General features: G+C 72.0%; 93 protein-coding genes (2 of these 93 cut by a window edge). 46 read left to right on the forward strand and 47 right to left on the reverse strand.

The genetic code is table 11. The features are described from left to right. Nucleotides 1-1,429 carry the 5' portion of a phytoene desaturase family protein gene (locus tag ACFFRH_RS25075; protein WP_386159919.1) on the reverse strand. 86 nt of this gene lie to the left of the window's left edge, so only the first 1,429 of its 1,515 coding nucleotides appear in the window; the start codon lies at nt 1,427-1,429; the stop codon falls past the left edge of the window. 259 nt (nt 1,430-1,688) lie between these two features. Next, nucleotides 1,689-2,591, reverse strand: coding sequence for a LysR family transcriptional regulator (locus ACFFRH_RS25080; RefSeq protein WP_386159921.1), 903 nt, complete (start codon nt 2,589-2,591; stop codon nt 1,689-1,691). A 70-nt stretch (nt 2,592-2,661) separates the two neighbouring features. Between ACFFRH_RS25080 and ACFFRH_RS25085 the strand changes: the two genes are divergently transcribed. From ACFFRH_RS25085 to ACFFRH_RS25105, 5 genes are all read left to right on the forward strand, one after another. Continuing rightward, on the forward strand, nt 2,662-3,897 hold the full coding sequence (locus ACFFRH_RS25085; protein WP_386159923.1) for a YeiH family protein: 1,236 nt from the start codon (nt 2,662-2,664) through the stop codon (nt 3,895-3,897). Between the two features lie 123 nt (nt 3,898-4,020). Further along, nucleotides 4,021-4,959 carry a pseudouridine-5'-phosphate glycosidase gene (locus ACFFRH_RS25090; protein ID WP_386159925.1) on the forward strand — a complete coding sequence of 313 codons (939 nt, stop codon included), beginning with the start codon at nt 4,021-4,023 and terminating at the stop codon, nt 4,957-4,959. Between the two features lie 7 nt (nt 4,960-4,966). After that, complete coding sequence (locus ACFFRH_RS25095; protein WP_386159927.1) at nt 4,967-5,917, forward strand: carbohydrate kinase family protein; 951 nt, start codon at nt 4,967-4,969, stop codon at nt 5,915-5,917. 64 nt (nt 5,918-5,981) lie between these two features. Then, nucleotides 5,982-7,664, forward strand: a complete 1,683-nt coding sequence (locus tag ACFFRH_RS25100; RefSeq protein WP_386159929.1) for a hypothetical protein — start codon at nt 5,982-5,984, stop codon at nt 7,662-7,664. Between the two features lie 302 nt (nt 7,665-7,966). Then, nucleotides 7,967-9,187 (forward strand): MFS transporter, encoded by a 1,221-nt coding sequence (locus tag ACFFRH_RS25105; protein WP_386159931.1) that lies wholly within the window; start codon nt 7,967-7,969, stop codon nt 9,185-9,187. A 59-nt stretch (nt 9,188-9,246) separates the two neighbouring features. On the opposite strand, the gene ACFFRH_RS25110 is transcribed toward ACFFRH_RS25105, so the two are convergent. The 3 genes from ACFFRH_RS25110 to ACFFRH_RS25120 all read right to left on the reverse strand — a co-directional run bounded on the left by ACFFRH_RS25110 (nt 9,247) and on the right by ACFFRH_RS25120 (nt 12,539). Beyond that, entirely contained in the window at nt 9,247-11,292 is a 2,046-nt protein-coding gene (locus tag ACFFRH_RS25110; RefSeq protein ID WP_386159933.1) for a tetratricopeptide repeat protein, read from the reverse strand. After that, nucleotides 11,289-12,179 (reverse strand): SIR2 family NAD-dependent protein deacylase, encoded by an 891-nt coding sequence (locus ACFFRH_RS25115; RefSeq protein ID WP_386160106.1) that lies wholly within the window; start codon nt 12,177-12,179, stop codon nt 11,289-11,291. The genes ACFFRH_RS25110 and ACFFRH_RS25115 overlap by 4 nt, the downstream gene beginning before the upstream one ends. 195 nt (nt 12,180-12,374) lie before the next feature. Next, a complete protein-coding gene (locus tag ACFFRH_RS25120) occupies nt 12,375-12,539 on the reverse strand; it encodes an FxSxx-COOH-like cyclophane-containing RiPP peptide (protein ID WP_386159935.1) in 165 nt (54 codons plus the stop codon). A gap of 193 nt (nt 12,540-12,732) precedes the next feature. Here ACFFRH_RS25120 and fxsT (ACFFRH_RS25125) point away from each other — a divergent pair, with 193 nt between their 5' ends. Beyond that, complete coding sequence (gene fxsT / locus ACFFRH_RS25125; protein ID WP_386159937.1) at nt 12,733-15,264, forward strand: FxSxx-COOH system tetratricopeptide repeat protein; 2,532 nt, start codon at nt 12,733-12,735, stop codon at nt 15,262-15,264. A gap of 111 nt (nt 15,265-15,375) precedes the next feature. Here fxsT (ACFFRH_RS25125) and ACFFRH_RS25130 read toward each other — a convergent pair whose 3' ends face one another. Together ACFFRH_RS25130 and ACFFRH_RS25135 are read right to left on the reverse strand one after the other, a co-directional pair. Continuing rightward, the gene (locus ACFFRH_RS25130; RefSeq protein WP_386159939.1) at nt 15,376-16,680 is read right to left on the reverse strand and encodes an HEXXH motif domain-containing protein; all 1,305 of its coding nucleotides are present in this window, start codon (nt 16,678-16,680) and stop codon (nt 15,376-15,378) included. Continuing rightward, nucleotides 16,677-17,852, reverse strand: a complete 1,176-nt coding sequence (locus tag ACFFRH_RS25135) for an FxsB family cyclophane-forming radical SAM/SPASM peptide maturase (RefSeq protein WP_344742990.1) — start codon at nt 17,850-17,852, stop codon at nt 16,677-16,679. The genes ACFFRH_RS25130 and ACFFRH_RS25135 overlap by 4 nt, the downstream gene beginning before the upstream one ends. Before the next feature lie 557 nt (nt 17,853-18,409). On the opposite strand from ACFFRH_RS25135, the gene ACFFRH_RS25140 reads away from it, so the two are divergent. Then, nucleotides 18,410-19,717 (forward strand): HEXXH motif domain-containing protein, encoded by a 1,308-nt coding sequence (locus tag ACFFRH_RS25140; RefSeq protein ID WP_344742992.1) that lies wholly within the window; start codon nt 18,410-18,412, stop codon nt 19,715-19,717. A gap of 204 nt (nt 19,718-19,921) precedes the next feature. Here ACFFRH_RS25140 and fxsT (ACFFRH_RS25145) read toward each other — a convergent pair whose 3' ends face one another. Continuing rightward, a complete protein-coding gene (gene fxsT / locus ACFFRH_RS25145; RefSeq protein WP_344742993.1) occupies nt 19,922-22,459 on the reverse strand; it encodes an FxSxx-COOH system tetratricopeptide repeat protein in 2,538 nt (845 codons plus the stop codon). 160 nt (nt 22,460-22,619) lie between these two features. After that, nucleotides 22,620-22,805: a hypothetical protein gene (locus ACFFRH_RS25150; protein ID WP_344743018.1), complete on the reverse strand. Its 186-nt coding sequence runs from the start codon at nt 22,803-22,805 to the stop codon at nt 22,620-22,622. Between ACFFRH_RS25150 and fxsA the strand changes: the two genes are divergently transcribed. The 3 genes from fxsA to ACFFRH_RS25165 all read left to right on the forward strand — a co-directional run bounded on the left by fxsA (nt 22,716) and on the right by ACFFRH_RS25165 (nt 25,851). Then, the gene (gene fxsA, locus ACFFRH_RS25155) at nt 22,716-22,895 is read left to right on the forward strand and encodes an FxSxx-COOH cyclophane-containing RiPP peptide (RefSeq protein WP_344742995.1); all 180 of its coding nucleotides are present in this window, start codon (nt 22,716-22,718) and stop codon (nt 22,893-22,895) included. The genes ACFFRH_RS25150 and fxsA overlap by 90 nt on opposite strands. Before the next feature lie 77 nt (nt 22,896-22,972). Further along, complete coding sequence (locus ACFFRH_RS25160; protein ID WP_386159943.1) at nt 22,973-23,869, forward strand: SIR2 family NAD-dependent protein deacylase; 897 nt, start codon at nt 22,973-22,975, stop codon at nt 23,867-23,869. Continuing rightward, nucleotides 23,866-25,851 (forward strand): nSTAND1 domain-containing NTPase, encoded by a 1,986-nt coding sequence (locus tag ACFFRH_RS25165; RefSeq protein ID WP_344742997.1) that lies wholly within the window; start codon nt 23,866-23,868, stop codon nt 25,849-25,851. Before ACFFRH_RS25160 ends, ACFFRH_RS25165 begins: the two co-directional genes overlap by 4 nt. On the opposite strand, the gene ACFFRH_RS25170 is transcribed toward ACFFRH_RS25165, so the two are convergent. Further along, entirely contained in the window at nt 25,787-26,605 is an 819-nt protein-coding gene (locus ACFFRH_RS25170; RefSeq protein ID WP_344742998.1) for a hypothetical protein, read from the reverse strand. The genes ACFFRH_RS25165 and ACFFRH_RS25170 overlap by 65 nt on opposite strands. A gap of 152 nt (nt 26,606-26,757) precedes the next feature. Next, complete coding sequence (locus ACFFRH_RS25175; protein ID WP_344742999.1) at nt 26,758-27,177, reverse strand: DoxX family protein; 420 nt, start codon at nt 27,175-27,177, stop codon at nt 26,758-26,760. A gap of 79 nt (nt 27,178-27,256) precedes the next feature. On the opposite strand from ACFFRH_RS25175, the gene ACFFRH_RS25180 reads away from it, so the two are divergent. Continuing rightward, complete coding sequence (locus tag ACFFRH_RS25180) at nt 27,257-27,760, forward strand: MarR family winged helix-turn-helix transcriptional regulator (protein WP_386159946.1); 504 nt, start codon at nt 27,257-27,259, stop codon at nt 27,758-27,760. Between the two features lie 132 nt (nt 27,761-27,892). Here the strand turns inward: ACFFRH_RS25180 and ACFFRH_RS25185 are convergent, their stop codons facing one another. The 6 genes from ACFFRH_RS25185 to ACFFRH_RS25210 form a co-directional block, all read right to left on the reverse strand. Continuing rightward, on the reverse strand, nt 27,893-29,227 hold the full coding sequence (locus tag ACFFRH_RS25185; protein WP_344743003.1) for a glycoside hydrolase family 6 protein: 1,335 nt from the start codon (nt 29,225-29,227) through the stop codon (nt 27,893-27,895). 210 nt (nt 29,228-29,437) lie between these two features. Then, entirely contained in the window at nt 29,438-30,595 is a 1,158-nt protein-coding gene (locus ACFFRH_RS25190) for an acyl-CoA dehydrogenase family protein (RefSeq protein WP_386159949.1), read from the reverse strand. Nucleotides 30,596-30,597: 2 nt separating this feature from the next. Then, entirely contained in the window at nt 30,598-31,548 is a 951-nt protein-coding gene (locus tag ACFFRH_RS25195; protein WP_344743006.1) for a hydroxymethylglutaryl-CoA lyase, read from the reverse strand. After that, nucleotides 31,548-31,721 (reverse strand): hypothetical protein, encoded by a 174-nt coding sequence (locus ACFFRH_RS25200; protein WP_344743008.1) that lies wholly within the window; start codon nt 31,719-31,721, stop codon nt 31,548-31,550. Before ACFFRH_RS25200 ends, ACFFRH_RS25195 begins: the two co-directional genes overlap by 1 nt. Continuing rightward, a complete protein-coding gene (locus ACFFRH_RS25205) occupies nt 31,718-33,721 on the reverse strand; it encodes an acetyl/propionyl/methylcrotonyl-CoA carboxylase subunit alpha (RefSeq protein ID WP_386159952.1) in 2,004 nt (667 codons plus the stop codon). Before ACFFRH_RS25205 ends, ACFFRH_RS25200 begins: the two co-directional genes overlap by 4 nt. 35 nt (nt 33,722-33,756) lie before the next feature. Continuing rightward, nucleotides 33,757-35,325 carry a carboxyl transferase domain-containing protein gene (locus ACFFRH_RS25210; protein ID WP_344743011.1) on the reverse strand — a complete coding sequence of 523 codons (1,569 nt, stop codon included), beginning with the start codon at nt 35,323-35,325 and terminating at the stop codon, nt 33,757-33,759. A gap of 117 nt (nt 35,326-35,442) precedes the next feature. Here ACFFRH_RS25210 and ACFFRH_RS25215 point away from each other — a divergent pair, with 117 nt between their 5' ends. Then, nucleotides 35,443-36,042, forward strand: coding sequence for an SACE_7040 family transcriptional regulator (locus ACFFRH_RS25215; protein WP_344743012.1), 600 nt, complete (start codon nt 35,443-35,445; stop codon nt 36,040-36,042). A gap of 6 nt (nt 36,043-36,048) precedes the next feature. Here ACFFRH_RS25215 and ACFFRH_RS25220 read toward each other — a convergent pair whose 3' ends face one another. Together ACFFRH_RS25220 and ACFFRH_RS25225 are read right to left on the reverse strand one after the other, a co-directional pair. Next, on the reverse strand, nt 36,049-36,915 hold the full coding sequence (locus tag ACFFRH_RS25220; RefSeq protein WP_344743013.1) for a universal stress protein: 867 nt from the start codon (nt 36,913-36,915) through the stop codon (nt 36,049-36,051). Nucleotides 36,916-37,266: 351 nt separating this feature from the next. After that, nucleotides 37,267-37,554 (reverse strand): hypothetical protein, encoded by a 288-nt coding sequence (locus ACFFRH_RS25225; RefSeq protein ID WP_344743014.1) that lies wholly within the window; start codon nt 37,552-37,554, stop codon nt 37,267-37,269. An 821-nt stretch (nt 37,555-38,375) separates the two neighbouring features. Here ACFFRH_RS25225 and ACFFRH_RS25230 point away from each other — a divergent pair. Beyond that, nucleotides 38,376-40,592 carry a thiamine pyrophosphate-dependent enzyme gene (locus ACFFRH_RS25230; RefSeq protein ID WP_386159955.1) on the forward strand — a complete coding sequence of 739 codons (2,217 nt, stop codon included), beginning with the start codon at nt 38,376-38,378 and terminating at the stop codon, nt 40,590-40,592. 138 nt (nt 40,593-40,730) lie between these two features. Next, nucleotides 40,731-41,156 (forward strand): hypothetical protein, encoded by a 426-nt coding sequence (locus ACFFRH_RS25235; protein WP_386159957.1) that lies wholly within the window; start codon nt 40,731-40,733, stop codon nt 41,154-41,156. Nucleotides 41,157-41,207: 51 nt separating this feature from the next. Here ACFFRH_RS25235 and ACFFRH_RS25240 read toward each other — a convergent pair whose 3' ends face one another. From ACFFRH_RS25240 to ACFFRH_RS25250, 3 genes are read right to left on the reverse strand one after another with little or no spacing between them, the layout of a single operon-like run. Then, on the reverse strand, nt 41,208-42,353 hold the full coding sequence (locus ACFFRH_RS25240; protein ID WP_386159959.1) for a magnesium and cobalt transport protein CorA: 1,146 nt from the start codon (nt 42,351-42,353) through the stop codon (nt 41,208-41,210). Between the two features lie 10 nt (nt 42,354-42,363). Then, nucleotides 42,364-42,840, reverse strand: coding sequence for a nuclear transport factor 2 family protein (locus ACFFRH_RS25245; RefSeq protein WP_386159961.1), 477 nt, complete (start codon nt 42,838-42,840; stop codon nt 42,364-42,366). A 16-nt stretch (nt 42,841-42,856) separates the two neighbouring features. After that, complete coding sequence (locus ACFFRH_RS25250; RefSeq protein WP_386160108.1) at nt 42,857-43,774, reverse strand: amidohydrolase family protein; 918 nt, start codon at nt 43,772-43,774, stop codon at nt 42,857-42,859. Between the two features lie 83 nt (nt 43,775-43,857). Between ACFFRH_RS25250 and ACFFRH_RS25255 the strand changes: the two genes are divergently transcribed. The 9 genes from ACFFRH_RS25255 to ACFFRH_RS25295 all read left to right on the forward strand — a co-directional run bounded on the left by ACFFRH_RS25255 (nt 43,858) and on the right by ACFFRH_RS25295 (nt 53,214). Next, nucleotides 43,858-44,571, forward strand: coding sequence for a M50 family metallopeptidase (locus ACFFRH_RS25255; RefSeq protein WP_386159963.1), 714 nt, complete (start codon nt 43,858-43,860; stop codon nt 44,569-44,571). 538 nt (nt 44,572-45,109) lie between these two features. Then, nucleotides 45,110-45,811: a sensor histidine kinase gene (locus ACFFRH_RS25260; RefSeq protein ID WP_386159965.1), complete on the forward strand. Its 702-nt coding sequence runs from the start codon at nt 45,110-45,112 to the stop codon at nt 45,809-45,811. Nucleotides 45,812-45,959: 148 nt separating this feature from the next. Continuing rightward, nucleotides 45,960-48,617, forward strand: coding sequence for a class III lanthionine synthetase LanKC (gene lanKC, locus ACFFRH_RS25265; protein WP_386159967.1), 2,658 nt, complete (start codon nt 45,960-45,962; stop codon nt 48,615-48,617). A 4-nt stretch (nt 48,618-48,621) separates the two neighbouring features. Next, complete coding sequence (locus ACFFRH_RS25270) at nt 48,622-48,753, forward strand: SapB/AmfS family lanthipeptide (RefSeq protein WP_386159969.1); 132 nt, start codon at nt 48,622-48,624, stop codon at nt 48,751-48,753. Nucleotides 48,754-48,802: 49 nt separating this feature from the next. Next, nucleotides 48,803-48,934 carry a SapB/AmfS family lanthipeptide gene (locus tag ACFFRH_RS25275; protein ID WP_386159971.1) on the forward strand — a complete coding sequence of 44 codons (132 nt, stop codon included), beginning with the start codon at nt 48,803-48,805 and terminating at the stop codon, nt 48,932-48,934. Between the two features lie 58 nt (nt 48,935-48,992). After that, nucleotides 48,993-49,124, forward strand: coding sequence for a SapB/AmfS family lanthipeptide (locus ACFFRH_RS25280; RefSeq protein WP_386159971.1), 132 nt, complete (start codon nt 48,993-48,995; stop codon nt 49,122-49,124). Nucleotides 49,125-49,173: 49 nt separating this feature from the next. After that, entirely contained in the window at nt 49,174-49,305 is a 132-nt protein-coding gene (locus ACFFRH_RS25285; protein WP_344748595.1) for a SapB/AmfS family lanthipeptide, read from the forward strand. A 214-nt stretch (nt 49,306-49,519) separates the two neighbouring features. Next, nucleotides 49,520-51,469, forward strand: a complete 1,950-nt coding sequence (locus tag ACFFRH_RS25290; RefSeq protein ID WP_344748594.1) for an ABC transporter ATP-binding protein — start codon at nt 49,520-49,522, stop codon at nt 51,467-51,469. Continuing rightward, nucleotides 51,466-53,214 carry an ATP-binding cassette domain-containing protein gene (locus ACFFRH_RS25295; protein ID WP_386159974.1) on the forward strand — a complete coding sequence of 583 codons (1,749 nt, stop codon included), beginning with the start codon at nt 51,466-51,468 and terminating at the stop codon, nt 53,212-53,214. The genes ACFFRH_RS25290 and ACFFRH_RS25295 overlap by 4 nt, the downstream gene beginning before the upstream one ends. Before the next feature lie 39 nt (nt 53,215-53,253). On the opposite strand, the gene ACFFRH_RS25300 is transcribed toward ACFFRH_RS25295, so the two are convergent. Continuing rightward, entirely contained in the window at nt 53,254-54,573 is a 1,320-nt protein-coding gene (locus ACFFRH_RS25300; protein ID WP_386159976.1) for an RNA-guided endonuclease InsQ/TnpB family protein, read from the reverse strand. Between the two features lie 52 nt (nt 54,574-54,625). On the opposite strand from ACFFRH_RS25300, the gene ACFFRH_RS25305 reads away from it, so the two are divergent. Continuing rightward, nucleotides 54,626-56,626, forward strand: coding sequence for a prolyl oligopeptidase family serine peptidase (locus tag ACFFRH_RS25305; protein ID WP_386159978.1), 2,001 nt, complete (start codon nt 54,626-54,628; stop codon nt 56,624-56,626). 61 nt (nt 56,627-56,687) lie between these two features. Here the strand turns inward: ACFFRH_RS25305 and ACFFRH_RS25310 are convergent, their stop codons facing one another. Continuing rightward, nucleotides 56,688-57,731 carry a glycoside hydrolase family 113 protein gene (locus ACFFRH_RS25310; protein WP_386159980.1) on the reverse strand — a complete coding sequence of 348 codons (1,044 nt, stop codon included), beginning with the start codon at nt 57,729-57,731 and terminating at the stop codon, nt 56,688-56,690. A gap of 151 nt (nt 57,732-57,882) precedes the next feature. Here ACFFRH_RS25310 and ACFFRH_RS25315 point away from each other — a divergent pair, with 151 nt between their 5' ends. Next, nucleotides 57,883-58,506, forward strand: a complete 624-nt coding sequence (locus ACFFRH_RS25315) for a TetR/AcrR family transcriptional regulator (RefSeq protein WP_344748590.1) — start codon at nt 57,883-57,885, stop codon at nt 58,504-58,506. A 130-nt stretch (nt 58,507-58,636) separates the two neighbouring features. Here the strand turns inward: ACFFRH_RS25315 and ACFFRH_RS25320 are convergent, their stop codons facing one another. After that, nucleotides 58,637-60,982, reverse strand: coding sequence for a HelD family protein (locus ACFFRH_RS25320; protein WP_386159983.1), 2,346 nt, complete (start codon nt 60,980-60,982; stop codon nt 58,637-58,639). Nucleotides 60,983-61,284: 302 nt separating this feature from the next. Here ACFFRH_RS25320 and ACFFRH_RS25325 point away from each other — a divergent pair, with 302 nt between their 5' ends. Together ACFFRH_RS25325 and ACFFRH_RS25330 are read left to right on the forward strand one after the other, a co-directional pair. After that, entirely contained in the window at nt 61,285-61,815 is a 531-nt protein-coding gene (locus ACFFRH_RS25325; RefSeq protein WP_344748589.1) for an EF-hand domain-containing protein, read from the forward strand. Nucleotides 61,816-61,891: 76 nt separating this feature from the next. Beyond that, complete coding sequence (locus tag ACFFRH_RS25330; protein WP_344748588.1) at nt 61,892-62,773, forward strand: class I SAM-dependent methyltransferase; 882 nt, start codon at nt 61,892-61,894, stop codon at nt 62,771-62,773. Nucleotides 62,774-62,824: 51 nt separating this feature from the next. On the opposite strand, the gene ACFFRH_RS25335 is transcribed toward ACFFRH_RS25330, so the two are convergent. Beyond that, nucleotides 62,825-62,968: a hypothetical protein gene (locus ACFFRH_RS25335; protein ID WP_344748587.1), complete on the reverse strand. Its 144-nt coding sequence runs from the start codon at nt 62,966-62,968 to the stop codon at nt 62,825-62,827. Between the two features lie 51 nt (nt 62,969-63,019). Here ACFFRH_RS25335 and ACFFRH_RS25340 point away from each other — a divergent pair, with 51 nt between their 5' ends. Next, a complete protein-coding gene (locus tag ACFFRH_RS25340) occupies nt 63,020-63,835 on the forward strand; it encodes a hypothetical protein (protein ID WP_386159986.1) in 816 nt (271 codons plus the stop codon). A 119-nt stretch (nt 63,836-63,954) separates the two neighbouring features. Here ACFFRH_RS25340 and ACFFRH_RS25345 read toward each other — a convergent pair whose 3' ends face one another. Beyond that, nucleotides 63,955-64,923, reverse strand: coding sequence for a helix-turn-helix domain-containing protein (locus ACFFRH_RS25345; RefSeq protein WP_344748584.1), 969 nt, complete (start codon nt 64,921-64,923; stop codon nt 63,955-63,957). Between the two features lie 169 nt (nt 64,924-65,092). On the opposite strand from ACFFRH_RS25345, the gene ACFFRH_RS25350 reads away from it, so the two are divergent. Then, a complete protein-coding gene (locus ACFFRH_RS25350) occupies nt 65,093-66,049 on the forward strand; it encodes a proline dehydrogenase family protein (protein ID WP_386159989.1) in 957 nt (318 codons plus the stop codon). A 147-nt stretch (nt 66,050-66,196) separates the two neighbouring features. Here ACFFRH_RS25350 and ACFFRH_RS25355 read toward each other — a convergent pair whose 3' ends face one another. The 4 genes from ACFFRH_RS25355 to ACFFRH_RS25370 all read right to left on the reverse strand — a co-directional run bounded on the left by ACFFRH_RS25355 (nt 66,197) and on the right by ACFFRH_RS25370 (nt 71,285). Beyond that, nucleotides 66,197-67,861: a glycoside hydrolase family 27 protein gene (locus tag ACFFRH_RS25355; protein ID WP_386160110.1), complete on the reverse strand. Its 1,665-nt coding sequence runs from the start codon at nt 67,859-67,861 to the stop codon at nt 66,197-66,199. 1,022 nt (nt 67,862-68,883) lie between these two features. Then, nucleotides 68,884-69,540, reverse strand: coding sequence for a response regulator transcription factor (locus ACFFRH_RS25360; protein WP_344748582.1), 657 nt, complete (start codon nt 69,538-69,540; stop codon nt 68,884-68,886). Between the two features lie 408 nt (nt 69,541-69,948). Further along, entirely contained in the window at nt 69,949-70,332 is a 384-nt protein-coding gene (locus tag ACFFRH_RS25365) for a hypothetical protein (protein ID WP_344748580.1), read from the reverse strand. 98 nt (nt 70,333-70,430) lie between these two features. Continuing rightward, nucleotides 70,431-71,285, reverse strand: a complete 855-nt coding sequence (locus ACFFRH_RS25370; RefSeq protein ID WP_344748578.1) for a helix-turn-helix domain-containing protein — start codon at nt 71,283-71,285, stop codon at nt 70,431-70,433. Nucleotides 71,286-71,652: 367 nt separating this feature from the next. Between ACFFRH_RS25370 and ACFFRH_RS25375 the strand changes: the two genes are divergently transcribed. The 6 genes from ACFFRH_RS25375 to ACFFRH_RS25400 all read left to right on the forward strand — a co-directional run bounded on the left by ACFFRH_RS25375 (nt 71,653) and on the right by ACFFRH_RS25400 (nt 80,379). Continuing rightward, the gene (locus ACFFRH_RS25375) at nt 71,653-71,850 is read left to right on the forward strand and encodes a hypothetical protein (RefSeq protein WP_344748577.1); all 198 of its coding nucleotides are present in this window, start codon (nt 71,653-71,655) and stop codon (nt 71,848-71,850) included. Then, complete coding sequence (locus tag ACFFRH_RS25380; protein WP_344748576.1) at nt 71,850-72,191, forward strand: ArsR/SmtB family transcription factor; 342 nt, start codon at nt 71,850-71,852, stop codon at nt 72,189-72,191. Before ACFFRH_RS25375 ends, ACFFRH_RS25380 begins: the two co-directional genes overlap by 1 nt. Then, nucleotides 72,188-73,885 (forward strand): SulP family inorganic anion transporter, encoded by a 1,698-nt coding sequence (locus ACFFRH_RS25385; protein WP_386159993.1) that lies wholly within the window; start codon nt 72,188-72,190, stop codon nt 73,883-73,885. Before ACFFRH_RS25380 ends, ACFFRH_RS25385 begins: the two co-directional genes overlap by 4 nt. A 149-nt stretch (nt 73,886-74,034) precedes the next feature. Then, nucleotides 74,035-75,252 carry a hypothetical protein gene (locus tag ACFFRH_RS25390; RefSeq protein WP_344748575.1) on the forward strand — a complete coding sequence of 406 codons (1,218 nt, stop codon included), beginning with the start codon at nt 74,035-74,037 and terminating at the stop codon, nt 75,250-75,252. Beyond that, nucleotides 75,242-76,705, forward strand: a complete 1,464-nt coding sequence (locus ACFFRH_RS25395) for a hypothetical protein (protein WP_386159996.1) — start codon at nt 75,242-75,244, stop codon at nt 76,703-76,705. The genes ACFFRH_RS25390 and ACFFRH_RS25395 overlap by 11 nt, the downstream gene beginning before the upstream one ends. Nucleotides 76,706-77,274: 569 nt before the next feature. After that, complete coding sequence (locus ACFFRH_RS25400; protein ID WP_386159998.1) at nt 77,275-80,379, forward strand: coiled-coil domain-containing protein; 3,105 nt, start codon at nt 77,275-77,277, stop codon at nt 80,377-80,379. On the opposite strand, the gene ACFFRH_RS25405 is transcribed toward ACFFRH_RS25400, so the two are convergent. Both ACFFRH_RS25405 and ACFFRH_RS25410 read right to left on the reverse strand, forming a co-directional pair. Further along, on the reverse strand, nt 80,318-83,143 hold the full coding sequence (locus ACFFRH_RS25405) for a cation-translocating P-type ATPase (RefSeq protein WP_386160000.1): 2,826 nt from the start codon (nt 83,141-83,143) through the stop codon (nt 80,318-80,320). The genes ACFFRH_RS25400 and ACFFRH_RS25405 overlap by 62 nt on opposite strands. A gap of 535 nt (nt 83,144-83,678) precedes the next feature. Beyond that, on the reverse strand, nt 83,679-84,095 hold the full coding sequence (locus ACFFRH_RS25410) for an ester cyclase (RefSeq protein ID WP_386160002.1): 417 nt from the start codon (nt 84,093-84,095) through the stop codon (nt 83,679-83,681). A 122-nt stretch (nt 84,096-84,217) separates the two neighbouring features. On the opposite strand from ACFFRH_RS25410, the gene ACFFRH_RS25415 reads away from it, so the two are divergent. Both ACFFRH_RS25415 and ACFFRH_RS25420 read left to right on the forward strand, forming a co-directional pair. Beyond that, complete coding sequence (locus ACFFRH_RS25415; protein ID WP_386160004.1) at nt 84,218-84,835, forward strand: TetR/AcrR family transcriptional regulator; 618 nt, start codon at nt 84,218-84,220, stop codon at nt 84,833-84,835. Between the two features lie 88 nt (nt 84,836-84,923). Next, nucleotides 84,924-86,087, forward strand: a complete 1,164-nt coding sequence (locus ACFFRH_RS25420) for a cytochrome P450 (RefSeq protein WP_386160006.1) — start codon at nt 84,924-84,926, stop codon at nt 86,085-86,087. A 164-nt stretch (nt 86,088-86,251) separates the two neighbouring features. Here ACFFRH_RS25420 and ACFFRH_RS25425 read toward each other — a convergent pair whose 3' ends face one another. After that, nucleotides 86,252-87,133: a DNA-3-methyladenine glycosylase family protein gene (locus ACFFRH_RS25425; protein ID WP_386160008.1), complete on the reverse strand. Its 882-nt coding sequence runs from the start codon at nt 87,131-87,133 to the stop codon at nt 86,252-86,254. Between the two features lie 420 nt (nt 87,134-87,553). Here ACFFRH_RS25425 and ACFFRH_RS25430 point away from each other — a divergent pair, with 420 nt between their 5' ends. Next, nucleotides 87,554-87,946, forward strand: coding sequence for a VOC family protein (locus ACFFRH_RS25430; RefSeq protein WP_386160010.1), 393 nt, complete (start codon nt 87,554-87,556; stop codon nt 87,944-87,946). A 77-nt stretch (nt 87,947-88,023) separates the two neighbouring features. Here the strand turns inward: ACFFRH_RS25430 and ACFFRH_RS25435 are convergent, their stop codons facing one another. Further along, complete coding sequence (locus ACFFRH_RS25435; protein ID WP_386160012.1) at nt 88,024-88,515, reverse strand: ATP-binding protein; 492 nt, start codon at nt 88,513-88,515, stop codon at nt 88,024-88,026. Nucleotides 88,516-88,668: 153 nt separating this feature from the next. Here ACFFRH_RS25435 and ACFFRH_RS25440 point away from each other — a divergent pair, with 153 nt between their 5' ends. Together ACFFRH_RS25440 and ACFFRH_RS25445 are read left to right on the forward strand one after the other, a co-directional pair. Beyond that, nucleotides 88,669-89,499, forward strand: a complete 831-nt coding sequence (locus ACFFRH_RS25440; RefSeq protein ID WP_386160014.1) for a helix-turn-helix domain-containing protein — start codon at nt 88,669-88,671, stop codon at nt 89,497-89,499. Beyond that, entirely contained in the window at nt 89,490-89,699 is a 210-nt protein-coding gene (locus ACFFRH_RS25445; protein WP_386160016.1) for a DUF397 domain-containing protein, read from the forward strand. Before ACFFRH_RS25440 ends, ACFFRH_RS25445 begins: the two co-directional genes overlap by 10 nt. Nucleotides 89,700-89,847: 148 nt before the next feature. Here the strand turns inward: ACFFRH_RS25445 and ACFFRH_RS25450 are convergent, their stop codons facing one another. The 3 genes from ACFFRH_RS25450 to ACFFRH_RS25460 form a co-directional block, all read right to left on the reverse strand. Then, nucleotides 89,848-91,374 (reverse strand): serine/threonine-protein kinase, encoded by a 1,527-nt coding sequence (locus tag ACFFRH_RS25450; protein ID WP_386160018.1) that lies wholly within the window; start codon nt 91,372-91,374, stop codon nt 89,848-89,850. A 105-nt stretch (nt 91,375-91,479) separates the two neighbouring features. Further along, nucleotides 91,480-92,151: a response regulator gene (locus tag ACFFRH_RS25455; RefSeq protein WP_344749176.1), complete on the reverse strand. Its 672-nt coding sequence runs from the start codon at nt 92,149-92,151 to the stop codon at nt 91,480-91,482. 106 nt (nt 92,152-92,257) lie between these two features. Continuing rightward, nucleotides 92,258-93,409 (reverse strand): sensor histidine kinase, encoded by a 1,152-nt coding sequence (locus ACFFRH_RS25460; protein ID WP_344749174.1) that lies wholly within the window; start codon nt 93,407-93,409, stop codon nt 92,258-92,260. 111 nt (nt 93,410-93,520) lie between these two features. On the opposite strand from ACFFRH_RS25460, the gene ACFFRH_RS25465 reads away from it, so the two are divergent. Further along, nucleotides 93,521-94,582 (forward strand): DUF418 domain-containing protein, encoded by a 1,062-nt coding sequence (locus tag ACFFRH_RS25465; RefSeq protein ID WP_344749173.1) that lies wholly within the window; start codon nt 93,521-93,523, stop codon nt 94,580-94,582. Between the two features lie 85 nt (nt 94,583-94,667). Here the strand turns inward: ACFFRH_RS25465 and ACFFRH_RS25470 are convergent, their stop codons facing one another. Beyond that, entirely contained in the window at nt 94,668-98,624 is a 3,957-nt protein-coding gene (locus ACFFRH_RS25470) for an AAA family ATPase (RefSeq protein ID WP_386160021.1), read from the reverse strand. Further along, the gene (locus tag ACFFRH_RS25475; protein WP_344749171.1) at nt 98,625-99,752 is read right to left on the reverse strand and encodes an exonuclease SbcCD subunit D; all 1,128 of its coding nucleotides are present in this window, start codon (nt 99,750-99,752) and stop codon (nt 98,625-98,627) included. Between the two features lie 142 nt (nt 99,753-99,894). Here ACFFRH_RS25475 and ACFFRH_RS25480 point away from each other — a divergent pair, with 142 nt between their 5' ends. Continuing rightward, the gene (locus ACFFRH_RS25480; RefSeq protein ID WP_386160023.1) at nt 99,895-101,412 is read left to right on the forward strand and encodes an alpha/beta hydrolase family protein; all 1,518 of its coding nucleotides are present in this window, start codon (nt 99,895-99,897) and stop codon (nt 101,410-101,412) included. Nucleotides 101,413-101,511: 99 nt separating this feature from the next. Here the strand turns inward: ACFFRH_RS25480 and ACFFRH_RS25485 are convergent, their stop codons facing one another. Further along, on the reverse strand, nt 101,512-102,450 hold the full coding sequence (locus tag ACFFRH_RS25485; protein ID WP_386160025.1) for an alpha/beta hydrolase: 939 nt from the start codon (nt 102,448-102,450) through the stop codon (nt 101,512-101,514). A gap of 331 nt (nt 102,451-102,781) precedes the next feature. Here ACFFRH_RS25485 and ACFFRH_RS25490 point away from each other — a divergent pair, with 331 nt between their 5' ends. Then, on the forward strand, nt 102,782-104,251 hold the full coding sequence (locus tag ACFFRH_RS25490) for an LCP family protein (RefSeq protein WP_386160027.1): 1,470 nt from the start codon (nt 102,782-102,784) through the stop codon (nt 104,249-104,251). Between the two features lie 44 nt (nt 104,252-104,295). Here ACFFRH_RS25490 and ACFFRH_RS25495 read toward each other — a convergent pair whose 3' ends face one another. From ACFFRH_RS25495 to ACFFRH_RS25505, 3 genes are all read right to left on the reverse strand, one after another. Then, the gene (locus ACFFRH_RS25495) at nt 104,296-105,309 is read right to left on the reverse strand and encodes an enolase C-terminal domain-like protein (RefSeq protein ID WP_386160029.1); all 1,014 of its coding nucleotides are present in this window, start codon (nt 105,307-105,309) and stop codon (nt 104,296-104,298) included. A 331-nt stretch (nt 105,310-105,640) separates the two neighbouring features. Next, nucleotides 105,641-107,098, reverse strand: a complete 1,458-nt coding sequence (locus tag ACFFRH_RS25500) for an MFS transporter (RefSeq protein WP_386160031.1) — start codon at nt 107,096-107,098, stop codon at nt 105,641-105,643. Nucleotides 107,099-107,146: 48 nt separating this feature from the next. Next, complete coding sequence (locus ACFFRH_RS25505) at nt 107,147-107,884, reverse strand: TetR/AcrR family transcriptional regulator (protein WP_386160033.1); 738 nt, start codon at nt 107,882-107,884, stop codon at nt 107,147-107,149. Nucleotides 107,885-108,055: 171 nt separating this feature from the next. Here ACFFRH_RS25505 and ACFFRH_RS25510 point away from each other — a divergent pair, with 171 nt between their 5' ends. The 3 genes from ACFFRH_RS25510 (at nt 108,056) to ACFFRH_RS25520 (ending at nt 110,788) form a co-directional block, all read left to right on the forward strand. Further along, the gene (locus ACFFRH_RS25510) at nt 108,056-109,513 is read left to right on the forward strand and encodes a DHA2 family efflux MFS transporter permease subunit (RefSeq protein ID WP_386160036.1); all 1,458 of its coding nucleotides are present in this window, start codon (nt 108,056-108,058) and stop codon (nt 109,511-109,513) included. 203 nt (nt 109,514-109,716) lie between these two features. Next, the gene (locus tag ACFFRH_RS25515) at nt 109,717-110,346 is read left to right on the forward strand and encodes a TetR family transcriptional regulator C-terminal domain-containing protein (RefSeq protein ID WP_386160038.1); all 630 of its coding nucleotides are present in this window, start codon (nt 109,717-109,719) and stop codon (nt 110,344-110,346) included. Nucleotide 110,347: 1 nt separating this feature from the next. Beyond that, a complete protein-coding gene (locus tag ACFFRH_RS25520; protein ID WP_386160040.1) occupies nt 110,348-110,788 on the forward strand; it encodes an acyl-CoA thioesterase in 441 nt (146 codons plus the stop codon). A 168-nt stretch (nt 110,789-110,956) separates the two neighbouring features. On the opposite strand, the gene ACFFRH_RS25525 is transcribed toward ACFFRH_RS25520, so the two are convergent. The 3 genes from ACFFRH_RS25525 to ACFFRH_RS25535 form a co-directional block, all read right to left on the reverse strand. After that, the gene (locus ACFFRH_RS25525; RefSeq protein WP_386160042.1) at nt 110,957-112,108 is read right to left on the reverse strand and encodes a VWA domain-containing protein; all 1,152 of its coding nucleotides are present in this window, start codon (nt 112,106-112,108) and stop codon (nt 110,957-110,959) included. Beyond that, the gene (locus ACFFRH_RS25530; RefSeq protein WP_386160044.1) at nt 112,101-114,785 is read right to left on the reverse strand and encodes a DUF5682 family protein; all 2,685 of its coding nucleotides are present in this window, start codon (nt 114,783-114,785) and stop codon (nt 112,101-112,103) included. The genes ACFFRH_RS25525 and ACFFRH_RS25530 overlap by 8 nt, the downstream gene beginning before the upstream one ends. Before the next feature lie 213 nt (nt 114,786-114,998). Beyond that, nucleotides 114,999-115,343 carry the end of an ATP-binding protein gene (locus ACFFRH_RS25535; RefSeq protein ID WP_386160046.1) on the reverse strand. Its footprint extends 723 nt past the window's final position, so the window shows 345 of its 1,068 coding nt (coding positions 724-1,068); its start codon lies beyond the right edge, outside the window; the stop codon is at nt 114,999-115,001.

Raw genomic sequence — 115,343 nt, forward strand, 5'->3', positions numbered from 1 at the left:
CGCGCTCGAAGGCGGTCTCCACCCCCCAGCGCCCCGGTTCCCCGTACGGCCAAGACAGGTCGCGGTGGAAGATGTGGCCGCCGGGCAGGCCCGCCTCGGTCTCCAGGTCGACCGGTGTCTTGGCCTCGAGGCAGGGGCTGCCGTCGGGGGCGCGCAGCAGGCAGTCCTCGACGGGTTCGGCGAGGACCGCGTTCATCGAGGCGAGCGTGGCGCGCAGCGCGGCCTCGCGCGCCCCCGCCGGGTCCTCCCTGAACAGCCTGGCGGGCATGTGCAGGCCGAACAGCGTCATCGTGTGGGCTCCGGCCTCGCGCAGTTCCGGGCCGAGGATGGAGGGGTCGGTCAGCGAGTGGCAGTAGACCTCGGCCGGGGGCAGCGAGGGGATCCGGCCGGCCGACGCCTCCGCGTAGGCGCGGGCGAGCTGGTCGCGGCCCTCGTTGATGTGGAACGTGCCGCTGAACGCCGCCGCGGGGTCCACGCCGGGGTCCCGCAGGCGCGGCAGCCGCGAGAGCACCATGTTGACCTTGAGCTGGGCCCCCTCGGGGACGGGGCCGGCGTCTCCCAGCAGCCGGGCGAGCACGGCGGGCGGCACGTTGGCCAGGATCCGCTCGCCCGTCACCGTGTGCTCGCCGTCCGCGTCGCGGAAGGCGACCTCGCCCGAGGGGTCGACCGCGAGGACCTCGGCGCCGGTCAGGATCTCCGCCCCGGCGGCGCGGGCGGCGTCGGCGAGCGCGCCGGACACCGCGCCCATGCCGCCGACGGGGACATTCCAGTCGCCGGTCCCGTCGCCGATCACGTGGTAGAGGAGGCAGCGGTTGGCCAGCAGGCCCGGGTCCGAGGGGTCGGCGAAGGTGCCGATGAGGGCGTCGGTGAGAACCACCCCGCGCACGGTGTCGTCGGCGAACCGCTCGTCCACCACCTCGCCGACCGGCCGCTCGAACAGGTCGCGCCAGGCCTCCTCGCCGACGAGGCTCCGCATCGCCGTACGGTCGGCGAGGGGTTCCAGCAGCGTCGGCGCGACCCGCTCGGCCACGTCGGCGGTCATCCCGTAGAAGCGCCGCCATGCCTCCAGCTCGCCGGTGCCTCCGGTGACCCGGGCGAAGGAGGCGGCGGTCCGCGCGGCGTCGCCGTTGTCGACCAGCAGCCCGGTGTCGCCCACCGGCGTGTACGAGGCGTACCTGCGGCGGCGCAGCGCGATCCTGAGCCCCAGGTCGGCGACGACCTTCGAGGGGAGCAGGCTGACCAGGTACGAATAGCGCGAGAGCCGGGCGTCGACCCCGGGGAACGCCCGCGCCGACACGGCGAGGCCGCCGACGTGACCGAGGCGTTCCAGGACGAGGACGCGCCGGCCGGCGCGGGCGAGGTAGGCGGCGGCGACCAGGCCGTTGTGGCCGCCTCCGACGATCACGGCTTCGTAGCGAGAGCGGAGCACGAGACTTCCCGGCGGGGTGAGGTGCGGTGAGGGGACGCGGGGCTGGGCCGCGGCCTCAGAGACCCGTCTGCCAGTGCGGCTCGGGACAGAGCACGCTCGGCGTCTCGACCATCACCATGCGCTTCACCATATCCCGAAATATCCTCCAATCGGCAGCCCACGCGCCCTACCGGCCCTCCGTTTCCCCTTCCCCGCCGTCCACCTCGCGCCCGCCCGGATCCCGGATCACCGCCGTCCGCCGCTCACCACCCGTCGCCGCTCACCGCCGTTCGCGGGCGGTGGAGAGGGTGATCGTGAGGAGGGTGGCGGCGGGGCCGGTGGGGGTACGGCCATGGCGCCAGACCGCCCGCAGGCGGCGCGTGAGGTCGATGTCCCGGGTGGGCACCTCGACCAGCCGGCCGGTGACCAGCTCGGCCTCCACCGCGTAGCCGCTGAGCACGGCGGGAGCGGCGCCCTCGCGGGCGGCGCCCTTGACCGCGGCGTTGGAACCGAGCTCCAGCCTCGGGGCGGCGACGGCGTGGCCGGTGAGCGCGAGGTCCAGCGTCTCGCGGGTGCCCGACCCCCGCTCGCGGACGACCAGGGGGGTGGCGGCCAGCTCGGCGGCGAGCAGCGGGGTGCGGCGGCGCGCCCACGGGTGTCCCGGCGCGACCACCACCACGAGCCTGTCGGTGGCGACCACCCGCGACACCAGCCCGGCCGGGACCGAGGGCCCCTCCACGAACCCGAGCTCGATCTTCCCGCCGACCAGCCTCGCCACCTCGGCCGAGTTCTGCACGTCCAGGCCGACCTGGACCTGGGGCTCGCGGTCCTGGAGCTCCCCCAGCCAGCGCGGCAGCAGGTACTCGGCGACCGTCATGCTGGCGGCGATGCGCAGGTGCGCGGCCCGGCCGTGCCGTACCGCCTCCGCCCCCCGCATGAGCTCCTCCGCCGCCGCCAGCACCTGCGTGGCCCAGGCCGAGACCATCACGCCCTGCGGGGTGAGGGTGGACCCGCGCGGGGTGCGTTCCAGCAGCGGCAGCCCGAGGCGGCGCTCCAGGAGCGAGATGCGCTTGCTCACCGACGGCTGCGCGATGCCCGCCGCCCTGGCCGCCTGGCCGAGGCTGCCCAGGCGTTCCACGTCGACGAGCAGGCGCAGGGATTCGAGGTCGGGCAGCTCGCTCATAGCTCCAGGCTATGACCTTCCAGGAAGGTGACGGCTACCGGCCTCCCGGCGTCGCGCCGACACTCGGGGAATGCCCGTCTCCCCGCTCACCCGTTCTTCCGACTCCGCCGCGCGAACCCCTCAGGCACCCGTACGGCCTGCTCCGGCACCGGCGACGAGAGGGGAAGCGCTCCGGGCGCTCGCGCCGGGGCTCGGGGCCGCGGCCCTCGCGGTGGTCCTGGCGACGGCGGTGACCCGGATCGTTCCCGGAGTGAGCGCCGCCGTGGTCGCGGTGGTCCTCGGGGTCGCGCTCACCAACCTCGGCGGCCTGCACCGGTCGCTCACCCCCGGGCTCGGGTTCGCCTCCCGCCGGGTGCTGCGCCTGGCGATCGTGCTGCTCGGCCTGCAGATCGCGCTGCCGGAGCTGCTGGCGCTCGGCTGGCGGGCGCTGGCGGTGGTCGCGGTGGGGACCGGCGTCACGTTCGCCGCGACGCGCTGGATCGGAGGCCGCGTCGGGGTGAGCCCGCGCAGGTCCCTGCTGATCGCGACCGGCGTGTCCGTCTGCGGGGCGGCGGCCGTGGCCGCCATGCACGAGGTCGCGGAGAGCGACGACGACGACGTGGCGGCCGCGGTGGGCGTGGTCGTCCTGTACGGCAGCGTCTCGATCGTCACGCTGCCCCTCCTCGCGGGGGCGCTGGGGCTCAGCCCGCACCAGCTGGGCCTGTGGGCCGGAGCCTCGGTCCACGAGGTCGCGCAGGTGGCGGCCATCGGCGCGGCGGCCGGAGCGGGGGTGCTGGTGAGCGCGGTCGCCGTCAAGCTGGCCCGGGTCGTCCTGCTGGCCCCGATCGTCGGGCTCACCTCCGTCTCCCTGCGCCGTACCGCGGCCTCCTCACGCCGCACCGAGGCGGACCCGACCTCCTCGCGCCGTCCCGAGACGGACCGTCCCGAGACGCCCGGTCCCGAGGCGAACCGTCCCGGAGCGGACCGTTCACAGGCGCCCGGTCCCGAGGCGGACCGTTCCGGGGCGCCCCCCGCCGCGGACCGTCCCGGGGCCGGGCGGGCGGCGCGGCGACCGCCGGTGGTGCCGCTGTTCGTCGCCGGGTTCGTCGCGGCCGTGGCGGCGCGGAGCCTGGGCGTGGTGCCCGCCGGGATCACCGGCGCGATCCCCGACCTGACGGCGGTGCTGCTCGCGGCGGCGCTCTTCGCCCTGGGCACCGGTGTCGACCTGCGAAGGCTCGCGCGGGGCGGGCGGTCGCTGCTCCTGGGCGGGATCGCCACGGTCATCATCGGCGGGATCTCACTGCTCGGAGTGCTGATCGTTGGCTGATCTTTGAGTGGACGTCTCCTCGCAACCACCGTAACGTGCTCTTTTTGGGGAAGACGGTGTCGTTTACACCGTTCCAAAAGCAAGCAATGATTACGACCTCGGACAAGGAGACAGAACCAGCTCATGCGTACCACCCGACAGTCCCTCTCCGGCGCGCTCCGCCCCTCCAGCGAGGTGGCCGAGGCGCTGGAGCAGGGTGCCCCGATCGTGGCGCTGGAGTCCACGATCATCTCCCACGGCCTGCCCCAGCCCCGCAACCTCGAGGTCGCGGTGGAGCTGGAGCGGATCGTCCGGGAGGCCGGGGCGGTGCCCGCGACGATCGCGGTGCTGGACGGCGTGGCGCGCATCGGTCTCGACAAGAGCGAGCTGGAGCGCGTCGCCGGCGAGCAGGGGCTTCGCAAGCTGGGCTTCCGCGACCTGCCCGCCGCCGCCGCGCTCGGGGCGAGCGGGGCGACCACGGTCTCGGCCACCTCGTTCCTCGCCGCCAGGGCGGGCATCCGGGTCTTCGCCACCGGCGGTCTCGGCGGCGTGCACCGCGGGTGGACCGAGAGCCAGGACGAGTCGGCCGACCTCGACATGCTGAGCCGGACCCGCATCACCGTGGTCTGCGCGGGCGTGAAGTCGATCCTGGACGTTCCGGCCACCCTGCAACGGCTGGAGACGCGCGGCGTCACGATCGCGGGGTTCCGCACCGACGAGTTCCCCGGCTTCTACCTGCACACCTCCGGCGAGCCGGTCGACTGGCGGATCGAGACGCCGGACGAGGCCGCGGGCATCATGCGGGCCCAGGACGCGCTCGGCGGCCCGGAGACCGCGCTGATCGTCGCCAACCCGGTGCCGCTGCCCGAGCAGCTCGACCCCGAGCTGCACGACCGGGTCCTCGCCGAAGCCCTCGCCGAGGCGGAGCGGCGGCGGATCACCGGTCAGGCCATCACCCCGTTCCTGCTGGGCTACCTGGTGCGCGGCACCGGCGGCGCCTCACTCGAGGCGAACCTGGCCGCGGTGCGGGGCAACGCCCGCGTCGCCGGGCAGATCGCGGCCTCCTGGAGCCGGGGAGACTGAGGACACCGTGACCGGAACGGGTCTGCTGGTCATCGGCGACGTGGTGACCGACGTCGTCGCACTTCACGGCGGGTCCGCCAGGAGCGGTCTGGCCGTCGGGACGGACACCGCCGCCGACATCGTGCTGCGTCCCGGCGGCTCGGGGGCCAACACGGCCTCCTGGGCCGCCCGGCTCGGCGCCGACGCGCGGATCCTGACCCGGGCCGGATTCGACACCGCCGACTGGCACGCCGCCGAGCTGCGGCGGTTCGGGGTGCGGCCGCACCTGCGGGTCGACCCCGACCGGCCCACCGCCGTGGTGATCGCCATGGTCGACGTGACCGGGGAGCGTTCCATGCTCACCAACAGGGGCGCGGGCGGGCACATCGGCACGGGCGACTGGGACGAGAGCCTGCTCGACGGGGTGGGCCATCTCCATCTGTCCGGTTACACCCTGTTCGCCGAGCCGGGGCTCCAGCTTTCCCGGCTGGCCATGGCCGAGGCGTCCCGGCGCGGCGTCTCGATCAGCGTGGACCCCGCCTCGACCGGTTTCCTGCGCTCGTTCGGCGTCGAGCGGTTCGTCCAGGAGACCCTGACCGCCCAGCTGATCATCCCCAACCTGGACGAGGCGCTGCTGCTCACCGGCGAGGCCACCGCCGAGGGGGCGGCCGAGAGCCTGAGCCTCCGCTACGGGGCGGCGGCGGTGAAGCTCGGATCCCGCGGCGCGCTGATGGCCAGGGACGGAAAGTTGGCCGCTCGGGTTCCCGCGCTCACCACCGAGGTGGTTGACTCCATTGGAGCGGGGGACGCGTTCGCCGCCGGGCTGCTCACGGCCCTGCTGAGCGGGGCCGCCGACGAGGCCGCGCTGGACGCCGGACGCCGCGCCGGGGCGGAGGCCGTGACGGTCCTGGGTGGCCGTCCGCGTGTCCTTCCGTCTGATTTGGGTACTAAGGAGCTTTACCCTCTTAACACCAATTGATAGCTTGCGGCGTAAGCTGCACCATTAGCCACACGCGTCACTTTGGGGAGGTTACGGTCCGCCGATGGATGCCGAGTCATCGATCTGCCTGAGTGATCTGGTCCCGGCCCTGCGCTGGAGTCGCCCCCAGCAGGTCGCCGAAGCCCTGGCCGACCCCCGGCTGCCCGTCGGCTGGTGGTCGTCGGTCACCCTGCCCAAGGCCCTCGGCGCCGCGGGGCTCGACTGGGTCTGCGACAGGCTGGCCCGGCTCTCGCTGTCACGCTGGGACCATCTGCCGCTGAGCGACGTGCTGCCCGCGCTGCACGTCCACACGGTCGACCCCACCCTGCCAGGCTGGCCGGAGCCCACGCGCTCGGCCATCGCCGGCCTGGGCGGCTGGAACCGCCTGCGCCGCCTGACCGCGGGAGACCTGGGCGGGACCACGATCGGACCCGCGACGTCCTCCCCCGAGATGGTGGTCACCGCCGTGTTCCGCGAGGTGCTCGGCCACATCCCGGGGATCGCCGAGCACGCCGCGCCGGCCGCCGTCCACGCGCAGGTCCCGCTCCAGGAGCGGGTCCAGGACCCGGCGCAGGCACCCGCGCCGCAGGTCCCCGCCCAGCCGTCGCCACCGCCGCAGGAACAGCGGCAGGAGCCGGTCCCCGAACCGGCCGCCGTCCCCGAGCCGGCCGCGCCCAGCCCGCAGGCCGTCCTCAACGACTACCCGCTGGTCCGCCTGGTCGACAACATGTTCCGCGACTGGAGCCCGCTGGAGCGCGCGGTCGCCGTCGAGCGGCTCTTCGCGGTCGACCCGATCAGCCTGCGCGCGCTCGCGCACAAGCTGAACGCCGACCGCGACTCGCTCTCGGCGGCCCAGCGCGCCGCCGAGGAACGCATCCTGCTCTGGCTGCGCTCCTCGGAGTCCGCGCCGCTCACCGGGCACATGTTCGGGCTGACCGAGTGGCTGGGCTCCGCCGCCACCAAGGACCAGCTCATCGGCGCCGACCCCGCGCACCCGATCGAGGTCCCCACCCTGCGGACCCCGCTCTGGAGGGTGCTGGTCACGCTCATGCCCGACCGGCGGCTCCAGGACGACTGGCTCGTCGTGGGCGACCTGGGCGGCCTGCGCGACCGGACCCGCCAGCTCCTGGCGGGCAAACCGATCGACAGCGACGCGCTCCGGCTCATGGAGCACCAGCTCGGCATCCGGTCCCACTCGGTCCAGGCCTGGCTGGACGCCCTCGCCGCGAGCGCGTCGCAGGAGACGGCTCCCCAGGAGACCACCGCCGAGGTCAGGCAGCTGCCGCGCCGCACCCCGGGGGCGAACGGCCACCACCACCGCGGCGGGCAGCCGATCCCGCAGGTGAACGCCGGCGCCATCGACCCCCGCGCCGCCCTGGCCACGCTGTCGGCCCTGGCGAGCGGCAACTCCAGGCCGCATCTGATCACCAGCCAGCGGGTCCCGCTGCACCCGCCCGCGAGCCCGTCGTCCGACCCGACGCGCTGGCAGCGCATCGAGGTGACCAGCGACCACCTGCGGGGCGGCCCGGTGGCCGTGCCCGAGGGGTACGCCACCCAGCTGGGCATGCGTCCCGGCACACTGCTGTCGGTCACCGGTCCCGGCGACAACGCGGTGGTCCTGGTCTGGCGGGACCACCCCGTCTTCGACTCCCTGCAGCCCGTCCTGATGCGCCTGAACGCCCGCCCGGGCGACCAGGTCTACGTCACCGTGGACGGCTACCGCCTGGACGCCCAGCTGCCGGCCTGACCTTCCGGCCGGCCCTCTCCCCGGAGTCACCCCCGGGTCCCCCGGGGGAGGGCGGGCACAGGAATCCGGTGAAGGCAGGCGGAGCCGGGCGAGCTTGATTCATTTATGTGAATCGGCGCTATGCTTGGGCCTCCCGAGGCCGGAATTAACAATGGGACCCGAGCTACTGGGGTCCCATTGGTCGTTTTCATGTCAACAAAATCCCATTTCTCCTCTTCCGTCGGCGATTTTGACGACCCACCTCACAAATCAGTTGTCAGCTGTTGTCCGACGGCGGACACGAGAACAGGAATACGCAAGCTGTGGGGGACGGAGCGGCACAAGCGACCCGGACACGCAACAACAAGAAGGACCTCAGGTTGGCGTGGGCCGGATCCGCGCTTTCCATGACCGCGTTCCGGACCCTCGGCGTCTCCTACCCGCTCATCGCCCTGGCGCTCACCGGCTCCCCCATGGCCGCCGGATGGGTGGGGTTCGCCTCGACCGTCCCCGGTCTCCTGCTCTACATCCCGGCCGGCGCCCTGATCGACCGCTTCAACCCGCGCCAGGTCATGCTCTGGACGGAGGCCGCCAGGGGGATCGCCGCGGCCAGCGTGTTCGTGGCCCTGCTCTGCGGGGCGGCCTCGCTGCCCCAGCTGGTGGTGGCCGCCGTCGCCGAAGGGGCGCTGTGGGTCCTGCACTCGCTGGCGGAGAACGCGCTGATCCCTTCGCTGGTCGGCCGCGACGGGCTTCGCCGCGCGCTCGCGAGAAGCGAGATGAGCTTCCACACCGCCGTGCTGGCGGGAAGGCCGCTCGGCGGGTTCCTGCTGGGAATCGGGCAGGCGATACCGTCGGCCGTCAACACCGTGCTCTTCTTCCTGTCGTTCGGCTTTCTGCTGCGAATGGACGCGAGCGATGTCCGGCGTGACGCGCGCCCGCTGGTCAAAGTCGGCGACGGGCTGCGCGAGGTGGCCCAGCGGCCTTTCCTGCGCACCGCGATGGCGCTGACCGCCCTCACCAATCTGATGGTCAACGCGCTGACCATGGTCTTTCTCGCGAGCTCGGCGGAGCTGTCACCGCTGGTCGTCGGGATGGTGCTCGCGGGGGGCGGGCTGGGCGGGGTCCTGGGGTCGCTCCTCGTCCTGCGCGTCACGCCGCCGCCCTTCATGCTGTTCGCGCAGGTGTGGATCTGGGCGTTCGCGCTCTTCGTCGCCGCTTTCGGCGGGCATCCCGCCTTCTTCGCCCTGGCGACGTTGCTGACCGGGTGCAGCGGGGCGCTCAGCAACATCGGCATCAGGACGTTCGAGGCCCACGAGATCGGCCCGGACAAGATCGCGAGGGTGGCGAGCGTGTCCCGGCTCACCAGCCGGATGGCGATATCGGTGGCGGCGCCGCTCGGCGCCCTCCTCGTCACCTGCTTCGGCGGCGACGGAGCGACCGTGGTCCTCTTCGTCACCATGGTCGTGATCGCGATAGTCGTGACGGCCGTTCCCGCCCTGCGCGGCGGCCTGATGCCGGGCGGGGAGAGACGGGCCCACCCCTGAGGCGCCCGCCCAGGTGAGTGCCCGAGGTCCCCGCCCAGGTGAGTGCCCGAGGCGCCCGGTCAGGCGAGCCGGGCGATGCGCTCCGCCTCCGCCGCCAGATGGGCGGGGAGCGCGGGCGTCCTCGCCGCGGCGGCCCGCCCGGCCAGCGCGGCCGCCGCCGCCGCGTCACCGGCGAGTTCCTCGATCCTGGCGGCGTACAGCAGGACCGGGCCGTGGTCCGCCGCCTCGGCCGACACCGCCCCGATCTCGCGCTCCGCCTCGGGAAAACGGCCCAGCGTGGCGAGCGCGAGCGCGTGGGCGGCCCGGGTGGACGGCCACTGCAGCGGCCGGACCCGGTCGAGGTCCCGCAGCGCCGCCTCCGCCCGGCCGAGCCCGGCGAGGATCTCGCCCCGCGCCCGCAGCGCCTCGGTGAGGTTCCCCTCCCTGCCCAGGACGTCGTTGAGGACGTCGCGCGCCGCGTCGGGATGGCCGTCGTACCAGAGCGCCCAGGCGAGCTCGGTCTGGATGTGCATGTCGTTGGGCACGCGGCGGATCGCCGAGTACAGCTCCCGCACCGCGACCGAGGGGCGTGCCTGGGCCAGCCGCAGCCTGCCGATCCCGGCGAGCAGCCCGCCGACCGCCGAGGTCGCCCCCAGCGTCTCGAAGAGGACCGCGGCGGTGCGGTAGTGGGAGACGGCCTTCTCGAAGTCCTCCCGCCGGTGCGCGACGTTGCCGAGGAAGGACTCGATCTCCGCCCGCATCCTGGTGTTGTCACCGCAACGCTCCAGGGCCTCCTCGGCCTGCTTCGCGGCCAGCGCGAACTCCCCGTCGCGGAACGAGAGCTCGGCGGCCCGCAGGTAGTCGTCGGGGAAGGAACGGGTCTCGGCCGGCACGACGAGGTGGTCGTTCTGGAGGATGGGCTGGATGAGGCGCTCGTGCGACAGCTCGCACCATCGCGTGCCCGCCTTGATGTCCTCGCGCAGGATGTGACGGTCGACCAGTGCCCTGACCACCGCGTTCGGCATGCCGGCGGTGACGGTCTCCCCCTGGTAGACGACCTCGCGGGTGCCGAGCTCGGTGATGAAGCAGCGGCGCAGCCAGCTCCTGAGCTCGGCGACGTCCTCGCCGAAGTGGTCGCGGGCCACCTCGGCGATCATCCGTTCGGAGAAGGTGGTGAGCGACCGGTCGGCGTTGGCGAACCTGCGGACGTGGTCGGAGGAGATGACCCGCACGTCCTCGGGCAGGGAACGCCACATGGTCGAGCACACGACCTGCAGCTGGACGGGCTCGACCACCTTGGCGTCGGCGACGACCTCCTCGCCGAGCGCCCTGCCGACCCTGATCATGCGCAGGTCGTCGACCAGGCCCCGCGCCGCGCCGGGGGCGAACGAGCGGCCGGTGCCCTCCAGCGGGCCCTCGGTCGCCCGGACCGCGGCGGCCGTGTCGAGGGCGGTCAGCGAGAAGCGGCTCCTGGCCATGCCCGCCAGCTTCGGCTCGTGGGGAAGGATCGCGGCGAGGTAGTCCTCCCGGATCGAGACGAGGAGGCGCAGGTTCGGGTCCTCGTCCAGCGCCTCGACGAGCTGGCCGATGAACCACTCGCGGTACGGCTGGCGGTGGGCGAAGTCCCCGAAGAGCTCCTCCGCCTGGTCGATCGCCGCCAGGGTGAGCACCGGGTCGCCGTACGGATCCTGGCGCGGCGGGCGCCGGCTCAGGAACTCGCGGATCGTCAGCCCCGCCAGCCGGGTGGGCGTCTCCAGGGGCGCCCACGACGACAGCAGCGCGAACACGTGCGGGTTGTGCCGCGAGAGCGCGGCCGAGGGGAAGGGCGAGCCGTGCGACACCCGGCCTATCGGCAGGACGTCGGTCCTGCCCGTGTCCAGCAGCGGGAGCACCCCGGCCTGGATCAGCGAGGTCTTGCCCACGCCGGAGGGCCCGTACAGCACGGTGAGGCGACCGGCCTGCCACAGGTCGGAGACCTCGCATGCCTCCCTGTCGCGGCCGAAGAACCGGGAGCCGTCCTCGCGGCGGAAGGCCCGCAGGCCGACGTACGGCTGGTCGGCCGCGTCGGGCCGGTCGTGGTCGGGGGTCACCTCGGGGGGCGGGTCAGGGGTCAGGTCGGGGGTCACGGCACCGGTCCCATCCGCCGGCGCAGCTCACGGCAGAACTCCTCCGCCGTTCCCCAGAAGATGGAGATCCGCCAGTCTTCGTAGTATCTGGCCAGCTGGCGCTGGACCTCCAGCACGTCCGCCTTCGTGCTGGCGAGCGAGGGGGCGAGCTGGACGCTCACGTGCCTGCGGCGGTTGATCCCGGGAACGGCCTTCAGCAGCCCGTGGAAGAGCACGCGAAACGTCCAGTCCTGCAGGCTGTAGCCGATGAACAGCAGGGGTCTCCTGGTCAGCGCCGCGAGGATGGAGGTGGGCAGCATGCGCTGGCCTCCCGCGACGCCGTCCACCGCGAGGTTGGTGAGGAACTCCAGATAGTCGTCCTCGGCCAGCACGATCGACGCCGGGTCCTGCAGGCTGCCGTGCAGGTGGTAGATGAGCGGGGCATCCGGCCTGGGGTTCCAGCCCGCCTCGCTGCTGAACAGGTCCTCGGCGTAGGCGAGCCCCTTGTTCCACGGGCAGATGGCCACGTTCGGCCTTTTCCCCACCGCTTCGAGCGAGCGCAGGATGAAGTCGTCGTAGTTCGTCGTCAGGTACACCGGGAGCGGGAAGCTCGCGAGCAGGCCGTGCGGTTCGAGGGGGTCCAGGAAGTCGGGCGCTCCGCCGGCGTCGAGCTCGTCGCAGATCCGCCGCTTCACATATACCGAATCCCCGTATCTCATCACCGCGAACTGCGTCACCCGGGGGAGATCGTGGTCGTCGTCGAAGGGATAGTCCCAGCGGCGCGCCATGTCACGGCTCAGCGCCGTCCCCGTCGGCAGGGTGCTCGCGCACGCCCCGGACCCCAGGAAAGGCGTGCAGTCCCCACTGTTCAACTGGTCGAGCAGGCGCTCCCACTCGGCCTCCCCCATATTGTGCACGCGGGGCACCACCTCACAGGCCGAAGGCCCGTCCGGAAAGCGGACCCGATGCCGAACGACTCTATTGCCGCGGTCAACCCCCGGTGGGCCGGATCCGAACGCCCGACTCACCGATCGCCGGGAAACGGGCGAATGCTTCACAGTCATCTTTCTGTCGCAGCCTGCCCGGAACCGCAAGGCGATCTCTCATATCGAGCTGTCGAAACCCGCGCTCGGCTCCAGGTCGGCGCCATGTTCGAAAAGCTCCTTCAGCACCCTTCTGAGAGAGGCGCTCCCGACCTTCTCCAGGTCCCTGAACGACAGATCGGTGATGTCGATGGAGACCGTAGAAGCCGCACCGTCATAATGCATTTGCGCTCCCTACTCGGCGGCCCTGCCGTCGGCCTGTTTTCGGTCATCCCAAACACGGTGCGACGACGTTCCGCCGTACCCGTGAAATTCAAGATGCGCCCGCTATTTATTTGATTCTGTTATGCCCGGCTTCTCGAATCAAGCTCTAGGATGGCGACAGAATCCTTCGGATTGGACAGGGTGGAGGCCATAGGTGGTGGAGCTTTCACACGCCGCGCACACCGTTCCCGAACGGCAGCCCGAGATCTGGGAGAAAGTGCCGCCCCGCAACAGAAACTTCACGGGGCGCGACGACCTGCTCCTCAAGCTCCGCCAGGGCATCAGCACGGTCACCGCCGTGGTCCCCCAGCCCCAGGCCCTGCAGGGATGGGGCGGCGTCGGCAAGACCCACCTCGCCATCGAGTACGCCCACCGCTACCGCTCGCACTACGACCTCGTCTGGTGGATCCCCGCCGACCAGCGCGTGCTGGTGCCGTCCGCCCTCGCCGCGATGGCCCCCCACCTGGGCCTGCCGCCGGTGTCGGCCACCGGCGTCGAGGAGGCCGCCGACGCCGTGCGCAGGACGCTGCAGAGCGGCGACCCCTACCGCCGCTGGCTGTTGATCTTCGACAACGCCGAGGAGCCGGGGCAGGTCGAGGAGTTCATCCCGCGCGGGCCCGGCCACGTCCTGATCACCTCGCGCAACCCCAAGTGGGAGGACCACTTCGAGACCCTCCAGGTCGACGTCTTCACCCGCGAGGAGAGCGTGGCCTTCCTGAAGAAGCGCCTGCGCAGGGAGGTTCCCGACGAGGACGCCTCGCGGCTGGCCGAGCAGCTCGGCGACCTCCCGCTCGCCCTGGAGCAGGCCGGCGCGCTGCAGTACGAGACCGGCATGTCGGTCGACGAATACCTGGAGCAGCTGGAGGAGCAGGCGAGCCGGCTGCTGGGCGCGAACCGGGCGCCGGGATACCCGCTGTCGATGACCGCGGCCTGGAAGGTGTCGGTGTCGCTCCTGCAGGACCGCCTCCCGGAGGCGATCACGGTCCTGCGGTGCTGCGCCTTCTTCGGGCCAGAGCCGATCCCGCGCGACGTGTTCCGCAAGGGCAACAAGGCCGTCGTCCCCCGCCTGAGCGCGATCCTGTCCGACCCCATCCTGCTCGCCACGGCGCTGAGCGAGCTCAGGCGGTTCGCCCTGGCCAGGATCGAGCCGGCGACCCGCACCATCCAGGTCCACCGCCTGGTCCAGGCGCTCCTGCGCGACGACCTGCCGGAGAAGGACCAGCGGGAGATCCGGCACGAGGTCCACGTGCTGCTCGCCGGCAGCGCCCCGAACGACCCCGACGACACCGACAGGTGGCGCGGTTTCGAGGAGCTGGTCGCCCACGTCGCCCCCTCCGGCCTGGAGGAGTGCACCGACCCGCGGGCCAGGTCGTTCGCCATGCGAATGGTCCGATACCTCTACCGGTCGGGCAACTACCAGTCGGCCCACTCGTTCATCACGAGCTTCATCGGGAGATGGACCGAGATCAGCGGCCCCGACCACCCGGACGTGCTCGTCGCGCACCGGCACCTCGGCAACATCCTGCGAGGTCTCGGGCAGTACGCCACGGCGTACGAGGTCGACCACGAGACCCTCGACAAGATGAAGGAGATCCTCGGCCCCGAGCACGCGGAGACCCTCTCGACGATCAACGGCTACGCGGCCTCGCTGCGCGCCCGGGGCGACTTCCTCGCCGCGCGCACGCTGGACCAGGAGTCGCAGGTCACCTACCTGAACGGCCCGGACCCGGCCTCCGCCGCCGCGCTGCGCGTGGCGTACAACCTGGCCCTCGACTACGCGCTGACCAGTGACTACGCGGAGGCGCGCAGGCTGCACCAGGAGACCTATCTCGCGCAGAGCGACGCGACCGACGGGGTCAGCAAGGGCACCCTGCTGCTGTCGTGGAACAGCCTGGCCAGGGCCGTGCGGCTCTGCGGCGACTACACCGAGGCCTGTGACCTGGGCGAGGAGGCCTACGCCTACGGCGTCCAGGAGCTGACCCTCGACCACCACTACACCCTGCTCGCCGCCAAGGACCTCTCCATCGCGAAGCGCCGGGCCGGAGAGCTCTCCGAGGCCCTGGAGCTCGCGCACGACACCCACACCCGCTTCCAGCGGCTGTTCGGAGACGGGCACCCCGACACCATGGCGGCCGCGATCAACCTCTCCAACGCCCTGCGGGCGGCCGGGAACCTCGACGAGGCGTTCGCGATCGCGGAGAAGGCCGTCGCCCGCTATCCGGCGGTGTACGGCCCCGACCACCCCTACACCAACGCCTGTGTCGGCAACCTGGCGATCCTGCACCGCCTGCGCGGAGACGTCACGACGGCCCGCGCCCTGAACGAGAAGGCCAGGGCGGGCCTGATCGCGAAGGTCAGCCGCGACCACCACTACTCGCTGAGCTGCGCCGTCAGCCTCCAGAGCGACCTCGCGGCCCTGGGAGAGAGCGACGAGGCCAGCAGGCTCGGCGAGGACACCCTCGGGAGGCTGCGGAGCCTTCTCGGCGAGAACCACTTCCTCAGCCTGGCCTGCGCCGGCAACCTCGCCCTCGACCTGCGGGCGGCGGGCGCGGAGAAGGAGGCCGAGATCCTGTACGCCGACACGATGCGGCGCTACGAACGGCCACTGGAGATCGGCCATCCCGACGCCCGGGACGCCAGTGAGGGCCGTCGCATCGACTGCGACTTCGATCCCCCGCCGATCTGACCGCTCCCCGCCCAGGAGTTCCCGCGCCTCCAGGTGGTGAGCTCGCGGCGTGCCCGCGCCTCCAGGTCGTGAGGTGCCGGTCGGCCTCGCGGCGTACCCGCGCCTTCCCGCTCAGGAGTTCCTGCGCCTCCAGGTGGTGAGGTGCTGGTCGGCCTCGCGGCGTGCCTGCGCCGCCACCGCGAGGTCCACCGGCTCGTCCAGCCAGCGCTCCAGCGTGCCCCTCATCGCCTTCACGAACTCCTCACCGCGCTCGTTCAGGCCCCCGCTGGCCATGAGCGTGCCGGTGACGCCGTACGCGGCCTCCCTCCAGCGCGCGAACTCGACCTGCCCGCGAAAGGCGCGGGCCCCCTGTTCGCAGCCGTGCTGGCGTCTCCAGAACCCCGCCACCCCGAGGTAGGCGTACGCTCCCTGCAGCAACCCGTTGACGGGGCGGGGGTCGCTCCTCCACGGCGCGTAGTGCCGCCGCCCGTCCTCGGGCCGGGTCAGGTCGAGCATGTCGGTCAGCGCCGTCAGCTTCGCGTGCTGGATCTCGTGGGCGAACGTCGCGGCCATCCCCAGGCCGTGCTGCGGCTCCGACAGGGCGACGGTCCCGAAGGTCTCGCGGGAGGTGGCGCTGTTCTGGCCGAAGGCCGGCGCGTGGATGGGGGTGAGCACCGAGATGCCGGAGGTGAGCTCCGTGGCGACGGTCCAGTGACGGGCGGTCAGGACGTTCCACGCGTCACGCAGGCACGACGCCCAGTGCTCCAGCCTCGCCTCGCTCAGCCTCGGCTCGGTGACGTGCCCGGCGGGCCACCGGTAGGGGTCCGCGTCGTCGACGACGAGGCTGAGGCCGGGCCCCACCGGCAGCCGGCGCAGGACCTGCCAGCCGGTCCCGTCGCGAAGCGGGTCGACGCGGACCGTCGAGCGGCCGAGGTCGAGCTCGGCCCCGTCCGCGTCCGGCCGCACGGTGACGTCGAGCACCCCGCGGGCACCGGCCGGCACGGTGAGGCTGCCGAGGGCCGGCAGGACGACGGTGTCCTCCTCGACGGCGAGGCGGACCCGGCAGGCGATCCGGGCCCTGACCGCGATCGCGACGACGAGGGCGGCGAGCCGGCCGGGATCGTCCTTCGCCCCCGTGCCGGCCCTGAGCGAGAGGTACGTCCGCAGCGCCCACGCGCCCACGGCCGGGTGGCACAGCTCCCGCTCGACCCGCTCCCTGCCGTGGGCCTCCATCTCGGCCAGGAGTTCGTAGGCGCGCGCCGAGAGGGCGGCGTGGGGGTGGCCGGCCTCCTCCGCCTCCAGGACGAGCGCGCGGATGAGGAGCCTGTTCTTGAGCCCCTGCATCGCACGCAGCTCGGCCATGGCCTCGGCCCCGCCCCCACCCTTCGCGAGCGCGGAGAACGTCTCGTCCGACACCGGACGCGAGGTGAGCCTCATCCGCTTCCCTTCAGCCGGGCGACGTCGCGTACGAGCCGCGCGCGAATGTGATCGATGAGCCGGTAGAGGTCGGGGCAGTAGACCGAGGGGCCGAGGAATCCGCGGGTCTCGCTGTAGCGGTGCGGGTAGAGGCCGCCGCCGCAGACGGAACGGATGTCGCAGGTCCGGCACACGGGCGCCAGCGCGAGCTCGCCGATCTGCCGGGCCACGATGGACGGGTGCCCGAGCACGGTGTCGAAGGAGTCGCGCAGGACGTGCAGCAGGGTCGCGGGGGCGCCGTGGTAGCTGGACTTGAGGATGTCCGACTGCTCGATGCTGCCGTCCGTCTCGACGACGACCATCCGCGCCGGGGAGAGGCCGATCGCCTCGGTACGGGAGGCGCGGCCGGTGAGCAGCCGGACGATCTCGTTGAAGAACCTGATCTCGGTCTCCTCGACCGCGGCCCCGTACCAGCGCTCGAAGATCGGCAGCATCCAGTCGGCGTACGGCGTGGCGTCCGAGCCGGGGTCGCGGAAGGGCGGCGGGGTGAGCCAGTTGCCGTGCGGCAGCAGGAAGTCGACCGCCGGCGGGTCGAACTCCAGGAGCGCCTCGTAGGTGGCCAGCGGGTCGTTGCGGACGTCGATCGTGCACAGGAGGCCGCTGAAGAGATGGTGGAAGGGCCCGGCCGTCAGCCTCCGCAGCGAGGCGGCGACCTTGGCGTGGCTCCCCTTCCCGCCGGCGAAGAGCCGGTGCCGGTCGTGGGCCGCCTCGTAGCCGTCCAGGCTCACCCCGACCCGGATCTCCAGGCTGTCGAAGAGCCGCAGGTAGGTCTCGTCCAGGCGCAGCCCGTTGGTCTGCACGCCGACGTGGACGCGGGTCCCGACGTCGGCGGCCGCCCCCCTGATCGTGCGCACGGCGTGGGAGATGAGTTCCGGACCGGCCAGGAGCGGCTCTCCGCCGTGGAGGATGACCTCCACCTCCGCCAGCTCGTGGGCGAGGGCGTGCTCCGCGATGCGCTGTGCCGTCCGCTGGACGATCGCCTCGGACATGCGCCGCGGCTGGGCCTTCCAGGACTGGTCCGCCATCTCGTAGATGTAGCAGTGGCGGCAGGCGAGGTCACATCTGCTGTGGATCTTCAGGATGAACTGCCGGAAGGCGAAAGGTCTCCATCCTGAAGCCAGCAGTTCGGCCACATCGAGTGTGGCCGGAAACACGTTTTCGGCCGACAGAATTTTTAGTTCCGACTTCTCTGACAAATGCGGCACGCCTCTCTTGCGCCATTCCCATCTCGCACCACTCTGTGCCGTTAGTCAAGATTAAAACTCGTAAAGCTTGCTTCAGTCGCGCGTCACAGTCGTACAGTGCGATGAGTTCTTCCGCCGCCAGGGGGTTCACCCTCCATCTACCCTGTAGCAGGCTTTCGGGTATCCCACATAACACCGCGCCAAGGTGGAGGCTGATCAACGGTGTGCGATTGGCCGCCGAACCCGGACTCCGGGGGGCTCGTCGCCACCGGCCGGAGAACCACCCCTTTTCGCCGGTTCGTTGCGAGGATCTCCGGCGGACACGATCTCGCATGCGAATATCGCTATATCAACGAAATGGCGGACTCCGTCCGGCGGAGCCGCCCGGAGCGCGAGTCGTGGCGGGCCCGCCACGGCCGCGAGAATCGCCGGACGCGTCCGCGGTCTCGACGGCGTCGAGGTCCTGCCGCCCGGCGGAGAACCACCACCCGACCGAAGGGGGCGCGATGAACCTGCGCGAGCACCGGATCCCGGTGAAGGTGTTCTCGGAACTGGCCCGCGGCGGCGGGGGCGCCCCCGCGGTCGGCCGTCTCTCCGCCGCCCAGTACAGCAAGCACGTGCTTCTCGTACGCGGGGTGGTGGAGACGGCCCGCACGGCCGGCCACGCGGAGGCGGCCGCCGCACGCCGCGCCTACGACCTGCTCGCCACCGTCCAGCGCCGTCACCCCGGCGCCGTCGACACCGTGCTGCGGCACTCGGCGGTGGGCGCCTGGGCGCGCCGGACGATCAGGATGCTCCGCGCGGGCGACACCCGCGCGGCGCCGGGACAGCTCGCGGCGCTCGCCGCAGCGGCGGCGATCCATTCCCGCACGGCCTGCGACGTCGACGTGCCCGCGGTGGACGGGGTGGTCACGCTGCCGTCGCTGGGTCAGGCGATCCTGTCGCCGACCGTCTCCTGGGCCACGGTCGAGTGCGCCGCCGAGGGCGCCGAGGTCACCGCGGACCGGACGGTCGTCCGGGTCCCCGGCGACCCGCGCCTGGACGCGCCGGGGTGGCGGGGCCTGCGCTCGCTGTCCGCCGAGGCGGGCGGCATGCCGCTCCGCCTGGTCGTCGACGACCTCGACCCCTACCGGATGCCGGAGACGGCCAACCTCGGCGGCCGGCTCGGCGGGGCCGAGATCGAGCGGTGGCAGTCGACGCTGCGCACGGCCTGGGACATGCTGGTGCGCCACCACCGGACCGTGGCCGAGGAGGTGTCCACCGCGATCACGGTCCTCACCCCGCTGGTCGCGCCCCCCATGGGCCTGGCGAGCTCGTCGTCGCGGGAGACCTTCGGCTGCGTGGCCCTGTCGACGCCGCCGGACGCGTCCTCGCTCGCGGTCACGCTGACGCACGAGACGCAGCACGCGAAGCTCTCGGCGCTGCTCGACCTCGTCCCCCTCACCCTTCCCGACGACGGGGCCCGCCACTACGCCCCCTGGCGCGACGACCCGCGTCCCGTCCCCGGGCTGCTTCAGGGGGCGTACGCCTTCCTGGGCGTGACGGGTTTCTGGAGGCGCCAGCGCGCCCTGGAGTCGGGGGAGGCCGCCCTGCGCGCGAGCGCGGAGTTCTTCCGGTGGCGCGAGGCCTCGCGCCTCGTCACCGGCACCCTCCTCGGCGGCGGGCGGCTCACCCCCGCCGGTGAGAGTTTCACGGCCGGGATGGCGCGGCGCCTCGACGACTGGGCGCGGGAGAGCGTGCCCGCCCGCGCGCGGGCGCTGGGCCGCGAGCGCGCGGACGAGCACCGCGCGCGCTGGCTGGAGCGCAACGGCTGACGCCTCGACCGGAAACGACCACCGGGCCGGCGCGTGAGAGCCGATCGGCCAGGGCCCGACGGCCACCGCCCTTGGTGACCGATCGGGACGCGGAGCGCCGCGGGTGCCGCGGCGTCTCCGCGGGAACGCGCCGGTCGCACCGGTCGCACCGGTCACCCGGGAGCGCGGGTCACACCGGTCGCCCGAGTCACCCGGGGGCGCGGGTCACAGGGCGGGCGGATCGAAGTCGAAGTCGAGCCGCTCGCCCAGCAGGGCGACCTTCGTGTCGGGATGGTCGTTGCCGAGCACCCGCTGGTAGCGCTCGAAGGTGTCGGCCTCCAGCAGCGCCGCCTCCTCCTCGGCGCCCTCCGCGCGCAGGTCGATGACCAGGTTGTTCGCGCCGGCCAGGGTGAGGGGGTGGTCCACCCCCAGGAGTTCCCGCAGCTGGCCGAGGGTCTCCTGGCCCAGCTCCCTGGCCCGCGGGACCTCTCCCCTGGCGGCGAGGTCGCTGGCGAGGTTGATCGCGCAGGTGAGCGAGTAGTGGTGCTCGCGGCCGAGCGTGCGGTCGAAGCCCTCCAGGGATCTCAGGTCGAGCCGGTTCGCCTCCTCGATCTCCCCGTTGACCCGCAGGAGCAGCGCGAGGTTCATGTCGCAGCCGAACGTGAAGGGGTGCTCGTCGCCGTACCTCCGGGGGTAGCGGGCCGCGGTGTCGCGGAGCAGCTCCAGCGCCGCGGCGATCTCTCCCCTGGTGCGCTGGGCGTTGGCCAGGCACAGGGCCGCGGCGAGCGTGTCGTGGTGGTCGCGGCCGAAGATGCGGTCCTGGCGCTCGTACGTCCGCTGGGCGATCTCGAACGCCTCGTCGACGAGCCCCGCCCTGCGTTTGGCGATGGACAGGTCCTTGGCCACCCGCAGCGTCCACGGATGGTCGGGCCCCAGCTCCTGCACCCCGAACTCGTAGGCGTCCTCGCCGAGGTCACAGGCCTCGGAGTAGTCGCCCCTGAGCCTGACGATGCGGGCCAGACCGTTTCGCGACGCCAGCATGACCAGCGAACTCGACCTCGAGACCGAGGAGTGCTGCTTCGTGTAGAGCACCTTCTGCAGCTCGAACGCCTGCCGGTAGTCACCGAGCAGCATGTAGTCGACGGAGAGGTTGTTCATGGCGCGCAGCGTCCGACGGTGGTCGGGACCGAACACCTCCTCGTGCCGGCGCAGCGACTCCCTGTCGTGCTCCAGCGCGGCCGCGAAGTCGCCGCGCATCCTCATGTCGGCGCCGTGGCTGTTGACGAGGAGGAGGGTCTCCTCGTGGTCGGGCCCGAGGACCGCCCGCATGCGTGCGAGGGTGTCGCGGTTGAGCTCGAAGGAGGCCCGGTAGTCGCCGAACTCCCGCAGGACGATGCCGAGGTGCCGCTGCGCGGAGAGCACGTTCTGGTCGTCGGGGCCGCTGTCTTCCCGCCACCTGCGGATGAAGCTCCCCACGAGGTCGACGGCCGACTGGTAGCCACCCGACGAGTAGAGGTAGCGGACGACGTCGAGGGCGAACCGGCGGATGCGGGGGTCTCGGCTCTCCTCCACCTTGGAGGGCCTCACGTGGCTGAGCAGCTCCCCGTAACGCGGCCAGGAGCCGTTGTCGTCGGGCAGGCCGGGCGTCGCCGCCGCCAGCAGGAGATGGACCTCCCTGCGGAAGGACACGTGCTCCTCGTCGCTCAGCTCGTCACGCAGGAGCGCCTGGATCAGCCGGTGCACCTGGATGGTCCGGTTCTCCGAGTCGATCCGCACGAGGGCGTAACGTCCCAGCTCCCTGATCGCCTTGCTCAGCAGGATCGGGTCGGCGAGGAGCGGGCCGAGACGCGACTCCGGCACGAGCTCCTCGGGAAGGATCCCGAAGACGTCGCGGGGGATCGGGTCGGGGCCGAAGAAGGCGCAGCAGCGCAGGAGCTTCACGGCCTCTGGCAGCTTCGACTTGAGCTGGGACACCGACAGCGACCACGCCGCGGTCATGGACAGCGGGTAGTCGGACGCCTTGTTGGCGTCGAGCAGCTGGACGGTCTGCTCTTCGAGCAGGTGGAGGTACTGGCCGACGGACATCCCCGTCTCCGTCTGCAGGGCCCCCGCCTGCTCCAGCGCGAGCGGGAGGTCGCCGAGCTGCTCGGCCAGCCGGTTCCTGTCGTCGGGGGTGGTCGACCTCGGCACCCGCTTGCTGAGGAACGCGATGCTCTCCGCCCGGGTGAAGACGTCGACGGGCAGGGTGTCGACCACGCCCTGCCAGGCGTGGTTGCGCGAGGTGATCAGGACGTGTCCCGGGCCGCGCGGGACGATCTCGTTGATGTCCTCGGGCTGTTCGGCGTTGTCGAAGACGAGCAGCCACCGGGAGTACGGCTCGCCGCGGCGCAGGGCGTCGAGCACGGCCCTGGAGGCCTCCTCCACCCCCATCGTGGCGGATGACGCCACGCCCAGATGCGGGGCGAGCGCGGCCAGCGACGAGCGCACCAGGATCGGCTGGTCGGCGGGGATCCACCAGACGAGGTCGTACTCGTGCCGGAAGCGGTGGGCGTACTCGATCGCGACGTGGGTCTTGCCGACGCCGCCGAAACCGTGGAGGGCGTGCGGCACCACCGCGGTGACCTCGGAGGTGACCCCGGTGTGCAGCTTGTCGAGAAGGTCTTCGCGACCGGTGAAATTCTTGTTCTGCTGCGGGACCTTGCCCCAGATCCGGGGCTGGCGTCCCGGTGGCCGGGGAATTCCCGAAGGCCCTGAAATGGTCACGCGACCGCCTCCACTCGCCCGATTGTCGTCCAGCCTAGACTCCCGGCCGGAGCGGGTGCATGTACGGGGAAGTCAGACTCTCATGGCGACATACCAAACGAAGGATAAGACGTGAATGATTTTCTATCTTTGTGATGCCAAGATAACCGGATACCCTGGGTTAGAAGTGCTCGGTGAAGGTGGAAAGATGATGGTGTAAGTGGTGCGCGCGGCGCGAGTGGCTCGCGTGAACCGGGCCACGGGCAGGGGAGTCCGCATGGGCGAGGAAGTCGTCGCAGACGAGGTCGATTCCATCGGGAGCAATCTCATCGACGTCACCGGACTGAGTTTGAGCGACCTCGATCACATAGATAGTCCCCACCTTAAACGCGCATTAAGGCGGATACTCGAGGACGATAGCGCGGGACCGGCCGCCGGATTCACATCGTCCATATGAAAGATCTTGACTTTCGCGCAGTCATGACGGGAAATAGAGTCTTATAAGGGACTGTTTCCCGACGACCAGGGTGGCCCATGGACGATGTCGACTGGGAACGTCTGATCGACCAGCTCGGCAGGGGTGACTGCGCCCCTTTCCTCGGAGCGGGAGCCTGCGCCGGCACCCTTCCCACCGGCACCGTCCTCAGCAACCGCTACGCCCTCCGCTACGGCTACCCGTTCTCCGACGCGGGCGACCTGGCCCGCGTGATGCAGTACGGCGAGGCCGTGGTGCGCGATCCGGTCGACCTCAAGGAGACGGTCTGCGGCCACCTGCGCTCGCACGGCCGGCCCCCGGTGGGCGATCCCGGGGAGCCGCACCGGCTGCTGGCCGGTTTCCCGGTGACGACCTTCCTCACGACGAACTACGACGACTTCCTGGCCGAGGCGTTGCGGGCGGAGGGCAAGGAGCCCCACGTGGCCGTCTCCCCCTGGTGGGACACCGACCCGGCCGCGGCCCCCCGCCTGCCGGAGCCGACGGTGGAGCGGCCCGTCGTCTACCATCTCCACGGCAGCTGGGCGGAGCCCTCGTCGCTGGTGCTCACCGAGTCCGACTATCTGACGTACCTTGTCAACATGGTGGACGCCGTCGCGACCGACGGGCGGCATCCGCTGCCGACCCCGATCCTGCGTGCGATGACCACCCGGCCGCTGCTGTTCGTGGGCTACAGCCTGCAGGACTGGACGTTCCGGGTGCTGTTTCACGGCCTGGTGCGCAACACGCCCCGCAGCAACAAGCGGCGGCACGTGAGCGTGCAGCTCATGCCCGAGATCAACGGGTCGGCGGCCGGCGCCGGGGACGCCGAGGCCGCCAGGGACAAGGCCAGGCGCTACATCACCCACTATCTCGACCGCTGGAACATCTCGATCTTCCTGGGGACCGCCTCGGAGTTCTGCTCGGAGCTCCGGCGGAGAATGGGACGGACGCCATGACGACCGCGACTCGCGGCGGCGACGGGACCATCCGGCCGTACGTGGGGCTGCGCCCCTACGACCGGAGCGAGCACGCGCTGTTCTTCGGGCGGGAGCGCGAGGCCCGCGACATCGCCACCATCTGGCAGGCCACCGGCCTCACCGTGCTGTTCGGGGCGTCGGGGGTCGGCAAGACCTCCCTTCTCCACGCGGGCGTCCTGCCGCGCGTCGAGCCCGAGCGCGCCGACGTCCTGCCCATCGCCCGCGTGTCGCCCCGCGGGATCACCTCGCTGCGCCCGAAGGTGACCGGCAACCCCTACGTGCTGGCGCTGCTGTCGGCCTGGGCGCCGGACCGGCCGCTGCCCGCGCTGGCCGGGATGACGGTCTCGGACTTCCTCGCCGAACGCCCCGAACGCCTCGACAGGTACGGCGACCCCGTGCCCGTCCTCGTCGCCGTCGACCAGGCGGAGGAGCTGTTCGGCGGCCCGCTCGACCGGGAGGAGGAGCGCCGCGGGCTTCTGCGCCAGCTGGCGAGGGCGGTGGAGGAGCACGACGGCCTTCACCTGCTGCTGTCGCTGCGCGAGGAGTATCTGGCCTCCGTCCTGCCGCACGAGCGCCCGCTGGGCCGGGGCTCGCGGGCCCGGTTCCAGCTGCCGCCGCTCACCCGCGCCGCGGCGCTCGACGCCACCACGAGGCCACTCGAGGGCACCGGCCGGTTCTTCGCCCCCGGTGCCGCGGAACGGCTCGTCGACGACCTGCGCACCGTCCCGATCTCCAACGACGAGGGCCAGACCACCACGCTGACCCTGAACACGGTGGAGCCGGTCCAGCTGCAGGTCGTCTGCTCCGCGCTGTGGGAGTCGCTGCCCTCCGGCCTCCGGGAGATCAGCGTGGAGCACGTGAACCTGCACGTGAACGTCGACCGGTTCCTGACCGGCTTCTGCGACCGGATGCTCGCGCGCGTCTCGGCCGAGTCCGGTGTCACGTCGAGCGAGATCCGCTCCTGGTTGCGCAGGACCTTCGTCACCGAGCACGGGACGCGCAACACCGTCTACGAGGGCCTGCACGAGACGGCCGGCATGCCGAACGCCGTCGCCAAGGGACTGGAGGACTCCCACATCCTGCGGGGCGAGCACCGGCTCGGGATCCGCTGGTACGAGCTGCAGCACGACCGCCTCATCGGCTCGGTGCGCCAGTCGCGGCACCCCGCGGCCTACCTCGGCGACGCGAGGCTCGCCCTGGCCAGGCACAACTGGGAGACGGCCCGCGGGCTCGCGGAGGAGGCCGTCCGCGCCTCGGGGAGCGGCGAGACCTGGGTGAGCGCCGAGGCCCTGCTGATCCTGGGCGAGGTGGCGGCGGCGGAAGGCGAGGCGGAGACCGCGCTGAGCCGGTTCGAGGAGGCGGCCGGCATGTTCGCGACGCTCCAGCGGTTCAACGGGGTGGCCTCCGCGCTGACCGGGGAGGGACGGCTCTGGCTGTCGCAGGGACACCACGACAAGGCGGTCGAGCGGCTGCGCGCCGCCCTCTCCTGGGTTCCCAACGACCTGCCCGCGCACCTGGCGCTCGGGCAGGCCCTGTGGCACCTGGGCCAGCCGCGCGCCGCCCTCGCCCTGCTCAACGGAGCCGTGGCGCTCGCGGACGAGCCTCCCGCCGAGGCGCTCGCGCTGCGCGGCGAGATCCTGGCCGACCTGGGGAAGGCCGCCGAGGCCCTGCGCGACCTGGACCTCGTGCGCAGGCACCAGCGGCCGGGCACGATCGCCGCCAGGGCGCTCGCCCTCGCCCTGGAGCAGCGGTTCGACGCCGCCCGGCAGGAGATCCTCGACGCGCTCGCCGACGAGTCCGACAGCGGTCCCGTCCTGGTGCGGGCCGCGCGCGTCCACGCCCTGCTGGGAGGGGCCGCGGCGTCGGAGGGGCTCGCCTCCCGGGCGCTCGGCGCGGTCACTCCTGGGCTTCCGCCGCATCTGCGGAAGCAGGCGGAGGAGCTCCTGCGGAGGACGGCCTGACGTCGTCGCGCCGCGCCGCCTCCCACATGTGGTCGAACTGGTTCAGCCAGTAGGTGAACCAGCGCTCGTCGCGACCGCGGGTCAGCTCCAGGTGCATGCGCGAGGAGGTCGACGCGTTGTGAAAACCGTGGATCTCCACGATGACACGGCCCCTGGGGGTTTCCGGGTCGACGAGCACGAGGCTGAATCCCGGGCTGTAGGAAAGCAGGCGGTATTCGAAGTCGCCCGCCGTTCTCCAGGCGCTCATCAGCCGGAGGCGTTCCATCGTGCCCTCCAGCGCGGCGGGGAGCCGCTGGACGGGAAACTCGATCGAATCGTCCAGCTGCTTCGCGGTCTGCCGCACCGCCGCCTTCTCCAGGGGGTCGAGAATGACGATCCTGACGTTTCCTCTTTCCCGGGCGAGCACGGTGTTGCGCATGAGCTCACAGGTCTGCGCCGACAGCAGGTTGACCGCGGACGGCGCGAACACGCGCACGTCACGCGCCTGCGCGAGCAACGACGACAGCGGCACCACGTCGTACACGGAACGGTCGTGCAGCAGGCCGGTGTGCGGCTCGGGGGGCTCCTCGGGCAGGGTGAGCCGGTAGAGGAGCAACCCGAGCCCGGAGAACAGGACGGCCCATCTGAGGTTCTCGTCCAGCGTGTCGCTGAAAATCGAGAGAAACGCGAAGGCGAAGACGACGACCGTGAGAGCGTACGCGTCGATATGCTGCCGGGTCCTGAGATCCCTGCCGACTTTTTGTAACCAACGCACACCGGCCCCCAGCTCTTCGGGCGCTGTCGAAAATAGCTATGCCCATTGTCCGGGGTGGAATCTCGTAATGCTCGATATCGTGAATTCCGGTCGGCCGGGTCCTGCCTTTCGGAAATTCGGAAGGGCCCGGCCTCCGCGATCCCGGCGGGCGGCTAGACGACGGCCGGCTGGCGGCGACGCTGCCAGAGGGTGTCGACGGCGAGGGCACCGCCACCGCTGAAGGCCACGGCCAGGGTGCCGGCGGTGAGCGCGAGGACGTACTCGTAGCCGCCCTCTCCCACCGAGAAGCCGTTGCCGAGGTGGACGAAGGCGAGGGCACCGAGCATGACGAGCGTGAGCAGGACGCCGAACACGGGCAGGGCGGCCCCCAGGATGAGCGCGACGCCGCCGACGACCTCCACGGTGGCGACCGCGGGGGCGGCGAGGGACGCGAGCGGAATTCCCGCGGATTCGAAGAACGCGGCGGTTTGGCCCACTCCCGACAGGAACTTCTGAGTGCCGTGGAACAGGAAGATCACACCGAGGGCGATCCGTGCCAGCAAGAGGGTGTATAACCGTACCTGGTCAAGCATGATGACTCCTCTTGTCATTCGAATTTGTACAAAAACCATACCCGTTCGTTCGAATTTAAACAACCCGTACAATGTGCGAGTGAGCGATACGAAATGGCTCAACGAGAGCGAAATGGCCGCATGGATGGCCTATGTGGCCGCGACGCACCTTCTGGAGCGCCGTATCGAGGAACAGCTGAAAGCAGACTCGGGTCTCACCCACGCCCAGTACGAGATCCTGGCGAAACTCTCCCAGCAGCCCGGCGGACGGGTGCGGATGACCGAGCTGGCCAACCGGTTGATCGTTTCGAAGAGCGGCCTCACCTACCAGATCGGGCAGCTGGAGCGGATGGGGCTCGTCACGCGGGAGGCGTGCCCCTCGGACGAGCGGGGCGTGCTGGCCGTGCTCACCGAGAAGGGCGTGCGCTGCCTGGAGCGGACCGCACCCGGCCACGTGGCCGTGGTGCGCGCCTTCCTGATCGACCGGCTCACCCCCGAGGAGGTCGAGACGATGCGGCAGATCATGACGAAGGCCACCGCCGCCATGGAGGCGGCGCCGACGGGCCCGCCGCGTGCGCGCCGGCCGGGCAAAAGCCCAGAGTAACGCGCGGGAGGGGTTCACCGGACCGGTTCCTCCTTTCGGCCACGGGAGCGCGGTGAAGGCGGAAGAATCCGGTACGGCTCGCGCGGGGGGCATACCGCGCGAGCCGTACCGGATCACGGCCACACCGCCGGGTCAGGCGGCGGTGCAGCTGACCGAGGAGGGCGTGCCGTTGCTCCCGGACCAGTTACCGGTGAATCCGAAGGAGGCCGAGGCGCCCGGGGAGAGGTTGCCGTTGTGGGACACGTTCCGCACCGAGACGCTCGCGCCGCTCTGGGTGTGCTGCCCGTTCCAGAGCTGGGTGATGCTCTGGTTGTTGGGGAAGGACCAGTTCACCGTCCAGCCCGCGACGGCCGCGCTGCCGGTGCTCTGCACGATCACCTCGGCCTGGAAGCCGCCCTGCCAGGAGCTGACCAGCTTGTAGGTGGCCGCGCAGGCCTTGCCCACGCCCGGAGTCGGAGTCGGCGTCGGGGTCACGGTGGGCGTCGGGGTGGGCGTGGGGTTCGGGGTGACGGGCGGGGCCGCCATGGCCAGCTCGTAGGCGCGCTGCGGGACGAACTGCCCGGCCGCGGCGATGCAGCCGTCGGCCTCTCCCGGCAACTTGATCCACAGGAAGGCGTCGATCGCCGAGTCGCCGGTGGCGTTGGTGCTCGGCGTGCCGATCGCCCGGCCGCCCGGGTCGCACCACTCGCTGCCCTGCGGGCCGTTGCCGTTGCGGCTGGTGTCGATCACCGCGCGGAGCCGGGAGACGCCGGTGGCGGAGATGATGTTCTTGGCGTACGCGATCTCGGTGGAGCTCCACCGGTAGTTGGAGACGTTCAGGGAGATGCCGTCCGCGCTGTTCGCCACGTCCGCGGCCCTCAGGCGGGCGGCGGCCTCCGACGCCGACAGCCATCCCGAGTGGCCGATGTCGAAGTAGACCTTGGCCGAGGACGAGGCGGCCTTCAGCTTCTTGCCCGCGTACGCCATGGAGGCGTTCGTCTCCTGCTGCTGGGAGGAGTTCATGCAGCTGGTCATGATCGGGAGCACGTCGGGCTCCAGGATGATCGACGCCGGACGTCCCTGGAGACCGGCCGCCAGCTCGTCGATCCACTGCCGGTAGGCCGTGTGGTTGGGCGCGCCGCCCGTGCTGGCACCGCTGCAGTCGCGGTTGGGGATGTTGTAGACGACGAGGATCGGGATCTTGCCCGCCCCCGCCGCCGCGCCGACGAACGACGACACCTGGCCGCGTACGGCGGAGGTGTTGGTGGTGGTGAACCAGCGGGCCTGCGGCACGGAGGCGATCCGGTCACGGATGACCGGCGCCCTGGAGTCTCCGGGGTTGGCCGCGACCCACTTGGCGGCGCCGGTCTCAGGATCGACGTAGAACGGGGAGTCGGCGGCGGACGCGCCGGAGGCGACGGCGACCGCCGCACCTGACGCGATCACCAGAGCCGCGCAGAGCGTGGCCAGGATCGACCTTCTTGGCATGAATCGGCTCCTTAAAGGAGGTGTGGGAGCGCTCCCACCATAGGCGGCACACCCCTCCCGGGCGTAGTCCGCACCGGCGCCGTCTCACACCAGGACTCGCTGACCTGTGCGAACACCCCTGGCGCTCGTTGAAAGTTTCACCACGTCAGGCTCGTCCCGGGCCGGGCGGGACGATCCTGTCGATCGGCGGGGAGCGGCCCCCTCGGCGGGTCAGAGTCCGGAGAGCCCCATCTCCCGCGCGATGAGCATCCGCTGGACCTCGCTGGTGCCCTCGCCGATCTCCAGGATCTTGGCGTCGCGGTAGAAGCGGCCGACCGGGTACTCGTTCATGAACCCGTACCCGCCGAAGATCTGGGTGGCGTCGCGGGCGTTGTCCATCGCGGCGTCACCGGCGACGAGCTTGGCGATGGCGGCCTCCTTCTTGAACGACTCGCCCGCGAGCATCTTCTCGGCCGCGTGGTAGTAGGCCAGGCGGGCGGTGTGGGTACGGACCTCCATGTCGGCGATCTTGAACTGGATCGCCTGGTAGTGGCCGATGGGGTGGCCGAACGCCCGCCGCTCCCGGACGTAGCGCAGCGACTCGTCCACGCAGCCCTGGGCCAGGCCGGTGGACAGGGCGGCGATGGCGACGCGGCCCTCGTCGAGGGTCTGCAGGAACTGCGCGTAGCCGCGCCCGCGCCCGCCGAGCAGGTTCCCCGCCGGGACGCGGCAGCCATCGAAGGAGAGCTCGCGGGTGTCGGAGCAGTTCCAGCCCACCTTGGAGTACTTCTTCGACACGGTGAGGCCCGGGGTGCCGGACGGCACCAGGATGGTGGAGATCTCCTTCTTCCCCCCGGGCCGCTCGCCGGTGATCGCGGCGACGCCGATGACGCCGGTGATGTCGGTGCCGGAGTTGGTGATGAACGCCTTCGTACCGTTGATCACCCACTCGTCGCCGTCCAGTACGGCGGTGGTCCGCATGCCGCCGGGCACGTCGGAGCCGCCGCCGGGCTCGGTGAGCCCGAAGGCTCCGAGCATCTCGCCCGACGTCAGCCGGGGCAGCCACTCGGCGCGCTGCTCGGGCGTGCCGAACCGGTAGATCGGCATCGCGCCCAGCGACACCGCGGCCTCGACGGTGATCGACACGCTGGAGTCGACCCTGGCCAGCTCCTCCAGGGCCAGGCAGAGCGCGAAGTAGTCGCCGCCCATGCCGCCGTACTCCTCGGGGATCGGCAGCCCGAACAGGCCCATCGCGCCCATCTGCCGCACGATGTCGTAGGGGAACTGCTCGCGCTCGTAGAGGTCTCCGATCACCGGGGCCACCACGTCGCGGGCGAACGCCTCGACGGTCTTGCGAAGCTCCTCGTACTCCTCGGTCAGCTTGGGCATGATCACTCCTCGGCGTTCTCTGCGGTGGTGCGGGACGGGTTCTCGCCCAGGGCCTGGACGACCCGCGACGGGCTGGGGCGGCCGAGCCTCGCGGCGAGCCAGGTGCTGGTCTCCACCAGCGAGGGGAGGTCCAGCCCGGTCTCGACACCGAGGCCGTGCAGCATCCAGACCAGGTCCTCGGTGGCGAGGTTGCCGGTGGCGCTCTCGGCGTACGGGCAGCCGCCGATGCCGCCGGTGGAGGCGTCGACGACGGTCACCCCCTCGCGCAGGGCGGTGAGGGTGTTGGCCAGGGCCTGGCCGTAGGTGTCGTGGAAGTGCACCGCGAGCCGGGAGGGGCCGCCGAAGGCCTCGATCAGCGCGGAGACGTGGCCGGGGGTGCCGACCCCGATGGTGTCGCCGAGCGACAGCTCGAAGCAGCCCAGGTCGAGGAGCCTGCGGCCGACGGAGACGACCTGCGCGACCGGCGTCGGGCCCTCCCACGGGTCGCCGAAGCACATCGAGACGTACGCCCTCACCCTCAGGCCGTGCGCCAGCGCCCGCGCGACGACCGGCTCGAACATCTCGAACTGCGACTCCAGCGTCCGGTTGAGGTTGCGGCCCGCGAAGGTCTCGGTGGCGCTGGCGAAGATCGCGATCTCCTCGACGCCGTGTTCGAGCGCGCGGTCGAGGCCGCGCTCGTTGGGGACGAGGACCGGGTAGCGCACGCCGGGCACCCGTTCCATGACGGCCAGCAGCTCCGCGGCGTCGGCGAGCTGGGGCACCCACTTGGGGTGCACGAAGCTGGTGGCCTCGATCACCCGGTGCCCCGCCGCGGCGAGCCGGGCGACGAACTCGGCCTTGACCTCGACGGGGATCACCGCGGCCTCGTTCTGCAGCCCGTCGCGCGGCCCGACCTCGTAGATCGTGACCCGCTCGGGCAGCCCGGCCGCCCGGACCCGCTGTGGTTCGCGCATCACGCCCTCCTCGCCGGTTCACGCCTCGCGGTCCCCGCGGCCGGTGCCCCGACCTCGGCGACCCATCCGGCCGTGACCCCGCCGTCGCCGTGCGTCACGGCCCATCTGACAGCCCGCGTCGCGATCTTCCCGCGTTCCCGTACGGCCTCCGCGACCGGAGCGGAGACCGTCACGGCTCCTCCCCGCGGACCACGGCGAGCACGGCGTCCATCGCGACCGCCTGGCCGGCCCGGACCCGCAGCTCGGCGACGACCCCGCCGACCGGCGCGGTCACGGTGTGCTCCATCTTCATCGCCTCCACGATGAGCAGCGGCTGCCCCTCGACGACCCGCTCCCCCTGGCTCGCCTTCACCACCAGGACGGTGCCCGGCATCGGGCTGCGGACCTGCCCGTCCCCCGGGCCGCCCGCGCCGGTCCGGTCGCCGGGGTCGCCCAGGTGGCGGCGGGTGAGCGCCCAGGCGTCGCCGTCGCGGCCGAGCCAGACGGTGTCGCCGTCCCTGGCGACGGCGTAGCGCCTCGCGGTCTCGCCGAGGGTGACGAGCACGTCGCCGCCCTCGTCGGCCAGCCGCGCCCGCACGGCGTCGGCCTCGGGCAGGCGGACCTCGGCTCCCGAGGCGGGCAGGCCGCGGACCCTGAGCTCGGAGACGCCGTCGCGGGTCTCCAGCCGGTAGACGGTCCAGGCCGCCTCGCCCAGCCGCCAGCCGTCGGGGACGTCCCACGGGTCGGCGGGCACCCCGGATGACACGGATGACACGGCGGACACGGCGGACACGGCGGGGACGTGCTCGCGGTGCAGGACCAGGGCGGCGGCGGCCAGGACGTCGGCGGGGACGGAGGGAACGCCCCCGTGGGGGACCAGCTCGCCGAGGTGGCGCTCCACGAGGCCGGTGTCGAGGTCTCCGGCGACCACGGCGGGGTGGCCGATCAGGGCCCGCAGGAAGGCGATGTTGGTGGGCAGCCCGAGCACGGCCGTGGCCGCGAGCGCGCCGTCGAGCCGCCGCAGGGCCGCCGCCCGGTCGGGCCCCCAGGCGATGACCTTCGACAGCATCGGGTCGTAGTCACTGCCGACCAGTCCCCCGGCCATCAGGCCGGAGTCGACCCGCACCCCCGGCGGCTCGCGCAGCGCGAGGACCCGGCCGCCGGTCGGCAGGAAGCCCCTGGAGGGGTCTTCGGCGTAGACGCGGGCGCCGACGGCGTGGCCGTCGAGGCGCACCTCGTCCTGGGTGAGCGGGAGGGGCTCCCCGGCGGCGACCCGGAGCTGGAGCTCGACCAGGTCCAGGCCGGTGACCAGCTCGGTGACGGGGTGCTCGACCTGCAGGCGGGTGTTCATCTCCATGAAGTAGTAGTCGCCGGTGGCGCCCTGGACGATGAACTCGACCGTCCCGGCGCCGGTGTAGCCGACGGACCTGGCGGCCTCGACCGCCGCCGCGCCCATCGCGGCCCTGGTCGCGGCGTCGAGGAGCGGGGACGGCGCCTCCTCGACGATCTTCTGGTGCCGGCGCTGGAGGCTGCACTCGCGCTCGCCCAGGTGGATGACGCCGCCGTACGCGTCGGCCATCACCTGGATCTCGATGTGCCGGGGGTTCTCCACGAACCGCTCGATCAGCAGGGTCGCGTCGCCGAACGCGGCTGCGGCCGTGCGCCGGGCGGAGGCGAGTGCCTCCGGCAGCTCCGCCGCGGAGCGCACGAGCACCATGCCCTTGCCCCCGCCGCCCGCCGAGGGCTTGATCAGCGCGGGGAAGCCGACCCGTACGGCCGCCTCGGCCAGGTCGTCGCCGGGCTCGGCGCCGCCGGGGACGACGGGGACGCCGGCCGCGGAGACGGTGGCCTTGGCCCGGATCTTGTCGCCCATCGCCTCGACGGCCTCCGGCGGCGGGCCGACGAAGACGAGCCCGGCCTCCGCGCAGCGCCGGGCGAAGGCCGCGTTCTCGGCGAGGAAGCCGTATCCGGGGTGCACCGCCTGGGCGCCCGTCGCCGCCGCGGCGGCGAGGATGCCGTCGGCGTCGAGGTAACCGCCGGGGAGCCGCACCGCGACGTCGGCCTCGCGGACGTGCCGCGCCCCGGCGTCGGCGTCGCTGTGGACGGCGACGGAGCGGATGCCCAGCCTCCTGAGGGTGCGGGTGATCCGCAGGGCGATCTCGCCGCGGTTGGCGACGAGGACGGTGTCGAACATCCGACGGGATGGCGGTGAGAGGGTCATGGGTGGGGTCACATCCGGAAGACGCCGTAGCCGACGGGTTCGAGGGGGGCGTTGGCCGAGGCGGACAGGGCCAGGCCCAGGACGGTACGGGTGTCGAGGGGGTCGATGACCCCGTCGTCCCAGAGACGGGCGGTGGAGTAGTAGGGGTTGCCCTGCTCCTCGTACTGCGCGCGGATGGCGTCGGGGTCGGCGTCGCCCACCGTGGACAGGACGTTGGCGGCCTGCTCGCCGCCCATCACCGAGATGCGCGCGTTTGGCCACATCCACAGGAACCGGGGCGAGTAGGCGCGCCCGGCCATCGCGTAGTTGCCGGCCCCGAACGAGCCGCCGACGACCACGGTGAACTTGGGCACCCGGGCGCAGGCGACGGCGGTGACCATCTTCGCGCCGTGCTTGGCGATGCCGCCCGCCTCGTACGCCCTGCCGACCATGAAGCCGCTGATGTTCTGCAGGAACACCAGAGGGGTGTTGCGCCGGTCGCACAGCTCGATGAAGTGGGCGCCCTTGAGCGCCGACTCGCCGAACAGGATGCCGTTGTTGGCGACGATCCCGACGGGGTGGCCGTGGACGCGGGCGAACCCGGTGACGAGCGTGGCGCCGTACTCGGCCTTGAACTCGCCGAACCTGCTGCCGTCGACGATCCGGGCGATGATCTCGCGGACGTCGTACGGCGTGCGGGTGTCGGCGGGGACGATGCCGTACAGGTCGCGGGGGTCGTGCGCGGGCTCCTCCGAGGGCGCGCGCTCCCAGGGGGAGGGCGTGCGCGGCGCGAGGGTGGAGACGATGTCGCGGACGATCCGCAGCGCGTGGCGGTCGTCGTCGGCGAGGTGGTCGGTGACGCCGCTGACGCGGGCGTGCAGGTCGCCGCCGCCCAGCTCCTCGGCGCTCACCTCCTCGCCGGTGGCGGCCTTCACCAGCGGCGGGCCACCGAGGAAGATCGTGCCCTGGTTGCGGACGATCACCGCCTCGTCGCTCATCGCCGGGACGTACGCGCCGCCCGCCGTACAGGAGCCGAGGACCGCGGCGATCTGCGGGATGCCGCGCGCCGACATGGTGGCCTGGTTGTAGAAGATCCGGCCGAAGTGCTCGCGGTCGGGGAAGACCTCGTCCTGCCTGGGCAGGAACGCGCCCCCCGAGTCGACGAGGTAGACGCACGGCAGGTTGTTGTGGAGGGCGACCTCCTGGGCCCGCAGGTGCTTCTTGACGGTGACCGGGTAGTAGGTGCCGCCCTTGACGGTGGCGTCGTTGGCGACGACCACGCACTCGCGGCCGGAGACGCGGCCCACCCCGGTGATGATCCCGGCGGCGGGGGCGGCGTCGCCGTACATCCCGTTGGCGGCCAGCTGGGAGAGCTCCAGGAAGCGCGAGCCCGGGTCGAGCAGGGAGTCGACACGGTCGCGGGGCAGCAGCTTGCCCCGGGAGACATGCCGGGCCCGCGATCTCTCGGGGCCGCCCAGGCCCGCCACGGCGACGCGCTCCCTGAGGTCGGCGACGAGGCGCTCGTTGACCTCGGCGTTGCGCTTGAAACCCTCGCCCCCCGGGTCGCAGGCGCTGCGCAGCACCGGCCAGCCACTCATCCGAGCCTCCCCGTCCGGCCTGCCCGGCCTGTCTGATCCGCCCGGCCTCTTCGCCGCTGGGTCACCGGTCATCAACTCCATCGCAGATGTTAGTCATCATTAACGTTACCGTCTACCATGCGAGGGGTGACGACTGCTCAGCCCACCGCCCGCGGCCGCGGTTCACGACGCGCGGAGATCCTGGACGCCGCGGCGGAGCTGTTCGCCGCGCGCGGCTTCCACGGCGTCTCGATCGAGGACATCGGCAGCGCGGTCGGCACCTCGGGCCCGGCCCTCTACCGGCACTTCAGCGGCAAGGACGCCCTGCTCGCGGAGATGCTGCTGGACGTCAGCGAGCGCCTGCACACCTCGGGCGCGCGCCGCGTGACCGAGGCCGCCGACGCGGAACAGGCGCTGGACGCCCTGCTCGGCTGCCAGATCGAGTTCGCGCTCAGCCATCCGGCGCTGATCACCGTGCACGACAGGGAGCTGGGCAACGTCCCCGAGCCAGCCCGGCGGCGGATCCGCCGGCTCCAGCGGCTGTACGTCGAGGAGTGGGTCACCGTGCTGAGCGAGCTCTACCCGGGGCGCCCGCAGGCCGGGCTGCGCGCCGCGACCCACGCCGTCTTCGGGCTGCTCAACTCCACCCCGCACAGCGCGGGCGAGCTGCCGCCCGCGGCGATGGCCGAGCTGCTGCGCGGCATGGCCCGTGCGGCGCTGGCCGCCACCCAAGGTTAGGATTCGTTAACTCCTGACGAGGCGTTCGCGCCTCGGGGCCGGGTGCCACGCCTGCGAGGGGGTCACCACGACCGTGCACGGCGCCTCGCGCAACATCACCCGGCAGACCGGGCCGATGGCGGGCTCCATCGGGTCGTCGCGCTCCCGGTCGGCGACCACCAGCAGGTCGGAGCGGTCGGCGGCGTGGCGGAGCACCTCGACGTGCGGTCGCGTCTCGATCAGGCTCTCCACCTCGACCGCGGGATACTTCTCCTCCCACACCGCGACGTCGGTGTTGAAGCGGACGGCCGCCTGCCTGGTGTCGCGGGCGTTCTCGGGGCAGAGGCAGATGATCAGCAGCTCCGCCCTGCGCAGCCTCGCCTCCTCGAAGGCGACGCCCAGCTCCGCCGATTCGGGGCTCGCGTCCTCCGCCGCGATCGCCACCCGGCCGACGCGCGGGTGGCCGGACCGCCTGACGACGGCCACCGGGCAGCGGGCGTGCGCGGCGACCTCGACGGTCGAGCCGATCCGCAGCTCGTCGGGATCGCCCGCGCCGCGCGGGCCGATCACGATCAGCTCGGCGAAGCCCGACAGGCCCACCAGGGCCGCGGCCGGGGTCCCCTCCACCAACTGCCCGCGCACCCGCGCCTTGGGCGCCAGTTCGCGCGCCGCCGTCAGCCCGTTGTCGAGGACGCGCCTGCCCATGCGGCGTACGACCTCGGTGGTCTCGGGGGCGAGGGAGAGCCTGGGGTAGGGCCACTGCCAGGCGTGGCAGACGAGCAGCGGGAGAAATCTCAGGCGGGCCTCCTCGACGGCCCATCGCAGGGCCAGCCGGCTCTCCGCCGAGCCGTCGTATCCGACGACCACCGGTCGTTCGTCGTCCTGTACCGGCATCACGGCTCCTCTCCCCCGTCACTCCTTTCCATCCTTCTCCGATCCGCCCCCCGGAAAGGATGCGCACCTACAAGACTCTTCGTGTTTTGCGGCTCGTATCGGCAAAGACGCCTGCTCCCGCCCGGGGGCGGCGGGAGGGCGCTCATGACCGGCCGGGGCCGGAACCCGGGCCGCACGGGCCGCACGGGCTCGCCGGAACGGTACGGCGGCCGGTCGTCGACACGCTCACCGGCACCGTCACCGGCAGGGTCATCGGCGTGTCGGCGGCGTGTCATCGGTACGGGGCGATCGCAGGCATGGATCGCCGGTCACGGTCACCGGCGCGAGCCGGTCACAGCTACGAACAACCGCTCACAGGCACGAGCCGGCCACCGTCACGACGGCGGTCGGCGTGCAGAGCGTGCTCGCCCAGGCGGCGACGGCCGACGTGACCGCGAGCGGAGGGCCCGGCACGGCGAACATCGCCGGCGCCAGTGCGACCGCGAGCGGGGGGCCCGGCACGGCGAAGATCACCGGCGACGGTGCGACCGCGACCTGCGGGACGGCCACGGACGACACGACGGCGACCGCAGGGATGGTGCAGGGCGGCACGACGGCGAGCGGAGGAGTGATGCAGGGCGGCACGTCGACCGGAGGCACGACGTCGACCGGCGGAGTGGCACCGGGCGGGACAGTGTCGACCGGCGGAGTGGCACCAGGCGGCACGGTGTCGGCCGGCGGAGTAGTACCAGGCGGGACAGTGTCGACCGGCGGAGTAGTACCAGGCGGGACAGTGTCGACCGGCGGCGGGGTCCCCGGCGGCACGGCCGTGGGTGCCGGGGCGGCCCCTGACACCGGGGCGGGCGGGGGCGGTGTCACGGCCGAGGGTGACAGCGCGGACGTCGATGCGGCCCCCGGCGCCGATGCGCCCCAGGTGGCCGGTGCGGCGGGGGCCGGTACCCCGGGTACCGGCGTGTCACCGGAAAGCGCCGGGACGGGTGACGCCGTATCCGGAAACGACACGGCGGCGTGGGCCGCGCCGGGCAGCATGACGGCCGCCCCCACCGCCCCGGTGAGAATCAGTTTTCCAAGCATGTGCGCCTCCACTGATGTGAACGATGTGGCTGGTGTGGTGGACGTGAACTCCGAAGATGCTGGCAGCCGCAGTATCCGCCGATGGCAAAGGCATCCCCCTCGGGTGGTCCGCAGGAGGAACGGCTTGTGGCAACGGGGAAGCGAGATGCCTGGGGATCGCAACACAGGACCCGGAAACGAATATGCTCCGACCATTCGAGGCTTCCGCCCCTTCTGCTGGTCAGGCTCCGCGTGAGAGTTCCGGTTCATTCATCGGGCAGACCGGTAAAAACAACCCTGACAATCCGTCATGAACAACGGTTAAACGCGATCGATCCGCGAGCCCGTACGCATCAAAGATGTCAAGGTTGAGGACGGCGTCCGCCCACGGGGGACATAATCGGGCTGTGGCGCGCGACACTGTTGAGACCCATTTCACCGAGGCCGTGACCGCCCTTTCCCCCGGGGCGCCGCGCGATCCCGGCCTGCCCGTGCGGGAGGGCACGACCCTGACGGGCGCCCGCTGCCGCGAGCTGTTCGAGTTCCAGCTCGGCAGCAGGCTGCTGGACATCACCGCCCGCTGGCTGCGCGAGCAGGGCCAGGGCTTCTACACCATCGGCTCGGCCGGGCACGAGGGCAACGCCGCGGTCGCCTCCGCGCTGCGCGCCACCGACCCCGCCCTCCTGCACTACCGGTCCGGCGCCTTCTACCTGACCCGGTCGGCGATGGCGGGGCGGCTGCCCGAGGAGGGGCTGCGCGACGTACTGCTCGGCCTGACCGCCTCGGTCGAGGAGCCGATGGCGGGCGGGCGGCACAAGGTCTTCGGCCACCCCGACCTGGCGGTGATCCCGCAGACCTCCACGATCTCCAGCCACCTGCCCCGCGCGGTGGGCGTGGCCTTCGCGATCGAGCGCACCCGCCAGCTCGGCCTGCCGGGGCCGTGGCCCGCCGACGCGATCGCGACGTGCAGTTTCGGTGACGCCTCGATGAACCACGCCAGCGCCCTGTCGGGCCTCAACACGGCCGCCTACGGCTCGTACCAGAAGCTGGCGCTGCCGATCCTGTTCGTCTGCGAGGACAACGGGCTGGGCATCAGCGTGCGCACCCCCGACGGCTGGGTCAGGGCCGCCCGTCACCCCCTGATGAGGTATTTCGAGGCCGACGGCTGCGACCTCGCCGACGTCCACGACGTGGCGCTGGCCGCCGCCGACCATGTCCGCACGCACCGCGCCCCCGCCCTGCTGCGCGTCGCCACCGTCCGGCTGATGGGCCACGCGGGCTCGGACGTGGAGCTGTCCTACCGGACCAAGCGGGAGATCGACGCCGACCTGGCGCGCGACCCGCTCGTGGCGACCGCCAGGCTGCTCGTCGAGGCCGGCCTCACCACCCCCGACGAGCTGCTGCTCCGGTACGAGACGACACGCGAGCACCTGCTGAAGATGGCGATGGAGAGCTCCCGGCGGCCCCGGCTGGTCTCCGCCTTCGACATCGTGGAGCCGCTCGCCCCGCGCACCCCCGCGGCCGTCGCCGCGGCCAGCACCCGGGTCGCGCCGCCGGACGTCAGGGCGAGGGCCTTCGCCGGCAGGCTCCCGGAGCAGGAGGGCCCGCTCACCTTCTCCCAGTCCGTCAACCGCACCCTCGCCGACTCCCTCGCCGCCCACCCCGACACGCTGGTCTTCGGCGAGGACGTGGCACGCAAGGGCGGCGTCTACGGCATCACGCGCGGCCTGCAGAAACGCTTCGGCCCCGGCCGGGTGTTCGACACCCATCTGGACGAGCAGGCCGTGCTCGGCCTCGCGCTCGGCTCCGGGGTCTCCGGCCTGCTGCCGGTGCCCGAGATCCAGTACCTGGCGTACCTGCACAACGCCCTGGACCAGATCCGGGGCGAGGCCGCGACGCTCCAGTTCTTCTCCCAGGGGGCCTTCCGCAACCCGATGGTGGTGCGCGTCGCCTCCTACGCCTACCAGAAGGGCTTCGGCGGCCACTTCCACAACGACAACTCCGTCGCCGCGCTGCGCGACATCCCGGGCCTGCTCGTAGCCTCCCCCGCCCGGCCCGACGACGCCGCCTCGATGCTGCGCACCTGCCTCGCCGCCGCCCGCGTCGACGGCAGCGTCTCCGTCTTCCTCGAGCCCATCGCCCTGTACAACACCCGCGACATGTTCGAGGAGGGCGACAACGGCTGGCTCGCCCCGTACGCCCCCCCGGCCCGGTGGGCGGAGACGCACATCCCGATCGGACGGGCCCGCAGTTACGGCGACGGCCGCGACCTGACCATCGTGACCTTCGGCAACGGCCTGCGGATGAGCCTGCGTGCCGCGGTGCGGCTCACCGCCGAGGGGCACGGCTGCCGGGTCCTGGACCTGCGCTGGCTCTCCCCCCTCCCAGTGGAGGACCTGATGCGGGCCGCCGAGCTGACCGGCAAGGTGCTGATCGCCGACGAGACCCGCCGTACCGGGGGCGTCTCGGAGAGCATCGTCGCCGAGCTGCTCGACGCGGGTTTCACCGGCAGGATCGCCCGGGTGACCTCCTCCGACAGCTTCATCCCGCTGGGCGAGGCGGCCAGGCACGTGCTGCTGTCGGAGGCCGAGATCGAGGCGGCCGCCCGCAAGCTGCTCGGCTGACCCGCCCTTCGGCCCGGAATCCCGGAATCGGCCCCACCTCTTCAGCGGAACGTGTTCAATTGGACGCACGCCGTCACGGGTCACGGCCTCGGCCCGCCGGCAGACCGCCCCTCCATTTTCCCCCGAGCAGGAGGTAGCATGCCCGACGTGGCGACCCGGAGCACCGTTCAGCGCGTGACGGATCTGGAGGCCTGGGCCTTCAGGACCGGCAAGGACCTGGCGGACATCAAGGAGACACTGCACGATCTCCCCAAGATCATCCGCGAGGAGGTCATGACCTACACCGCGCCGATGTTCGAAGAGGTCATGAACCGGATGGCCACCAAGGAGGATCTCTCCGCGCTCTCCACCAAGGTGGACGGCCTGGAGGGCAAGGTGGACAACCTCGACGCCAAGGTCGACAGCCTTGAGGTGAAGATGGACGCCCGGATGGACTCCTTCGAGGGCCGGATGAAATCCATGGAGGGCCGGATGGAGTCCTTCGAGGGGCGCATGGAGTCCTTCGAAGGACGTATGGAGTCCGTGGAAGGCAAGCTGGACCTGATCCTGGCGAAGCTCGACTGACTCTCTCACCGGTGAGCCCCGGGCCGGTGGTCCGGGGCCCCCGTGGCGGGTTCAGAGCCAGTCGCGGCGTTTGAACACCAGATAGAGGGTGAGGCAGACGCCCCCCATGAGCAGGACCGCGAAGGGATAGCCCCACTTCCAGTGGATCTCGGGCATCACGTCGAAGTTCATGCCGTAGATGGTGCCGACGAGGGTGGGGGCGAACAGGATCGCGGCCCAGGCGGAGATCCGCTTGACCTCCTCGTTCTGGGCGTTGCTCGCCTCGGTGAGGTTGGTCATGTGCTCGTTCTGGGCCTGGGCGACCATGGTCGAGTTGACCACGAGGATGTCGTGGAGCATCTGGCGGAAGCCGCTGACCCGCTCGGCGACGGTGATCGCGTGGTCGGCCACATCCCGCAGGTATCTCTGCAGCTCCTGGTCCACCCCGTACTTGGCGGCCCCCGCGATGAAACCCTCGATCATGCCGAGGAGCGGCTGGGTGGCCCGCTGGAACTCGATCACCTCGCGCGACAGCTCGTAGATGCGGCGGGAGACCCCCGGCTCGTTGCCGAAGACCTGGACCTCGATCTCGTCGATGTCGTTCTGCAGGCCGGCGACCACGGGGGCGTAGCCGTCCACGACCGCGTCGAGGATGGCGTAGAGCACCGCCTGCGGGCCCTGGCCGAGCAGCTCGGGGTCGTGCTGCATGCGGCGGCGGACCTGCGACAGGTCGGGCGCCTCGCTGTGCCGCACGGTGATCACGAAGTTACGGCCGACGAAGACGTGCAGCTCGCCGAAGTCGACCTCCTCGGCCTCGTCGAGATAGCGGGCCGGGCGGAGCACCACGAACAGGGTGTCGCCGTAGCGGTCGGCCTTGGGCCGCTGGTGGGCGACGATGGCGTCCTCGACCGCCAGCTCGTGCAGGTCGAACTCCTCGGCGACGTTGAGGATGACACCGTCCTCGGGCCGGTAGAAGCCGATCCAGGCCATGCTGCCGGGGGTGTTCTTCAGGCGTTCGAAGGCCTCGGGCAGCGAGCCGGGAGTGGCGGCGCGATGGCCGTTGACGTAGATCGCGTTGTCGATGACGCGCGAGCGGGGCGGGACCGGCCGGCCGTCGCCGACGGACCTGGGGTCCATCGATCGCTCGGGAGACTCCCGACCGGTTCCGGGACGCCCGCGCACCAGGCTCCGCAGGCCCCGCATTCGCCGGTCGGTCACGCGTCTCTCCTCATCGGGCGCTCATGAACTCCTGCAACGACCGCATCGCGGTGCCACGGATCTTCGCCCTGAGCATCGGGGTCCAGCCGAGGACGATACCGACCGGCCGGCCCATCGCCATCTTGGACCAGCGTTTGAGGTCGAAGTCGTCGTGGTGGCGGACGATCAGACCCTCCTCGAAGCGGAAGAGGGCGTCGACCTCGTTGACGACCTTCCTGCCCGTCTTGCCGAAGGTGTAACGGCCGGTCCAGTGCGCCGTTCCCTCGTGCGGGCGGGCGGTGATGTCGCGGACGGCCACGGTGAGGTCGGCGCTGCGGCCGAGGAGCATCCGCCACATGCCCATCACCCGGTCGCGTCCTTCGAGGTCCTGGAAGACGGGGTCACCGAAGGTGACGTCGGGGTGGTAGCAGAGCTCCATCGCGTCGGCGTCGCGGCGCGCGAAGGCGTCGTAGAACGTCTTGATGAGCTCGGCGTTCCGATCGTTCACGAGTCTCTCCCGGTCATCAATGTCCTGCGGACCGAGTGTAGTGCGCGGACAGGTCAAGGAGATTGTCCGCGTTGTTCCAGCACACCGCGCGGAGCCAGCCGTCGCCCAGGCCGAGCCGGTCGAGGGCGTGGAGCTGGTGGGCGTACGGGTGGGGGATGTTCGGGAAGTCGCTGCCGAGCAGGACCTTGCCGGCCAGGCCGAGGTCGCGCAGGCGCGGCAGGAGGCGCGCGGGGAACGGCATTCCGCGCTCGGCGAAGTCGGTGAAGGTCATCGTGGTGTCGAGCCGCACGTTCGGGAAGGTCTCGGCCAGCTCGAAGAACTCGTCGTACTCCGGCATGCCGAGGTGCGCGACGATCATCGGCAGGGCCGGGTGGCGGTCCAGCACCCCGCCGATCGGCCCCGGCCCCGTGTGGCGGCCGGGCAGCGGGATCGAGCTGGCGTGCACGACGACGGGCACGCCCCGCTCGGCCAGCAGCCCCCACACGTCGTCGATCTCCTTGAACCGGGGGTCGAAGTCGCCGACCTGGAGGTGGACCTTGAAGATCCGCGCCCCTCGGCCGAGCGCGTCCCGGACGTAGCCGAGAGCTCCAGGTTCGGGGTAGAAGGTGGCCGAGGGAAGACATCCCGGGGTACGGGCGGCGAAGTCGAGCGTCCAATCGTTGAGGCTCTCGGCCATGCCCGGCCGGTGCGCGTAGGCCAGGGCGGAGAAGACCCTCACCCCGAGTGCCCGCAGCCTGGCGACCCGTTCCCCGGCGGGCAGCCGGTAGTGGATCGGCCAGCCGTCCCCCATCAGGGGACTGCCGTGCTCGAAATGGTGCCAGACTCGACGTTCCATCCGCTCCGGCAGGAAGTGGACGTGCACGTCCGCCAGGCCGGGAAGGTCCAGTTCTCGCCACCAGGCGGGTACGTCCGCGTCCGCGAGTTCCGGAATCATGTTCGGCACGGTTCCGACTTTATCGCCAGCACACCGGCAGTCGTGGGACGCTTTGCTCTCACACCGCGAAGGAGAAACGAGCGTTGTCCGACCTCTGGGTGACCCTGACCACGACCCGTTCCGGGCCGCCCCTGTGGGTCGTGCTGCTGTCCGCCCTGGCCGCGCTGGGGGTGGTGTCGTGGTCCACCTCGTGGCAGCTGTCACGGGGGCTGATCACCATCGCCCACGAGGGCGGGCACGCGCTGGTGGCGCTGCTCACCCGGCGCAAGCTGGAGGGCATCCGGCTGCACTCCGACACCTCCGGCGTGACCCTGACCAGGGGCAAGCCCCGGGGATTCGGCATGATCCTGACCGCCGCCGCCGGATACGTCACCCCGTCCCTGCTGGGGCTGGGCGGGGCGTGGCTGACCGCCTCCGGCTACGTGGCGGTGCTGATCACGATCGTGATCGGGCTGCTGTTCTGCATGCTGCTGATGATCCGCAACCTGTTCGGCGTGGTGAGCCTGCTGGCCACCGGGGGCGCCATCTTCGCCTTCACCTGGTACGCGGCGCCCGACATGGACGCCGTCCTGGCCTACCTGGCCGTGTGGTTCCTGCTGCTGGGAGGCGTCCGGCCGATCGTGGAGCTCCAGCGCAAGCGGCGTCGCCACCAGGCGCCCGACTCCGACGCCGACCAGCTCGCCAGGCTCACCTTCCTGCCCGGCGGGTTCTGGGTGTTCCTGTTCCTGGTGGTGGCGGGCGCGTGCCTGGTGGCCGGGGCCTACCTGCTGCTGCCCTCGGCGCTCAGGCTCATCTGAAGCACGGCTTCGAATCTGAAGCACGGCTTCGAAACACCCCGAAACACCTAGAAGCGCCTCAAAGCACCGCCATGTCCAGGCTCGGGCTCGCCGGGAACTCGGGTTCCTCGGACGTTCGGGTTCACCGAAGGCTCGGGCCTGGCGGAAAGCTCGGGCTCATCGGGGAAGGCCCCCGCCGATTCGCCGCCCCCCGGCTCTCGCGGTCGCACCGAAGACGCCGAAGACGCGAAGACACCAAAGACTCGAAGACGCCGGGAACGCGAAGACCCCGAGAACACCGAGAACACCGCGGACGCGAGAGACGCCACCGTCACATCCGGTCCCGCGACCGCCGTCACCACCGGCGGGAAGCCCAGCAACAAGATGGTCACGATCCACGGCACGAGTATTAGATGGACTAATCACTGTATTTCATGTTGACTTTGCGGCCCCCCTTGACCTTCCGCATCAGGCCACGAAGCCACCCTCCTTTATTGACATTTAACGACTTTTTGGAGTTTATTATCGGGGATATCATTTTTCCTGCGAGAGGCGTTCCATGTCCCACCCCGCTTACCTCGCAGGAGCGGCCGGGGCGGGCGTCCTGCTCGCCTCGCTGGGCGTGACGCTCGTGCTCCTCCTGCGGCTCAGGCGGCTTCGCGCCGAGCGGGAGAGGGCACTCACCAGGGCGTACGAGGGGTTCGCCCGCGACATGCACGACATCGTGGGGCACTGGCTCTGGCTCGCGTCCATCAAGGGAGAGCTGGCCCACCGGAGGGCGAACGGCGACGCGCGCCTGCGTGAGGACCTGGAAGAGGTGCTGCAGGCGGTGCGGCAGGCCGCGCACGCCGTACGGAACGTGTCGGAGGCCCGCCACCGGCTGTCGTTCTCCGGTGAGGCCGCGCGGGCCAGGACCCTGATGGAGGGCTTCGGGGCCTACTGCTCGGTCCGGGTGGACGTGGACGAGCTTCCCGAGGTCGTGAGCGCCACACTGGGCGCCGTGGTCCGCGAGGGCGTGACGAACATGCTGCGGCACAGCCAGGTGAAGCGGTGCGCGATCGAGCTGGTCGAGCACGACGGCCGGCTGCGCCTCACCGTCGTCAACGACGGGGCTCCCCGGCGGGAGACGCACTCCACCGGCAGCGGCGTGGACAACCTGGACCACCGGGTGGGCGAGCTGGGCGGCACGGTGCGGGCGGCCGGGGGCACGGACGGGTGGTTCACCCTGATAGCCGAGCTTCCTGGTAATTTTTCCGAATAACCTTCACGTCCTGGACGAAAGCGCAGGTAGCGCACACCGTCACGGTCGACACTGTGAGTTTCGCATATACGAGTGGTTTAGTTTGTAACTAGTGGTTTCTCGGGTTATCCGTAATTCTCTCTTCTGGAAGACAGCAGGGGAGAATGCCGTGGATGACCAGTATGAGCTTTATTGTCTGGCGGACCCGCTTTTTTATGACACGCTTGACGGCCGCCGGGGAGATCACCCTGATTTCGCACTCGCTGCCCGGGATGTCCCGGCGGGCTGGCAGCACCAGGCGACCGACACCTGGATGCACTACGCGCCGCTCACCGGCCGCACCCCCGCCCAGGGCTGGAAGATCCACGTCTCCGCCCGCGCCGAGGACGCCGACCGCGCCATAGAGGCGGTCTGGGACTACTGCGTCCCCCGCGACATCGCGTTCAAGTTCCTGCGCAGCCTGCCGGTCATGACCATGCTGAACTCCAAGGCCGCCCCACGCGGCGCCAGCGGGAAGCTCGTGACGATCTACCCGGTGGACGAGGCGCAGCTGGAGCTCACGCTCAAGGAGCTCGACGAGCTGCTGCGGGGCGTCGAGGGGCCGTACATCCTCAGCGACCTCCGCTACGGCCAGGGCCCGCTCTTCGTGCGGTACGGCGGTTTCGCCGGACGGCGCTGCCTGGCCGACAACGGCGAGCTGGTGCTGGCCATCGAGGACGGCGAGGGGCGGCTCGTCCCCGACGTGCGGGAGCCCGCGTTCGGCGTGCCGTCCTGGGTGACGCTCCCCGCCTTCCTCGAACCCCACGTGGCCGCCCGCAACGCGGTCACCACCGAGGGCCTGCCGTACCGGGTCGAGAGCGTCATCCAGTTCTCCAACGGCGGCGGCGTCTACCTGGGCGAGGACCTGCGCACCGGGGAGCGGGTCGTGCTGAAGGAGGCCCGCCCGCACGCCGGCCTGGACGCGGCCGGCCGGGACGCGGTGGCGCGGCTGGCGCACGAGCGCGACATGCTGGAGCGCCTGGCCGGGCTGGACGCGGTGCCCGCGCTGATCGACTACTTCACCCTCGGCGGGCACCATTTCCTGGTCGAGGAGTTCGTCGACGGCAACCCGCTCCAGCGGCAGCTCGTGCACAAGTACCCACTGACCAGGGCGACCTGCGACGACGAGGCCCTCGCCGAGTACACCGCCTGGGTGCTCGACACGCTCCCCAAGGTGCGCCGGGCGGTGGAGTCCCTGCACGAGCGCGGGGTGGTCTTCGGCGACCTGCACCCGAACAACATCCTCGTGACCGAGGACGGCCGCCTGGTGCTGATCGACTACGAGGTGACGACCCTCACCGAGGACCGGGGCCGCGCGGCGCTCGCCCACCCGGCGTTCGGCGCGCCGGCCGGCCGGCAGGGCGTCGACGTCGACCTGTACGCCCTCGCCTGCCTCTGCCTCGGGCTGTTCGCCCCCCAGCTCACGATCATGCTGTCGCTCGACCGCGCCAAGGTGAACGAGCTGGCCAGGCTGATCGGCGAGACCTTCCCGGTGCCGCGCGAGGTGCTCGACGAGGCGGTCAGGACCGTCACCGGTCCCGAGCCCGCGGCGGCCACGCCGTACCCGAAGCCGGGGCTCGACGACTGGCCCCGGCTGCGGGAGGCGATGACCCGGGCCATCCTGGCGAGCGCCACCCCCGAGCGCGAGGACCGGCTCTTCCCCGGCGACGTCGCCCAGTTCCAGCCCGGCGGGGGCGTCAACCTCGCGTACGGCGCGGCGGGCGTGCTCTACGCGCTGGCCGCCACCGGGGCCGAGCGCCGTCCCGAGTACGAGGACTGGCTGCGCGCGAAGGCGCTCGCCCCCGACCCGGGGACGGGGATCGGGTTCTACGACGGCCTGCACGGCGTGGCCTACGTCCTCGACCTGCTCGGGCACCGCCAGGACGCGATCGACACCGCCGACCTGTGCCTGCGCCAGAAGTGGGAGGCGCTGGAGCTCGGGCTGTTCGGCGGCCTGGCCGGCATGGGCCTGAACCTCCTCCACCTCGGCGAAACCACCGGCGAGCGGACCTTCACCGAGGTGGCCCTGCAGATCACCGGCATCTGCTCCGACAGGCTGGGCGGGCCCGGCGACGTACCGGAGGTCAGCGGCGGCAGCCACCCCCGCGCCGGGCTGATGTACGGCTCCTCCGGGCCCGCTCTCCTCTTCCTGCACGCCTACGAGCGCACCGGCGACGCGGCGCTGCTCGAGCGGGCGGCCGTGGCGCTCCGGCAGGACCTGCGGCGCTGCGTCACCGGCGAGGACGGAACCCTCCAGGTCGATCAGGGCTGGCGCACGCTGCCCTACCTGGACGAGGGGTCGGTGGGCATCGGCCTGGTCCTCGCCCGCTACCTGGCCCACCGCGAGGACGAGGACTTCCGCGCCGCGCTCGACGGCTGCCGGCGCGTCACCCGGGGACGCTACTTCGTGCAGTCCGGCCTGTTCACCGGCCGGAGCGGCATGATCGGCGGTCTCGGCTGGGGCCTGGGCCCCGAGCCGGGCGCCTCCCGTACCGACCGGGGTGTCGACCGTACAGACCTGGCCGAGCAGCTCCGCGGGCTGGACTGGCACGCGCTGCCTCATGGCGGCGGGCTGGCCTTCCCCGGCAACCAGCTGCTCAGGCTCTCCATGGACTTCGCGACCGGTACGGCCGGAGTCCTGTTCGCGATGAGCGCCGTGCTGCACGACCGTCCGGTGTTCCTCCCCTTCATCGAGCCGCCCGGCGGCAGGAGCGCCCCGGCAGGGGTGTCCGCGCACGGATCCGCCGGGCGGTTTGGCTCCCATCACGACACACGGAAGGAGGTGTAACGACATGGTTCTTCTCGACCTGCAGTCCCTGGAGACCCCCACCGGCGGCGGTGGCGGCGGCGGCGGCAGCACCCTGACGGTTCTCGGCTGCGAGTCCGGCCAGCCCAGCAACCTGAGCGTCGTCCTCTGCCACTAGGCAACCCGGTTTTCCCGATATCGGTTCCCATCAGAAGTGAGGCAATCCCATGGTCCTTCTCGACCTGCAGTCCCTGGAGACCCCCGGCGGCGGCCACGGCGGCGGCGGTGGCAGCACCCTCACGGTTCTCGGCTGCCAGTCCGGCCAGCCCAGCAACCTGAGCCTCCTGCTCTGCCACTAGTCCTTCCGTTCCACAGAGTCCAGAACCCGTAGAACCCCGTAGAAACGGAGCACCTCCCATGGTCCTTCTCGACCTGCAGTCCCTGGAGACCCCCGGCGGCGGCCACGGCGGCGGCGGTGGCAGCACCCTCACGGTCCTGGGCTGCCAGTCCGGCCAGCCCAGCAACCTGAGCCTCCTGCTCTGCCACTAGGCAACCCGGTTTTCCCGATATCGGTTCCCATCAGAAGTGAGGCAATCCCATGGTCCTTCTCGACCTGCAGTCCCTGGAGGCCCCCACCGGCGGCGGTGGCGGCGGCGGCGGTAGCACCCTGACGGTTCTCGGCTGCGAGTCCGGCAAGCCCAGCAACCTGAGCCTCCTGCTCTGCCACTAGTGAGACCCCGTGCCCGGGACGGCCAGCGACGGCGGCCGTCCCGGGCACTCCCGTTCCGGGAGGGTCCGCGACGGCGGTGACGTCCGGGCACCGGGAACGCCGGGACAGCGCACGAAGCCCGGAAAGTGCACCAAGCCAGCAAAGTCAGGAAAGTCAGGAAAGTCGGAAAGTTCGCAAAGTCGGGGAAATTCGGGAAGTCCGAGGAGGAGCCAACGTGCGGGCAGCGGACCGGCTGGTGGCCGACACCGTGCGGCGTAGCGGACCCTGGCTGGCCGTCCTCGCGGTCACCTCCGTCCTGGGCGCGTTCGCGCAGCTCGCGCTCCCGCTCGTGCTGGGCAGGACGGTCGACGAGCTCGTGGCCGGCACGTCCGGCACACCCGGTACGCCCGGCGGCACCGGCGCGGCGACCTGGCTCGCCGCCTGTGCCGCCGCCGTGATCCTGACCGTGGTCTGCGACACCCTCGGCGTCTGGGCCGCCGGATCGAGCGGCGCGCGCTCCTCGGCCTGGCTCAGGAACCGGGTGGTACGGAACGTGCTCGGTGTCGGGCCGGTGATCACCCGGCGGTTCCCCGAGGGAGACCTGGTCACCCGGATGGGCCTGAACACCGAGGAGATCGGGCGTGCCCCCGAGTCGATCGTCACCGGGGCCGCGCTGGTCATCCCCACCGCGGGGGGCGTGGTGGCCCTCACCCTCATCGACCCGCTGCTGACCGTGACGCTGGTCGCCGGGCTCGTCCTCATCGCGCTCGTCCTGCGGGCCTTCCTCGGCGTGAGCACCTCCATAGCGGGCGACTACCAGGCGGCGCAGAGCGACATCGCCGCCCGCCTGGTCGACGCCCTCGCCGGGGCCCGTACGATCGCCGCGGCCGGTACCGCCGACCAGGAGCGTGCGCGGGTGCTCACCGCCCTGCCCCGGTTGCGCGGGCACGCCATGGACATGTGGCGGGCCAACGCGCGGGCCGGCGTGCAGGCGGGAGCGGTGGTCCCGCTGCTGGAGGTGGCCGTGCTCGGGGTGGGCGGGCTGCGCCTGGCCGCCGGCGACCTCACGGCCGGGGAGCTGTACGCCGCCGCCCGCTACGTCGTGCTCGGCGCCGGTCTCGGCTCGGCGCTGGGCTACGTCAGCCGCCTGGCCAGGGCGCGGGCCGCCGCGGCGAGGGTGGAGGAGCTGACCTCCGAGAGCCCGCGGGCCTACGGCACTCGCCCGCTGCCCGCCGGTCCCGGCACGCTCGAACTTCGCGGCGTCGACGCGGGCGGCCTGCGCGACGTCGACCTCGTCGTCCCCGGCGGGCAGGCGGTGGCCGTGGTCGGCCGCTCGGGCGCGGGCAAGTCGCTGCTCGCCGCGGTCGCCGGACGGCTGGTGGACCCACGGCACGGCACGGTCCTCCTCGACGGCGTGCCGCTGCCCGACCTCTCCCGCGAGGCGCTGCGCCACGCCGTCGGGTACGCCTTCGAGCGCCCGGCGCTGCTCGGCGACACCGTCGGCGACACCGTCGCCCTGGGACTCGACGCTCCCACCGCTCCCGGCACCGGCCGCCACGGCCGTCGCGGCACCCGTACCGGCGCCGGGTCCGGCCACCACGACGACCGGGAGGGCCGGGACGGCCGGGCGGACGGGACGGGCGAGGTCGTGCGGGCGGCGGCGCGGGCGGCCCGCGCCGACGCGTTCGTCCGGAGGCTTCCCCTGGGCTACGACACGCCACTGCGGGAGGCGCCCATGTCCGGCGGTGAGCGGCAGCGGCTCGGCCTGGCCCGCGCCTTCGCGCAGGGGTGGCGCCTGCTCATCCTGGACGACGCCACCTCCAGCCTGGACACCGTCACCGAGCGCCAGGTCGCCCGCGCGCTCTCCAGGGAGATGCGCGACCGCACGCGCCTGATCGTGACCCACCGGGTGGCGACCGCCGCGGCGGCCGACCGGGTGATCTGGCTGGACGACGGCCGGGTGCGCGCGTGCGGCGGCCACCGCGCCCTCTGGGCCGACCCGGCCTACCGCGCCGTCTTCCAGGCGGACGCCTCCTCCCGGGCCGACACGCTCCCGCCACCGGGCATCTCGTCCCCTCCTCCCGAAGCGTTCTCCCGGTCGCGCCCTCCCTCCCCTCCCGAGGCGTCCTCTCCGGCGGGCGCGTCGTTCCAGGCGGGCACCTCCTTCGGGGCGGGCACGTCGTGAATCCTCCGAACGGGCACGCCGGGCACGCCGGGCACGCCGGCAACAGGCCCCTCCGGCGGGCGCTCAGGAGGGACCCGTACCAGCTGGTCAGGCTCGCGGGCTGGTCCGTCGCGGAGACGGCGCCCTCGCTGGTCATCGGCCTGGCCATCGCGCGGGCGATCGACGACGGCTTCGGCGCGGGGCGTCCCGCGACCGGGTTCGCCTGGCTCGCCCTGCTCGGCGGCGCGTGGCTGCTCGCCGCGGTCGGCGCGCGGCAGGTGGTGATGGCCGTCGCCTCGATCGTGGAGCCGTTCCGCGAGGAGTTGCTCGCGCACGTCGTCGACGACGCGCTGCGCCACTCGGTCATGTCGGGGCGGGGACCGGGGGCCGCGGCGGTGGCCCGCTCCAACCTGCAGGTCGAGCTGGCCCGCGACGCCTTCGCCTCGGTCATCACGGTGGTGAGGTCGTTCGCGTTCACCGTGGTGAGCGTCGTGCTCGGGCTGGCGACCCTCGTGCCCGAGGTGCTCGTGCTGGTGCTGCCCCCCTTCGTCGCGGGCCTCGTCGTCTTCCTGCTGTCGCTGCGCGCCCTGGCCAGGCGGCAGCGGGACTTCATCCTGGCCGACGAGCGCACCGCCGAGGCGCTCGCCACCATGGTGGGCGGGCTGCGTGACATCACCGCCTGCCGGGCCGAGGAGCGGGTGGCGGACGACGTCGGCCGGCGGGTGGCGGAACAGGCCCGCGCGGCCCGGTCGCTGGCGCGGGTGACCGCGCTGCGCACGCTGTCGCTGGCGGTGGGCGGCTGGCTGCCGGTCCTGCTGGTGCTGGCCGGGACCCCCTGGCTGGTGAGCGGGGGCGCGGGCGCCGGGGTGATCCTGGGCGCCCTGGCCTACGTCACGCAGTCGCTGACCCCCGCGCTCGGCAACCTCGTGGAGGGGCTGGGCATCAACGGGGTCCGGCTGCGGGTGGCGCTCGGACGGCTGCTGCGCGACGGCGACCCGCCCGTGCGGGCACTCGGGCGGGTCGCGGCTCGGGACGGCGACGGCGGGGCCGGAGCGGCCGAGCTGCGCGGCGTGACGTTCGCGTACGGCCCGCACGCGGAACCGGTGATCGACGGCCTGGACCTGTCGATCCCGGAGGGCGACCACATCGCGGTCGTGGGTCCCAGCGGCATCGGCAAGTCCACGCTCGCCGCGCTCCTGACCGGGGTGCTCGCGCCGGGGTCGGGCCGGGTCCTGGTGCGTGGGGTGCCCGCCGACCGGCTCGCCCCCGCCGACCGGGTGCTGATCCCGCAGGAGGCGTACGTCTTCCGCGGCTCCCTGCTGGAGAACCTGACCTACCTGGCCGACGCCTCGCGGGAGGCGGTGGACGAGGCGGTGGACGCGGTCGGCCTGGCGAACCTGGTGGCGCGGCTGGGCGGTCACTCCGCCGAGATCGACTCCGGGATGCTGTCGCCCGCCGAACGGCAGCTGGTCGCCCTGGCCCGCGCCTACCTCGCCCCGGCCCGGCTGGTGATCCTCGACGAGGCGACGTGTCACCTGGACCCGGCGGCCGAGGCCCGCGCCGAGGAGGCGTTCGCCCGCCGGGGCGGCACGCTCCTCGTCATCGCCCACCGGCTGAGCTCCGCCCTGCGGGCCCGGCGGGTCCTCGTCATGGACGGCACCAGCGTCCGGCTGGGCACGCACGAGGAGATGCTCGCCTCCTCCCCGCTCTACGCCGACCTGGCCGGGCAGTGGGCCCCGTCGAGCGCGCAGGAGCTGGTGCCTTGACATCCTCCCTCGCCTGAAGGCGGGGGATTCCAACAGCAACTACCCCATGAGGAGGAGGTCGCGTTGAGGTTCACGGTTCACAGGCTCCGGCAACCCGAAGCCTCCCCGCGCAGCCACCGCATGCCCTGCGGCAGTGTCGCGAACGTTCTTGGCCGCGTTCACGTCGGCGTGCGCCCGGTGCCCGCAGGCGACGCACAGGAAGAGAGCTTGGCTCTCGCGACTCTGCCTGGCGAGGTGTTTGCAGGCGTTGCAGGTCTGCGACGTGTAACGCGGGTCGATCTTCTGAACGCGTCCCGGAGCTTTCTGCTCCAGCCGCTCAACCAGTCGGCCCCACCCCGCAGCGAGGATGCCGCGGTTCAGGCCCGCTTTCTGACGGACGTTGCGCCCCGGTGCTTCGACGGCGCCCTTGGCCGACCGCGTCATGTTGCCGATCTTCAGATCTTCGACCGCGATCACGTCGAAACGGCGGGCCAGGCCGGTCGAGGTCTTCTCGACCCAGTCTTTGCGCCGGTCGGCCTCGCGGGCTTTCAGCTTCGCGATGGCGGCCTTGACCCTGCCACGCCGGTTCGACCCCCGCTTGGCTCGCGCGAGTTTCCGCTGCAACCTCAGCAGCCGTGTCTTCTCGGCGCCGCGCAGGGTGGGCGCGTTCAGCAACTCGCCCGTGGACAGCGCCGCCGACACGGCCACGCCACGGTCCACACCAACGACCTCACCCGAACCGGGTGCGGGAACCGGCTCAGGGAGCGCGGCGAACGCCACATGCCAACGGCCCGCCCGATCCCGGGTGACGCGGTAGGACCTCACCTCGTCACCCACGGGCCGCGACCAGCGAAACCGCACCCAGCCAACCTTCGGGATCCGAACCTCGCCGACGTTGCGCGACACGCGGCGTACGTCACCGGGTTTGACCGCGACGATCCGAAACCCTTCGCCCTGCCCGCGTTTACGCCACGTCGGCTTACGGTGGGTCTTGCCGAAGAAGTTCGCCATGGCCTGGGCGAAGTCCTTGAGCGCCTGTTGCTGGACGATGATCGACCCGCCGCGCAGCCACGCGAACTCAGCGCGAGCCTGCGTCAACTGGCGACACTGCTCGGCGAAACCCGGCGCCGTCTTACGGCCTGGCTGCCAGTGGGCGTGCTGCTCAACGGCCAAATTCCATACGTATCGGGCGTGTCCGCAGTGCTCCAGCAGTGCTGCCTCTTGGGCGCGCGTGGGCTGAAGCCGAAAGCGGGACACGTCGATCAACCTACCGAAGCCCACCGACAAAACCCGGAGACCCTCATCCGCGACCGTTTCGCGTTTCCTCCCCGCCCTGAAGGACGGGGCATCCACGCTGCAGGTGCTTGGTGACGTCCGCACCGCGTTTCCCGTCCAGAGTCCGAGCCCAAGGTCCTCACCCCGGAGGAATTCGATGATCTACCCTCCCGCCGAGCGGCGACCGGTCGTCGACCATCTCCACGGCCACGCCGTGCCCGACCCGTACCGGTGGCTGGAGGATCCGGACAGCCCGGAGACGCGGAGCTGGGTGGCGGCCCAGGAGGAGCTGTGGCGCGGGCACGCGGCCACGCTGCCGGGGCGTGACCGGTGGCGCTCGCGGGTGGCGGCGCTGACCGGCGCCGGGTCCGTCGGCACGCCGATGTGGCGCGGCGGCGGCCGGTTCTTCCTGCGCCGCACGGCCTCGCAGGAGCACGCGGTCCTCTACCGCACCGGCCCCGACGGGGTGGAGGAGACGCTGATCGACCCGATGGAGCTCGACCCGAGCGGGCTGACCACGCTCGACCACTGGCAGCCCGACCTGGACGGCAGGCTGGTGGCGTACCAGCTGTCCAGGAGCGGGGACGAGCGCTCGGAGCTGCGGGTCATGGACGTCGCCACCCGCCGGACGGTGGACGGCCCGATCGACCGCTGCCGGTACGCGCCCGTGGCGTGGCTGCCCGACGGGAAGGCGTTCTTCTACGTCCGCTCCCGCCAGGTCCGCCTGCACCGGCTCGGCACCCCGGCCGAGGACGACGCCTTGATCATGGGTGAGGAGCGCTCGTACGGGCTGGGGATCAGCTACAACGGGCGGTGGCTCACGGTCTCGGCGATGGCGGGCGACGGCAACGACCTGTGGATCGCCGACCTGTCGTCCTCCTCCCCCGAGCGCCCCGACCTGCGGGTGATCCAGCGGGGGGCGGGCGCGGTGACGGCGCCCGCCGTCGGCCGCGACGGGCGCCTGTACCTGCTCACCACCCTGGGCGCGCCGCGGGGACGACTGTGCGTGGCCGACCCGGCGCGGCCGGGCCCCGAGCACTGGATCGGCCTGGTCGGCGAGGACCCGGAGGCGGTGATCGGCGAGTTCGCGATCGCCGGGGGGGAGCTCCTCGTGGGCTGGACCCGGCACGCGGTGAGCGAGATCAGCGTCCACGACCTCGCGACCGGGCGACGGCGCGGTTCCGTGCCGCTGCCCGGCCTCGGTTCCGCCGGGGGGATGACCACCCGTCCCGAGGGCGGCCACGAGGTCTGGTTCACCTACACCGACAGCGTCACGCCCGCCGGGGTGCACCGCTACGACACCCGCACCGGGCGGACGTCACCGTGGAGCGCCGCGCCCGGCGCCGTGGAGGTGCCGGAGCTGGAGGCCCGCCAGCTGGTCTTCGCCTCGGCGGACGGCACACCGGTGCGGATGGTCGTGCTGGCCCGGCCCGGCTCGGGCCCCAGGCCCACGATCCTGTACGGCTACGGCGGGTTCGGGCTCTCGCTCACGCCGTCGTACTCCAGCTACATCCTGCCCTGGGTCGAGGCGGGCGGGGTCTTCGCCCTCGCCCAGCTGCGCGGCGGCGGCGAGAAGGGCGCGGCCTGGCACCGCGACGGCATGCTGGAGCGCAAGCAGAACGTCTTCGACGACTTCGCGGCGGCGGCCGAGAAGCTTGTCGCGGACGGCTGGACCACCCCCGAGCGGCTGGGCGCGTGCGGCGAGTCGAACGGCGGGCTGCTGGTGGGCGCCGCGCTCACGCAGCGCCCCGACCTGTTCGCCGCCGCCGTCTGCTCGGCGCCGCTGCTCGACATGGTCAGGTACGAGCGGTCGGGGCTCGGCCCGTCGTGGCGTTCGGAGTACGGTTCGGCCGACGACCCCGAGCAGCTGGGCTGGCTGCTGGGCTACTCCCCCTACCACCGGGTCACCGGCGGCGTCGGCTACCCGGCGACGCTGCTGACCACGTTCGGCGGCGACTCCCGCGTCGACCCCATGCACGCGCGCAAGATGTGCGCGGCGCTGCAGGCGGCGACGTCGGGCCCGCGGCCGATCCTGCTGCGCCACGAGGGCGACGTCGGCCACGGCTCCCGCTCGGCGGGCCGCGCCGTCGACCTGGCGGCGGACATGCTCGCCTTCCTCGCCGCCCACACCGGCCTGGAGGCTTTGGAGATCGATTAGAAGGTCCCCTCCCGCTCCGGCCCGGTGGCGCGAAGACGGGATCGCCTCGATACCCGCGGCCTCAGCTGCGATAGCACTCGGCGAGGGCGTCGAAGGCCGCCTTGGGCTCCCAAGGCATGTCGGGATAGGTGTGGCCGGGACGGTCTTCGAGCACCTTGACCAGGCCGTAGCTCGCCATGTCGAAGTCTTCGCGGGGGTCGTCGCGGTGCGGCAGGTTGTAGGACGCGAAGGTGCACCAGAACGCGGTGTCGACGCCCTCGGCGGTGAAGACGTCCAGCGAGTCCCTCAGGTACGTGACCTGCTCGGTCTCGTCGCGGACGTAGTCACCCTTCAGGCCGATCGCCCTGGCACCGTCCCACTCGACCATGAACATGCCACGCGCGCCCAGGTCGGCCGCGCCCCGATGGGTCGTGCAGCCGAACTCGGTGATCGCGACGGGCTTTCCCAGCGCGACGAGGGAGCGGATGGCCTCGGTGTACCGGTCGGCCACCTCGATCGACGTGTAGGCGTCGGCCGACACGAAGTCGAAGGGCGTCCAGTCGATCTGCTCGGACGGCAGCGCGGCGTAGGTGACCCTCCCGCCGAACCGGTCGCGGACCACGTTCACCGCCTTGGCGAGAAAGTCGTCGAGGAGGGCGGGGACCCGCGGCATCACCTCGCGCAGGCGATGCGGCTCGGCCAGCAGCGCGAGCCGGTCGGCGAGGGTGTCACCGGGCAGGAAACCCTTGGTGAACAGGGTCAGTTCGGCGCCGGTGACGAGGACGACCTCGGCTCCCCGCCGACGCAGCCGCTCGGCGCGTTCGGCGCAGTCGGCGAGGAAGGTGAGCAGTTCGCCGGTGGTCAGGTCGCAGGTGAACGGTGAGAACCAGACCTCCAGCCCGGCGTCGGCGGCGTGGATGGCGGCGATCTCCAGCCGGTCCGGGTCACCGCCGGTGATCCGGACCGCGTTGCAGTGCAGGTCCTCGCGGATGACACGCATCTCCCGCTTCACGAGGTCGGGGTCGAACGGTTCGCGGGTGCTCGGTCCCGCGTCGATGAGACCGGTGTCGATGAAGCCGGTGTCGTAGGTGATGCCCTTGCCCCGCATGACTCGTACCCTTCTCAATGCCGATTGGATGCCGATTGAATGCCGCCGCGCATCGGACCGCAGGTCCTTCACCATGGCGGCATTACGGTACTGATCGTACCTTAATTGGATACCCGCACCATGATTCTCGGAAAAATAAGGTACGAGGAGTGCCCAAAAGGGGGAGAAGATGACCGAGGACCCCGCGGAGCGGCCGGCCGCCGCCCCGACCAGGCGGCGTGGCGCCGCACTGGAGCAGGCGATACTCCGCGCCGCGGCCGACGAACTCCTCGAATCCGGATATTCCGGCTTTAACATGGATAAAGTCGCCGCCCGTGCCGGTACCAACAAGAACGCGATCTACCGCCGCTGGCCGAACCGGGCCGCGCTCAGCATCGCCGCGTACCGGCAGCTGACCGTGGCCTCCGCACAGCTGCCCGACACCGGAGAACTACGCGGCGACGTACTGGAGTTGCTGCGTGGCGCGAACCGCCACTGGTCCTCGCCCACCGGCGACATCCTCCGCAGCCTGCTGTCGGGCGTCGCCGACGACCCGGAACTACTGGCCCGGCTCCACGAACAGTCCGGCGACGCCGGGTCCGGCATGTGGTTGACGATTCTCGGGCGTGCCGTGGCCCGCGACGAGGCTCCGCCCGAAGTCCTTCATCCACGGGTGGCCACCGTGGCCGTCGTGCTGCTGCGCAACGAGTTCGTCACCCGCGGAGTCCCCACCGTGCCCGACAGCGTCCTCGTCGAGATCGTCGACGAGGTGTACCTGCCCCTGATACGCGGACACCGCCGGCCCTCGGACTGACCCCCCCATCACCTCACCCGCCCTCGCGGGGCGTGCAGCCGGGGCCGGTGGCGCGAGTCCCGGTCGTCACCACCGGCCCCGGGTCGGCGAGGCGACCGATGTACCGGCGCACGGCCTGAACCTGAGCGCCTCAGTCCTCGGCGAACGGCCACGCGTCCAGCACCCGCGACGTGGCCCGCGACGGCGGGAGCCCCGTGGTGCGCAGCACGCCCAGCCTCTGGGTGGCGCGGGTCAGGACGACGTAGAGGTTGTTGAGCCCGCGCGGCGACTCGGCGACGATCAGGCCCGGCTCCACCACCAGCACCTCGTCGAACTCCAGGCCCTTGGCCTGCCCGACGTCCAGCACGACGACGGGGCGTGGCGCACCCGGGTCCTCGCCGACCGACGCCTCCGGCACGGCCGCCGCGATCGCGGAACCGAGCGGCTCCAGCAGCGAGTCCGGCGTGATGACCGCGAGCCTCCGATCGGTCAGCCCGGCGGCCTCGGTCGCGACGATCTCGATCAGCCGGTCGGTGAGCTCCTCGGGCGGCACGCGAAGCCCCCAGGGCTCGACGCCGCTCTCCCGCACCGAGACGGGCGCCTCAAGGTCGGCGTCGATCTCCGCCAGCACCTCGGCGGCGACGGCCATGATCTCGGCCGGCACCCGGTAGTTCCGGGTGAGGCGCTCAAGCCGCCAGCGCCCCTCGACATAGGGGTCGAGCACCCGTTCCCACGACAGGGTGCCCGCCGGATCGCCGACCTGCGCCGTGTCGCCGACGACGGTCATCGACCTGGCAGGGCATCGCCGCATCAGCAGCCGCCAGGCCATCTCCGACAACTCCTGCGCCTCGTCGACGATCACGTGTCCGAACGCCCAGGTCCGGTCGGCCGCCGCGCGCTCGGCCGAGGTGCGGTGATCCGTCTCCCGGTGCCGCTCGGCGAGCGTGTCCGCGTCGACCAGGTCGTTGACCGTGAGGATCTCGGCCTCCTGGTCGTCCTCCAGGTCGGTGGCCCGCGAACCCATCGCGACGTCCAGCACTCCCTGGGCGTAGGAGACCCGCTCGCGCCGTTCGTACTCCTCCCGCGACCGCTTCGCCCGGGTGTCCTCGCCGAGCAGTTCGGCCGCCTCGTCCAGCAGGGGCACGTCGGCGGGCGACCAGCCGCCGCCGGGCCCCCGCAGCAGCAGCGCCCGATCCTCGGGGGTGAACCCCGGCGCCGCGGAGGCGATGCGGTCCCGGGAGCCGAACAGATCCGTGAGCAGCCGCTGGGGTGTCAGGTCGGGCCAGAGCTCGTCGAGCGCGGCCCGGACCGCCTCGTCGGTGAGCATCTCCCGGCGGATGCTCTCCACCTGGTCGTCGTCCAGCAGGCGCTCGCCGTCGTACGGATCGGTGCCGACGCGTTCGGCGTACCGCTCGGCGAGGGCTCTGCTGATCTCACCGACCACGATCGGCCTGGCCGGGTTGTGCGGCGACAGGGAGCCTCGCGCCAGGTCGCGCGCCCGCTCGCAGGTCCGCCGGTCCAGGCGCAGCGTCTCCCCCTCGTACTCCACCTCCAGGTGGTCCTCCGGTACCCACTCGCGGTCGCGTACGGCGGCGGCGACCACCTCGGCCATCGCCGACCGCCCCTTCACCTCGGTGGTCCCGGGCGTCTCCCGCCGTTCCGCGGTCACCCCGGGATACAGCCCGCCGACGGTCGACAGGAGCACGCTCGTCTCGCCCAGCGCGGGAAGCACGTTCCCTATGTAGCGCAGGAACGCGGCGTTCGGCCCGATCACCAGCACCACCCGCCGCGCCAGCTGCCGCCGGCGGGTGTAGAGCAGGTAGGCCGCGCGGTGCAACGCCACCGCGGTCTTCCCCGTCCCCGGCCCACCCTGCACGACGAGCACTCCGGTGTGCTCGGACCGGATGACGCGATCCTGCTCGGCCTGGATCGTCTGGACGATGTCGGTCATCCGGCCGGTCCGTCCGGCGTTCAGGGCGGCCAGCAGGGCGGCCTCGCCCGCCAGCCCCTCGTGCCTGGCACCCGCCGCCGATCCGAGGTCGAGCAGCTCGTCGTGGATCTCGGTCACCGTGCGGTCGCGGTCCTTGATGTGCCGGCGCAGCCGGACGCCCTCCGGCGTGACCGCGGTGGCGAGGTAGAACGGGCGGGCGGCCGGTGCCCGCCAGTCGATGAGCAACGGGGCCGTGTCCCCGGCGTCGCCGGTGTCGGTGCCGGTGTCGTCGGCGGCGAGCATGCCCATCCTGCCGATGTGGCGGCGCTCGCCGTCGAGCATGTCGAGCCGCCCGAAGCACAGGCCGTGCTCGGCCGCGTCGAGCCGGGCGAGGCGTTCGGCGTAGGCGGCGTGCGCGGCGTCCCTCTCCACGCGCGCCTGGGCGTTGCCGCCGGACGTCGCGAGCACTCGCGTCAGCCGTCCGGTGACGTGTTCGCGGAGTTCGTCGAGCCGTCCGTACAGCAGCGACACGTACTCCTGCTCCTCGCGCAGCGCCTCGTTTGACAATCTTACTCCTCGTGATATAATTAACCAGTAGACGTGTGTTTTCTGCATAATGGACGACCGATAGCGTAGCCCTTTCGGCACGCGCGTCCAACCTCTCCGGCGCTCACCGCCGAACAGCGCCCCTTGACGGCATGAACGATTACGCCGTTCAATGCCTGTCCGCATTAATTCCACTGGCCACAACCGGCCTTTTTCGCCGCCCACGAAACCGCAGGTGAACGAGTCGCGGCCCGGCATGATCTTGTACAGTTGACGCCACGATTCCACCTCCATTCCGAGCGGCCGAAGAAAGGCGATGGAGTATGCGGATAGCAGCCATCGATCGGGTGCGGCTGATTTTCACCCTGTTCGACGTGGACCGCACCGGCTATCTCGAGGCCGAGGACTTCGAACTCATGGCGGCCCGCGTCGTCGCGGTGGCCACCGAGTCCGGCGACGCCGCCAAGACCGCCATGCTGGCCGCCTTCCGGCACTACTGGACGGCGCTCGTCACCGGCCTGGACACCGACCACGACGGCCGCGTCAGCTTCGAGGAGTACGCCGCGTGCGTCCTCTCCCCGGAGCGCTTCGACGCGGCGATCACCGACTTCGCCGAGGCGCTGGCCACGCTGGGCGACCCGGACGGCGACGGGCTCATCGAGCGGCGCGTCTTCGTGGCGCTCATGACGGCCATCGGCTTCGAGCGCGCGAACATCGACGCCCTCTTCGAGGCGTTCGGGCCGTCGGAAGACGACCAGATCACGGTCTCGGTCTGGATCACCGGCATCAAGGACTACTACAGGCCGGAGAAGACCGGGATCGCGGGCGATCACCTGGTCGGCGGGCTGCTCTGACCGGAATCACGGCAGCCCGGCGCATCCGTCTTCGGCGTCTTCGGCGTCTTCGGCGTCTTCGGCGTAAGGAGTACACATGCCAGGTGTCGAGGACGGCGTCGGCCTGACCGCTCTCATGGTCGCCGCCGCGCGGGCGATCGAGACCCATCGGCCCGACACCCTCGCCGGCGACGCCTACGCCGAGCACTTCGTACGCACCGCCAGGGCGTCCGCGACCTGGCCGGTCCACCCGGCGGAGGTACCCGGCGGGGACACGAACCCCCTGTGGGGCAGGCTGGGGCGCTATTTCGGCCTGCGCACCCGCGTCCTCGACGACTCCCTCACCCGCTCGGCCCACGCGGGCGCCCGGCAGGTCGTGCTGCTCGGCGCGGGCCTCGACACGCGGGCCTTCCGGCTCGACTGGCCTTTGGGCCTGGTCGTCTACGAGATCGACCGCGACGGCGTCCTGGAGTTCAAGCACCGCGTGCTCGACGGTCTCTCCGCCACCCCGGCTGCCACCCGCCGCCCGATCGCGATCGATCTACGCGACGACTGGGCCCAGGCGTTGCTGGGCGCGGGCTTCGACCCGGCCGTGCCGACCGCGTGGCTGGCCGAGGGCCTGCTGCTCTATCTCCCACCGGCCGCCGAGCGGCGGCTCATCGACACCGTCGACCACCTGAGCGCGGGCGGAAGCACCCTGGCCTTCGAGGTCAAGCTCGGGCCGGAGTCTCCGGAGGTCCGCGCCAGCCCCATCTACGCCGCGACCAGACAGCAGATCGGCATCGACCTGCTCGCCCTGTTCGACGGGGAGCCGCGCCCCGACTCCGTCGGCCACCTGAGGGAGCGGGGCTGGTCCGTCACGGTTCACACCCCTTTCGACTTCACCCGCCACCACGGTCGCGGCCCGCTCCCCGAGCCGAACGACGCCCTGTCGAGCAACCGCTGGATGTTCGCCGGCAAATCCGGCACGCACCTCTGATCTGATGACAACAAGCAGGGCGCTGATTGGAAGCCGAGTATCCATTCGTCCTCACGGTCTCTGAACCGGCGAGTTGAGTGCGGTCCGCGCATGGCCCAGGTCCTGGGTTTCAAATCGTTCGTCGCGGTTTTCGGCACTTTCGATTTTCTCGCCACTCTCTTGGGGCGAACCGGCGGCCGGCTGGAACTTCGTCATCGCCCCTGTCGTTGATCGATCTGATCACTTCTTCTCACATAGTGAGGGCCTTTGTCACCGTTCGGGTTACGGCTGATATGCCTGGCCACCTCTGCGTTCATGGTCGCCGGATGTACCGGCACGACATCCAGCCCCGCTCCCAGCGAGGCCCCCGCCGTCCCCCAGCAGGTCCGGGAGGAGATGGAGAACACGGAGAATATGGAGGACGAAGAAGCGGGATTCATCGAGATCTGTGTCACGAAGAGGGCACGAGTACGGGTCAACTATCGGGGTTGCGACGACGCGCAACCCAACGTCAGATGGTACTTTCTCCCGCTGGACGTTCGGGTGCCCGCCACCGGCTCGAAGGCGAGGCGAGGTTCGTTCAAACAGCCGTCCGGTGACTCGTACCGAGCTCCCGCGAAGGGTGGCATCGGGTTGAAGGTGCGGATCGCCGACGTCGAGGATCGCGTTGAGGTCTGCGTGCTCAAAAGTAGTCGGATTCGGTTCTCTGACATCAGGTGCGACGACGGCGAAAAGGGTTACGACTGGTATTACATCCGGATCGACGGCCATGTTCCAGCAGTAGGCAAAAAAGCTGAGGACGGCTCCTTTCGGACACCATACGCAGATGCACACCGTGCCCGCAGAAACGGCGGGGACGCCGCCAAGGCCGCGATCGGTTACGAGGACCCGGACATGCCCGAGACGGAGGAGGAGGAAGAGGAATATTGCACCACGACCATCAACGGCGAGTGTGTCGCCACCAATCAGTGCACACAGACTGTGAACGGCGTCTGTACCAGCACCGGGAACGGTTCTCTGGAGTCAACCCACAGTGAGTGCCGCAATGTTTTTTCGGGCAGGCGTTGGACTCGCCGCTGCTGATCGATCGGTCGGCAGGCCGGCACCGGCGCGCGTCGGGATCGGTCCCAGAAGCCGAACATCGTCTCACCCGTCGTCGTCCGCCGGCCCGGCCGGCCGTGCTGAACCGCCCACCGGCCCGGTCAGCCGTGGTGGACGCCCGTGCGCGGGCCGCGGAAGGCGCGTCGGTAGGCCTGCGGGGTGGTCCCCAGGCAGCGGGCGAAATGGTGACGAAGTGTGGCGACCGATCCGAATCCGGCCCGTTCGGCGACGAGGGTGACGGGCTCGTCGGTGCTCTCGAGATGACGCTGGGCCAGCAGGACGCGCTGGCCGGTGAGCCACTGGAGCGGGGTGGTGCCGATCTCCCGGTTGAAGCGGCGGGCGAAGGTGCGCGGTGACATGTTGGCCTGGCGGGCCATCCTCTCCACGGTCAGTTCCCGGTGGAGGTTCTCCTCCAGCCAGGCCAGCAGTGACGCGAGGTTCCCGGTGCCCGGCCCGGGGTCCGGGCGCCTGACGTACTGGGTCTGGCCGCCGTCGCGGTACGGGGGCGCCACCATGCGCCGGGCGATGTCGTTGGCGACGGCGCCGCCGTGTTCCTTGCGGACCAGGTGCAGGCAGGCGTCGATCCCGGCGGCGGTGCCGGCGCCGGTGATGACGGGATCCTCGTCGACGTACAGGACGTCCGGCTCCACCCGGGTGAGCGGGTAGCGACGGGCGAGCTCCTCGCCGTGGCGCCAGTGGGTGGTGCAGCGGCGGCCGTCCAGCAGCCCGGCCTCCCCGAGCAGGAAGGCGCCGGAGCAGATGCTGAGCACCCGGGCCCCGCGCCGTACCGCGGCCCGCAGCGCCTCCAGCAGTTCCTCGGGCTGCCGTACGCCCGGGTCGGAGGCCGGGACGCCGATGAGGTCCGCCGACTCCAGCCGCTCCAGCCCGTGCGGGGTCTCGATGTGGAAGCCGTGCCTGGTACGCACGCTCCTCCCCGTGGCGGAGGCGACCGCGAAGTCGTAGACGGGCAGGCCGTCGTCACCGCGGTCGATGCCGAAGACCTCGCAGAACACCCCGAGCTCGAAGGCGTGCCCGCCGTCGAGGGCGAGGACGGCGACGTCGCGCAGCATGGGAGACCTCCTGGTGAGGGTACGGACCCGGCGGGATGACTGGCAGGAATTTCATCATATTAGGCATTTCTGCCACTTTCTGAGTTGACGGGCCGCTGGAAAGCTGGCATCCGGCCGTCCGGCGCGGCCCGCTTCGGCGATCTCCTCACCCTCGACAGCTAGGCTCGCGATGACCACCGTTCAGCTCACCGGTACCGACGCATCCACCGAGGCGGCCCAGGTCCTGCGCACGCTCGCGCTCGACGAGGAGCTCAAGTGGCGGGTGCCCGCGGACCCCGTGCTGGGCCCCCTCGCCCGGCGGGTGGCCCGGCGCTTCGTGGCCGGCGAGACCCTCGCGGACGCGCTGGAACGCGTGGCGGAGATCCACGCGGGCGGCCACCGCGCGAACGTCGAGTACATGGGAGAGAGCTGCCGTGACCCGGAGCGGGCCCTGGCGGAGACGGCCGTGTTCGTCGAGGCCGCCCGCCTGCTCCCGCCGCGCTGCTCGGTCTCCCTCGACCTCTCGCACATCGGCCTCGCGATCGACGAGGAACTCGCCCTCGAGAACGCCGTCCGCATCGCCCGGGCCACCGCCGGCACCGGCCGGGAAATGATCATCTCGGCGGAGGGCTCCGACCGCACCGACGCGGTCCTGTCGGTGCACCGGAGGCTGTGCGAGCGGTTCGACCACGTCGGGATCACCGTCCAGGCGAGGCTGCACCGCACCGGCGAGGACCTGCGGGGGCTTCTCTCCCTGCCGGGCCGGATCCGCCTGGTCAAGGGCGCCTTCCTGGAGCCGGAGAGCGTCGCCTACGCGCGCGAGGACGCCGCGCTGCCCATCGCCTACCTGCGCCACGCCGAGGCGCTGGCCGACTCGGGACACCTGTGCTCGTTCGCGACCCACGACTGGGACCTGATCCACCGCGTCGACCGCCATCTCGGCGGGGCGGGCCGCGCCGACGCGCCGTGGGAGTTCGAGACCCTCCTGGGCCTCGGCCCCGACCGCCTCACCGCGATGGCCGAACGCGGCCACCCCACCCGCGAGTACGTCGTCTTCGGCACCGAGTGGTGGCTGTACGTGTGCAACCGGCTGGCCGAGGACCCTCGGCGCCTGCTCCAGGCCCTCGTCGACGCCGCCGCCTCCTAGCCGTACGCGGTGACCCGCGACACCGGCCGGCCTTCGGCCTCGACGGTCGTGAGGTCGTCCCAGGTCACAGGTGACGGCTCCGGGTGGTGTGACGCGCGTTCGCCGGAGCGCCGGGGCGTCCGGCGAACGCGCGTCGTCAGCGGGTGTTCAGGTGCGGGTCCAGCGCTGGTTGGACCCGCCGTTGCACGTCCAGATGGTGAGCCTGGTGCCGTTGGCGGTGCCGTTGCTGGACGCGTCCAGGCACTTGTTCGCGCCCACGGCGGTGATGGTGCCGTCGGAGTTGAGCCGCCACCGCTGGTTGTCCTGGCCGTTGCAGTCCCAGATGACCACCTGGGCGCCGTCCGTGGTGCCCCGGTTGTACACGTCCAGGCACTTGCCTCCGTAGACCCGCAGCTCGCCGGCGGCGGTCGGCGTCCACCGCTGGTTCGCCTGCCCGTTGCAGTCCCAGAGCTGCACCTGGGCACCGTTGGCCTGCGAGGCTCCGGACACGTCGACACACCTGCCCGACCCCACGCCCCGGATCGCACCGGTGCCGGAGGACGGCGAGGGCGTGGGAGTCGGGGTGGCCTCGCTCGCGGTCATGGTGACGAGGACGGCCTCACGGGCGGGTACGGTGGCCGTGTAGGCGCCGGAGAAGGTGCCGATGTCGGCCCCGGTCCACGGACTGCGCACGGTCACCGTACCGGTGAGCCCCAGGTCCGAGAGGCGGGCCGTGATGGACGCCGCCGAGGTGGTCCGGTTGAGCAGGAGCACGGCCCGGCGGCCGGTGCCCGACAACACCTTGCCGTACACCTGGCGTCCGGTCTGGTCCTCGGCCACCTTCACGCCCTGCCGCGCGAGCGGGTCCTGGTTGACGGCCAGCACCTCCCGGTTGGTCAGGATCGCCCTGGTCTCGGCACTCATGTCGGTGAGCTTGTTGCCGGCCAGCAACGGCGCCCCCGAGACGGCCCACAGGCCCATGTGGGTGCGGTTCTGCGAGGCCGAGAACCCGGCCATGCCCACCACCAGCATGTCGGGGTCGTTGTAGTGGCCGGGGCTCTGGGCGGACGGGTGCTGGGCGGAGTCGAAGTTCGCCAGCACACGGTCCATCGACGCGGACTGCCCCCAGTAGATGATGTCACCGCTGGTGCGCCACATGGTGGACATGCCGGGCGCCCAGTCCCAGGGGCTCTGGACACCCCAGTTGCAGACGGACAGGACCATCGGCCGCCCGGTCTGCGCCGTGGCCCGGGCGATCGCGTCACTGATCGCCTGGTAGGTGGTGCGGGGGTTGAGACCCTCGGCGCTCCCCCCGCACCAGTCGACCTTGACGAAGTCGAAACCCCACCGGGAGAACTGCAGGAAGTCCTGGTCGTAGTGGCCCTCGCTGCCGCTGTTCGGAGCGGCCGGTCGCCCGGTCGGGTAGTAGTAGCCGCATCCGTCGCGGCCGGCGTCGGTGTAGATTCCGGCCTTCAGGCCCTTGCTGTGGATGTAGTCGGCGATCGCCTTCATCCCGCCCGGCCATTCGGCCGTGTCGACCGTGATGTTGCCCGCGCTGTCCCGCGTACCCTGCCACCAGCCCTCGTCGATGTTGACGTACTGATAGCCGGCGTCCTTCATCCCGGAGGACACCATCGCGTCCACCTGGGCCTTGATCACGTTGTAGTTGATCTGAGCGGCGAACGTGTTCCAGGACGCCCAGCCCATCGGAGGCGTCGGCGCCAGCTCGACGGGCGCGGGAGCTCGGACGGCCGTTCGCGCCTCGGCCTTCGCGTCGTCCATCGAGACCCATCCCCCCGCGAGCATCGCGAAAATCACCATCTGCACGGACATCACCAGCCGTACCGCCCTCCGGATCGGTGACGAACCGGAGGTGGCCGGATGGACGACGGGTCGTGTTCGCACAGGTCTGCCTGGTCGCATTCGTATCTCCTGCGGGTAGGGGAGTCGCGCGCCGGGCACGACCGGATTCCGGAACGGGTGGTCGGGGCGACCCCGTGGCGGCACATCCGATCGGCCGCTCCGGTGCGGGCGAGCCTCGCCGTGCCGGGATGCCCTCTTCGCCCCGTACCTGAGCCGTCACTGCGGATCCGAGGAACGGAGGTGCGCGAAGGCAGCCGGACGATCGACGGGCACGGCCCATGGCCGGATCGCGGCACCACCGAGGGCGCCGTCGGCGTCACGGGCAACGGCCCCCGCCCTCCACCACCGACCCGGCGGGGAAAGCCGTTTGCGATCTCAGTGTGAAAACCTGATCGAAACGTGTCAAGACTTCCGGCGAATCGGTTCGACCAGTTCGGCGAGAACGCACTTACCGCCAATGACGCCCCCGCCCGTCGTCCGGCGAAAATTACGTCGTCAATCGCTTGACATAAAATGCGCCACTCCCTGGTGAGAGCGCATGAGACAGGCCATGGCGGGTTTGTGCCCGATGGAATCGGCAGGCCGGGCCCCTTGACGGGACCTCGCCGGGTCGTGTTTGCTCCGCTGCACCACCACCGAGCGACCATTCGAAGAGGAGAAATCCGCGCCAAAATTCTGTTAGCGCTAACAAGAGATTTGAAGCGCCTCCCGGCTCGTTGACGGAAAACCTGACCGCACCAGGGCTTCACCGGCGAAACGGAGAGCTCGGACCACAGGCGTCACGACCCGTCCCGCATGTGCGCGGGATCGGTCGCCGACATCTCGGGAGACCGTCGCCAGACCGTCGCCGGGCCTGCGTTCCGGCACGGGCGAAGACGTTCTCCGCCACCGGACCGCGCCCGGACCTGCCAGCCGGCCGGGTGCCGCCCGATCTCCCCGGCGGAGGTCGGGTGAGCACCGATGACGGCGCCGGGGCGGGGAGGAGCGAGCGGTCAGTTGAGCGAGCGGTAGCGGCTCAGGATCGGTTCCGACAGGTCGTGGGACCACAGCCAGCCCGCCTCCCTGGCGATCCTGACCGCCTCGACGCGCGTGCGGGCGTCGACCTTGTTGAGGATCCGCGCCAGGTAGTTGCGTACCGTGCCACCGGACAGGCAGAGACGGTCGGCGATCTCTCCGACCGGCGCCCCCTCGGCCGCGGCCTCCAGGACCTCCAGCTCGCGCGCGGTGAGCGGGTTTCTCTTCGCGTTGAGGGCGGCGACGGCCAGTTCGGGGTCGACGACCCGCTCACCGGCGGCCACCCGGCGTACGCAGCCCGCGAGCTGGCCCGCCGGGGCGTCCTTGACGACGAAGCCGCGCGCTCCGGCGTCCAGCGCCCGGCGCAGCGCGGCCGGGGTCGCGAGCCCGGTCAGGATCACCGTCCCGCACTCGGGAAGCCTGCGGTGCACCTCCGCCGTCGCGGTGAGACCGTCGGTGCCGGGCAGGCCGATGTCGATGAGCGCGACGTCCGGCTGGTGGAGCAGGCAGGAGGGGACCACCTCGTCGCCGTGACCGACCTCGGCGACGACCTTGATGTCACTCTCCGTGGAGAGCAGGGCGACCATTGCCCCTCGGACGAGATGCATGTCCTCGGCGATCAGGACACTGATCATGAATCGTCTCCCCCTTGCTGCACCGCGCACTCTCATCTGGCCCGGGGACACTACCCAAGGAAGTCGGGTGACTACCGCAAGTCCGAGTTAAACACGAAACACGGGGCATCGAGCCGCGATTCGCGCAGGTCGGAGACTTCACCGCGCGCCCGATGAAAGCCGGTGATCGGCGGGCACCTTCACGAAAGGCGCCCGCGACCCGTGCGAGGCGGCCGGATCGGCCGCGAGCATCGGTCACGACGGGCCGCGGGACGCTCCCTCCGGAGTGACCGGCCTCGTGTTCACCGGCCGCCGGGGGCGGGCGCCGGGGAGGCGGTTCCGGCTGCGTTCCGTAACCGGGGCAATCGCGGCGGATGCTATCGAATCCAGACAAGCTCGGCAAGCACTGTCAAACCAGGGGGAGAGCTGTCAAAGCGGGGCGGCGGCCTCGTGGTGTTCCATCAGGACGTCGGTCAGCAGGTAACCGCCGTGTATCAGGTGGGCCAGCGGGCGGGCGCGCAGTTCCCGGTAGTGCCCGGCTATCCGGATCGCCGCCGCGACCGGGGTGGCGGCGCTCGTCCACAGCGGCCGGTCCCGGTCCGCGGAGATCGGGACGATCCACCAGAAGCGGCACGCGTCGTCCAGGCGAGCGACCAGGCCGTAGTAAACAGAGATGACGATCTTTCCGGACGGCAGGCGATGGACGTCGGCCGGGATGTTGTGGGATCGGGCCAGCAGGGCCGCCAGTTCACGGGCCCGGAGTTCGGCGGGAGGAGGCGCGAGGTCTTCGGGGGTTCTGTGATCAACGGTCACGCTGGCGAGGGTAGGGATCTTTGGACGGCCGCCTCAACGATGTTGCGTGATGTTGCGCGTTCACTCCTCGCGAAGCCGCGAGGCACCCCTTCTCGGCGTCACCTCGCGCGGAACTCGCCGGCCGCGGCCCGCAGCAGCTCACGGGCCTCCTTCCCGTACACCGCGGCACCGCTCAGCGCCCGGAACGCCTTCTCGTACACGACCACGTCGCTCGGGGCCTTGTGCTGGATCTGGCCGGGCACGGTGTCGACGCGGACCCGGTTGGCGTCGTATATCCAGAAGTTCTCCGGCGGCATGAGCGGCGGCCTGATCCTCGCGGAGACGATGCCGAAGGACACGTTCGCGGTGCCGGAGGTCAGCTCCGCCAGCCGGTCGAGCTGGGCGACCATCTGCTCGGGGCCGACCAGCGGCATGCGGAGCGCCTGCTCCCCGACGATGAACGCGAACCGCTTGCTCCCGTTGCGCAGGATCTCCTGCTGTCTCAGCCTCGCCGCGACCGCGGCGTCGATGTCGTCCGGGATGCCGCGGAAGTCGATGATGGCGCGCAGGTGCCCCCGGGCGTAGTCACCGGTCTGGAGCAGGCCGGGGACGGCCGAATGCTGCCAGACGCGGAACTGGTGGGTCTTGTCGTACAGCGGCTGGAAGGAGCGCTGGACGTGGCCGAGGCCGCTCTCCTCCAGGCGGCGCCAGTCGGTGTACATCGCGTCGATGTTCTGGGCGGCCGCGATGAGGTCGACCACCTGCTCGTCCGCGTCGCAGGCCTCGCACCACGTACGGATGTCCGCCTGGTTGGGCATCTGGACCGCGTTCTCGATCTTGGAGATCTTGGTGTGGTCCAGGCCGGTCTTCGCCGCCAGCGCTCGCCCTGTCAGCCCGGCGTCGGCGCGGAGCGCCCTGAGCCTGGCGGCGAGAATGCCTTTGGCCTCGTCGATGCGTGCTGTGGAGGTCGCCATCTCCATCACCCTGTCACCGCGGGGGGGTTGGTTCTCCGACAGTACGACGCTTGTTGCGATCTGTCTCAAATGTTGCGAATAGTTGCCGGAGAATCGTGGGCGCGCTCCCATCACGTTCTCCCGTCCGCCCACGTTTCCCGTTCCCGGCCCGCTTTCACCCGGCGATGCCACCGGCGGGCCCCGCCCCGGCCGGGTGGGCCGGTGGCGGGCACGGACCGGCCCGGACGGCGAACCAGGGCAGGTCGGCGAGACGGCGGGACCGTGACCGCGCGCCCGGCGATGCCCGTCTACGTTTCCATGAATTGCGAACTTACGTAATTCATTACATGATGGTGCCGTCGGACGAGACCGAGGTCAGGAGTGTGCCGTGAACGGATCTTTCGCCACCACGGTCAGGGAGAGGGCACGCCGGGCGGCCGCGGTGCTGGAGGCGGCCCGCCACGGCGATGACACCTACGAGCTGATGACGGCCGAAGCGGAGTGGGAGCATGTGACGCGACTGGCCCGTACGCACGGTGTGCCGATCGGCGCGGGTGAGGCCGGGCCGGACAGGACCGCTCCGTGATGTCGGTTCCGCTGTACGAGGCCAAGGCGGAGCTGTTCCGGCTGCTGGGCCACCCTGTCCGGATCCGGGTGCTGGAGCTGCTGCAGGAGGGGCCGATGCCGGTGCGGGACCTGCTGGCGGCCATCGAGGTGGAGCCGACGGGACTGTCGCAGCATCTGGCCGTGCTGCGCCGTTCGGGGATGGTCACCGCGCACCGTGACGGTTCCACCGTGGTCTACGCTCTGGCCGGCGGTGACGTGGCGGAGTTGCTGCGGGCGGCGCGCAGGCTGTTGACACAGCTGCTCACCGGGCAGAGCGAGCTGCTGAGCGAACTGATCAAGACCGAGACCGGCGCCCCGTGATCCCCTTGCTCTCCTCGGGCTGGGCCCGCCTGCGCAGCGTGCTGCCCGAGGGCGGGGAGTTGGCCGCGATGGGTCGCCGTCCCCGCCGTGACCTGCTGGCCGGGCTCACGGTGGCGATCGTGGCGTTGCCGCTGGCGCTGGGGTTCGGCATTTCCTCGGGCATGGGCGCCGCGGCGGGCCTGGCCACCGCGGTGGTCGCCGGGATTCTGGCGGCGCTGTTCGGCGGTTCGAGCCTGCAGGTGTCCGGCCCGACCGGGGCGATGACCGTGGTGCTGGTGCCGATCATGCATGCTCACGGCGCCTCCGGTGTGCTGATGGTCGGTGTGCTGGCCGGGCTGCTGTTGATCGCGCTGGCGCTGGGCCGCGCGGGCAAGTACATGGCCCTGGTGCCGGCCCCCGTGGTGGAGGGCTTCACCATCGGCATCGCCTGCGTGATCGGGCTGCAGCAGGTTCCGGCCGCTCTGGGCGTACCGACCCCCGAGGGGGACAAGATCCTTGCCGTGGCCTGGCAGGCCGCGCGGGACTTCCTCCTCCGGCCGCTGTGGTGGGCCCCGGCCATCGCCCTGACGGTGGCCGCGGTGATGCTGCTGGGCGCGCGATGGCGGCCCGCCGTACCCTTCTCCCTCCTCGCCGTGACCGCCGCCACCCTGCTGACGCAGCTGGTCGATCCGCCGGTGGCGCGCATCGGGGACCTGCCCGCCGGGTTGCCCGCTCCCTCCATGGCCTTCATGGACGTGGGCGCGCTGAGCTCGCTGCTCGCCCCGGCGGTCGCGGTCGCGGCCCTGGCCGCGCTGGAGTCGCTGCTGTCGGCCGCCGTGGCCGACGGCATGAGCGTCAACCACAGGCACGACCCCGACCGGGAACTGTTCGGCCAGGGCCTGGCCAACCTCGTCGTCCCGCTGTTCGGCGGCGTCCCGGCCACCGGCGCCATCGCCCGCACCGCGGTCAACGTCCGCTCCGGCGCCCAGTCACGGCTGGCCGCGCTGGCCCACGCGGGCATCCTGACCGTGATCGTGCTCCTCGCCGCCGACCTGGTCTCCCGGATCCCGCTCGCCGCGCTGGCCGGTGTGCTGCTGGCCACCTCGGTGCGGATGGTGGAGGTCGGCTCGGTCAAAGCCATGATCCGCTCCACCCGCGGCGACGCCGTCGTCCTGGTGCTGACGGCGATCGCCACCTTGGCGCTCGACCTGGTCCAGGCCGTCATCCTCGGCCTGATCGTGGCCGGTGCGCTGGCGTTGCGCTCCATCGCACGTGACGTCCGCCTGGACGTGACGCCGATCCGCCCCGAGCTGCCCGGCGACCACGGCGAGCAGGAACACGCCCTGCTCGCCGAACACATCGTCGCCTACCGCCTGGACGGGCCGCTGTTCTTCGCCGCGGCCCACCGTTTCCTGCTGGAGCTGTCCGAGATCGCCGTCGTCTCCGTGGTGATCCTGCGCATGTCCCGCGTCACCACCATCGACGCCAGCGGCGCCCTCGTCCTCGGCGACGCCATAGAGCGACTGCAACGCCGTGGCATCACCGTCTATGTCTCCGGTATCCGCCAGGGCCACCACCAGCCTCTGCGCGCCCTCGGCGTCATCGCCCACCTCGACCGGGCCGGCCGTGTCTTCGCCACCACCCCCGAGGCCATCGAGGCCGCCCGTGACCGGCTCCGGCAGGCCGGAGTCCTACCCGCGACCACCACCTCCTGACGTCGGACCCGAGCGGTCACGACCGCGGGAGGCCCGAGCGTGCCACCGGCGCCGAACCGGGGCGGCCCGTGTCCGGCCTCATCTCTTCGTGAGGCACTTCCCGGCGGTCCGGGTCAGGATTGTCGGGCGCAAGCCTTACGGTAGGGCGCGTGCCAGAGACGAACCACGAGATCACGCTCGACTCGGCCCTCACCGAGGAGGCCGTGCTCTCGACCTACCGCCGCATGTTCGCGGCGCTCGCCCGCGACAGCGGCGCGGTGGTGGACGACCCGGCGCTGGTCGACATCGCCGAGACGCTGTTCGCGGCGTTCGCCGAGGCGGGCGAGGAGTGGCTGACCCACGAGCAGATGCGCCACGTCTGCCGGGCCTACCCGCTCGACCGGTTCGAGAACCGGCTCCGGGTCCTGCGCGGTCTCGGCGCGATCCGCGAGGTGTTCCCCAAGCCCAACCAGCTCCGCTACCGCGCGTCGTTCACCAGCGTGGTGGGGCTGATGTTCATCCGCCGGATGATGGACGACGGCGGCCAGTCGGAGATGCACCGCCTGCTCGCGCTCGAGGACCTCAACGTGGCCGACCCCCGCACGACGATGGAGGAGGCCCGCGTCAGCGCGCAGAACCTGTCGCGCGCCTTCCGGCTGTGGGCGCTGGAGCTGATCACACTGACCGGCGGCACCATCGAGGAGCTGCGCGAGCAGGCGCCCAAGCTGTGGGGCACCGAGGAGATCGCCCGGCGGGCGCAGAGCCTGCACGCCACCATCCTCACCCGCTGGCCCGACCTCGACCGCACCTGCACCGAGCTGCGCGCCTCGATCTACTCCTACAGCGACGCCTCGCGCCGCGCCGCCGGGCGCCTGGCCGACTCGGCGGGCACGACGAGGAACCTGACGCTGCTCCCCGCGGAGACCTGGCGCACCTTCGCGCAGACCGCGAGCAGGGAGCGCCTCGCCTCGGTGCTCGACGGGTTCGTCTTCGACGCCCCCGCCCCCTGGCACGACCCGGCGGCGATCGTCAGGGCCGTGGACGAGAGCCCTCGCCCGGCACCGGCCCAGCCCACTCCCCCGCGCTCGGCCCTGCCCGACCCGGGTCCCGCCGACACCCACGAGCCCGGCACCGACGGGCTCGGCCACCTGACCGCCGTGGCCGAGGCCGCGCTCGCCGGGCGCTCCACCGCCCGGCTGGAGGAGCTGCTCACCGCCGACGGCGAGTGGGTCTCCGCCCGCCGCCTGCTCGCCGACCTCGTCTCCGCCGACCTGCGTCCCGACTCCCCCTATCGGCTGCGCTGGTCCGACGGCCTCACCGCCGACCCCGGCGGCGAGCCCGCCTGGCTCTCCCACGGCCACCTCGAAAGGACCGGCGGTGCCGGCTGATCCGCGACACGCACCGGCCGCGACGGCTCCGGCACACGAGCGCGCGGTGACGGCAGGGGCGACGTACGAGCAGGTGAAGACGCACGAGCAGGTGAAGACGTACGAGCGGGTGACGGTGCACGAGCAGGTGACGGCGCACGTCCGTGCCAGGGCGGGCGGTCCTCTCCCGCTCGGGGCCGGAGAGGCGGCTCCCACCGGGATGGCCCGGCTGGGCCGCGGCGACGGGACGGGCCTGGCATTGCCCGTCTGGCCCGACGGGGCGACCCCGTCGCTCCTGGAGGAGTACCAGGTCGCGCCGATGGCGGTGGAACGATCCGGGGAGACCCGGCGGGTGCTGGCCGCGGCGCTGCGGTGCTGCTGGACCGACCTGTCCGCCGACCCCTGGCCCGGCGGCACGGCCACGGTGGACGATGTGCTGTCGACGTACCGGGCGCTGATCGGGCGCGGCGACGACCTCATGCGCAACTGGGCGGTCGGCGCGCTGCGCCGCCTGCACGACTCGGCCTGGCTGGAGGTCACCGGCGGTCTCGTACGGCTCGGCCCCCGGTGCGCCTCCTGGCCCGCCGCGTCGCACGCCCAGCTGCGGGAGCTGATGCGCCGCCTGCCCTCCGGCGAGGAGGTCCCGGGTGGCCTGGAGGTGCTCCCGGTCAGCGAGGGCGTCCCTGACGACGCGGAGGCGGGGGCCGGTGTCACGGTTCCCGAGGAGGTGGACGAGGACCTGCTCGGCCCGTTCGACGAGCGGCGCAGGGCCGAGGTCGTGGCGGCCTTCATGGCGGTGGAGCACGCGGCCGAGCCGGTGCACGAGGCCCGTTTCCCCGCGCTGCGCGACCCGGTGCTGCGCCGCGCGCTCGCCGAGATGCTGGAGCGCCGCGGCCGGGTCCTCGTCCACGACCGCGACACATGGACGTCGGGCTACGCGACCTGGACGCTCGCGGGAGGGGGTGCGCCCTCCGGATCGGGTTCAGGTTCGACCTCGGGTTCGGGAGCGGAGACGGCCCCGGGGACGACGGGCGCGGCCTCGGAGGCGGGGCCGGGAGTGGGCATGGGCGCGGCCTCGGGAGTGGGTTCGGCCCCGGGCTCGGGCGTGGGTTCGGCTCTGGGTGAGTCCGAGCGGGCGGTTCTGGTGCTCGTGCTGATTCACTCGGTGGCGATCCCGCGGGCCGACGGCCTGCTGCCCGCCGACAGCTGGCTCTCGACGTTCCCCGCCCAGGTCGACGAGCTCCGGCGGCACACCAGGCTGCCGATCGGCGAGCTGGACGCCGCGCTGCGCGTCCTGCGCCACGCGGGGCTGGTGACCCAGGTGAAGGCGGGCGAGGAGGCCGGGGGTTACGTGCCGGGGCCGCAGTTCCACCGGCTGACCCCGCAGGCCAGGCGTCGCCTGCAGGAGGAGTTGATCCTCGCGGCGGGACCGCACACCCCGCTGGCGGCGGCCGTACGGGCCGGTCGGCGGTGAGCGGGCCGGGAAGGACCGCTCCTCACGACGACGGAGCGCCGGAGACCCCGGCGGCGAGCGGCCACGAGGCCGCCGTCGCTCACGACGAACCGACCCCGGGGCCTCGCGATGAGCCTAGCCCCGGACGGGATATCGGAGACCCGGCACTTCACGCGCCGGAAGCAGGACGGAAGAAGGGAACGACGGGGTTGACCGACCAGCGGAACCAGGCCGCGAGGAGCTCGCGCGGAAGCCGAGCCGGAGCTGCGGAGAACCGCGCCGGCACGGCCGGAGCCGAGGCCGGGACCGGGGCCGGAGCTGAGGCCAGGATCAGGAGGACCGGAGCCGGAGCTAAGGCCGGGACCGGGGCCAGAGCTGAGACCAGAGCTGAGGCCGAGATCAGGACCGGAGCCGGAGCTGGGACCGGGGACGGGGCCGGAACTGGGACCGGAGCCGGGAAAGCCTCCCCGGCCAAGGCCACCGGAGCCCCTCGCGCCGGGGACGTCCGGGCGAAGAGCGCCCGGAGCGGAGGCACCGGGGGTTCCGAGACCGCCGGGAACCCGGGCGGGACGCAGGCGACCCTGGTCCCCGTGGAGGCGACCCGCGCCACCGCCCCGAGCGAGAACGTGGTGGGCGACCGGGTGCTGATCGCCGTGCAGCCGGTCAACATCTCCCGGCTCTCGACCCACCCGGTGCCGACCGTACCGGGCACGCTGATCGTGGTCGCGGGCGCGGGGCCCAAGGATTCCAACGGCGCGGGCAAGTCGTCGTTCATCGCGATGATCACCGCACTGCTCGGAGACGAGCAGTGGCGTTTCGCCTCGGGGGCGAAATCCGTCGCGGAGCTGCTGTTCAACGCCGAGCTCGCGGCGGGCGGAGGTGGCCGGACGTGGGCCAGCGCCGACCACGGCTACATCGTCGGCGTCTTCGCGCCGGCCGATCCCGCGTACACCGGCTCCGTCCCCACCGGCTCCATCCCCACCGGCTCTGTCTCCACTGGTCCCGCCGGCACCGTCCCCGTGGACGGCGACTCTCCCAGCGACTCTTCGGACACGGCCTCCGCGGAAACCGGTTCCCTCGACAACGCCTCCCTGGCCGACGCGGTGACCGTGTGGTTGCGGGTCAACCAGGAGGCCCCGCATCTGGAGATCAGGTGGATCCCGGGGGTGCACCTGGCGGTGGCGGCCTCGGAGGCGGAGCGGGTGGCGCGGGCCGACGAGCTGTGGGCGGCGCTGCCCCGCTCGGCGGGACGCCGCGACGTGGTGGCGCGCGACCTGACCAGGTTCCTGTACGGCGACCGCGTCAGGTGCGTGTCGTTCCTGTCGACCTCGGTACGGAGCAAGGTCGCCACCAACCTGCTCTCCCAGCCGCTCAACGAGATCTCCCCCGAACGGGTCTTCGAGGCGATCGCCGCGCTGACCGGCCTGGACTCCGAGCTCGACCAGGAGCGGGAGGCCCGTCGCGACGAGCACGCCAGGCGGGTGCGGGCGACGCGGGCCATGGAGCTGCTCCGGGAGTTCGAGGGCGAGTCGCGTACGCTCCTGGAGACCTTCGACAGGCGTGACCGGGCCCGTGTCCGGCTGGCCGACGCGCTGCGCTGCTGGCGGGGGCGGCTGGCGCGCAGGCTGGCCGACGCCGGGCAGCGGGACGACGCGCTCGCGGCCGAGCTGGAGCGGGTCCGCGCGGCGGGCGACCGCGCCACAGAGGCGATCGCCGAGGTCAGGGCCGAGATCGCCACGCTCAAGGACGACACCCTGGAGCGCGGGCTGGCCGAGGCCCGCAGGGAGCTGACCACCCTGCAGGCACGCGCGGCGAAGCTGGACGCCGACCGGGCGGTGGCGGAGAACTCGGTCGACGAGCTGCGCGGCTGGATTCCCGGCCTTGAGGAGCAGCGCCGCCTGGCCGACGGGCGCGACGTGGCGACGGCGGGCGCCGAGCTGGCCGAGGCGAGGACGCGGCTGAACGAGGCGCTGAAGGCGCTGGGCGTGGCCGACCGGGAGGCCGAGGGGGCGAGGGCCGCGCTGGACGACGCCGAGGGCGGCCCGGCGGCGGCCCAGCTCAACGCGCTCGCCGAGGCGGGTGTCGGGGCGACCGGCCTGCTCGACGCGATCGACGTCGCCGAGCAGGCCCGCGACGACGAGGCCGCGCCACGCCGAGACGGCCAGGCCGCGCCCGCGCTGGGAGCTCGCGGGTGGCCGCACGAGCACGCGGTGATCGTCGACGCGGCCGACCTGGAGGCCGCGGCGCGGGCCCTGGGCGCACTGCCCGGATCGGTGCTGGTCAGCGCGGCGGGGGTCACCGTCGTGGGATCGTTCGAGGTCGCGGTCACCGGCAGGGAGGCCCGCATCAAGGCGGCCGAGCAGCGCCTGCACCGGGCACGTGACACCCAGGAGAGCGCGGCGGCCGTCGTACGGGCCGCGGAGGACGCCGTGGCCGAGGCGGGCAGGAGGCTTGAGGGGGCGAAGGCGTCCGTGCAGCTGGCCGACATCGAGCGCCGGCTGGCCGAGCGGCGGGGCGCGCTCACCGAGCTGTCCGAGGCGCTGGCCGGAATCGCGCCGAAGGTGGACGAGGCCGAGCGCCGGGCGAGCGGCCTGGACTTCCGGGCCCGTACGAGAAGCATGGAGATCGAGCGGCTGGAGGGCCGCAGGGCCCGGCACGAGTCCGACCGCGACCAGGCCGCGGAGCAGGCGGCGAGGATCGCCGCCGACCGCGACGCGCTCGGGCTGGAGGCGCTCGCCGGTGACTGGGGCGGCACCGTCGACGGAGCCCGCGAATGGCTGGGTGCCCTGGACGAGCAGGAGCGCCCGCTGACGTCCGAGGAGTGGTGGCGGGCCGCCGAGCGCCGCCTGGACGAGGCGCTGCGCGACACCTTCCCCGGCGAGGACGAGGAGATGCCCGAGGAGCTGCGTTTCCTGGTCAGGGAACGGACCGCGCCGGGTGCCGGGCGTACCGCCCGCGAGCAGGCGACGTTCCCCGGCGTGTGCTCGGCGCTCGCGTCCTACCTGCGCGGCCAGGAGGAGTACGAGCGGCACCGGCGCCGCCAGATCGAGACGCAGATCGTCACCCGGCAGCGCGACCTGACGGCCGCCGCCAGGGGCGCCGAGGAGGCGGCCCAGTCCACCGCCGTGCACCGGGCCGCGCTGACCGCCGCGATCAGGGCGCGGCTGACCCGGGTGGCCGAGGAGTTCGACAAGCTCGACACCTCCTACGGCGGTTACGGCGCGACGCTGGAGTTCCCCGTCCCGCCCGCGCCCGCCGACCCCGAGCAGCGCTGGGCGTGGCGGGTGACGCCCAAGTGGCGCAGGGGCGAGGGGCAGGGGTTCGTGCCGTACAACCGGCGGGCCAACACCGCACTGATGGACGAGAAGGCGGTGAAGCTCGTCTGCGCGGCGGCGATCGCGTCCTCGGGCGGCGGGCACCTGTGCCTGGTCCTCGACGAGCTGGGCCGCAACCTCGGCAAGGAGCACCGCAGGGAGGCGGTGGCGCTGTTCCGCAGGATCGGCGAGACGTACGGGATCACGGTGATCGGCGCCCTCCAGGACGACATGGAGCCCTACGCCGTCGACGCCTGCGGGCAGTACGTCAAGCTGCGCCGTTCCTCCGACGCCATGCCGTACAACGAGCCGCCGGTCGTCATCGGCCACGACCTGCACGCCGAACGGGTGCGCGCCCTGTCCTCCGCGGTGAGCCGGTAGGCGGGGTGTCGTCGGCCGGGGTCGAGGGCTGGGCATCTCGGCGGCGTAGCAGCCAGCGGCGGACCTCGTCGGCGCCCCACACGATCAACGGGAACGGGGCGACGAAGGCCAGCATGTCCGCCGTCAGGGCGGCCGTGCCCAGCAGCGTCTGGAACGGCGGCGTGTAGATGAGCACGGCGGCCAGGGCCAGTTCGAAGGCGATGCCCCACAGCAGCAGGGGGTTGGAGGTGATGCCGACCGAGCGCAGGGAGGCGCGTTCGGTGCGGGCGGCGAACGCGGTGCCGATCTGGCCGGTGAGCATGCCGAGGAAGGTCATGGTGGTGGCCTGCCGGTAGGCGTGGTGCAGCAGGCTGCCGGGGCCGGTCGGATCGCCTGGATGCCAGCCGGCCCGCAGGAGCACGTAGAAGAATCCCGCCATGGACAACACCGCGCAGATCACGCCGAGGAACAGCCAGGCGCGCACCAGCATCGCGGCGCGGATCACGCCTTCGGAACGCTCGCGTGGCGGGCGCCGCATGAGGCCCGGTTCGGCGGGTTCGCGACCGAGCGCCAGCGCGGGCAGAGTTTCGGTACCGACGTCGAACGCGAGCAGTTGCATCACCGTGAGCGGGAGCGGGACGGCGCCACCGGCCAGGGCGAACACCAGGAACGGGACGACCTCGGGGGTGGTGTGGGCGAAGATGTAGCAGATGAACTTGCGGATGTTGTCATAAACCTGCCGGCCTGATCTGACCGCGGCGACGATGGTGGCGAAGTTGTCGTCGGTCAGCACCACGGTGGAGGCCTCACGGGCCACATCGGTGCCGGAGCGGCCCATGGCCACGCCGATGTCGGCGCGACGCAGTGCGGGCGCGTCGTTGACCCCGTCGCCGGTCATCGCCACCACGTACCCCTCGGCGCGCAGCGCATCGGCGATCCGTAGCTTGGCCTCGGGTGAGCTGCGCGCGAAGATCAGTTGGCGGTGCTCGCGCAGCAGCGCGTCGAGGTCGCGCTCGTTCATCCGGTCGAGCTGCTCACCGGTGACGACGGCTGGGTGCTCGCCTGTGATGCCGACCTGCTGGGCGATCGCCGCCGCGGTCAGGGCGTGGTCACCGGTGACCACGATGATGCGGATACCGGCGGCATGGCAGTGCGCGACCGCCTCGGCGACCTCGGGGCGCGGGGGATCGTACATGGCCACCAGACCCAGCAGGGTCAGCTCGCGTTCGGCGTCCTCACGCCGCTGGGGCGCGGGCTGTGCGGGATCGAGACGGCGTGCGGCCAGAGCGAGCACCCGCAGCCCTCGGCGGGCGTGGGCGTCCACGACCTGTTCGATCTCGCGGCGCCGTGCCGGGGTGAGAGGCCGGACCTCGCCCGCACCCTCCATGATCGCGGCGCAGTGCGGCAGAACCGTCTCGGGAGCTCCCTTGGTGTCCACCCACGCCCCGCCGTCGCGTTCGTCGACGGTCGACATCCGCTTCAGCACCGGATCGAAGTGAAACAGGCGCAGCCGCCTGCCGGATCGGCCGGCCGCGTCGAGGGATGTCCCCAGGTGGTCGACGGCCTGGAGCATCGCCACTTCGGTCGGATCGCCCGTCAGGGTTCCGGCGGCGCCGCGCTGAACGTTGTTGCACGCCACCATCACCGAGGCCAGTCCCTCAAGCGCCGGATCGCGCCGCCGCACAGTCCCGGCCACGAGGCCGTCCTCGACCTCATAGGTCCCGGCGGCGGTCCAGACCATGGTGACGCGCATGCGGTTCTCGGTCAGCGTGCCGGTCTTGTCGGTGCAGATCACCCCCGTCGCCCCCAGCGTCTCCACCGCGCTCAGCCGCTTGACCACCGCTCCGCGCCGCACCAGGTCTCGCACGCCCAACGCCAGCGCCAACGTGATCACCGGTAGCAGACCCTCCGGCACGTTGCCCACCAGCAACCCCACCGCGAACACCACCGCCTCGGGTATCGGCAGGTGCGCGCCGAAGGTGGCCACCGGGATGAAGGCCGCCCCGGTGGCCACCGCGATCGCCGCGATCAGCCACGCCACTTTGCGGACCTGCCGCTCCAGCGGGCTCTCCTCTCGCTGGAGGCGTTCCGACAGCGCCGCGATCCGCCCCAGCTCGGTCCGCATCCCGGTGGCGAACACCACCGCCCGCGCCTGCCCCTCGGTGCACATCGTCCCGGAGAACACCAGATCGCGAGCCTGTAGCAGGCCCACCTTGGCGTCCACCAGGTCCGCGGAGCGAAACACCGGCATCGCCTCGCCGGTCAGCATCGACAGATCGATCTCGATGCCGCCCTCGATCAACCGGGCGTCCGCCGAGATCTGGTCCCCCTCCTCGATCACCAGCACATCGCCGGGCACCAGCTCGGCGGCGGGCACCACCTGCGGCAGTCCGTCGCGCAGCACCTTCGCCCGGACCGGCAAGTACGCCGCCAGCGCCTCGACCGCGCGCTCGGCCTGCACCTCCTGAGCGAACGCGAACGCGGCGTTCACGAGGATCACCACCACGATCGCCACCGCCACCGGGATGATGCCCGCCACCCATGCCAGACCAGCGGCCGCCCACAGCAGCAACGCCAGTGGATGGGTGAACTGCCGCACCAGTTCCCGTGGCCACTGCCGACCCCCGCGGCGGCGAAGCTCATTGGGGCCGTAGTGGACCAGTCGCCGCGCCGCCTCTCGCGAGGACAGACCAGGCCGGGCGCTGTTCAGATCACGCAGCAGCAACTCGAGGCGCTCGGTCGGATCAAACACCTGCCCCTGCGGCGGCTGCTCCACCTGGCTCATCGATCACACCCCCGGCCGTCATCAGACCGGCGACGGATGCGGCCGCGAGCCCACCGCGCCGCGCCGGACCACACCGGCCGGCACAGCGCCGACGCGACCGCGACGCCGGTCACGACCACAACGGTGATCCAGACGATGTCCCCGGTGGCGGGCTGACGCCGCACCACGAGCGACAAAGTCATCAACCGCACCCCCTCGCGAACGTCACAGCCCGTATCGCCGGCTCGGGGGAGAGCCACTGTTCGACACGCCGATCTCGGCCTCACCTGACCTGACCACGGGGTTTCAGCCCGTCGCGATCATCGCGTCAGCGTCACCATAGACCAGCCACGAACCATTTTTCTTCAGGAAACCACCCTTCCGCGAAGCAAAGTGGCCGCATGCCCTTCCAGGCACCCGGCTCGGCCGTTTCGGCCGTTTCGGCCGAGGGGCCGGATCACCGCAGAATCACTTCAGGCAAGGTGAGCGGCCCCCTGCCGGCACCACCGCGGCGACCGTGGCGAGCTCTGCCGCCACGCACCGCCACGCCCGGCCGCTACGGGATCGCGCCATCGTGCACACCATGCTCCGGGCGGCTCAAATCCTCCGGGCTGGCCGAGGTCGGGAATCCCGCGCTGGCCCCCCACATCTCCGCGAACCGGCCGTCGTCGATGCGGAAGATCTCGAACAGCGTGGGCCGCGCGTCGCCGTCAGGGGCCGCGATCCCCTCGACGGTCGAGCGGACGGCGGCCCTGTCGCCGTCGACCAGGATGTCCTGGGCGACGACGCGGATGTCGGGGAACCGGGCGACGAGCGCGCGCCAGGCGTCCCTGCCCGCCTCGAAGCCCGTGGTGCCGAGCGGATGGCTGAAGAAGCCGGGGGTGTGCAGGTCGGCGGCCTGGTCGAATCGTCGGCTGTTGAAGCACTCCTGCATCCGCCGCACCAGGGCGCTCGTGTCCTCGTGTGTGGTCATCGGCGTGGTCTCCTCGTGGCTGCCAGATCGGGTCGTGGTGGGCGGCACGGACTCTAAACGGTGCGCCGCCCCGGTTATGGCCACACTATACGGTGCGACGCCCCGGTTATACTGATTCCGACATGTCCAGCCAGCCGCCTGATCCAGCCCCGGCAAGCCCGGCGGCAGCTCACGGGAGCGACCGCGAGCTGCGGGCCGACGCGCGCCGCAATCGCGAGCGGGTCCTGCGGACCGCGCAGCAGCTGTTCGCGACGGAGGGTCTCGGCGTCTCGCTCGACGAGATCGCCCGCCGCGCGGGCGTCGGCCCCGGCACCGTCCACCGGCACTTCCCGGCCAAGGAGGCGCTGTACCTCGCCGTCGCGACCGACCAGATCAGGCAACTGGTGGCGAGAGCGGAAGCACTCGCCGCGACCGGCGATCCCGCGGCCCTGTTCACGCTGCTGTCCCAGATGATGGCCTCCGGCGCCGAGAACGTGGCGGTGAAGAGCGCGCTGGTGGCCGCCGAGTTCGACCTGCGCACCGCCGCCCCGGATGTCGCGGCGGATCTCACGCGCCACGTCGCGGACCTGCTGGATCGCGCACAGGCGGCCGGCGCCGTGCGTACCGACCTCACCGTCGACGAGGTGATGGCACTGGTCGCCGGCGCCTTCGCCGCGATCCGCCACGCCGGCGCGGAGACCAGCCGCGAGCGCTCCGCGCACATCGCCCAGCTCATCCTCGACGGGCTACGACCCCGGTAAGCGACGTTCGACGGCCCGGCCGGCCGGGATTGCATGATCGTTCCATTGGCGAGATCTTGTGGGGTAGCCGATTCCCCCAGGAGACCACATGCTGCCCCTTCATATGCGCCGCCAGGAGTTTCACCCCGATCCCGAGTTGGCCGTCGCCCGCGAGCAACCCGGTCTGCAGCGCGTTCCCACGCCCTACGGCCCGCAGGCCTGGCTGGTCACCCGCTATGACGATGTGCGCACCGTGCTCAGGAACGCCGAGCTGTTCAGCTACGCCAGCGGCATCAACCTGCCTCCGATGAGCGAGGAGCAGGCCAAGCGTCTCCGCGCGGGCGCGCTGCTGATGATGGACCCACCTGACCACACCCGGTTGCGCCGCATGCTCACCCCCGAGTTCACGATGCGCCGCATCCGCCGCCTGGAGCCCCGGGTCCGCGAGATCGTCGCCGACCATCTGGACGCGATGGAACGTACCGGCGCGCCGACCGACCTCGTCTCCCAGTTCGCCACCCCGATCCCGTCGCTGGTCATCTGCGAACTGCTCGGGGTGCCGTACGGGGACCGGAACGACTTCCAGGCCCTCAGCGCCACCCTCCTCGACTTCAACCGCCCGCCCGAGGAGCGCGGGAAGGCGCAGATGGAGTTGAGCGCCTACATGGCCGGGCTGGTCGGGCGGGCACGGGCCGAACCGGGTGAGGACCTGCTCGGCATGCTGGTCCGCGAGCACGGCGATGACCTGACGACCGACGAGCTGGTCGGCATCGGCGGGTTGCTGCTGGTGGCCGGGCACGAGACGACGGCCAACATGATCGGTCTGGGCACTCTGGCGTTGCTGCGCCACCCCGAGCAGCTCGCCCTGTTCCGCGAGGACCCGGCCAAGGTCGACGGCGTGGTCGAGGAACTGCTGCGCTGGCTGACGATCGTCCACCAGGGCGCCACCAAGGTGGCCGTGGCCGACACCGAGATCGCCGGGGTGCCGATCGCGAAGGGCGACATCGTGGTGGTCTCGCTCCCGGCCGCCAACCGTGACCCGGCGCTGACCGAGGACCCGGACCGGTTCGACATCGAACGGCCCGACCTGGCCCACGTCGCGTTCGGCTACGGCGCGCACCACTGCATCGGGGCGCCGCTCGCCCGGATGGAGATGCGCGTCGCGTTCTCCGCCCTGTTCGAACGCTTCCCGGGGCTGCGCGAGGCGGGCGAGCCGGAGTTCCGCTCGTTCAACGTCGTGTACGGCCTGTCGGCGTTCCCCGTCGCCTGGTGATCCGCGGCCACCGGGCGTCCGTGGAGACCGGCGCCCGGTGACCGCCGATCACGCGCTATCGGGTGCTGGACGTGCGCGAGGCGCCCGATCGGCCGGGTCGCGGGTTCGCGTTCGCGTTCGCGTTCGCGTTCGTCGCCGAGCGCACGACCTGATCCCGGCTGGTCTCAGGCTTCGGGGAGCCGGTTGACGGGGTGGTCGCCGGTGGCCCAGAGATACTGGACGGCGTAGGCGCGCCAGGGCCGCCAGGCGTCGGCGTGGCGGGTGAGCGCCGCGGGGGTGACGGGAAGGCCGAGCCTGCCCGCGGCGACGCGGATTCCGAGGTCGGTGGGTATGAAGGCGTCGGGGTCGTCGAGGGCCCGCATCGCGATGGTCTCGACGGTCCAGGGCCCGAGTCCGGGAAGCGCCGAGAGTCGCGCGCGGGCTCGTCGCCGGTCGCCTCCGGCCCCGAGGTCGATCTCGCCGGCCGCCAGGGCGGCGATCAGGCCGGTGAGCGTCGCGCGGCGCGTCCGGGGAAGGGCGAGCCTCGTAGGATCCAGCGAGGCCAGCGCTTCGGGGGTGGGGAAGAGATGGGTGAGACCTCCCTCGGGATCCGTGATCGGCTCGCCGTGGGTGATGACCAGCCGGGCGGCATGGGTACGGGCGGCCGCGGTGGACACCTGCTGGCCGAGCACCGCGCGTACGGCCAGCTCGAACGGATCGACGCTACGGGGCACCCGGCGGCCGGGGTGCTCGTCCACGAAGGGCGCGAGCACCGGATCGGCGCGGAGGCGCTCTCCGATGGCGACGGGGTCGGCGTCGAGGTCGAGCAGGTTCCGGCACCGGCTGATCGCGGTGGAGAGGTCACGGCGGTCACCGAGGGTCAGGCGGCAGCCCACGTGGTCGGGCATCGGCCACAGGGTGACGACGCCGTGGCCGTACGGCAGGCGCAGCGTGCGGCGGTACGCGCCGTCGCGCCACTCCTCCACCCCGGGCACGGCGGTCGCGGCGAGATGCCCGAACAGGTTGCCCGGACACAGCGGAGCCCGGAACGGCAGCCGCAACGACACCGTCCCATGGCTGGGCGGCGGCCGTTCGCGGGACGGCGCCGGAACGGGGAAGGCGTAGTCCTCACAGCCTGATCCCGGCCGGGGGCGATCCTCGCGGCCGGGTCCCGGCCGGGCGGCGCGGCCCCCTGATCGGGAGTGATCGTCACTGCCGGACCCCGCCTGGGCGGCGCGCCCCTCTGACCATGAGTGCCTCTCACCGCCAGACCCCGCCTGGGCGGCGCGCTCCCCTGACCTGGAGTTCTCGTCATGCATACCTGCAGTGTCCACGAGAGCGGCAACCGTCCTGCCCGTGCCTTCCACGAAGAGCGTGCGCCTTCTTCGCCGGCTTCGCCGGCTTCCCCACCTGGCACTCGATGCCGCCGATGCCCGCGATGCCCGCGCCCCGCGTGATCCGAGCGGCTTTCGGGGCAGGACGCAGCCATGCGCGGACGAACGGACTCTCACTACTGGGGTGTGGTACTCGACGCACCCGACGCACAGGAACTCGCGCGGTTCTACGCGCGACTTCTCGACTGGAAGATCACCAAGGACGAGCCCGGCTGGGCCACGGTCGCACCGGCCGACGGGGTCACGTACCTGGGTTTCCAGACGTCACCGAACTACGTACGACCGGTCTGGCCGAACGCCGACGGCTCGCAGCAGATGATGATGCACCTCGACCTGGAGGTCGGTGACCTTTACGGCGCGGTCACCCACGCGATCGAGACGGGCGCGACACTCGCCGCACACCAGCCGCAGGACGACGTCCGGGTCCTCCTCGACCCCGCCGGGCACCCGTTCTGCCTTTACACGGACAGCGGCGAAGACACTTAGGGCGTACACACCGTGCTTGTGGAGTGTGGGATTCGAGTTTTACGCTGATTGACGCGTATCGCGGGATACCGTGTTCGCTATTCCGGCCGTACGCCGAGAACGGCGGCCTCTTCCACGGAGGCCGTGGGTTCGGCCGGAATAGCGCACCACACCGTACGGCCAACCGCCCCGAAGTCGCGGACGCCCCAATTTCCCGCCGACAGTTCGTCGACGATGAACAGCCCTCGCCCGTCCTCCGCGTCCGGGGAAGGAATCTTCAGACACGGCTTGCCGGACGCGGAACCGGGGTCGGTCACCTCCACGTATACGAAGTCGTCGACCACCTTCAGGACGACCATCACCAGGTCGCCCACCGGGCCGGGGGTGGAGTGCTCGACGGCGTTCGTGGTGAGCTCGGAGACGGCGAGCCGCACCCGCTCGTAGGCGGGGTGATCGGGACCGAGGAGCTCGCGCACCATCGCGCGTGAACGTGAAACCGATTCAGGTTCCCTTCGCAGGAAGATCTCCCCCAGTTTTCTCGCCGTTTGCATGGTGAACGCCCTTTCGCCCTCCGGGCTTTCTCGCCTCATTGACCCGAGCCCCGGCAACCACCCTCCGGGTATTCCAAGAATCCCAAACAACCACTACTGTCGGTAGTGACTCCGAACGCACGGTCACTACACGGATATGTGGAGCCGGGCGTGTATTCACAGGAACGGGTGTGTGTTCACGAGAGGACAGAAATGACCATCCCCCCGGGCATCGGCTCCACGGTCTCCCCAAAGGAATATTTCGCCGCAGAATTCCGCAGGCGCCGCAAAGAGGCAGGTCTCAGCCAAAAGGAGCTGGCCGATCGCATCGGGTGGTCGGTCAGCCTGGTGAGCATGGTGGAGCTCACCCATCGGAAGGCTCCACGGGAGATGACCGAGAAGATCGACAAGGTCCTGAAGCTCGACGGCGCCCTGACGAACCTGTGGGATCTCGTCAGCCACGTGGGCAGCCAGCTGCCCGACTGGTTCAGGCCCTGGATCGAGATCGAGCGAGAGGCCGAGACCCTGCGGGCCTGGCAGCCTCTCATCGTTCCGGGCCTGCTCCAGACTCGCGACTACGCCGAGGCGATCGTGCGCGGCGAGCCCCGCATCACCCCGGAGCAGTTGGAGGAGTACGTGACAGCCAGGATGGAGCGCCAGGCCATCCTCGACCGGGCGAACCGTCCCATGCTCTGGGCGGTCCTCGACGAGAGTGTCCTGCTCCGCCCCATCGGCGCGGACGGCGTGATGGCGGCGCAGCTCCGGCACCTAGCCGAGGTGGGCGAGCGGCCCGACATCGCGATCCAGATCCTCCCCCTCGACGCCCGCACGACGACCGGCATCAGCGGAGGCTTCGTCCTCGCGCACGCGCGCAGGGGTGTGGTCAACGCGGCCTACATCGAGTCGGCCGGTGCGGGTCAGGTAACCGATCGCCCCGACGAGGTCGCCGTCCTAGCATTGCGGTACGAGGCGATCCGCGTCGAGGCGCTGTCCCAGCGCGAGTCCCTGAAGCTGATCAAGGAGACGACCAGGAAATGGACCTGAACCGGGAACTGGCAGAGGCGACGTGGACCAAGTCCACCCGCTCGGCGAGCAACGGCGGCGAGTGCGTCGAGGTCGCCGGACTGTCCGGCGGACGCCGCGCCGTCCGCGACAGCAAGGACACCACCGGCCCCGCACTCGTCTTCACCGCCACCGAATGGACCACCTTCATCAACGGCGTCAAGAACGGCGAATTCGGCTGACCGTTCGAGCCGCCGGGGCCGGGCCCTGCTCGCGGGCGCGGGCACGAGGTCCGGCCCCCGGCTCCGGTTCGAGCACGGTGGAACAATCACCTGACCTCGTCGAGACCCATGTTCGCGGTACGCGGCCACCTGATCCAGCAAGCAGGACCTAATGACCCTTGCCGTTTCCCTGACCGTTCCCGCGCTGCGCCGACTTGTGTTTCCCGTTCTTGTTCTTGGTCTTGTACTTGTTGGAGTTGGGGTTGGCCTCCCTCGCGCCGATCCCGGAAGCACCGGTCCCGGAAGCACCGGTCCCGGAAGCACCGGCCCCGGAAGCACCGGCCCCGGAGGATCCGGCGGCCGTCCGCGCGGCGGCGGCATCGGTCCGCCCGCCGCGGTGAGGTGTGGCGGTGAGGTGTGGCTCGTCGGTCACCCGCATCGCCTCGGGGGCAGGGGTGGGCTGTGGCGTCGTGACGGCGGGGGCGCCGGAAGGAGCGACCCGCGCCGGTGAGCCCGACTCCCCGGCGCGCCCTCCAGTGGTGGCCGCGACGGTGACCGTGACGATGGCGGTGGCGAGAATGCCGGCGGTCAGAGCCGCGATACCGGCCGACGGGCGCCGACGCCTGGTGACCCACTGACGGGTCGAGGTGGGCCCGGCCTCCTCGCGAAGGTGGTGACCCGGGAAACGACGGTCGGCACCCTCACGAGGGAGACGGCCCGGGAAACGACGGTCGGCGTCTTCGCGGAAGCGCCGACCTGTGGAACGGCGGTCGGCCTTGGAGAGCCCGATGGGGCCCGGGTCGGCGGCCGGTACCGTGACGTGAATGGCGGGGAAGGGCGCCACGGTGCTGTGCGCGTCCCGCTCCCACAGCGTGGCCACCTCCCCCAGTTGTTTCCTGGCCCGGACGGCGTCGGTGCGCCGGGCGGGATCCTTGTCGAGCAGGCCGGCGATGACGGGTGCCAGGGGTCCGGCGTGCCGGAACGGTTCGGGGTCGGCCGTCAGCACGGCGGCGAGGGTGGCCAGCGCGGTGCTGCGCCCGAACGCGGAGCGGCCCTCCGCGGCGGCGTACAGGGTGGCCCCGAAGGACCACAGGTCGCTCTCGGCACTCGACGTGACGCCTCCGGCGCGCTCGGGGGCGATGTAGGCGGGCGTGCCCACCACCATCCCCGTCCTGGTGAGGGACACGTCCTCGTCGACGGCGGTGGCCAGCCCGAAGTCGGTCAGGATCGCGTGCCCGTCATCGGTGAGCAGGATGTTGGCGGGTTTGACGTCGCGGTGCATGATTCCGGCCGCGTGGGCGGCCTCCAGCGCCGACAGCACCTCCAGCCCGACGCGAGCGATGGCGGGCGCGGGCAGCGGCCCCTCCTCGGCGATCACCTCGGCGAGGTTGCGTGAGCGTACGAGCTGCATCACGATCCACAGACGGTCGTCGGCCCGCACCACGTCGTACACCGCGGCGATGTTGGGATGGCTCAGCCGCGCGGCGAGGCGCGCCTCCCGCATGGTGCGCTCCAGCAGGACCTCGCGCTCCGGCCCGGGCAGGTGGTCCGGGATCGTGACCTCCTTGACCGCGACCTCGCGACGGAGGAGCTCGTCACGGGCGCGCCACACCGTCGCCATGCCGCCTCTGCCCAGCCCGGCCACGAGGCGGTAACGTCCGGCCAGCAACGATCCCTCGTACCGCGAAGAAGACATGGGGCATGCCTACCCGATGATTGATCCTGCATGTCACCGATATCACCGCATCTGATGTCTACCGGTTACCGGATCGTCCTCCCGGAGTCCTGAGGTCGCGGGCCGTCACCCGGTGTTCGTCATGCCGCTCTCCCAGGCCCAGGCCACGATCTCGACCCGGTTGCGCAGGCCGAGCTTGGTCATGATGCCCGACACATATCCCTTGACCGTGCTCAGCGAGATGAACAACTGGTCGGCGATCTCCTGGTTGGTGCGTCCCCTGCCGATCGCCTGGACGATCTCGGTCTCCCGCGCGGTCAGGGGCTGTGCGGGCACGCGGGCCCCGGTCAGGGCATCGGTCAGGGCATCGGTCCGGGCTCCACGGCCGCTGAGGTGGCGCAGCAGTCGCAGCGTGATGGACGGCGAGATGAGCGCGTCCCCCGTGTACGCGGCCCGCACGGCCTCGACCAGCAGGACGGGACCCGCGTCCTTCAGCACGAATCCGGCCGCGCCGCAGCGCAGCGCGCCGTGGACGTACTCGTCCAGGTCGAACGTGGTGACCATGACCACCCTGGTCGGGGCGTCGGCCAGCGCGCGGGCGACCTCGATCCCGTCGAGGCGGGGCATCTGGACGTCCACCAGGCACACGTCCGGGCGCGTCCTGCGGGCCTGCTCGATCGCCTCGACACCGTCACCCGCCTCGGCGACCACGGTGATGTCGGGCTGGTCTTCGAGAATGATCCGCAGACTGGCCCGGATCATCGCCTGGTCGTCGGCGAGCAGCACCCGGATGGTCATCCGCGTCCCCTGCCGGGCTCGGGCGACATCATCTGACCGCGACGCCCCCCGGCGGACACGAACAGCACCGTCCGGCATCGACGCTCCCTGACAGGCGCGGGCGACGTCATCGCCGTTCCCCGACGGGAATGGTGGCGCGGACGGACCAGCCGGAGCCGGGGCGCGGGCCGGTGGTCAGGGTGCCGCCGAGGGCTTCGAGGCGTTCGCGCATTCCGACGAGGCCGTACCCGGCGCGGCGGTAGCGGCGGGCGGGTGTTCGCGGGGCGTCGTCCTCGACCTCGACCGTGACGGCCCTGTCGTGCTGGGTGACGCGGACGGTGACCGCGCGGGCGTGCGGAGCGTGCCGGGAGACGTTGGTCAGCGCCTCCCGCACGATCCGGTACACGGTGCTGCTCACCTGGGGCGGCCAGTCGGCCGGTTCGGCGTCCAGCCGCAGGTGCGCCCGGCGGCCGGGGCTCTCGAAGCCCTCGATCAGCTCGCCGAGCCGTTCGTGGCCCTCGGCGGCCGGAGCGGCGTCGCGCAGGAGGCCGACCACGTGGCGGGTGGCGGCCAGGGCCTCCGAGCCCGCCGTTTCGATGTCGGCGAGGGATCCGGCCGTCCTCTCCGGGTGCTTGGCGGTGACGAGCTGGGCGGCCTGTGCCTGGAGCACGATGCTGGTGATGTGATGGGCGACGACGTCGTGCAGCTCCCTGGCCAGTTCGAGGCGTTCGGCACGCCGTACCCGCTCGGCCACGGCACGGCGTCTGACGGCGAGCAGCCGGAGACCGCCTCCGGCCGTCAGGGCGGTGAGCCAGAGCAGACCGCTCAGCACCGGCACGGCCGAGCCGGGACTGACGAGGAAACCGCCCGCCACCACGACCGCTCCCCCGGCGGCCACGGCGCAGGCCGCGCGGACGGGCAGCGTCCTGACCGCGGAGCCGGCGAGCACCGCGAGCCCCAGGGACGCGGCGGGGCTGGGTTCGGCGGGCAGGTGGACGAGGCGGGTGACGAGGACGGCGAACGCGGCCACGGCCAGACCTGCGACGGCGGTCCACAGCGGGTCACGGCGGCGCACCAGGGCGAGCGCGCACACCGAGGCCGCGACCACCGCGCCGAACGGCGAGTGCCCGGCGCCCCAGCTGTCGGCGACCTGGTACGCCTGGAAGGCCACGGCCCCCGCGAACACGGCACCGAGCCCGGCGCCGGCCGCCACCCTGGACCGGAACACGGCACCGAGCCCGGCGCCGGCCGCCACCTCGGACCGCTCGGGAACACGCACGGCGTCCAGGCTAGGGGAGGCGCCCCGCCGGCCTGTACCGGCCGAAAGTACTGTTCCTCCCCTGCTTTCCGCCGATGTGGGAGCGGGCCGGAGTCCTCAGGATGAGGTCCCATGCCACCTGAGACGCTCCCCCCGACGCCGGAGGCCACCGGGCCGGGGCACACTACGACGACCTCCTCCGGCCGGCCGCGGGTCGCCGCGCTCGACGTGCTGCGCGGGTTCGCCCTGTGCGGAATCCTGCTGGCCAACGTCAAGCCGATCGCCCACATGATCCACACCACCCAGGTCACGCGGTCCGTGGTGGTGGCGGGTGAGGACGACGCCTGGCTGGGGCTGGGGCTCTTCGTCGACCAGCGCTTCTTCCCGATCTTCTCCGTGCTGTTCGGCGTCGGTTTCTCGCTGCTGCTGGACTTCGCGGGACGCCACGCCCCGCGCCCGCGGGTGCTCCTGCTGCGCAGGCTCCTGGTCCTGCTCGCGGTGGGCCTGGCTCACATGTTCCTGCTGTGGCGGGGCGACATCCTCACCATCTACGCCGTCGTCGGCCTGGTGGTGCTGCTGCCCTCGACCTGGCTGCCGCGCCGGGCCGTCGCGGGGCTCGCCGCCGTCCTCGTCGCGACGCCGCTGATCCTCGACAGCAACGGTGTGCCGCTGGTGCCGGGGCTGTTCCTGCTGGGCTCGGCGCTGACCCGGTACGGCGTGATCGACCGGACGGAGCACTCCGTCCGGGTTCCGGCCGCGCTCGCCCTGCTCTTCGCGGCGGGGGCGGTGCCCGCCGTGTGGCTGCAGGTCGAGACGGAGGCGGGCGACCCGTACTTCAACACCTGGTTCGGCCTCGCCGGGTTGCTGATGGCGGGCGTCTACGTGTGCGTCCTGCTGCTCCTGCTCAGGACGCCGCTCCGGCAGGCGTTGCGGAAGGTCTTCGCGCCGCTGGGCCGGATGGCGCTGACCAACTACCTGTCCGCCACGCTCCTCGTCCTGGTCGCCGCCCGCCTCGTCGGCAGCTCTCCGGACGGCTGGTCGTCGGCGACGGTGCTCCTGATCGCGGGAGCCGTTCTCGTCCCCCAGTGGCTGGTGTCCACGCTCTGGCTGCGCCGCTACCGGCAGGGCCCGCTGGAATGGCTCTGGCGCTGGGCCACCTGGGCCCACCGCCCGCCCCTGCGCCGCGCCCCCTGACCATCGGGTTCACGTCCGGGGCCTCCGGCACCAAGGAGGTCCGGGATCGTACGGAGTCGTCCGAGGCCGGGGAACGGCGGGCGGGTCACTGGCGGACGGTCGAGCCCCGGCGTTCCTTGCGGATGTGCAGCTGCGCGGGCACCCGGGTGCGCAGCTCGGCGACGTGGCTGACGATGCCGACCGCCCGGCCGCCGTCGCGCAGGCCGTCGAGGATGTCGAGCACCCCGTCGAGGGTGTCCTCGTCCAGGGTGCCGAAACCCTCGTCGACGAAGAGCGTGCCGATGTCCACTCCCCCGGCCTCGGCGCTCACCACGTCGGCCAGGCCGAGGGCGAGGGCGAGCGAGGTGATGAAACTCTCGCCGCCGGAGAGGGTCGCCGGGTCGCGGCCCACGCCGGTCCAGCTGTCCAGGATGTGCAGGCCGAGCCCGCCGCCGGACCTGCTGCGGTCTCCGGCGGAGCGGTCGCGGTTGTGCTCCAGGAGGTAACGTCCGCCCGACATGTGGTCGAGCCGCTCGTTGGCCGACTCGACCACCTGGCTGAGGCGCTCGCCGAGCACGTAGGACGACAGCCGCATCTTCCACCGGTTGTCGGTGGAGTTTCCGCCGGTCAGGGTGGCGAGCCGTTCGGTCAGGCGGTGCCGCTCCTCGGCGGGCTCCCAGCGTCGCAGGCAGGCGGCGAGCTCGGTGCGGAGCGCGGCCAGCCGGGCGAGCCGTGCCTCGCCCCGGTCGCGCTCGGACAGCAGGCGGGCGTGGGCGGCGTCGGCCGCGTCCCGCGCGTCGCGCAGTCCCGCGAGGTCGGGCTCCGGCTCGGCCGCGGCGGCGACCAATTCGGGGTCGGCGAGCATCGCGGCGACCGCGGCGCTCTCCTGGGCGAGCTCGCGGAGCCGGGTCGCCTTCTCCTCCCGCTCGGCGGGAGAGCGGACGGCGGCGCGGGCGTCGTCGAGCCCGAGGAAGCCCGCCTCGACGACGGCGCCCAGCGCCCGGTCGCGGGCCGTCACGAGCTCGGCGGCGGTGACCCGCTCGTCCCTGACCGCCTCGGCGGCCTCCCGCAGCAGCTCCGCCTCGTCGGCCAGCCGCTCCAGCCTGGCGGCCAGTGTCGGGTCCTGGCCGCGCGCCTCGTCGATGCGCGCGGCCAGCCGCTCCGCGTCGGCGCCGAGCCTTTCGACGTCCGTACGGCGGGAGGCGAGCCCGACGGCGAGCTCGCGCGAGCGCTCCCCCAGACGATCGGACTCGGCGGCGATCCGCCCGGCCTCGGCCGCCAGCGCCGGCTCGGCCCCCGCCGACTCGCGGAGCGCGGCCAGTGCCCGCTCCGCCTCGGCGAGCTCGCCCGCGGCGTCCCGTACGGCCAGGTCGGTCCGGTCGCTCGCCTCGCGGTGGGCCGCGGCGGCCTCGATGGCGCGGGTCGCGGCGGTGAGCGCGGCGGACAGGTGCGCTGCCTCGCGTGCCAGGCGGTCGCGGCGGGCCCGCACCGTGGGGTCGGTGCCCCGGGCGCCGTCCAGGCGGGCGGTGAGGCGCTCGCGCTCGGCCTGCCAGCCCGCACGGCGGGCGTGGCCCTCGGTGAGCCGCCTGGCGATCTCAGCGGCCCGGGTCCTCGCGCCGTCCAGCTCGGCGGCGATCCGCTCCATCTCGGCGGCGAGGTCCTGCTCGGCGCTCGCCGCGGAGGTCAGCGCCTCCAGCGTCCGGCCCGTCTCGGCGAGGGTCTCCCCGGCCTCCTCCCCGGTCACCTCTCCCGCGACGGCGAGAGCCTCGTCGAGGCGGGAGGCCAGTGTCGTGAGGGTGGTTCCCGCGGCCTGGCGCCGTTCCATCGCCGCCTCGTAGGCGCCCTGGGCGGCGCGCTCGTCGTCGGCGGTGGGCGCCCGGTCGGCCGGTGCGGCGGGGGCGGGGTGGTCGGGTGAGCCGCAGACCGCGCAGGGGTGGCCGGGGACGAGTTTGGCGGCGAGTTCCGCGGCCATGCCGTCGATCCTGGACTGCCGGATGTCGAGGTGCCGGTCGCGGAGCGTCTGGGCGAGGTCGGTGGCCTCGGTCTGCGCGGCGCGCGCGGACTCCAGCTCGACGCGGAGTATCTCGCGGCGTCGTGCCGCGGCGAGCACCGCGGCGGCGCTCTCGGCGCTCGCCCGCGCGGCCGGGATCGCCGCGGCGGCGGCCCTGGCCTCGCCGAGCCTGGCGGACGCCTCCGCCGACGCGGCGGGCAGCCCCTCCAGGATCTCGCGGACCTCGGCCTCCCGCCGGACCACCTCGGGGAGCTCGGAGTCGAGTGCGGCGATCAGCCCGTCGAGCTCGGCCAGCCGGGCCTCCTCGACCCGCAGTCCCTCCAGCGCGGCCAGCTCCCGCCCGCACTCCCTCTCCCTCGCGGTGAGGACCTCGCGGACCTCCCCGGGGGCGAGGTGCTCGCGGACCTTGTCGAGGTCGAGGTGCTCGCGGACCTCGTCGAGGTCGAGGGTCTCGCGGACCTCCGGGGGAAAGGCGGCCAGCCTGGTGGCGAGGTCGGCGCGGGCGGCGGACAGGTCGGCGGCGAGGCGGTCGCGGTGCTCGGCCGCCCGGAGACGGGTGGCGGCGCTCTCTGCCGCCGACTCGGCGGCGGGGACGCGGGCCTCGTCCAGGCGGGCGGCGGTGAGGCGTTCGTCCAGCTCCCGGCGCAGACCGGGCAGGACCTCCAGGCGGGCGTCGGCCTGCGCCTGCGCGGCGGCCAGCTCGTCGATCTCGCGAGCGGCCCTCTCCCGCTCCCGGACGATTCCCGCCAGGCGTGACTCCTCCGCGCGCAGCTCGCCCAGGCGGGTGATCTCGCTCTGGCGGTCACGCTCCAGCGCGGTCAGGTGACCGAGCACGGCGTGACGGCGGTCCGCACCGGCATCCGTGTGGTCACGGATGTCACCATGGGCGTCGGCGCTGTCGCGGACGACGTCCCACGGGTCGGCGGGAGCACCCAGGAGGGGGAGGGCGCGGGCGACGGCGTCGGCGGCCAGCTGGTGGGCCTTGGACGCGGCCTCGGCGCGCTGCTCGGCGCCCTGGACGAACGGCAGCACCCGGTCGGCGGCCGCGGCCTCCTCCAGGATGGTCTCCAGGTCGGCCCGCTCCTCGGCCGTCTCCTCCAGCGCCCGGCTCCTGGTCAGCGCCTCGGCGTGCCGTCGCCGGCGGTCGGCCAGCGCGGCGCCGCGTTCCAGGCTCTCGCGCGCCCGTCGTACGGCGGCCTCGCCCTCGGCCCCCTCCCCGCCCAGCCTCGCGGCCTCCAGGCGCGCGAGGTCCTCAAGCGCCCGGGCCCACCCCAGCGGGTCGTCCTCGGCGGACTCCACCGGCTTCACGGATTCCGTCGAGTCCGTGAGGTCCACCGAGCCCCGCGATTCGGGGAGGTCGGCCAGCGCGGTCAGGAGGGCGGGGCCCGCGGCCTCCTCCAGGCGCTTGACGGCGAAGTCGACCTCCTTGCGGAGGGCCTGCTGCTCGCGGTACGCCTCGGTGCGCTGCTCGGCGAGCCAGGACTCGGCGGTGGCGTAGACCTTCACCGAGAACAGGCGCTCCAGGACCCTGCGGCGATCCTCGCCGTCGGCGCGCAGGAACTTGGCGAAGTCTCCCTGGGGCAGCATCGCGACCTGGAGGAACTGCTCGGCGTTCATGCCGAGCAGGGTGCCGACGAACTCACCCGCCTCGTCGACCCTGGTCGTCAGCCCCACCCACTCGCCGGAGGGCGCGAGCTCCTGGAGCAGGGCCTTCTCGTTCTCCCTGGTCGTGCCGGTGCCCCTGAGCTTGGGGCGCTGCCAGGCCGGTGACCGGGTGATCTTCAGCCTGCGGCCCCTCACCGTGACCTCCAGCGCCACGCTGGGGCCCCGGCCCGGGGGCGCGTGGTCGCAGCGCAGGCTCTTGGCGCTGTCGCGCCTGCCGGGCACCCTGCCGTACAGGGCGTAGCAGAGCGCGTCGAGCACGGTGGTCTTGCCCGCGCCGGTGGGGCCGTGGATCAGGAACAGCCCCGCCTCGGCGAGGGCGTCGAAGTCGACCTGCTCCTCACCGGGGAAGGAGCCGAAAGCGGTGATCCACAGACGGTGCGGACGCATCTACGCCCTCGCCTCCTTCATCCGGGAGAACTCCACGGCCTCCCGCAGCAGCCGGGTCTCGGCGGGATCGGCGGCCTCGCCACGCACCTCGCGGACGAAGTCGAGGGCGACGTCGATCTCGGGGCGCCCGGCCGCCCTGGCGCGGGTCACGGTCTCGTGGACCCCGCCCTCGGGCTCGAAGGACAGGGCGAGCGTGTGCGGGAAGCGGGCCCGGAGCCGCTCCATCGCGCCCTTGGGCCGGATCCGGTCGACGAGCGTCACCTGGAGCCAGTGCTCCTCGTGACGGGCGTGCTCGGGCGCGGTCAGCAGGTCGTCGATGCGGCCGGTGAGACGGCTGACCGGACGGGGCACCGGGGCCTCGACGAACTCGGCGCCCTCGTACCCGCCGGGACCGATGTCGACCACCCAGGAGCCCTTCGTCTGGCCGGCCTCGGAGAAGGAGTAGGCGATCGGGGAACCGGAGTAGCGGGCGGTCTCGCTCATCCGCTGACGGCCGTGCAGGTGGCCGAGTGCCACGTAGTCGACGCCGTCGAAGGCGCCCACCGGGACGTGCGCGACGCCTCCCACGCTGATGTCGCGCTCGCTGTCGCTGCCCCGCCCCCCGGTCACGAACGCGTGGGCGAGGACCACCGAGCGGGGGCCGCGCCGCGCGAGGTCGGCGCGGACCAGGGACATGGCGTGCCCGATCGCGGCGGTGTGGGTGCGCTCGGGCAGCTCCCAGGGGACGCGTACCAGCTCGGGCTCCAGGTAGGGGATGCCGTAGAAGGCGACGTCGCCGACGACGACCGGCTCGCCGACCCGCCCGGGGTCGGTGCGCAGGTGGACGCCCGCCGCGTCGATGAGGTCGGCGCCGAAGCCGAGGCGGCGGGCCGAGTCGTGGTTGCCGCTGATCAGCACGGTGCGTACCCGGGCGTCGACGAGACGGCGCAGCGCCTGGTTGCACAGGTCGACCGCGTCGACCGAGGGCAGCGCCCGGTCGTAGACGTCACCGGAGACCGCGACCACGTCGATCCGCTCCGACCTGACCGTCTCGATCAGGTGGTCGACGAAGACGCCCTGGGCGGCCAGGAGACTCTCCCGGTGGAACGAGCGGCCCAGGTGCCAGTCCGATGTGTGCAACACCCGCATGTCGCACGAAGCTAACAGGACTCAGCGACAAATGTGGCCACTCGCGTCACGCGAATCCCCCGCTCTGGCCGGGGCTTCCGGTGGTGAGTACGCTTGAAGATCGTAGGGCACGATACCGGACCGACGACGACCGCGGAGGCGAGTGACCATCGGGGATCGCGTCAGTGTCCAGGTGGGCCGCGGTGTCCTGAGCGTCGCCTCCGGCCTGATCCTGGTGGTTCTCGCGACGGTGGGCTACACCCTGCCACCGCCGTTCGACCCGACCCCTCTGCGCGTCGATCCGGTCTTCCAGACCCTCCCTCCCCAGCCGCCGTCCGAGCTCCGGTACGTCCCCTCGAACAGGCAGATCACCACGCGGGACGTCACCGTCACGGCCGAGGACGGCACGCCGCTGGGAGCGACGATCCGCGCGCCGGTGGCCCCAGGGCGGCACCCGGCGCTGGTCTTCGTGCAGGGGGCGGGTCCCGGGGTGCGGGGCGAGTTCACGACCCAGGCCGAGTGGCTGGCCAGGGCCGGGATCGTCACCCTCGTCTACGACAAGCGGACCGTGGGCTACGACTTCATGAAGCGCGACTTCGGCCTCCTCGCCCGCGACGCCCTGCGCGTCCTGCGGGAGCTGCTCTCGCGCGACGACGTCGACCCGGCCAGGGTGGGCCTGTGGGGGGTGAGCGAGGGCAGCTGGGTGGTGCCCCTCGCCGCCAACGAGAGCGGCGCCGTCGGGTTCACCGTGCTGGTGTCGGCTCCCAACGTCTCCCCCATGCGGCAGGTGACGTGGGCGCTGGGCGAGCAGCTCCACCGGCTGTACGCTCCCAGCGGGGTACGCGAGCTGCTCATCCGCGCGATCGGCGCCGTGGACGCGGACTTCCTGCGCTACGACGGCCTGCCCGCGCTGCGCGAGATGCGGCAGCCGGTCCTCGCCCTGTACGGCACGCGCGACCCCTCGATCCCGTTCGTGGAGAGCAGCAAGGCGCTGACCGACGCGCTCGCCGAGGGCGGTAACGACGCCTACACGATCCGCTACCTCGACCGCGCCGACCACGGCATGCGCTTCCACGGCGGCCCCCTCGTCCCCGACTACCTGCGGACGCTGGCCAACTGGGTGCTGGGCCTGCCGGGCACGGCCACGCCATCGGTGCACATCGCCGGTGCCACGCCGGTCCAGCGCCTGGAGGCGAGCGACGTTCCCGCCGCTCCCTGGTACGCCGGGGGTACGGTGATCGGCCTGACGCTCTGCCTGGCCGTGGTCGGTTACGTGGTCGGGCCGGTGGCGGAGATGGCCGCGCGGCTGCGCGGCCGGGCGGCGGTCGCGGAGGCCGGTGTCCTGATCTGGCCCCCCATCCGGCGGCGGTTCCGCCGGATGGCGTGGACCGGGGTCGGGCTGCTCGTCTCGGTGGTGGCGTTCATCACGCTGCTCGTGCTGTTCTCGGTCAACCAGGCCGGGGCGTGGCCCGCGGTGCTCGCCGGGTGGCTGGTCATCAGGATCCTGGCGCTGCTGATGCTGCTGCAGGAGGTCACGGGCGTGGCGGCCGTCGTGTCGGGGCTGCGGGAGGGCTGGGAGCCCTCGCGCCCGCAGAGCTTCGCGATCGCCGGGGTGCTGGGCAGCACCGGCCTGCTGCTGGTGGCCGCGGCCTACTACGGCCTGTTCTCGTTCCCCTGGTAGGCCGCGCCGCGCCCCCTGGCCGGGCCGTGTTCCATGGCCGCGCCGCGTTCCCCTGGCCGCGCCGCTACCGCCGGGTGGGGCGGTCCGATGTCCGCGGTGTCAGGGACAGCCGTCGAGCCAGCGGTCCATCTCGGCGAAGACGCGCTCGCGGACCGGCTCGGGGGAGAGCACCAGGTCGTGTATGCCGCCCGGCACCCGGACGCACGTCACGTGCGAGCCGATGCTGGTCGACCAGCGGGCGATCCGCCCGGGATCGAGCACGACGTCGGCCTCCCGGGCCTCGGGTGTGAAGGCGCGCAGCCGCAGGCCCTTCTCCGCGCAGAGCACCAGCACCGGCACGTCCACCCGGAGGCCCTCGTGCAGCCTGCGCTGCGCCCGGCGGATCGCCCCGATCCAGGCCGCGTGGATCGGGAACCCGCCGATGGGCTTCCACTCCAGGTCGAAGTCCCACTCGCCGTGGTGGCCGCGGTGCAGGCTCGTGCCGTACGCGGTGGCGGTCACCATGGGCAGGACGGCGCGGGTGGGCAGCCTGGACAGCTGCCCCCGCAGCAGGTCCGCGGCGGCCCGTACGGGGGCCGGGACGTTGAGGTCGAGGAAGGGGCTGTTGAGCACCAGCGCCTGGACCAGTCCCCGGCCGCGGACCCGGTCGGCCCAGAGCGGCGCGACCAGGCCCCCGGTGGAGTGGGCGTTGAGGACGACGTACCCGTGCCCGTCGCGCTCGCGGATGATCCGCACCGCCTCGTCGATCTCCGGGAAGTACTCGGTGACGCTGCGCACGAACCCGCGGGTCTGGTGCGGCAGCAGCGAGCGGCCGTACTTGCGCAGGTCGAGCCCGTAGAAGTCGAAGCCCCTGGCGACGAAGTGGTCGGCCAGGTGGGTCTGGAAGAAGTAGTCGGTGAAGCCGTGCAGGTAGAGCACGGCCCCGCGGGCGGGCTCGGCGGCACGCCGACGCACCAGCGAGGCCACCACCGCCCCCTCGTCGTCATCGGCCATCGGCAGGACGGTGAGCTCGTAGTCGGGACCGAGAACGTCGGGCATGACGGTCAGGGTAGTTCGTACGGATTGTCCGACTACAGCGGGCCCCTTGGGGAGGGCGAGGGAAAATCCCGCGAGGGAGACCACGGGGGCGTTTCTCCAGAAAAGCCGTGACGCTCACCGCGGGGTCGAGCCGGGACGCCCGGCCGGGAATCGGCGCGGCGGCGCCGTGATTCGATCCCAGCGAAAACCATGATCGATTCTTATTGCTGTAGAAATGACGCGATATAGGAGCATTAGCTTCCCGAGTTGTTCACCGACTTGTCGCCCGCGACCTGGTTTCGCCCGCCTACCATCTCCCTGCGGCGGTCAAGCGCGAGGAAACGGGGAGCAGTTGCGGGACAGATCAAAGCCGCCCGGCGTCGGTGCGGTCATCGGCTGGACGGCACTGGCCGCCATCGCCCCGGGCGCCGCGCACCTGCGTGCCGGATGGCGCAGGACGGGGCTGGTGCTCCTGTGCTCGTACACGGCGCTGCTGCTGGCCCTGCTCTGGGTCGGGCTCACCTCCGACCTCGCCGCCCTCGCCGGACGGCTGGTCGCCTCCTCCGAGCTGACCGGTGTCACGGTGGCGGCCTCCCTCGTGCTCGGCGTCGCCTGGTTCGCACTGATCGTGCACTCGTTCGTGGTGATGAACCCCGGCACGCTGCCCGGTGCGGCACAGGCGCTCGCCGGAGGGGTGGCGGGAACGCTCGCGGTGGCCGTGCTCCTGCCGTTCGGCCTGGCCGGGCAGTACGCGGCGGTCTCGCAGTCGGCACTGAACGACGTCTTCAGCGCCCCGTCCACCCCGCGCCCCGCGAACGGCACGGGCGGGGGCGGCGAGGAGGACCCGTGGGCGGGCCGCGGCCGGGTGAACATCCTGCTGCTCGGCGGCGACGCCGACACCCACCGGGTGGGCGTGCGGACCGACAGCATCAACGTGGCCAGCGTGGACGTCAAGACCGGCAACACCGTGCTGCTGAGCCTGCCGCGCAACCTGGAGAATGTCCGCTTCGTCCCCGGCTCCCCGATGGCGAAGCGCTTCCCCACCGGGTTCCGGCTCCCCGCCAACCCCGACGGCTCGCGCGAGGACCTGCTCTTCGCGGTCTGGGAGTACGCCGACTCGCACCCGGAGATCTTCGGGGGCCGCAAGGGCCAGGGCACCAAGACGCTCGTCGACACGGTCGGCTACACGCTGGGCCTGAAGATCGACTGGTACGCCCTGGTCAACATGTGGGGCTTCGCCCGGCTGATCGACGCGATCGGGGGCGTGACGCTGACGGTTCCCCAGGACGTGGTCTTCGGCAAGTACGACGAGGGCCTGGTCAAGGCAGGGACCCGCAAGCTGCGCGGCGCCGACGCGATGTGGTTCGCCCGCTCGCGCACCAACAGCGACGACTACACCCGGATGGGACGCCAGCGCTGCGTGCTGGGCGCCCTGCTCTCCCAGTCGGACCCGGCGACCGTGCTGTCCCGGTTCAACCAGGTCGCGCTGGCCACCAAGGAGCTGCTGCGGACCGACATCCCGCGCCCGATGCTGGAGCACCTGGTCCCGCTGGCGCTGAAGGTGAAGAACGCGAAGGTGACCAGCGTCCAGTTCGTCCCGCCGCTGATCAACACCGGCTACCCCGACTGGAGCAAGATCCGCACGGTCACCGCCAAGGCCCTGCGCGCCTCGGCCGTCACCCGGCGCCCCCTCACCGCCACCGCGGCCCCCAGCCTCACTCCCAAGGCCACCCCCAAAGCCGCCCCCGCCACTCCCAGGGCCACAGCCGGATCCCGGACGCCGGACCCCGGCGCTCCCAAGGGCATCACCGACGGCTGCTGACACCTCCACGGCGACGAGGTCGTCGGCGCGCGCGGCCGGTGGAGCTAGAGCGAGTACGACTCCCTGGACAGGCGGCGGACCCGGTCCTCGTCGATGCGGTGGCCAAGGCCCGCCTGGGTGAGCGGCACGGCCACCACGCCGCCCGAGGCGCCGACCGGCGGGTCGACGATCTGCGCGCTGCGCGGCGGCTCGGCCACGTCGCAGGGCAGGCCGCAGCCGGGCAGGCTCGCCGCGGCGACGGTGGCCGCGCGGGCCAGCCCGGTGCCGATACCCCCGGCGCAGGCGATCTCCCATCCGGCGCGTACCGCGCGGTCGTGCACCCGCCGCACCTCGCGCAGTGAGCCCAGGGCCGCGGGACGGAGCAGCAGCGCCCGGCCCGCCCTCACGGTGATCGCCTCGTCCAGCTCGGCGGCCGAGGCGACCTCGAGCAACACCGGGGCGGCGACGCGCTCCTGCAGGTCGGCGTGGTCGCCGAGACTCGCGAGACCGGTGAAGGGGCGTTCGATGACGGAGAGCGTGTAGGCGTCCAGCGCCTCGAGGGCGTCGATGTCGGTGTAGGCGCCGCGGGCGTCCACGCCGATGCCCAGCGCCGGGTACGCCTGGCGGACGGCGCGCAACGGCTCGATGTCCCAGCCGGGGTGGACGTCCAGGGTGACGTGGGCGTATCCGGCGCAGACGTGCCGGTTCACCCGCGCGACCAGGCTCTCCAGGTTGCGGTCGGCGCCGATCCTGACGGTGGCCATGAGGGAGGTGCGGGTGCCGCCGAGCGCGTGGGCCAGCGGCACCCCGCGCATCTTCGTCCACAGGTCCCAGCAGGCCATGTCGGCGGCGGACCCTCCGGGGACGGCTCCCAGCTCGTCGGGGTGCTCCCAGTCGACGCCGATCAGCGCCTGCCCGAGCCCTTCCTCCAGCGCGACCCAGGTCTTGGGGTCGGCGTCGACGACCTCTCCCCACCCGGTCATGCCGCCGTAGTCGGTGAGCCGGACGAGGATGCTCTCCGGCCGCCTGCCGTACGGCAGGATCAGCCGGAACACCTCAAGCTCACGGACGCGCGGCATGGACCCCCCTGGACCTCTCCGAGCCCGGAGGATCCCGGGCCCCGACGACTTCCCAGGCTCGGAGGACCCGGGCTCTGGAAACACGAATCCCGCCCGGAGGCGGGACTCCCCCTCAACACCGCGAAGAACGGCGTTCTTCCCATGGTGCCACGGTGGCCGGTGAACGCCTCCGGCGCGGAGGGGGAACCTGGTCCGGCGTTCCCTGTGCTCCCGGCGTTCCCTGTGCTCCCGATGCTTCCGGCGCTCCCGGTGCTTCCGGCTTTTCCGGCTCGGGGGGCTTGGGGGCGGGGGTGGAGGCGGGGGGTGGAAGGACCGGGAGGACCGGGAAGGCTCAGCCCCGGGGGAGGACGCTGGGAATGACGCCGGGGAGGACACGTCCGGCGACGAGGGCTCCGGTGGCCGCCATCAGCGCCGCCAGCCCGAAGCAGAGCACGTAGACGAAGACGGAGGCGCCGAGGGCCGCCAGGAGCGCTCCGGTGATCGCCACCGCGACGACCGTGTAGACCGACTCGGCGACACCGAGCGACGCGCTGTTCTCCCCCTCCTCACCCGGGGGCGACAGCTCCAGGATGAGCACCGACAGCGTCGGGTACACGATGCCCATGCCGAGCCCCAGGGCCATCTCACCGAGGAAGGCGGTGGCGACCGGGACGACGGCGAAGACGGTCAGCCCCATCAGCGCGAGGCCCACGGCGATCAGCACCGAGCCCGAGCGCAGTACCAGGACCCGGTCGAACCGCCATCGACCCACCACCCAGGAGCCGAACGACCAGCTCAGCGCGCCGCCGGTCAGGGTGAGCCCCGCCATGGTCAGCGACAGGCCGCGCTCCTCGTTGAGCATCAGCGGCAGGAACGCCTCGCCGCCGATGGCCGCGCCCGCGGCGATCCCTCGCAGGGAGATCACCGAGGGCAGGCCGCGGGCCGCGCGCAGGGTTCCCGGGGGGAGCAGCCGGGGCAGCGCCGCGACCAGCATGGCCAGACCGGCGGCGAGCAGGACGAACCCGGTGCCGGACGCCGTACCGCCGGACTGTGTGAGTGCCGACGCGCCGTACTGCATGAGCGCCGCCCCGGCCGCGACGAGCAGCGCCCAGCCCAGCCGGCGCGCGATCGGGGAACGGGCGCCGGGCGACCGCCCCGGCACCGGCGCCCCCTCCGGAACCGCGCCCGATACCGGCTCCGTCATCGGCTGCGTCATCGGCGCCGAGGCCAGCCCGCGCCAGAGCAGCAGCGCCGCCGGGAGGAGGATCGCCGTCACCCCGATGAAGACCCAGCGCCAGCCCGCGTTCTCCACCACGACGCCGGTGATGGCGGGTCCCACCATCGAGGGCACCACCCAGGCGGTCGCGAAGATCGAGAACACCCGGGGATGAAGCTCCGCCGGGTAGGACCGCGAGACCAGCACGTACATCGAGACCTGCAGGATGCCCGCGCCGAAGCCCTGGACGAACCGGCCCGCGACGAACACGTCCATCGTGGGCGCCGCCCCGGCGACGACCAGCCCGGCGGCGAAGACCGCCACTCCTGTCCAGAGCGGCGCGACCGGCCCCCTGAGGTCGCCCCACCACCCGCCCAGCACCGTCGCGACCACCCCGGCCGCCAGCGCCCCGCTGAACGCCAGCCCGTACAGCGCGTGACCGTCCAGTTCGTCGGCCACGACCGGCATCGCGGTGGCCACCGCGAGGTATTCGAAGGCGGCCAGGGAGATGAGGGCCACCATCCCGACCGTCAGGGCACGGTGACTCCGGGCGAATATCCCGGCAGGAGGCTCGTCGGTCATCACGGTAGTCATGGGTCGACGGTACGGCCGGCGCGCGGTGGTGCGCATCGGGCTTTCGGATCAGCCCTTGGTCGTAGGACCGGCGTCCAGGACATGGGAGGCCAGGCCCCGCAGGAGCAGGGCGAGCCCGAACTCGAACCGGTCCGTCCCGTCGCCGTCCATCAGGTTGTCGACCTGGGCGACGATGTTGGGGAACCGGTCGGCGGGCAGGCTGCGGTAGAACGCACCGATCTGGCCGAAGAAGTCGCTCGCGAACCTCTCCGGCTCCATGCCGCTCTCACGCTGCCGGTTGATGTACAGGGAGTTCTCGTAGGCGTCCGAGCAGACGTACAGGCCGAGGCGGTCGATCATCAGGGCGGCCATCCTGGGCGGCACGCCCCCCGCGAGCATGATGGCCAGCTGCCCCTCGGCGACCCGCAGCGCGTTGAAACCGGTCGGGATGCTGGCGAGGCCGACCCTGGCGATGTCGGCGTGGGAGGAGAACACCCGGTAGGCGTCGAGGATGAGCTCCCTGATCTGCTCCAGCCAGCGCTCAGGCTCGGGCTCGGGCACGTGGATCTCGCTCATGACCCTGTCGTAGATCAGGTCGAGCAGCTCCTCCTTGTTCGCCACGTGGGCGTAGAGCGAGGCGGGACCGGTGCCGAGCTCCTGGGCGACACGGCGCATGCTCAGCGCCTCCAGCCCCTCGGCGTCGACGACGCGCAGCCCGGTGGTGACGATGAGATCCCTGCTCAGGACCGTTCGCGGAGCGCTCACCTTGCGGGTCTTGCGCCATGGCGGGGCGGGGATCTCGGTCACGCGCCGATCCTATACCGCGGCGGATCAGGGTCGCGAACACTGTACTTTCCGCGAACATCGTTCGTAAATCACGAACGGCGTACTTGACGCGAACGATGTTCGTTTATAAAACAGTGTTCGCGGCCAACGAACAGTGTTCTTCAGCCATCGAAGTTTCAGATCGGATCCCCCATGACACACACGGTCGAGACCGATTCCTCCCCCACCGGTGCGGAGCCGTACCGATGGCGCTGGGTCGCCCTCTTCGTGGTCCTCGCCGCCGAGGTGATGGACCTGATGGACGCCATGATCACGATCATCGCGGCGCCGTCCATCCAGAAGGAGCTGGGCGGCTCGTCGAGCATGATCCAGTGGCTCAGCGCCGGGTACACCCTGGCGATGGCCATCGGCCTCGTCACCGGGGGCCGCCTCGGCGACCTCTACGGGCGCAGGCGCATGTTCGTCGTCGGCGCCTTCGGCTTCACCCTGTTCTCCCTGCTGTGCGGCCTGGCCACCTCCCCCGAGATGCTGATCGGCGCGCGGGTGCTGCAGGGCCTGGCCGGGGCGGTGATGGTGCCGCAGGGCCTCGGCATCATCAAGGAGGTCTTCCCGCCCAAGGAGCTGGCCGCCGCGTTCGGCGCGTTCGGCCCGGTCATGGCGCTGTCGACGGTGGGGGGTCCCGTCCTCGCGGGCTGGCTCGTCGACGGCGACCTCTTCGGCACCGGATGGCGCATGATCTTCCTGATCAACCTGCCGATCGGCCTGATCGCCCTCCTCGGCGCGCTCCGCTACCTGCCCGCGTCGAAGACCTCGCACGCCTCGCGCCTGGACCTGACCGGCACCGGGCTCGTCTCGGCCGCCTCCTTCCTGCTGATCTTCCCCCTGGTGCAGGGCCGCGACCTCGACTGGCCCGCGTGGACCTTCGCCCTGATGGCCGCCTCGATCCCGGTCTTCGCGCTCTTCTGCCTGCACCAGTACCGCAAGGAGCGCGCGGGTGGCGACCCGCTGGTGGTGATGAGCCTGTTCCGCAAGCGCTCCTTCACCGGCGGTCTGATCACCGGCCTCGTCTTCTTCTCCGGGATGGTCGGCTTCTCCCTGGTGTTCGGGCTCTACACCCAGATCGCCCTGGGCTACGACCCGCTGAAGGCGGGGCTCGCGGGCCTGCCGAACGCCATCGGCACCCTGATCGGCTTCGTCCTCGTCAACGCCTCGGGACTGGCGCGGAAGGTGGGGCGCAGGCTGATCCACATCGGCGCGGTCGCGATGGCCGGGGGCGTCACGGGGGTCGCCCTCACCCTGAACATCGCCGGCATGGGCGTCACCCCGTGGCAGCTCGCCCCCGCCCTGCTGCTCACCGGTGCCGGGATGAGCCTGATCATGGCGCCGTTCTTCGACATCGTGCTGGCCGGGGTGGAGCCCCACGAGTCCGGCTCGGCCTCCGGCACCCTCACCGCCGTCCAGCAACTCGGCGGCGCCCTGGGTACGGCGGCGATCGGGACACTCTTCTTCGGCCTCGTCAAGCAGGGCCGGAGCCTGGAGGACGCGATGCTGCTCACGATCTGGGTCGAGGTGGGCCTGCTCGCCGTCACCTTCGCGACCGCCTTCCTGCTCCCCCGGCGGGCACGGGCCGAGCAGGAAATCGCACACTGACCTGCTCCCCGGCGGGCGCGGGCCGATCAGGAGGCCGCCCGCTGACCTGCTCCCCGGCGGACATGGCCGATCAGGAGGCCGCACCCTGACACCCACCGGTGAGAGGGCGGCCCGTCACGGGCCGCCCTCTCACGGCGTCCCGGGCCGCGCGGGAAAAAATATTAACGACCGATCGTTCATATTGTTTGCTAGAGTTTCCAGACATGATCGACGGACGGCTCCAGCGCGGAGAGCGCACTCGTCAGGCGGTGCTCGACGCCGCCGTCCGGCTCGCCTCGGTCGAGGGGCTCGACGGCCTGTCGCTCGCCCGGCTGACCGCGACACTCAGCGTGAGCAAGTCCGGACTTTTCACTCATTGGCCTGACAAACAAGCGCTCCAACTCGCGATCGTGGAGCACGCCCGGCGGCAGTGGATCGAGCACATCATCGCGCCGGCCCTGCGTGCCCCCCGCGGGGTGCGCAGGCTGTGGGCCCTGCACGAGCACCGCCTCGCCTTCTACCGGTCGGGGCGGCTGCCCGGCGGCTGCTTCTTCCGTGCCGTCGACGGCGAGTTCGACGACCGCCCCGGCCCGGTCCACGACGCCATCGCCGACGCCATCGGCAGCTGGATGGACCTGCTGGACCGGCTCAGCGAGCTCGCCGTCGAGCTGGGCGACCTGCGGCCCGGCACCGACCCCGCCCAGCTCGCCTTCGAGATCGAGGCGATCGGCTCGGCCGTGGTCGTCCACACCCACCTGCTCAAACGCGATCAGAGCTACCGGTTCGCCCGCACCGCCATCCTCGAACAGCTCCGCTTCCTCGCGACCGATCCCGGCATCCTCCCGGAGGAATGACTTGACGACCACCCTGCGAAGCGGGCACATCCAGCCCGTCCAGATCCACTTCGACGACCTCGACGCGATGGGTGTCGTCCACAACGCCCGGTACGTCCTGCTTCTCGAACGAGCCCTGTCCGGCTACTGGGCCGAGCGGGGCTGGCCCTTCGACCCCGCCCTGCCACACTTCGCCGACATCTTCTTCGTCGTACGCGAGTTCTCCATCACGTACCACGTGCCGATCAGCACCGTGGGCGAGGCCGCGGTGCACTTCTGGCTGGACCACATGGGCACCACCAGCGTGGTGTACGGCTTCCGCGTGCTGTCGGCCGACCACACCGTCGTGCACGCCGAGGGACGCCGGGTCCAGGTCAGGCTCGACCCGGCCACACTCCGGCCGAGCCCGATGAGCGAACCCCTGCGTGACTCCCTCAGACAACTGCTGGCCGTCACCCTCTGAGCGCGCCACAAGCCATCGCGAACCGCCACAAGCCGCCACGAGCCGCCGCCGGGCCGTCGTGACACGCGGCCGGACTCTGACGGCATCGGCGAGCACCCTGAGGATGCGATCACCGGCGTCCCGGCGAGGGCGGGCCCCCGTGGCCCTGCCGCCCTCGCCGGGACGGGATCAGGTGGCGGTGCGCTCCAGCCTGCGCTCGGCCCACTGGCCGATGTCACGGCGCTCGATCGCCGCGGCCATCAGGTCGGGGAAGGCGTCGGGAGTGCAGGCGAAGGCGGGCACCCCCATGGCCGCGAGCGCCGCGGCGTTGTCGTGGTCGTAGAAGGGCGCGCCCTCGTCGGAGAGCGCGAGCAGCACGATCACCTGGACACCGGCCGCGGTCATCTGGGCGACCCTGCGGAGCATCTCCTCCCGCACACCGCCCTCGTAGAGGTCGCTGATCAGGATGAAGATCGAGTCGTTGGGGCGGGTGATGAGGCCCTGGCTGTAGGCGATGGCCCGGTTGATGTCGGTGCCGCCGCCGAGCTGGGTGCCGAACAGCAGCTCCACCGGGTCGTGGAGCTGGTCGGTGAGGTCGACGACCGCCGTGTCGAAGACGACCAGCGAGGTCCTCAGCGAGCTCATCGAGGCGAGCACCGCGCCGAAGACGCTGGAGTAGACGACGGAGGCGGCCATCGACCCGCTCTGGTCGATGCAGAGCACGACCTCGCGCTGGACCGCCCGCTGCCGCCTGCCGTATCCGACCAGCCTGGACGGGATCACCGTGTTGCGCTCGGGCAGGTAGTTCTTCAGGTTGGCCCGGATCGTGCGGTCCCAGTCGATGTCGGCGACCCGCTTGGGCCGGTGGGTCCTGGCCGAGCGGTCCAGGGCACCGGTCACGGCGGCCTTCGTCTTCTGCACGAGTTTGCGCTCCAGCTCGGAGACGACCTTGCGCACCAGCGCCCGGGCCGACTCGCGCGCCTTCTCGGGCATCACCCGGTTGAGCGACAGGAGCGTGCCGACCATGTGGACGTCCGGCTCGACCGCGTCCAGCATCTCCGGCTCCATCAGCAACCGGGTCAGGTTCAGCCGCTCGACGGCGTCCTTCTGCATGACCTGGACGACGGTCGAGGGGAAATAGGAGCGGATGTCGCCCAGCCAGCGCGCCACCCTGGGCGCGGAGGCGCCCAGGCCCGCGTTCCGCTCGGCGGAGCCCTCGCGGCCGTTGTACAGCGCGGCCAGCGCGGCGTCCATCTGGGCGTCGGTCCCGGTGAGCGAGCACCCGGTGCCGTCGGCGTCTCCGCCCAGGACCATCCGCCAGCGGCGGAGTCTCTCATCCATCGGCGCTGCCCGTCCTTCCGTGAATCGTCGGCTCCGCGATCGTCGGCCCCAGAATCGTCAGCACGGTCCGTACGGCCGCCGCCGCGCGCTCGTCGTCGAAGTCCTCCGCGTCCGGCGCCGGGCCGCCGGTGCCCGCCCCCAGGGAACGGACACGGGCGCCGATCGAACGCCGCTCCGGCGCGGCGAAGGCGCCGAACGTCCTGCGGAGCAGGGGCAGCACGTCGACGAAGGTCTCCGGGGCGAGCCCGGTGAGCCACTCGTCGACCAGCCCGAGCAGCCGGGGGTCGTGCACGAGCAGCAGCCCGCCCCCGGACAGGAACCCCTCGATCCAGGCGGCCGCCCTCGCCGGTGGGTGCCCCGCCGACATCGCCCGCGACATCCGCCGTCCCACCTCGGCCGTGTCGAGGTCGGCGGCGTCCAGCAGGATCCTGGTGAGCCGTCCCTCGATGAGCCCGTGCAGGTCGGCACGGCCGGAGGCCCCGCGCAGCGCCACCAGCCACCGCCCCTGCGGCGTCTCCTCCCCGGAACCGGCCGGACCTGCCGGACCGGCCGGGGCCCGCGAGTCGTCGGCGCCCGCTCCCTCGGACCCGTCGTCCTTCCCGGAGCCTCCGGGGGCACGGGAACCGTCAGGACGGGCGGGCCCGGTGTCGAGCAGGGCGACGGCCGCGTGGACGGCGTCGACGTGGCGGTTCAGGTCGCGGGCGGCGTCGTCGTCGAGACCGGTGACGGCCCCGCCGAGGCCGACGCAGATCCTGGTGAGCATGGCCTCGACGATGGTGGCCAGGCCGGTGGCGGGGGTGCCGCGCACGTCGCCGTAGCGCTGGGCGCGGACCATCGCGGGGAGCGCGGCCATCAGGTGCGTGACGTCACCGTCGAGCGCGGCCCGCTCCGACAGGGCGTCGAGCACGTGCGGCAGCGCCTCCGGCAGGTCGGCGAGCAGGCAGCGCTCCACCAGGCCGGTGAGCCCGGCCAGCGTGACACCACCGGACGCACCGCCACCGGACATGCCGCCGGGTCCACCGGCCCCGCCCGGCCCGCTCCCTCCGGGACCGGACGCCCCCGGTCCTCCTCCGGGACCGGACGCCCGGCCCCGGGCGGTCTGATCGGGCGCCCCTCCCCCGTCGGCGAGGTCGCGGACGCGGGCGGCGGCCGCCGCGGGGACGGTCGTGCCCCAGGCGCTCGCCTCGATCAGGTCGATGTCGAACTCGGGCCGCCAGGCGAGCGACCACGACTCGCGGAAGGTGCCCTTGCCCCGGCTCTCCTGGGGCGTGCCCCAGGAGACGCCGAGCAGGCGCAGCCGGTGCAGCAGCCTGCTGCGCTCCAGGTCGAGAGGTTTGCGCAGGTCGAGGTCGTACTCCCGGTCGAGCGCCTCGGGTTTGAGCTTCACCCGCCGCTGCTCCTCGCGCAGGTGGCGCTGGAGAGGGACCATCGGGGTGGCGTCGGGCACCTGGCCGAGCCGCTCCCCCACGACCATGCGTCGCTGGATCAGCTCCACCGGCAGGTCGTCGCCCTCGCACAGCACCGCCCTGACCGCCTCGGTGACCTCCGCCAGCCCGGCCAGCGGCCGTCCCCTGAGCACGGCCAGACTCTCCGCGAGCCGTACCGCCTCGATGACGTGCGCGGAGGAGACCGGCAGGTCCTCCTCGCGGAGCACCCCGGCCGCCCCGGTCAGCCACCGCTCGACCGGCCGGTCGGGGGAGGCGAACAGGTGGTGGTACCAGCCCGGGGAGGTCACTCCCGCGCCGTACCCGCTCCAGGCCGCGAGCCGCCCATACGTCCACGGCACCCAGGTGATCTCGGCCTTGACCTTGGGCAGCCCTCTGAGCAGCGCGTCGTCGGCCTTCACGGTGGGCAGCCCGGCCCCCCACGGCGCGCCCTCGCGCGCCGTGCCCGCCAGCGCGGGGACGTGCCAGGCCCCGCAGACCACGACGATCCGCTCGAACCCGTCCTTGACCGCCCTGCGGATCGTGCGCCGCATGAACGCCTCGCGCCGCGCCTCGTACTCGTCGGCGACGTGCCCCTCGCGGACGGCCTCCATCGCCTGGGCGATCATGTGGAACGGGGTGTCGCCCCGGTGCTCGACCGCGTCCTCCCACCACCGCTCCGGGTCGTCGTATCCGGCGGCGCGGGCGAGAGCCCCGATCGGATCGATCCGTACGGCCTCCGGAGCGGCATCGTCCGGCTCGCCGTCCTCCTGACCGTCGGCTCTCTCACCGTCGGTCGCCCCACCCGGGGAGCCGGGGGCCTTCGCGTCCGGCCCCCGCTCCCCGGCGCCCTGCGGCGCCTCCCCCTCGCGGGGGCCCGCGGGTCCGGTGTCACCGGTCTCCCCCGGCTCGGCGTGACCGCTCGCGCCGGGCCGGACGGCGAGGCTGTGCACGGCCGGCAGGTCACAGAACCGGACCGGGACGCCCGCCGCGACGGCGTGGCGGATCGCCTGCCACTCGGGCGAGAACACCGCGAACGGCCAGAACGCGGCCGTGGACGGCTCGCCCGGCACGTGGGCGAGCAACGCGACCGGCGGCTGGAGGTCGGGGTCACGGGCCAGCGTGACCAGCTCGTCGGCCTCGGGCGGGCCCTCGATGAGCACGACGTCCGGCTTGAGACGGTCGAGCTCGTCGCGCAGGGACCGCGCCGACCCCGGGCCGTGGTGCCGGATGCCCAGCACGGAGACGCTCATCCGAGCCCCCCGCCCGGCGGGGAGGCGAGAGCCGGGAACGCGGAAACCGGGAGCGCGGGGGCCGGAAAAGGAGAGACCGGGAGCGCGGGCACCGAGAGCGCGGGGGGCGCGGGCACGGGGACCCGGAGCGCGGAAACCGGGAGCGCGGGGGCCGGGAACGCGGGAGCCGCGAGCACGGGAGCCGGGAACGTGCCCGTCCCGGGGAGCGCCGCCTCAGCCCGCGTCACGGCAGGCCCGGTAGAAGTCGCGCCAGTCCTGGCGCTCGCGCACCACGGTCTCCAGGTATTCGCGCCAGACGACGCGGTCGGAGACCGGGTCCTGGATCACGGCGCCGGCGATGCCGGCCGCCACGTCGGAGGGGCGGAGCACCCCGTCGCCGAAGTGCGCGGCCAGGGCGATGCCGTTGGTGAGGACGGAGATGGCCTCGGCGGTGCTGAGCGTCCCGCTGGGGGACTTGACCTTGGTGCGGCCGTCCTCGGTGACGCCGGTGCGCAGCTCCCTGAAGACCGTGACGACGCGGCGGATCTCCTCCAGGCCGGTGAGGGTCTCGGGCAGCTC

The sequence above is a fragment of the Streptosporangium vulgare genome, from assembly GCF_042428775.1.
GTDB classification, from domain to species: Bacteria; Actinomycetota; Actinomycetes; order Streptosporangiales; family Streptosporangiaceae; genus Streptosporangium; species Streptosporangium vulgare.

What these genes read in the sequence shown, in the direction of transcription:
- ACFFRH_RS25080 (WP_386159921.1), bottom strand. Translation starts at nt 2,591, where the DNA reads ATGAGCGAGCTGCCCGACCTCGAATCCCTGCGCCTGCTCGTCGACGTG.
- ACFFRH_RS25085 (WP_386159923.1), top strand. Translation starts at nt 2,662, where the DNA reads ATGCCCGTCTCCCCGCTCACCCGTTCTTCCGACTCCGCCGCGCGAACC.
- ACFFRH_RS25090 (WP_386159925.1), top strand. Translation starts at nt 4,021, where the DNA reads ATGCGTACCACCCGACAGTCCCTCTCCGGCGCGCTCCGCCCCTCCAGC.
- ACFFRH_RS25100 (WP_386159929.1), top strand. Translation starts at nt 5,982, where the DNA reads ATGGATGCCGAGTCATCGATCTGCCTGAGTGATCTGGTCCCGGCCCTG.
- ACFFRH_RS25115 (WP_386160106.1), bottom strand. Translation starts at nt 12,179, where the DNA reads ATGGGGGAGGCCGAGTGGGAGCGCCTGCTCGACCAGTTGAACAGTGGG.
- ACFFRH_RS25120 (WP_386159935.1), bottom strand. Translation starts at nt 12,539, where the DNA reads ATGCATTATGACGGTGCGGCTTCTACGGTCTCCATCGACATCACCGAT.
- ACFFRH_RS25130 (WP_386159939.1), bottom strand. Translation starts at nt 16,680, where the DNA reads ATGAGGCTCACCTCGCGTCCGGTGTCGGACGAGACGTTCTCCGCGCTC.
- ACFFRH_RS25140 (WP_344742992.1), top strand. Translation starts at nt 18,410, where the DNA reads ATGAACCTGCGCGAGCACCGGATCCCGGTGAAGGTGTTCTCGGAACTG.
- fxsA (WP_344742995.1), top strand. Translation starts at nt 22,716, where the DNA reads ATGGGCGAGGAAGTCGTCGCAGACGAGGTCGATTCCATCGGGAGCAAT.
- ACFFRH_RS25160 (WP_386159943.1), top strand. Translation starts at nt 22,973, where the DNA reads ATGGACGATGTCGACTGGGAACGTCTGATCGACCAGCTCGGCAGGGGT.
- ACFFRH_RS25165 (WP_344742997.1), top strand. Translation starts at nt 23,866, where the DNA reads ATGACGACCGCGACTCGCGGCGGCGACGGGACCATCCGGCCGTACGTG.
- ACFFRH_RS25175 (WP_344742999.1), bottom strand. Translation starts at nt 27,177, where the DNA reads ATGCTTGACCAGGTACGGTTATACACCCTCTTGCTGGCACGGATCGCC.
- ACFFRH_RS25185 (WP_344743003.1), bottom strand. Translation starts at nt 29,227, where the DNA reads ATGCCAAGAAGGTCGATCCTGGCCACGCTCTGCGCGGCTCTGGTGATC.
- ACFFRH_RS25190 (WP_386159949.1), bottom strand. Translation starts at nt 30,595, where the DNA reads ATGCCCAAGCTGACCGAGGAGTACGAGGAGCTTCGCAAGACCGTCGAG.
- ACFFRH_RS25195 (WP_344743006.1), bottom strand. Translation starts at nt 31,548, where the DNA reads ATGCGCGAACCACAGCGGGTCCGGGCGGCCGGGCTGCCCGAGCGGGTC.
- ACFFRH_RS25205 (WP_386159952.1), bottom strand. Translation starts at nt 33,721, where the DNA reads ATGTTCGACACCGTCCTCGTCGCCAACCGCGGCGAGATCGCCCTGCGG.
- ACFFRH_RS25210 (WP_344743011.1), bottom strand. Translation starts at nt 35,325, where the DNA reads ATGAGTGGCTGGCCGGTGCTGCGCAGCGCCTGCGACCCGGGGGGCGAG.
- ACFFRH_RS25215 (WP_344743012.1), top strand. Translation starts at nt 35,443, where the DNA reads ATGCGAGGGGTGACGACTGCTCAGCCCACCGCCCGCGGCCGCGGTTCA.
- ACFFRH_RS25220 (WP_344743013.1), bottom strand. Translation starts at nt 36,915, where the DNA reads ATGCCGGTACAGGACGACGAACGACCGGTGGTCGTCGGATACGACGGC.
- ACFFRH_RS25235 (WP_386159957.1), top strand. Translation starts at nt 40,731, where the DNA reads ATGCCCGACGTGGCGACCCGGAGCACCGTTCAGCGCGTGACGGATCTG.
- ACFFRH_RS25250 (WP_386160108.1), bottom strand. Translation starts at nt 43,774, where the DNA reads ATGATTCCGGAACTCGCGGACGCGGACGTACCCGCCTGGTGGCGAGAA.
- ACFFRH_RS25260 (WP_386159965.1), top strand. Translation starts at nt 45,110, where the DNA reads ATGTCCCACCCCGCTTACCTCGCAGGAGCGGCCGGGGCGGGCGTCCTG.
- ACFFRH_RS25270 (WP_386159969.1), top strand. Translation starts at nt 48,622, where the DNA reads ATGGTTCTTCTCGACCTGCAGTCCCTGGAGACCCCCACCGGCGGCGGT.
- ACFFRH_RS25275 (WP_386159971.1), top strand. Translation starts at nt 48,803, where the DNA reads ATGGTCCTTCTCGACCTGCAGTCCCTGGAGACCCCCGGCGGCGGCCAC.
- ACFFRH_RS25280 (WP_386159971.1), top strand. Translation starts at nt 48,993, where the DNA reads ATGGTCCTTCTCGACCTGCAGTCCCTGGAGACCCCCGGCGGCGGCCAC.
- ACFFRH_RS25285 (WP_344748595.1), top strand. Translation starts at nt 49,174, where the DNA reads ATGGTCCTTCTCGACCTGCAGTCCCTGGAGGCCCCCACCGGCGGCGGT.
- ACFFRH_RS25305 (WP_386159978.1), top strand. Translation starts at nt 54,626, where the DNA reads ATGATCTACCCTCCCGCCGAGCGGCGACCGGTCGTCGACCATCTCCAC.
- ACFFRH_RS25315 (WP_344748590.1), top strand. Translation starts at nt 57,883, where the DNA reads ATGACCGAGGACCCCGCGGAGCGGCCGGCCGCCGCCCCGACCAGGCGG.
- ACFFRH_RS25325 (WP_344748589.1), top strand. Translation starts at nt 61,285, where the DNA reads ATGCGGATAGCAGCCATCGATCGGGTGCGGCTGATTTTCACCCTGTTC.
- ACFFRH_RS25330 (WP_344748588.1), top strand. Translation starts at nt 61,892, where the DNA reads ATGCCAGGTGTCGAGGACGGCGTCGGCCTGACCGCTCTCATGGTCGCC.
- ACFFRH_RS25335 (WP_344748587.1), bottom strand. Translation starts at nt 62,968, where the DNA reads ATGACGAAGTTCCAGCCGGCCGCCGGTTCGCCCCAAGAGAGTGGCGAG.
- ACFFRH_RS25345 (WP_344748584.1), bottom strand. Translation starts at nt 64,923, where the DNA reads ATGCTGCGCGACGTCGCCGTCCTCGCCCTCGACGGCGGGCACGCCTTC.
- ACFFRH_RS25350 (WP_386159989.1), top strand. Translation starts at nt 65,093, where the DNA reads ATGACCACCGTTCAGCTCACCGGTACCGACGCATCCACCGAGGCGGCC.
- ACFFRH_RS25355 (WP_386160110.1), bottom strand. Translation starts at nt 67,861, where the DNA reads ATGTCCGTGCAGATGGTGATTTTCGCGATGCTCGCGGGGGGATGGGTC.
- ACFFRH_RS25360 (WP_344748582.1), bottom strand. Translation starts at nt 69,540, where the DNA reads ATGATCAGTGTCCTGATCGCCGAGGACATGCATCTCGTCCGAGGGGCA.
- ACFFRH_RS25370 (WP_344748578.1), bottom strand. Translation starts at nt 71,285, where the DNA reads ATGGCGACCTCCACAGCACGCATCGACGAGGCCAAAGGCATTCTCGCC.
- ACFFRH_RS25380 (WP_344748576.1), top strand. Translation starts at nt 71,850, where the DNA reads ATGTCGGTTCCGCTGTACGAGGCCAAGGCGGAGCTGTTCCGGCTGCTG.
- ACFFRH_RS25405 (WP_386160000.1), bottom strand. Translation starts at nt 83,143, where the DNA reads ATGAGCCAGGTGGAGCAGCCGCCGCAGGGGCAGGTGTTTGATCCGACC.
- ACFFRH_RS25410 (WP_386160002.1), bottom strand. Translation starts at nt 84,095, where the DNA reads ATGACCACACACGAGGACACGAGCGCCCTGGTGCGGCGGATGCAGGAG.
- ACFFRH_RS25415 (WP_386160004.1), top strand. Translation starts at nt 84,218, where the DNA reads ATGTCCAGCCAGCCGCCTGATCCAGCCCCGGCAAGCCCGGCGGCAGCT.
- ACFFRH_RS25420 (WP_386160006.1), top strand. Translation starts at nt 84,924, where the DNA reads ATGCTGCCCCTTCATATGCGCCGCCAGGAGTTTCACCCCGATCCCGAG.
- ACFFRH_RS25430 (WP_386160010.1), top strand. Translation starts at nt 87,554, where the DNA reads ATGCGCGGACGAACGGACTCTCACTACTGGGGTGTGGTACTCGACGCA.
- ACFFRH_RS25435 (WP_386160012.1), bottom strand. Translation starts at nt 88,515, where the DNA reads ATGAGGCGAGAAAGCCCGGAGGGCGAAAGGGCGTTCACCATGCAAACG.
- ACFFRH_RS25440 (WP_386160014.1), top strand. Translation starts at nt 88,669, where the DNA reads ATGACCATCCCCCCGGGCATCGGCTCCACGGTCTCCCCAAAGGAATAT.
- ACFFRH_RS25445 (WP_386160016.1), top strand. Translation starts at nt 89,490, where the DNA reads ATGGACCTGAACCGGGAACTGGCAGAGGCGACGTGGACCAAGTCCACC.
- ACFFRH_RS25450 (WP_386160018.1), bottom strand. Translation starts at nt 91,374, where the DNA reads ATGTCTTCTTCGCGGTACGAGGGATCGTTGCTGGCCGGACGTTACCGC.
- ACFFRH_RS25455 (WP_344749176.1), bottom strand. Translation starts at nt 92,151, where the DNA reads ATGACCATCCGGGTGCTGCTCGCCGACGACCAGGCGATGATCCGGGCC.
- ACFFRH_RS25465 (WP_344749173.1), top strand. Translation starts at nt 93,521, where the DNA reads ATGCCACCTGAGACGCTCCCCCCGACGCCGGAGGCCACCGGGCCGGGG.
- ACFFRH_RS25470 (WP_386160021.1), bottom strand. Translation starts at nt 98,624, where the DNA reads ATGCGTCCGCACCGTCTGTGGATCACCGCTTTCGGCTCCTTCCCCGGT.
- ACFFRH_RS25475 (WP_344749171.1), bottom strand. Translation starts at nt 99,752, where the DNA reads ATGCGGGTGTTGCACACATCGGACTGGCACCTGGGCCGCTCGTTCCAC.
- ACFFRH_RS25485 (WP_386160025.1), bottom strand. Translation starts at nt 102,450, where the DNA reads ATGCCCGACGTTCTCGGTCCCGACTACGAGCTCACCGTCCTGCCGATG.
- ACFFRH_RS25495 (WP_386160029.1), bottom strand. Translation starts at nt 105,309, where the DNA reads ATGCCGCGCGTCCGTGAGCTTGAGGTGTTCCGGCTGATCCTGCCGTAC.
- ACFFRH_RS25500 (WP_386160031.1), bottom strand. Translation starts at nt 107,098, where the DNA reads ATGACTACCGTGATGACCGACGAGCCTCCTGCCGGGATATTCGCCCGG.
- ACFFRH_RS25510 (WP_386160036.1), top strand. Translation starts at nt 108,056, where the DNA reads ATGACACACACGGTCGAGACCGATTCCTCCCCCACCGGTGCGGAGCCG.
- ACFFRH_RS25515 (WP_386160038.1), top strand. Translation starts at nt 109,717, where the DNA reads ATGATCGACGGACGGCTCCAGCGCGGAGAGCGCACTCGTCAGGCGGTG.
- ACFFRH_RS25525 (WP_386160042.1), bottom strand. Translation starts at nt 112,108, where the DNA reads ATGGATGAGAGACTCCGCCGCTGGCGGATGGTCCTGGGCGGAGACGCC.
- ACFFRH_RS25530 (WP_386160044.1), bottom strand. Translation starts at nt 114,785, where the DNA reads ATGAGCGTCTCCGTGCTGGGCATCCGGCACCACGGCCCGGGGTCGGCG.